Origin of the sequence: Thalassospira lohafexi (assembly GCF_002844275.1) — a bacterium.
GTDB lineage: Bacteria > Pseudomonadota > Alphaproteobacteria > Rhodospirillales > Thalassospiraceae > Thalassospira > Thalassospira lohafexi.
On record NZ_NXGX01000011.1, the window covers coordinates 1 to 89,847 of the forward strand.

Here is an 89,847-nt window from a genome sequence, read left to right on the forward strand (position 1 = left end):
GTTGGTTCAAATCCAACCCCCGCAACCAGTTTTCTCTTCCTTGGCAAGTCTTAGATATAGACTCCAAGGATTCTACCGACAAGAGAAAAATGTTCGCAGGTGTCGCCCTCTAATTGGAGGCGGCACTTACGAGGTAAATTTCCCCAAAGATTTCAATAGCTTATAAAAGCAAAAAACCCGTCGGCTGCAACCAACGGGTATTTGAAAGGCTTAAACTGCCCACGTGAAATATGGGTTTCAGTTTAGGCAACGGGACCGCTATGTCAAGCGCAAAAGCGCCAAAACATTGCGATTTTATGCCTTTGCCGATAAAAAATGACGACGAACGAATCCATAACTGACAATGACGCCAGAATGGACGAGATCCAGTTTACGGGTATCGCCGCAAGGACAGATACTTATGAAGACCTTTTGCGGCTCGCAGATAGCTTTGGTGGTGCCCGTGAAGTAACAACGGCCTCCGTTGTCGGGCTTGTTTCCCGCGCAATTGCACAACGATCACCCTGCCTCACAGATCTTTCCGTCAGATTGCTGGTTGTCCTGATTGAACACGTCTATGATGAAAAGGCGTGGCGATCTGGTCGGCTCACAGTGTTCCCCGGTAACAGACGGCTGGCTGAAATTACCGGCAAGAATGAACGCTCAATCCGCCGAGCCCTTTCTCTTCTTGAGGCCAACCACTGGATAATACGACGTTACACCGAAACAAACACAAGAGCGTCTGGTAATGCGGGCATCGATCTAAGACCAGTGGCGGCACGCCTATACGAACTTCGCCAGGCGGAAAATTTCCTTGATGAGAAGATTGAAGCTGCACGGGAATACAAACGTCAGGAACGAGATGATTTGGCGCGAATGGAAGCGCAGCAGAAACCCGTTTCAGAGACACAGAAAGAGCATAAAGAGCATAAAGAGTCCGGGGGGGCGGACACATCTGTCCACCATAAATCCTACAAGCTAAATCCCGGTTCTACGAACCTTGTACAAAGCGGGGCTTCGCAAGCGACGCTTGGGCATGGATCGAACAGTTCGTTTAATGACATCGATGTGGATACTGAGATCCTGTTCTTGATGGTTCAGTCATCCCCTACTCTTCAAAAACAGCTCACAGCAGCAGAACTTTGCGAATTGGTCGGGCCGGAGCCGTCTGGAGCCGCAATCCAGTCTGTGGTTTCCGCCGTTCGGTGGATATTGACCAATCAGGTCAAGCTCAGGCCGGCTGTCTGGCGCGTGGCGCTTGACAAGCATGGATGGGCAGCGCTCGCGGCCGTTGTCGTTGCTGTTGACCGGCAGGGTGTTCGAGATCCGGCCAGCTATCTGTATTCCATGCTCAAAGCAGCTCGCTTGCGTGACACGGTTCGCCATAGCCTTCGTGCCCTGGAACGTCAGGAGGGCGGTTATGCTTGAGTTGGCTTCAAACTCTCAACGACAGGCTGAAACACTTGCTGATCGCACTGCCATGTTCCGGGCCAAAGCTCGCGCTCTTTCCCGGTTGCGGCGCTGGAATGGTGCGAGTGACATTACCGTTGCACAGCATTTGGTCGATGCCTGCGACCGCGCCCCCTTGGAAGTCAAAAGTTACATCCTTTTGCATGACATTGAGGAAGACGAAACCGGGGATCTGATCACGCCGATCAAGAACCGGATGCGTGAGCTTGGTATTTGGGTCGAGTTTGAAACCCATGTCGTCATGCCCATCCGTCGCAAGTTCACGTTGGCGGCCGGACTTGAATGGCCATGCCCGCATGCGATCCTCGAACAGATTGAAGATATCGATCAGCGTTTGAAGGCAACCGAATACCGGGATGCCGTGGACCATTTGGTTGTCGAGGATTTCTGCCCGGGCGATGTGCTGCCATATCCAGAATTCATGTTGCCCTGGAGCCCGCAGAAGGCCGAAGCGCAATTCATGGACCGGGCAATTCGCTATCTCCCTGCGTTGGGAGGTGGCAATGGGTAACATTCATCCCATCAGTGTCCCGACGCCAACAGTCGAAACCTACGGCGAGCTTCAGACCGCTTTCGATCACTTCAACCGGACGATATTCGGCGGGAAGCTGCCCGCTTGCCTCATCACGCTTCAGAGAAACAAGCGAACCTTTGGCTATTACTCCTATGAACGGTTCGTTTGCGGCAGCACAGGTGAGCTTACTGATGAAATTGCCATGAATCCGAGCTATTTCGTCGCCCGGCCTATTCGTGTGACCCTATCCACCCTTGTTCATGAAATGGCGCACCAATGGCAATTCCATTTCGGCAAGCCCGGGCGGCGTGGTTATCATAACCATGAATGGGCTGATTTCATGGAGCAGATTGGCTTGATGCCGAGCAATACAGGTGAACCGGGCGGGCGTCGTGTCGGTGAACAGATGACCCATTACATCATAGATGATGGGCCATTTGACCGTGCGTGCGCGGATCTGTTGACGACTGAATATACCTTGTCCTGGTTCGACCGCTTCCCGCCAGTAGAACCCGAAGACGTTGACCTTGGCGAGCTATCCCGCAAATCCGCTGTGGCTGCCATTCATCAGGTCACCACTGAAAACAAATCAAATCGCGCCAAGTATCGTTGCCCGTCATGCTCTGCCCAGGTCTGGGGCAAACCCGGTCTCAAAGTGCATTGCGGTGAAGAGACATGTAATGGCGTGGCATATCAGCCCGTTGGTACAGTGGGGACAGTATGAGTGATGCACTGATAACAGCCATCAAAACCGGCAACATTTTGCCGGTGGCATTCCGATTTTCTTTCACTTCGAAGTCTGTCATCCAGAAGCATTGGCCCCGGATGTTAATATTGGACTGGTTTGCGATAAGGACTACAACAATACTAAAAAAGTACCGATACAATATTGGTTCGATATTTATCTCATTCTCCATCCATCCCGTCTTTGAGGCGAGCGCTATTGAGTGTTTTCAATGGCCCTTGCGTGAAAGTCGGGGTGCCTACGCCTATGATGGCGATACGATCTACATCCGAATGCCCGGTCTACCTTCTGTGATTGCCGACATGTCAGTTCGGGTAGGTGGCGTTGATACACCGGAGATCCGTGGGCAATGTGAAGCAGAGAAAGGGCAGGCCATACAAGCGCGAGAACGTGTGCGCAGCCTTCTTGATCATGCAATTCAATCCAACATTTCGGTTCAGTTCTGTGATCCCAAGTGGGGGCGTTATGGCGGACGCGTTGTCGCATGGGTCGCAATCGGGGATGCCTGGCTACATGACATCTTGATCAATGAGGGACTTGCGCTTCCCTACGATGGCGGCATGCGCGAAGGCTGGTGCAATGCCTCATAACCGCGGACTAAAAAATACTTTTTCAGTATCAAATTAATGCTTGTCTCAAGCGACAATATTAGATATAAATAAATACTGTTTAAGTTTTTTATTAGTATAATTTTAGTATTAAATAAATATTTAGTTAGTATCGTTTGAGTTAAGTTTTTAGATAACAGGAGCGGAGGAGAAGGTGAACGACAAAAGGAAGTTTGGCGGCAATCTCTGGTCAGCAGAGCGCAAGATCCTGGCGCGGGCCTTTGAATTGAAGGCCGCACAGGAACTGCAATCTCTCCTGATCGAGAAGATCGCGATCTTGCCTGAAACATCGTCCGATCAAATCAAGCCTTTCCAGATCGGTGCCCACGACCTTTTTCGTGCCATGGCAAGTTCGGAAACCTCGCTTGCTGATTTGAAGGTCGCATTGAGGCGCTATACCGGTGCAACCGGATACCAGATGGCCATAGGCCTTGATGAAAGTGTTCGCTACCGTTTGGACGGTTCAGTTGATGCCCCTGTGTCAGATGACAATCGCGAACATGCGCGTACCATCGTTAAACGGCGATTTGCAAAGATGCGTCAAAGCCATGTTGGGGCGAAAGATACTCAGGTACGAGAACGCGCCAACTCAGGTACATGAAAAATATTTTACCGATACTGATTATGTATTGATTTAATTCAGGAGCAATGCTGTGATTGTCTTGTTTGGAAGCCGCAAGGGTGGTTGTGGAAAATCGACGACGGCGGTTAATGTTTGTGCCGCTCTCGCACACCGTGGGAATGATGTCGTGCTGGTGGATGCCGACCCTCTAAGCACTGCTGCAAAATGGGTTCTGGATCGGGATGAAAACCCCGACCTTCCCAAAGTCCACTGCGTTCAGAAATATGACAATATCCGGGACACTCTGGTCGATATGAACAATCGATACGAGTATGTGATTGTTGATGCACCGGGGAAAGACAGTCGGGAGCTTCGCACAGGAATGACAGCGGCTCATAAGCTGATCGTACCTTTCAAGCCCTCGAATGCGGACCTGGATACTTTGGGCGAACTGCAAAAAATCATTGTTGAAGCACGGGATTTCAATCCTGGGCTTGAAGTCCATGGTCTTATGGCGATGGTTCCCACCAATCCAGTCATTCGTGAACGTGAAGAGGCTCGTGAATATCTGGCAGACTTTCCCGAAATCGAGTTGCTTGCCGAGGTCATCTGTGAGCGCAAGGTTTATCGGGATGCCCTTCCGGAGGGTCGTAGTGTCGTCGAGATGGACAACCCCAAGGCAGCTTCCGAGATCAATGCTCTGATACAAAGGATATTTTGATGGTCAAGCGACGTGAGCAGAAAAACTCGGAGATACCTAACGTTGATCCCAAGCGGGTTGAAGAATTTGCAAGCCGGGTGGATGAAGGTGCCAAGCCCGGCCGGATGGGGCGGCCGCCAAAAGCCCCAGGCATGAAACGTGATTACAAGGCGATCAGCTTACCATTCAACCAAGCGGAGTGGGAGCTTCTGGAGGAAGCAGCCGAGAAGTCTGGGCGTTCCAAGAACAACTTCATTCGCTGGGCTATAGCCAAGGCGGCGGACGATTTATTCGGGGAATAATCGAATTTTGTTCAGGTGCAACCAAGAGGAGTAATTTTAATGCACGCCCTTAAAAAGTCCCTAATCGTTTTGGCTTTCGTGACCAGTTCCGCTTATGCAAATGAGCTTCCGGAGAAGACGTTTCCTATCACAGATACTTACGCCGTAAAACCTGCCGGGGACGGTTGGGCACATGATACCTGCAACATCCACAAAGGGGACTCTGTTGTTCTCCTGGGGCATGCGGAAGAATTCGGTTACCTGATGACTTATGAAAGCGAGATGGTCCTACCAGAAGAGCTCAACAACGGATGCCAGCACGGTCAGGATGTATGGCTAACACCTGATCAGTACAAAACTGTCCAGCAGGCTCGTGAGGATGCTGGACGTGCAGCCCGCCAACAGGCTGAATATGATCGAATTCGACAGAAGAATAGCAACGCTTCATCAGGAGCATGTCTTCTTGACAATTCATGTGACTAACCAGCCATATTCATAATTGGAGTTGAGCTCGAATATGCTTGTAGCAATCTCCGTAAAGTGATCTATCCATTACAATGTTATACGTCTCTCCAGTCTTGCTTCGGAACCGTCAACAGTTGCAGGTTCGGTCTGCTCTAGGCCAATGAAAAAAGCGTCAGTTCACGCACGGATCTACCGAGTGGATTGATGTTCTGGTGCTTGGTGCCCTAGTAGATCCGGATCCCGTCGCTTCACCCTCCCCCTGTCTCGTACATGTTTATTTGATTGCTCCACATGATTCTATGTGTGAATGTACATAAAATTATGTGTTCAGGGCTTTGATGCAATGGTTTATGAAAAGTTTCTCCACGATCTCGCGCGAGCAGGCCTAAGCGTCAGGGCGTTTGCCGAATTAATTGGAATGAACCCTAATTCTGTTTCAAATTACGCCCGTTCAGGTGTGGTTCCTGACCATTTGGCGATCATTGCAGCACTCGTGGCTGAGATGGGCGTTAATGGGCTCGATTTCCAAGGGCTGTTGGCGAAGGTGGAACTAACCGCTAAAAAGCCTCGCGGCCGAGCAAAGTCCGGCCAGTTCGGGGGCGACCGGCAGGTGCCACTGGATCTTGACGAATGATAACGTTCTATTCTCTCTTGCAATATCGAGCTAACCATTTGGGTTGGCTACTCTGGTTCGAGGCAGAACTATGATCGGTATGATCAATATCCTTGATGATCTGGGCGCTGATCGCGACGGCATTCGTCTATTCCACAATCCGGCGCCAGAGTTGCTTGCCTATTCGACAATTCTCATGGCTCGCGAGAGTGACGACGATTTACGCCTGGTTGAAGGTGTTTATGAGTGGCAAGGGTGCCCGTTAGTATTCCTTGTAGATGGCGACCGGCTAAACGGAGACCTTGAGCAGCTTAAGCGAATTCGACGGATTCTCGCCATGCGAGGTGATGCGCCATACCTCGGAGTGGTTTTCCCAGGAAGGTTGGATGTATATCGGATCGCACTAGATCGCCATGCTCTTTCTAAGGTGCGCGTTGATGCCGGCGTCTCCGATGATGAAACTTGGCTTACCTTGCCGCGCTTGGCGAACCTGCGCCCGGCTGCTGAAGTCAATGATAGGACGTGGATCACCGGCGTCATTCTGAAATTACTTGATCAAGCTATATCGTCTCTCAAAGCCGATGCCGACCTTTCGGGTGAGGACGCGATATCATTGGTCGGACGGGCGCTCTTCATGCGTTTTCTTGCTGATCGCGGTTTACTGCCTTCAGCTAAGGATATTACGGGGAGGTATACGTCGGTCAACGAAGCTAGCCCTGAAGAACATGAGCTGTTCGACCAACCAGATTTAGTGCGCCTCTCTTGTTTGTGGCTAGATAAGACCTTCAACGGTGAGCTGCTCCCGTTGTCAAATGCAGTGTTTCCGAAACTTACCTTGGAAGCATGTCATGTGCTTGGTAATATTCTGCGGCGCGCTGAGGGTGGCCAACTGTCACTGGGATGGAGAGAACAGTGGGATAATCTGGATTTCTCACACATTCCGGTCGGTGTGCTTAGCCAAGCTTATGAGTATTATCTGCGAAAGCATGCCCCAAAGAAGCAACAGCAGGAGGGAGGCTTTTATACTCCTCATCCGATTGCCAATTTGATGGTTTCGGCGGCGTTTCGTGGATTGGATAGTCAGGGCATTTCTGCCGCCGCGCGGATATTGGACCCCGCAGCCGGCGCAGGCGTTTTTCTGCTTGCGGCGTTTCGTGAGTTAGTTGCTGCGCGTTGGAGATCCGACGGTCAAAGACCTGGCACGACGGCGCTCCGCGAAATCCTTTATGGTCAAGTCCGAGGGTTTGACATCAACGAAGAAGCGTTGCGTTTTTGCGCTCTTGGTCTCTACTTGCTTTCAATTGAACTCGACCCCAATCCTCGACCGGTGGACAAGCTACACTTCGACGATTTGCGCGGGGTCGTTTTGCATCGTCCAATCGACACCACTGATATTGATCGCCCCGAAGCAAAGCAACTGGGTAGCCTCGGCCCACTAATTAGTAAGGAGCATGATGGTCAGTACGACCTAGTGATTGGGAACCCACCGTGGGCCAGTGCGACCGGACTGGAAGACTGGAGGCTCCTGCTTGCGGAAGTTCACGATATCGCTCGAAGCAGAGGCCTAGCCGATATCGCTCCTCCTTCTTTGCCCAACGCAGTTCTTGATTTACCGTTTGTCTGGCGAGCAATGCGTTGGGCAAAGCCTGATGCTCAAATCATATTTGCACTACATGCGCGCTTCCTCTTCCAGCAAGGGGATGGTATGCCGCTTGCCAGACAGAGCCTCTTGGAAGCGATTGATGTGACATCGATCATCAACGGCTCTGAGCTACGCCGGACAAAGGTCTGGCCGAGCATTTCGGCTCCGTTTTGCCTCCTCTTTGCCGTTAACCGACCTTCGCATACAGCGTCCGGATTTCGGATGCTTACCCCTCGCTATGAAAAGAGCTTCAATAACGCCGGAGTAATGCGGATCGACGCGGCTAACGCATACGTTGTGCGTCCACAAGACCTGCGGGAGCGTCCGGAAACACTGAAGATCCTATTTCGCGGTAGTGAGGCTGATCTTTCGCTAATTGATAGGGTGAGGCGAGGCAGTTTCACGAAGCTAAGCCGCTATTGGCAGGAGTTATGTGACGGGGAGCTTGCCAGTGGAAACGGCTACCAAAAAATTCGAGATAGTAGCAAGAGGCAGGATGATGGAAATATCGGTGAGGACGCTACTCCAATGCATGGGCTTCCTCATCTTGATGACGTGTCGTCAGCGACCTTAGTCATTGACCCCTCACGGCTTCCGGCTTTTGGTGCGAAGCGCCTTCATCGTGCGCGAGATAGAGCGATCTATAACGGACCGATCTTGCTCGTTCGCAAATCTCCGCCAGCCAAGCTACAGAGGATACAGGTGTCAGTCTGCGATCAAGACATTGTATTCAATGAGAGCTGGTATGGGTTTAGTGCCAAGGGAGCTGATAAAGCTTCTTTGTTGACTCGCTATCTTGCACTTGTACTTGGTAGTCGCGTCGCGCTTTGGATATCTCTGATTACCAGTGGCGAATTCGGCTTTGAACGTGAGGTTGTTGAGAAATCCATCCTTGAGGAGGTCATGATTCCTCCGTTTGAAACACTTTCGCAGGATAAGGTGCGGGAGGTGCGCGACCTTTTTGCTCGGTTGGAAGAAGAGGGCGGTGATGTTTGGCCAGACGTCGATGTTTGGGTCGCAAAACTGTATGGGTTGGGCGAACGGGACGTGACCATTATCGAAGATACGTTGCGGTTCAATCTCCCTTATGCCTCAAATCGGGAGTTGGCACAGAGCGAACCTTCAATCGACCAGATCGAAAACTATTGTCGAACGCTGGAGGCCGAACTCGCCAGATTTGCACAACGCTTCGAATGTACTGTTCGTGTAGACTATGCTCCTACTCGACAATCGTCCCCTTGGCACGTGCTTAACATTTCTACGTCCCGCGACACTGAAACTGAAAACCAGATGGTGAGTTCACTTGCCGAGATTCGTACTCTTACCGCAGTTGCTGATCGCACCAGTGCGACTGAAATAATCATGGACAACGGCAAGCATCGCTTAGCTATTTTGATCCTTGCTCAATCCCGATACTGGAGCGAAACACAAGCACGCCTTGCTGCCCAGCGTATAATCTGGTCAAGACCGGAGTTGTTTACGGAGCTTCCTGCGGTATGAGCAGAACGCCCTCGATGTTGCAAGATCATTTGTCAGAATTGATCCGCGGGCAAGAGTTGCCGCTGCCGGCACTTGATCACTTGCATGTTGAAGTCATCCTAGAACTACTGCAGAACGCCTATACTGGCATCAAAGCGGACTACCATGCGGCAGTCTCCAGCGGCGAAGAGAAACATCTAAACAGTTTAATGGTTGATCGCTTGAACCATCTAGTAGGCGAGAACTCTTTGGCCAGTCTGTTGGTTAGGTCGGTTTCTCGTGGTACGGAAACGAAGAATTACGACGCAACCCGTTTTGAGATGCGGCCTGATATCCAGATTTCCCTGACGAGCCGGCAGCACTTGTTTCCGTTGATTGTTGAATGCAAGCTCATCCATATAGCGAAGGGAAAGACAGTTGACCTCTATTGCCGGGATGGTTTAGCTCGGTTTACAACTGGCGACTACGCTTGGACTAATCAGGAGGCCCTGATGCTAGCCTACGTCAGGGACGGGGTTTCTACCACCAGCCACCTAAGTCCATTTCTCGAGGCGGCAACGCGACGTTCACCACCTGAGTATGCAGTGGTGTCACTACCACAAAAATGCGCGGTCTCATTGCCTGATGCCGCCCGATCCGAGCATGGGCGCTACTTCAAATATGTGCATGGTGGCCAAGGTGGCAAATTACCAGGGGATATTGCTGTGTGGCACTTATGGGTTAGCTAAAAAAAGCAGGTAGAAACGGTGTTATAAGGCTAACAGGTGTCTAACGGATTACAGGAATGTCACGCCATCTGGTCGTATAGCATGGTGACCGATTGCTGGAAGTCATAAACCAGTCCAGACCATTCGCTCGGGGCCTTCTACCAATTGTCACAACCTCCTTCCCAAATCTTCCCTCAAGCTGATCAATCGCTTTCATCAAGCTGTTGTTCGTTTGACATTGCCCTGTGAAAAGGTCTCTTGGTGCATCCTGCGGATTGCACAAACCTAGCATTAGAATGCCGGCTTTTTTCACTTCCAACCCGTCAGTCCAGATCCGCTGCATGTTTTGGCCAACTAAGTTATTCATGGTCCTGGTATCATTAGTGGCCGGTGTCAGAGTCAGTTCAAAACCACGGGAGAACTGTGGTCGATTTATCTTGAATCTGTTGCTTAGAATGAAGAGTTGAAACCTGCGTGCGACTAAATTCATACGACGAAGCTTCGAGCACGCTCGACCAGCAAAAGAGATCAAAGCTTCTCTCAGCATTTCCCTGTCGTTAATCTCTTTCCCAAAGGAGCGGGACACAGAAACGGTTTCCCGCGAGGCTGGGCTGTCATCGAGATCGATACAGCGAATGCCGCGCAGTTCGCGCACGGTTTTCAGGCCGCCGACCGTCATCATGTTCCGTGCGGCTGTATCAGGCATATCGCGAAGTTGGAGGGCAGAGGTAACGCCGATGGTCGAGAGCTTGAGGGCGAACTTTCGCCCAACTCCCCAAACGTCGCCTGCCTCAGTGCGCTCCAGGGCGAGGTCAATCGATTTCTGATCATTGAGGACAACCACGCCTTTTGCCTTGGGGGATTTCTTTGCCAAGCGGTTTGCTAGTTTCGCCAGCGTTTTTGTGGTCGATATGCCGATCCCGACAGGTATCCCGGTTTCGCGCAGAATCTTCGCTTTCAGGTCCCGTGCCCATCGATCATGATCAATGGGCATTTTGTCCAAGTCGATGAAAATTTCATCAATCGAATAGATTGCGCTGTCCGGCACCTCGTTTGCTATGAGCGTCATCACCCGTCGGCTGATATCGCCATAAAGCGCATAGTTGCTGGATTTGACGATCACGTCATGCCGACGTACCAGGTTGCGGATCTGGAACAGAGGTTGCCCCATCTTGATCCCCAACTCCTTTGCTTCAGGGCTTCGTGCAATCGTACATCCGTCCTTGCTTACATTACATTTAATATAGTTCGTTATTATTCAGAGATCTGATTTAAAAGAGTAAATACAAATATATTATTATTTTTGTTCACACAAAAACTGTTCAGTCAAATTGTATAGGCGGTTAGAAGATAAATGCATCAACACTGACTCGATGAAAATAGATTGGCCAATTGATGATGATCGCATGTATGTAACCCTACAATGTAAATATACAGGATTGCATCTATCGGTGCGTAAACTCGAAATTATCAAGGTGAAAATAGATTTCTGGCTACCAAGTGTAAAAAGTCGACAGATGAGTTTTGGGAACGGATCAGAAGATATTTAAAGTTCTGAGTGCTGGTTGGTATGTCATTTAAAATGGGCGAGGGGCGAACTGTCCTGTATTAAAGTCAGCCTTGTCTGGTTCACCCCTCGCCCAATCAGTCAATATTGGGATGCTAGTAACTTGCTCGACGTAACCTCAGTGCATTCGCAATGACTGATACCGAGGATAAGCTCATGGCTGCAGCTGCAAACATTGGTGAGATGAGAATGCCAAAGAACGGATAGAGCAGACCCGCAGCAACAGGCACACCGGCTGCGTTATAGACCATCGCAAAGAAGAGGTTTTGCCGGATATTGCGCATCGTTGCTTCCGAGAGTTCTCGGGCTCTAACAATCCCGCTCAAGTCACCTTTGACGAGGGTGAAACCAGCACTTTCAATTGCAACATCAGCGCCCGTACCCATCGCAATTCCGACATCAGCCTGAGCAAGAGCAGGGGCGTCGTTGACGCCATCACCTGCCATGGCTACCTGATGGCCTTCAGCCTTGAGTTCCATAATTAAATTGGCTTTGTCTTCTGGGGAGACATCGGCCCGAATCTCGTCAATGGAAAGTTTATTGCCAACGGATTTTGCTGTTCGTTGGTTGTCACCGGTTGCCATGACGATTCTGAAGCCTTGCTTCTTGAGCGCCTTTAAAGCCTCCAACGTCGTGTCCTTGATCGGATCGGCTACGGAAATGAGCCCGGCAATTCTTCCATCAATAACGACATGCATTACCGTCTCCCCCATATCTCGCCGATCATTTGCTGTTTTATCAACAGCAGAATGATCGATATTGAGAGTCTGAAGGAGTTTACTATTACCTAGGGCAACCGACTTGCCATCCACCTTTCCGGTGACGCCCTGACCGGTTACAGCTTCAAAGTCCTCTGCCTTATCAAGGGACAAGCCGCGCTCCTGAGCAGCACTAACAATGGCGTCAGCCAATGGATGTTCGGATCCTTTTTCGAGCGCCGCAGCGACAGAGAGAACTTCCTCCTCCTGATAGTCTGATTGAGCGATTACACCTGCTAGTTTCGGTTTACCCTCTGTCAAAGTCCCGGTTTTATCGACGATGAGCACATCGACCTTCGCTAATCGCTCCAGGGCCTCTGCATTTTTAATGAGCACACCAATTTGCGCACCACGACCGGTAGCGGTCATGATTGACATTGGTGTTGCCAAACCAAGAGCGCAAGGACACGCAATGATCAGAACAGCGACTGCTGCGACAAGCCCGTATGACAATGACGGATCTGGTCCCCAGATGGCCCAAGCGACGAAGGCAACTAAAGCAACCAGGATAACAGCAGGCACAAACTTGCCTGCAACCGTGTCTGCAACCTTTTGGATTGGCGCTTTGCTTCGCTGAGCATTAGAGACCATATCAACGATTTGGCTCAAGACAGTATCTTTGCCAACCCGTTTGGCTTGGATAATCAGGCTGCCATTCCCGTTGATTGTTGCTCCGGTTACATCATCATCTGGATTCTTTTCAATTGGAACGGGTTCACCCGAGATCATGGATTCATCAACTGACGATCGTCCTTCAACGACAACGCCATCGACAGGTATCTTGTCACCTGGACGAACTCTCAAGCTCATTCCGACGGTCACATCTTCAAGAGGAACTTCCCGTTCAGAACCATCATCTTCAATAATGCGGGCTGTTTTTGCAGCAAGACCCAATAACGCCTTGATTGCCGAACCGGTTCGTTCCCGAGCCCCCAATTCCAACAGTTGGCCAAGAAGCACAAGTACAACGATGACAGCTGCAGCTTCGAAGTACACACCGACATGTCCCTGTGCATCTCTGAATCCATCAGGAAAAATGTCAGGAGAAATCACTGCGACGACGCTAAATATATAAGCTGCGCTAACACCCATCCCGATCAATGTGAACATGTTGAGAGAACGGTTCACCACAGAATTCCATCCACGAACCATGAAAGGGAAGCCAGACCACAGGACGACAGGCGTTCCAAGAATTAACTCAACCCAAAGAGTAACGCGTTCTCCAATCATTTCCCGGATGAAACCCAAACCAACAAAGGGCCCCATCGTTAGGACAATCAGCGGCACCGTAAGAGCTGCGCCTAACCAGAATCTCTTTTTGAAATCCTGAATCTCGGGGTTTGGTTCGTCATTTTCTGTTGGTATATCCATCGGTTCCAGTGCCATTCCGCAGATCGGACAGGAACCAGGTCCGGATCGTATGATCTCTGGATGCATCGGGCAGGTGTAGCGGCGAGAAGCGGATGACGAAGCGCTGTTTGCAGCAGATGTCTCTTCTTCTGCGGACAATACACTTTCAGGAGCGCTATCGAAATTTCCCTTACATTTTTGGGAACAGAAATAATATGTCTCACTGCCGTACCGCGAGTGTGGCGTATCGGAATCCACAGTGACCGACATACCGCAAACAGGATCGGTTGCATGTTCTGCTTGATCGGACGTTCGTTGATTATGCTGGTGCTTCTTATGATGATGCTGGTGCTTCTTATGATGATGCTCAGACATGGTCTGCTTCCTGCTGTTATGCCTCAATGTCACTGCGGTTTATCAATGTCCTGAGTGATCGTGACTGTGCGCCTTGGCCGACTGGTTTATCCAATTTGACAGGAACCAACGTTCAAAAATGAACACAGAAACAATCATCAAGGTTGCAATGAGAACAATGGATGGGTCGCTTTGCAATTTCATGCCGGCGAAAACGAGCAATACGATGATGTCAAAGACAATCGCTGTAAGCATAACAAAGCCGCGTGCACCTATTTCCTGCCGTAGATACTTAAAGCATCCCCAGTGGATGAGCACATCCATGACGAGATAGAAAAACACTCCAAGTGAAGCGATCCGGCTTAAATCAAAAAAGATTGTCAACAGCGCTGCCACGACAACCGTGTAAACAAGCGTGTGGTCTTTAATTGAACCTGACATTCCAAAATGACTGTGTGGGATCATCTCCATGTCGGTCAGCATGGCGAGCATTCTTGAGACAGCAAACACGCTTGCAAGCAAACCGGAGGCCGTCGCAACGACTGCGAGTAGCACAGTCAGATAAAATCCGGTGGGGCCCAATGCAGGTGCTGCGGCTTCGGCAAGGGCATAGTCTTTGGCTTTTATGAGTTCATCCAAGCTGAGGCTTGAGCCAACAGCGAGCGCCACGAGAATATATACGACAACACAAATCAGGATTGAGTACGTGATCGCACGGCCAACATTCTTGTGTGGGTTCACGATTTCAGCACCGCTGTTTGTGATCGTAGTGAACCCTTTGAAGGCTAGAATTGAAAGAGCAATTGATGCAACAAAACCGGCTAATGGAAAGCTCGCGCTGTCGGTTGATGAGGGTTCGAATGAATATCCGCCAACCCACAGAGCTGCAATCGCGAACAACGCAATTCCACCGATCTTCAATGCGGCCATGACCATCGAAAGCAGGCCAACCGATTTGTTGCCTGCTCTGTTGACAGCATATGCAAAAATGATCAGGCAGACACCCAAGACCGGTATAAGAACTTCAAGCTCTGTCAAGTCAAATGCGCGCAAGACATAGGTTCCGAATGTTCTTGCCACCAAACTCTCGTTGATAACCATCGAAAAGGCCATCAGTAATGCTGCGCCACCTGCTATGGCTCCTGACCCGTATGCTTTTTGAAGGATCATTCCGATCCCACCCGCGGACGGGAAAGCATTTGACATCTTTATATATGTATATGCGCTAAAAGCAGTGACAAGTGCGCCAAATAGGAACGACAACGGGAACCACTTTCCTGCAAGTTCGGCAATTTGTCCCGTTAAAGCAAAAATTCCTGCCCCGATCATAACACCGGTGCCCATGGATATCGCGCCAACGAGCGAGATACTGTTTTTCTTGTATTCTGATTGATGATCCATCCCTGCCTCACATTTGGTGTTTTTGGTACGCGATGCCGTTTGCTTCCTGTAGCTCACGTACGTAACGAATGATCCGTGATACCTGTTCCGAACTTACCTGAGGTTGGGGCGGCATATCGCCGAAGGGCCAGTGATGTTGTTTCGCCCCGTTTCCAACAGCAAGGTAGAATGCGCGGTCTGAATGATGACCCGGATTGTAGATCCGGTGTATCAGCGGCGGACCTTGTTCTGTGCCGCTTGCATTGCGTCCGTGGCAGACAACACAGTTCATATCGAAAAGCTGCTTTCCTACCATTGCTTCCTTGCTGAAACTGGGTAATGCAATCCCACTATCAGTCAGCTCAATATCTTTGATGTCATCTTTCCCGGGCAGAAACGAATTCAGGGTCATGGCGATGATCCCTACTGCGAAAAAACCGATGACCAGGTACTTTAACCAATTGATTTCTTTTTTCATTTCCTTCTGGCCTTTGTTTTATGCGTATACATCGAGTAGTCGAAGAAACGTCAGACAATGCGAACTAAGCAACCTTGGTCAGGTTGCTGCTGCCTATGATTTCGCTGAACTAGCCTTGCGATACATGAGTTTTTCGGGTGATTGCGCTGCCACCGACATAATTGTCTGGTGACGCTTCAAATGCTGAACGGCAGGTGTCTGAACAGAAGTAAAATACGTCGCCGCTATGAATGGTTGTTTTGGCGATGCGCGGGTCGACAGTTTTATGACAAACCGGGTCAACGGCGGAATGAGGGTGCTCCCATCGGATTGCCTCAGCATGACCGTCCGCTTGTTTCTTATTGTGGGTGTGCTTTTTGTGGCCAAACATGTGAGCACCGCAACCAAAGCGCATCATCAATATGATGAAGGCTCCCCAAAGCAACCAACTGAGAATATTTTCCATTTCTCTTTGCCATCCCATAAATACCTTTAAGTCCGACTGTTTTGTATGAAAACAGCATGGTGCCGAATACCGACGCTCAATCTGTATGCAAGCCATCGGCACGCGCAGAAATCAGAACAGTTATTCGCTATTTGTTTGGGAGGATCAGAATATGGGAGGTTGGAAAATCCATGACCGAGATACCGGTTGAAGGGACATTTCTTCTATCCCGTTCTGTACAGGAGAAAACTCGGAAATCGGTAGGATAATCTCGGTAAGGACCGCTGATGTGGAGTGACAAGAAACCTGAGGGCAGCACGAAGTCAGATCATGTTGGTGATCAATGTCGAAATCACTGATTTCTGCAGAATGCGCAGGAAAGGAGCCACTGGACGCGACTGCAATATGGGGAGCAAGCATTATAGTACTGATCCCGACAAGCAGGATCAGTACGGCGCGTATAAGTGCTTGCTGTGCATTCATTGATCAAATTCCCTCTGGGCAGAAGGTAACACATATGCCCCTGAATATCGAGTTACGTTGACCTACCTCAACTATGGGTAAGTTTTTTTTACCCTGCTTCAGATAGAACCGTTACATCTGCAAACTGATTGTCCGTAATCTCGATTTCCTTGGAGATGTAAGGTTTGATTTCGGAGTATCTGACATGAGCATCGGCTTGCGCCTGATAGTAACGAAAGAGCTCTTTGAGCGGAGCGCCCATGTCTTTGTATGCAGTTAATACTGCGATTAGTGCTCCGAGCGTGAGGTCGCCCTTTATCACCAGATACCCCCCTATTGTGTAAAAGAAGAACGGCGTCATCTGAGATATAAAGTTGTTTAAAGACTTCATGGCGAACTTGTTTTTGTGGATAGAAAGACGAAGATCGTGAAGTCGTTTGTACGACCCGTAAATATCCCGAGCACTTGGCTGGTGGTCGTTTGAGATATTCCCGATCTTCTCCCCGAGAACCCTGACTTCTTTCAGCCGCGTTCGAGACAAAGCATTAATTTTCTTTTGAAATCTGGGAATGACAAAAATCTGAAGCGGCAACAGTGCTGTTGCGGCGATGCCCAAGACCAAATCTTGCACGAGCATGAAAGCCAGAATAGTCAGGAACGTGCCACCTTGTAACAAAGGTAATACAATGGACTCCGATGCATACCCAGCTACGGGCTCTACCTCCTGAACAATAACCGGAATTAATTCCCCGCCTCTGGGGGACGGCTTTCGAAAGCTGAATTTTGAGATGTCGAGCCGCAGGCGGCGTGACATGTGTTCTGCCAACGCACCGGATTGCAAATTGACCTGGTATTTCAATCCACCATGTAAGCCAATTGCCAAGAGGAACAGCATGCATAGTGCAAGCAACGTCTGCGTCTGTGACAGTTCTATACCCATATACATAATTGGGAAGTGTCCGGACTCTATGGCGTTGTTGATGATTAGCTTCGGTAGTTCGAGACTCATGTAAAGTGCCGGTAGTGACGTTATTGCCAGCAGGCCCAGTTTTAGCTGTCGTTTCCATGATGCTCTGAATATGTACTGCAGGAGCGGTGTTCCGTTCTTTGAGAAGGATTTTTGAGCCTGCCACGCAAGAACAGATTTGCGGCGTTTTAAAAGCCTGTATCCCGTTGCACTGAGAATAATAATAAGTGCAACCGGAACCCCAAACACAACCAAATGGAAGACAAAATGAACCCACCAGTGTGCATCGCTTGATATGTAGTGCGTTAAACGGTGCCCCATATCGTGGACGATTTCCATCATCTGTGTCAGGTTCCTTCAAAAGGTTCGATAAAAACAGACAGGGAGGAAAATCCTCCCTGTCATATGAAGCTTAGAAAAGAAGGCGGAGACCGGTCACGAGGTAAGTTGCTTCGTAATCCTCGCCGTCGTCTTTTGCAAAGTCTGCGGTTTTGCCAAGTTTGCGTTCATAGGCAACCCCAATGTATGGTGCAACGGCTCGGTCGATTAGATCATAGCTAAGCCGCAGTCCGATTTCTGCGCTTGAAAACCCGCGCCCGACCTCAATTTCGCGATCCTCAGAGAATGCTGCATTCAGCTCAAGCGAAGGCGTGAGGATTAAACGATTGGTCAACAAGCCTTCGTACTCAACATCAAGTCGCGCACTACCGTCTCCGGTTTCGCTGACAAACAGGTCAGCGTCGACTTCAAACCATTGAGGAGCAAGCCCCATGATACCAACCGTTCCATACCAACGATCTGTTGTGCTTGGCGTATCCAGACGAATACCGGCCTTGGCATCAAAGAAGTCACTGATTGGTGTTTGCAGGACCAGCCTGTTCTCGAAGTTTTCGTAAAGGTCGTTTTTGAGATCACGCTCGCCTTCGCCTTGCCAGCGCAGCTTCAACTCATCGGTTCCGACAAATGCGTCACCATCCCAAACAAAGAGATTTTCGTCTTCATCACCTGATCGGTATTCAAACTGCTCCATTTGAATGCCATAGAAGATGTGATTGTCTGCTTTGGCAGTGAACGAGAAGGACAGGATCGTGGCAAGAACACCACCACCAATCGCGGCCAAAGTTAGGGTTTTCATTGTTATTGAACTCCATTCTCAAGTGCTGCGACGGCTGGACCGCCCTCAACAATCACTTTGCGGAACATTCCAGAAGCCATGTGATAGCTCAAATGACAATGGAACGCCCATTGCCCTGGTTCATCAACTTCGGTTTCCGAATAAACAGTCATGCCTGGATTGATATTGATGGTGTGCTTTACCGGATCCCATTTACCGTTACCGGTATCGAGGATTGACCACATCCCGTGCAAATGCATCGGGTGTGACATCATGGTCTCATTGACGAACTTGAACCGTACCCGTTCGCCATATTTCAAGCGGATAGGTTCTGCATCTTCGTATTTGACGCCATTGATTGACCAAGTATAGCGCTCCATGTTTCCCGTAAGACGCAGTTCAATTTCACGCGTTGCCGGCCGCTCCGGATACAAGGGCTTCTGTGCCTTCAAGTCGGCATAAGATAAGAACTTGCCGCCATTCGCTGCTTTTGGTGTCAAACCACTGCCAGCGGCATAGAAAGGATCATCTTTGGACATCGCCATCTGAGAGTGATCCATCCCGGCCATATTCGAATGGTCCATTCCAGCCATGCTGTTCTCGTTACCACTGCTCATTGAGGAATGGTCCATCCCGGGCATGTTCCCGTGATCCATCCCCATATCAGCCATTGTCAACAACGGAGCGTCCATGCGTCTGGCTGGCATTTCAGCTTTCAGCCCTTCTTGCGGCGACAGCGACCCGAATGCATAACCCGAGCGCCCCATCGATTCCGCCATGATTGCGTAAGGTTTATCTGCGGTCGGCTGAACAATCACATCGTAGGTTTCTGCAACCGAAATGCGGAATTCATCAACCTTGACCGGTTGAACGTTGTTGCCGTCGGCCTGCACAACAGTCATTTCAAGTCCCGGAATACGGACGTCGAAGTAAGTCATGGCAGATGCATTGATGAAGCGCAGGCGCACACGTTCATTGGCCTTAAACAGACCTGTCCAGTTCTGCTCTGGTGACTTTCCGTTGATCAGACCGACAAATCCCTGAACATCTTCGATGTCGGTCGGCATCATGCGCATGCTGCCCCAGTCACCACGTTCCGACAACGTCGCACCGAAGCCATTTTCAGAGACATCACTGATGAAATCGCCAAGGGTGCGTTGGTTGCGATTATAATAATCGGGCATCATTTTGAGGTTGCGCAAAATACGTGCGCCGGAATGCGGGTGCTTGTCTTTCAGGACAACCACATACTCCCGGTCGAACTTGAACGGTTCTCGCTTTTTGGGTTCGATAATGATCGAACCATACGCCCCGTCCGGCTCCTGAAAACCGGAATGGCTGTGGAACCAGTAGGTACCGCTTTGCGAGACTGGAATGCGATATGTGAATGTTTCACCAGGCGCAATCCCCGGAAAGCTGATTTCCGGCACCCCGTCCATCTGATAGGGCAAAATAAGTCCGTGCCAGTGAATGGACGTTGCCTCATCAAGATTGTTGGTCACCTTGATGACAGCCTCTTCGCCTTCCTTCAAACGCAAGGTCGGACCAGGGGAAGACCCATTATATCCGATACCTGTGGTTTTCATTTCACCGGTATCAATTGTAACGTAATCAACAGACAGATCGTAATTCGCCGCATTGGCTGTCGAAGACACAGCAATAGCGGCCAGCACACCCCAAAGGGCACTGCGGGCAAATTTCTGTTTCATTTTTTGAAATCCAAAAAGATCAGGTGCGCCAGAGGCCCAAGGGAGAAAAACCTCTGGCGCAGGAAGGTGGATGACCGATTACTGCAGGCGGACTTTGCCGACCATGCCGCTTTCATAGTGACCCGGGACATTGCATGCGTACTCAAGTTCCGCATCTTTGGGGAACGTCCAGATCACCTCAGCCGACTTGCCCGGTTCCAGCAAAACGCTGTTGGGGTCGTCATGCTTCATGGTCATTCCATTCCCCATGTCCATTTCCATCATGTCCATGTTGATCTTGTCGGCCTCAAGCGCTCCATGTTCCATCATCATCATCATTTCTTCCTGATGACCTGCATGCATGGCTGCAGTTCCAATGTTGAATTCGTGAACAAATTCGCCCTTGTTCTCGATAACGAAGCGAACGGTTTCACCGCCCCGGACAATGATTTTTTCCTTGTCGTAGAAATTGTCTTCCATCGTGATTCTGATGGTGCGCCGCACATCGGATATCTCGCCGGGTGCCCCGATTTCCGATGCACCGTCATTATGACCGCCACTATGACCCGCACCCGCAAAGGCAGGTGACTGAAGACCGACAAGCGCGCCAAGAATAAAGGTTGAAACGCTAACGCGACGCATAAGGGAATTCTTGAAGTTGGGCATGTACATGCTCCTAATAGATATTCAGTAAGAAGGCCCTCGTCCCATGTTCAATCACGACAACAGTCTGCGCTGCTGTAATTCAGGCAAAACGCTGTTTCATTCGAGGAACAGTGATTGAACCAGGCAAAGGGATGTTCGGAAAATCTGAAATATCTCAGGAACGCGGAGGCTTGGCTCTAACGTCCAAATCTGCGGAAGTCAAAGTCAGGTCCTGATACCAGTATGTTACCGCAAGCACCGTTGGGCTGGAAGACAGAACACCTTCTACTTCTTTAACGAACGGGCCGCAAACCGCCATACCGCAAAGATCCGCATGCATGTCACGTCGATCATGTTGCGAGCTATCAGAAACATCCATCATGACGCCGTGATGATTGTCATGGCCATGTCCCGAACCTGCTTGCACACCCTCAACCCCCGACAGCAGAACTGTCATGGCTATCGCGATTGCAAGAAAGCAGGAAAGGATGCGCACGGAATGTTCCTTAGTGATGCATTGCAACATACGCAATATCGGGCTCCCCCGGTTTCGTCAAGTGGCAATATTGTGGCAAAGACAGACTATTTCACGAATTTACATCTGCTGCTTGAGCCATCAGCAAGGTGAAAACAATAGATTACTGCATTCATCGCCATGAAATCACGTTATGCGCTACAGATGAACAACCTGTTGTGCTGAGTTATTCACTAATCTGCGGGTATGACTTGCTAACAATCAATTTATAGATGAAGCACAATCAAATCTTATTAAATGCTGCGTAACCCAACAATTCTCCTGGTCTCTGGATATGGGCACAGAGGTGTGCCAGATTGACAGCAGTAGGATTTACTGTAGTTCGATATAGACAGCATCGCATCCTTGGGATAGAAGTAGACTATGCTCAATCGCATCAGGTTTTTGACCATACTTTTGATAGCTGCTTTTGCCGTCGGGACAAGTTTCCAGACGGTCAATGCTGCTGTTATGAAGGTCGGTATGCCGATGGCGGAATTGGCAATAGACAATTGTCAGGATTGTTCTGGCAGCGGCGACAGCATGCCGGACTGCGATATTGCGTGTCCTCAAGTATCGACTATCGCAATTGCGCCTGTACAAGTTGCAATACCTGCGCTCGCCTCGGTCGCGCATTTCGGGCCGACAGGCAGCCTTACCAGCCGCTCAAACTCTCCTGATCCATTCCCTCCCAGAACCAACATTCTGAACTGATATCTCTTTAACCCGATTTGGTTTGAGGATATCAGTGTCATGGGGCATCACCGCGATTTCTCATGACATGCTTTGTGCTCGCAATTTTTATTGTGGGCCTTATAGCTTCTTCAGACAAGGTTGGAAATCATGTTTTCCGATCTACGGGTGCCAAAATGTCGGCTTTGGTCGGTATTTCCTGGCGCAGTCGCGACATGCACCAAAGCATAGCTTCAGCTTCACTCAACGAGCAGGCGGCAATCCGCCCCGGCCTTGAGCGTCCCGCTTTTACTGGTGCCCGGCCTCTGAAGATCAAACCTTATAGGACCCTTGTGAGCAGGATTCGGATTACGGTCTGATCGCTCCAACTCCTTGAGAAATACGCATATGAAGAAAAATACCATAGTCGCAGGTCCCGTTTCCCGACGTGCGCTGCTTCACGGTCTCGTGGCGGGTGCCGGCCTCTGCCTGTTGCCCGCAACGGCCTTTGCTGCGGCTAGTAAAAGCACAAGCAGCGCAATCGCTTTTTACGGTAATGCGCTGATCGTGGCACGCGGTTCAGCGCTTCTTTATCGCAGTGGGAGCCAAAACTGGACAGCGCTGCCGAAGGTGTCGGAAGGCACCATTCTCACTTTTACAACACATCCGGAACGGCCGGGCCGCATTGTTGGCGGTCTGGATACCGGCGGCGTAGTTCTGTCTGTCGATGGCGGGAAAAGTTGGGACGTGCGTGGGCAAGGACTGCCAAAAGCGGCAGTCACTGCCATCACAACTGCGGCGACAAACCCAGATACCATATATGCCGCCATTCGCGGTGACGGCTTATGGCAGAGCGATGATGCTGGTCAGTCATGGGTGTTTGTCATGGACCGGCCATGGTTAGCGAATGCCGAGCGAGATCTGACAGCGCTGTCTTCAGTCGATCTGGCAACCGGAATGGGTGGGATCTGGCTATATGCCGGAACCGATACCGGTGTAACGCGTGTGCCGGATTGTTTCTGCCGTTGGCAGGATGTTCAGCCGGGCGATGCCATGGATGCTCTTGCGTCCGGAAAGCAGGCAACTCCCAAAGTACCCTTACCTGAGGGTGAACCTGTGAGTGCGCTGGTCAGTGCGGTATCGCGACCGGCCACACTTTATGCCGGATTGCCATCCGGAATTTGGCAATCGCAGGATGCGGGTGTCACCTGGTTAAAGCGTTCAGAAGTTATCGCAACAGCACTCGCGGTTCATCCGCTACGCGCTGATGATCTCGTAATTGTGAATGACGACGGGGTTTTACAAAGCCCAGACGGTGGCAGGACGTGGACCGCCATTGCGAACATATGATGATGGAGAAACAGATGAGAAAATTAGTGATTGTGACAGGTGTTGCGATTCTGGCTGTTGCCGGAAGTGCTGGATTTACAATGTTTGCTCCGGGAAAAGGAGAGGCGCAAACGAACGTGACAGTAGCTGGTGAGAGAAGCAAATCGATCACAATTTATCGGGACCCGAACTGCGGATGCTGTGATGCCTATGGCGAATATCTTGAGACCAATGGATATCAGGTTACCCGTGTCGATGATCGTGATTTCGACAAGCGATCCGTTGCCGCCGGTGTCCCGGAGCAAGGGCTGGGCTGCCATTTGGCCGAGATTGACGGATATGTCGTAAGCGGGCTGGTTCCCGCCGAGATCATTGAACGGATGCTTGATGAACGCCCGGATATAACGGGTATCACGCTGCCCGGCATGCCACCAAATGCGCCGGGCATGGCACGTGAAAAAACCGGGACGCTGAAAACCTATGGGTTCGGAGAGGACGGCATTGCCGTTTACGCCAATGAATGAGTGTTTTGGACAGATGATGGATGGTTCGATGATGGGTGGCCCGATGATGATGCTGATGATGGCAGGAGGCGGTCTTGTGTTTCTTCTGATCCTTGCGATCCTGATCATGAGCGTTCTCGCGTTGTTTAAATATCTTCGGGGCGGGAAATGAGTGCGGTATCGCCCGGATCAATGGTCACCGGATTAATGGCTGGCGTTGGCATGGCTTTGTTGTTCGGCGTGATGGATGCCAGCGCGAAGCTCGAGAATCTGACTTTTCTCGAAAAGCCGCTCACTCCGGAACAGATAGCACTGGGCAACGATGACTATGTTGAATTTTGCGCATCGTGCCATGGTGCAAATCTTGAGGGGCAGAAAAACTGGAAGCGCCGCCTTGACACCGGGCGGATGCCCGCGCCGCCACACGATGCCAGTGGCCACACATGGCGCCATAGCGATCAGGAACTGTTTGCGATCACCAAGTTCGGGGTTGGCGCTGTCGTGCCGGGGTATGAGAGCGATATGCCTGCATTTGAGGATGTGCTGAGTGATGAGGAGATCATCGCGGTACTCGGTTATATCAAGAGTGTCTGGTCAGACGAAGAACGCGAATTCCAGCATAATCTCAATCTTAAAGACGGGAGGGCGAGATGATTGCAGTCCCCAAAGAACATCGCCCGCAGAAACGGTTCAACCGGCTGATCTATTTTCTGCCGCTTGGCATCGCCTTGATATTGGGTGTGGCCCTGGGGAAAGGATTGACTCTTGATCCCAACACGCTCCCCTCGGCCCTGTTGGGCAGACAAGTCCCCGAATTTGACCTTCCGCCGGTAAAAGGCCGGATGCAAGGTTTGTCGAGTACGGATCTCAGAGGTGAAGTGTCGCTGGTCAATGTTTTTGCCTCTTGGTGTGTCGCGTGCCGTGAAGAACACCCCGTGTTCATGAAACTGGCCCGCGACGGCACCGTTCCACTGCATGGTCTGAACTATAAGGATCAGCCTGACGACGCTGCAGAATGGCTCGATAGCCTTGGCGATCCCTATACGAGAACAGGTGCGGACATTAACGGGCGTGTGGCAATTGACTGGGGCGTCTATGGCGTCCCTGAGACCTTCGTTGTCGATGCAAAAGGGAACATTGCTTACAAGCATGTCGGGCCGGTAACGGAAAAAGTGTTGGCCGAGACCATTCTGCCAAGGGTCGAAAAATTGCGTAATGAGGCCTCAGGTGCCGGAACTGCGGAGGCACCTCGATGAAGAGCCTCTTGGTGCATATGAACCTGAAAGTGGGGTTTGCCGCTGTCATCATACTGGTGGCTGTCGCAGCTCTGACCATGGTGTCTTTCCGCAACGAAAAGAATGTCTCCCATCAGGCGACGGACAATGGAAGGCAGAGCCAACAGCGCTCGTTTGTCATGCATGATGTTCCCCGGCCTCTTCCCGAGTTCGGGTTCGAAAACGTCGAAGGTCAACCCATGACATTGAGTGATTTCGAGGGAACGGTCGTCTTGCTGAATGTCTGGGCGACCTGGTGTGTTCCTTGCCGCGAGGAAATGCCAACCCTGGATGCCTTGCAGGCCGAACTTGGCAATTCGGTCTTCAAAGTTATCGCTTTGTCAATCGACCGGGCCGGAGCGGATGTCGTGCAGGATTTCTATAGCGAAATCGGCATCCGGAATCTGGACCTCTTCATCGATCCAACCATGAAAACCACGACGGCTCTGGGCATCCCCGGTTTACCGACGACGCTTCTGATTGACAGGAACGGCCGCGAGCTTGGTCGACTTGTCGGACCGACCGAATGGGCGACAGCAGAGATGATAGATTTTCTTAAATCCCACATCTACACCGATTGAGGAAGGAACTCCTATGACCGAGATACAACAAGCCAAATCCGGTAATACCTCGCTTGGGCATGACGTGGTTCATGCCGTTCGATATTACCTGAAGGGACGTCGCGGTGTATTTGTGCTGGCTGGAACTGCCCTTGTCGCTGGGCTTGCATTTAACTGGAGCTGGCTGGTTGCCGCCGGTATCGCGCCATTGCTCGTCTCCGTTCTGCCGTGCGTGGCGATGTGTGCGCTGGGTTTGTGCATGAACAAAAAGGCCTGTTCATCGCAAAAGAGCGCCAGCGATATCGCCCCTTCATCCGATGAAACCCCGAAAAACAGTCTTCCCGGCAACGAGGCCGGAAGGTCCCCGGCTGCATCAGGCGCAAATATAGCGTCTGTAACACCCCAGTCGGGACATGAGTCCACAACCGAAAGGAATGTTAGAGATGCGTAAATCAATCAAACTCACCGCGTTTGCCACAATGATGGTCGCGGGACTGGCGACAACAGCCCTATATGCCCAGGAAGCCCAAACTCCGGACAAGCAATCCCCGATGATGGAGCATGATGGCAATTCAGGCATGGGGGATATGCAGGGCATGATGGGTATGATGAAGATGATGAGCCAGATGGGGCCGATGATGGAGCAGTGTACTGAAATGATGGCTGCTATGACCGATCACATGCCGCAGCCTTCCGACAAATAACATCGTGACATGACACCCGCCCGGGACAAATACCCGGGCGGGATTTTCCACGGGATCGTTTCATGACATCGCATAATTTCAACCGGTTACGTTTCGTCCGTTCTATATTATGGGGGATGGTTGTTCTTGCTGCCCTACTCTTTGGCGGCGCATATATCTTTCAGGCTTCCGACCACAAGCAGATGTCGTCGGGGGCCGAAGGGACGGGAGAAGCCGCAATTCACTCCGATTTTTCCTTGACCGATCATCAGGGAAACCGTGTAACCGAAGCAAGCTTCCCGGGGCGTTGGCAACTTGTCTTTTTCGGCTTCACACACTGCCCTGATGTTTGTCCGACCACACTGGCCTATATGGCAGATGCGCTTGACCGAATGGGGCCTGAAGCAGACCGCGTGGCACCGTTATTCATTACTATTGATCCGGTACGCGATACGCCTGACGTCATGGCGGAATATGTCGGGGCCTTTCATCCGGCCCTGATCGGGTTGACCGGCAGCGAAAAGGATGTTGCCGCAGCCGCCGAAGCCTTCCGGGTCTATTCCGAAAAGCTGGACGACGATACCGCACCGGACGGCTATTTGATGGCCCATTCCGGGCATATATATCTGATGGCACCGGATGGCCGTTACCAGACTGTCTTTCGGGAAGGAGACCAGTCGGCAGAAGACATGGCAATCCGGGTTCTTGCGATCATGAACGGGAATACAATATGAAAAGAACCGCCATCGCCCTCGTTATGACCTTGCTGACAGCACTACCGGTTTCTGCCGAGAGCCTTGTCGAAATATCTGACGCCTGGGCACGTGCCACGATCCTGACATCCCGTCCGGGGGTGGCATATCTTACGATCACAAGTGCTGCGGCCGACCGCCTTCTGGAAATCACCACACCTGTGGCAGACCATGTGATGATACATGATGTCGTCAAGGTCGATGATGTTCGCCGGATGCGACATGTCATGGCTCTGGATGTTCCCGCCAACCGCCCGGTCACTCTGGCGCCGGGGGCAATGCATCTCATGTTGGCGGGATTGCATGAAAAACTCCGTGAAGGACAGAAGTTTCCCATGACATTGCGCTTTGAAAACGCAGGCGAGATTAGCATTGACGTCGCCATTCTTGGCATAGCTGCCGCCGGGCCGCAGGGGGAAACAGAATGATCCGGTGGTTGTTTTTGATCCTGGCGTTGACGGCCTCACCTGCTTTTGCGAATCATCCCGGTGAAGACCTTGACGAGGTGATGGCGGATAAAGAGCCATATTTTGAGGTGACAAACACCGGAAAGGTTCCAGAGATAGAACTTTTCAACCAAAATCAAGGTCGCTTTAATTTGAGCGACCTTGATGATCAGATACTTATTTTAAGTGGGTATACGGATTTAATGGTTGATGGGGCACCTTCACCCCATCAATCTGATACCACCCTCAGATGGTTGATAGATCGACTCCGTAGTTGAGTTCCTCTGCGAAGTCCGGCAGTCCGTAACCGATGGTTTTCTTGTAGAAAGGAGAGACCTTCGCAGTCGGTGCCTTCTTCTTGTGCTTCGTGGTGTAGAGCATTCGTGCCCGCATCACCTCGAAGGAGTAACCGCGCCCTTCACGGTTCTTGTCCTTGGCCAGTCGGTTGATGGACTCCGTGTAAGCGTTGGTGACGGGCATGTCCGTCTCGAAGTAGGTCATGGTCTCTTCGCGCCAGTTTCCCACTGCCCTGACCAGATCGCTCCAGACTTCCTTTTGGCCCTTCGGGATGGTGGCTATCCACTCGTCCAGGGCGGCTTCTGCCTGGAGCCGTGTGGTGGCGTCCCAGATGCCGTAGAAGCGCTCCTTGTGCTCGTAGGCGGCCAGCAGTTGCGGGAACGCGCCTGTCCAGGTCTCCATGATGAGGCGCTCCCGGTCTGAGACTTCGTGAGCGCGTTTCAGCAGGATTTTCCGGTCTCCCTTGAGAGTCCGGCTCTGGGACGGTTTCAGCTCCTTTCTGAGGCCCTTGCGCACTCTCTCTAGGGCATCGTTGGCCATGCGCACCACATGGAACTTATCGACCACGATACGGGCCTGGGGCAGCACAGCCTTGACCGCTGCCCGGTAGGGGTTCCACATGTCCATGCTGACGATCTCGACCTTCTGCCGGTCTTTCAGCTTCATCAGGTAGTTGGTCACCACGTCCTGGCGGCGGGTGGCCAGCAGGTCGAGCAGGGTTCGCTCCTCAATGTTGGTCAGAATGCAGCGGTAGCGCTTGTTCAGGTATAGCTCGTCAATGCCCAGGATGCGGGGCGTCTCGAAGCGGTGCCAGCGCCCCAGGAACTCGGCGCGGGCGTTGAAGATGTCGCGCACCGTCTTCTCGTCCAGGCCGGTCTGTGCCGCCACAAAGGTGTAGGGGTGGTTGAAGGATTCCTTCTCCACGTACTCATGCAGCCGCAGTGTCATACGGAATCCGTCCACCATCTCCGGTAGCTGGGGCCTGAATGTTGTCTTGCAGGCCCGGCAGGTGTATCGGCGGCGGACCACCCAGAGAGTGACCCGCTTGCCGTGGATGGGCAGATCACGATAGGGAACGTCACGCTTGCCGAACCGTACGAACTCACCCTGCACGCCGCATTCCTCGCAGGCGATGGGATCGGGCACGTCCACCTGGAAGTGCATTTCGTCGTCGGTTGATTTGCAGCCCAGTACTTGGTATTGCGGCAGGTGAAGGATGTTGTCGGGAAGTTCGGTCATGGTGTTGTATAGGCGTAGGTGTCAGTCAGATCCATCCGGCTCGGCATTGGTGTTTGCTTTTTTACCCAACAAGCTGCTGGAAACGAAAAGTAAGGCACCGAGGACAATTGCAATATCAGCCAGGTTGAAGGCCGGCCAATGCCAGTCTCGCCAATAGAAATCAAAGGAATCCACAACATAGCCGCGAAAGACCCGGTCAATCAGGTTGCCCATGGCGCCACCGAGGATAAGACTGTAAGCGATGGCTTCTCCTTTATGACGATTTTCAAGGATCAGCTTGATCAGAAAAATCGAGACCACTACCGCGATTCCGATAAAAAAGTAGCGCTGCCAGCCTCCACCATTCGCAAAAAGACTGAATGCGGCACCGGTGTTCCATAGGTGCACCCAGTTAAAGAACGGGGTCACCGAAACATACTCGCCATAGGCCATTGATTGCTGCACCAGCCACTTTACAGCCTGATCAGACGCTGCCAGCAGGCCCGATATGGACAATAGGGCATACGGCGAGAGCTTTTTGCCAATAATGAGCATTATTTAACCCTTCAACGCCAAAATGCGTCTGGCACCGTTAAGTACAATGCCCCCCGCGATGGTGCCGATAATCAGATCCGGATAATTGGAACCGGTCCACGCGACCAGGGCGCCGGCGGTGATGACCCCCAGGTTGATCACCACGTCGTTGGCCGAGAATATCCAGCTTGCCTTCATGTGCGCCCCGCCTTCCCGATGTTTGGATATGAGCAGCAGACAACTGGTATTGGCAATCAATGCGACGAATGCGATAGCCATCATCACCAGCGATTCAGGCTCACTACCGAATACAAAGCGTCTCACCACCTCTACGAGCACGCCCACAGCCAAGATCAGTTGCAGTACACCAGCAAGATGCGCGGCACGTACCTGCATTTTCACGCTATGTCCAACCGCATAAAGGGCAAGCCCGTACACCGCCGCATCGGCAAAATTGTCCAGGGATTCTCCAATCAGGCCGGTGGACTGGGCGATCAGACCGGCAGTCATTTCCACCACGAACAGAAGTGCATTGATGCCGAGCAACCAGCGCAGGGTCCCGGATTCTTGCTTAGCAGAAGCTGCCGAAAACTCGGCGGCCTTGATGGTCTCCGGATTTGCAGCGACGGTTTCCTGAAGCGAGGCGCCTAGCCCCAAGGTCTTCAGTTTCGAGGTGACGGGCTCGACCTCGCCGTCATGCACGACCTTCAGCCGGCGGTTCGACAAGTCGAAGGACAGCGCCCGAATCTCCTCAAAGCCGTTCAGGGCTAGGCGAATCATTCGTTCTTCTGATGGACAGTCCATCTTCGGCACGGCATAAACACTGACCCATCTCCCTGGCGCCTCGGAGGAGGCCTGTATATCGGTATCCGCTGCGGACGTTGCATCACCGCCACAGGCGCCACCACAGGATTTGCTCATGATACGACTCCACTTGAACAATGTTGTGGTACCATTTAAAACTATAAAGCTACTATAAGGTCAATAGAGTAAAGAATCCGTTGGGGAGGAGGCTGATGCGCATTGGTCAGTTGGCGCAGTTGGTAGGGGTCGAAACACAGACGATCCGCTTCTATGAACAGCAGGGCTTGTTGCCGCCGCCTGATCGGCAGGACAACGGTTACCGTGTCTATACCGAGAAGCATGGTGAGGGGCTGGCCTTCATCCGTCGCTGCAGAATCCTGGGCCTGTCACTGGCTGAGATTCACGAACTACAGAGCTATCAGGACGACCCTCATCAGCCTTGTACCGCCGTCAACGCCTTGCTCGATGATCACATCTCTCATGTGCGGTCGCAGATAACCGCTCTGCAAGCGCTTGAGAAACAACTCGTTTCACTGAGAGCGAGTTGCAACGATGACCGGGAAGTTGAGGCGTGTGGGGTTCTTGCTGGAATTAGCGAAGGAAACATGCACCAGCAGTAGGTGAAGCATCAACCAGATAATCCGATGAGATGCCGGTCTGTCTCACTCTCATGCAAAGGTAAGATCAACCATTTAATCCGCTTACCCTTTTAAGTTTTGTGCCAAGGGATTGTGGTGCAGCCTGTGCAGAACAGCAAACCCTACTGGCGTCCTCTCAGGCGAGGCTGAATATTAGCCCGATGCGGGAAATGGTCACGTTCATTACCGTTCATTCCGAAGATTTTTCAGATACTCCTTCTTGGGATCTGGTGAACTGGCGGCCTGTTATGCCGTCTTCGGATATCAGTGCTGTAACTGTTGCCGATAAATTCGCCAAATTGAGCCAGCGTGACGGGTCTGCACCGATGATTCATATTATCGATCGGAATACCCGCCATGCCGGTATTTTTCACGGCACGAGTTTCAATCAGATGAATCTGATCCTTTACGTGAACGGATTGACAAACGCTGCCCACCCCCCAAAGCCGCCTGTTGAAAAGGGGTGGCTGGATCAGTTAACAGACTGGTTCTCAAAAGTAGGAAAAGAGCCCTGAACAAAGATAGGCTTAGCACTGTTTGGTTAGCTGACCTTCCTGTTCTCTGAATACTTGGTTCCTGATTTTACGGAATACAGATTAATGCCTGAACTTTCCAATATCGGCATAATAAGCGCGTTCGCCGCAGGCCTCATCTCGTTTCTCTCGCCATGCGTGCTGCCTCTGGTTCCCGGATATATCTCCTATATCGCGGGTGGTGCCTCTCTTTCGACCAGAACGGAGGCAATCCGAGTTGGTCGATTGTCATCTCTTGGTTTCAGCCTGTGTTTCGTTTTGGGCTTCACCACGGTTTTCGTCCTTCTGGGGGCCAGTGCAACAGCACTTGGTCAGTTCCTGCTCGGATACCGGTTCGAGATGAATCTGATTGGTGGCGGCATTGTCATTCTGTTCGGGCTGTTCATGCTGGGAACGCTCCGTCCGGCGTGGATGATGCGGGAAGCGCGCTTTCATCTTGATCTGCCTGGTGGGCGTGTGGTTTCGGCATATACTCTTGGACTTGCTTTTGCGTTCGGCTGGACGCCGTGTATCGGTCCTGTTCTCGGCGCCATTCTGACCGTCAGCGCCGCGTCGGCAACGGTCAGCGATGGTATTGCATTGCTGACCATATATTCCGTGGGGCTAGGTGTGCCGTTTCTCCTGGCGGCACTGTTCACCGAGAGCCTGTCTGCCAGATTGAAATCCATAGGGCGTTTCGGGCGGTTCCTTCGTGCCGCGGCGGCCTTGATCATGATTGTCATGGGCGTGGCCATGGTGACCGGTTATATGTCCGCCTTTGCGTTCTGGCTGCTGGAAACATTTCCTGTTCTGTCGTCTATCGGCTGATCCCGCCTGTCCGGAAGAATTCTGTTGACCTTCCTTTTGCTGGATAGCGTAGCCTTTAACCTCGATATGAAGGAGGTGCAGAATAATGTCTTCCGAAACCGACCCATTGGAGCATGTCATTTTACATGCTTTCAGATATGCCTGCTGGCAGGAAAGGCTTGATATTGCCGAATTCATGCTGGCAGCACTTGAAAAACTTGATCAGGAGCATACGGACTATGTCTCCGAGGATCGTCCGTTGATGGATGCGTACCGCGATTTGACGTCTAGCCTGTAACATCGCAAGAATTGATATCTTGCTTCTTTCACTTCCGGCATTGCCGACATCAAATGCTGTTGTCCTAAGTGCATGACAGTGCCTCCAGCACAGGACATTCCGGTACGTCTTCTCCCGAACATCGTGCAGCCGTCTCCGCCAAAGCCTGTTCGATCCGTTCAAGATCCGCGATTTTTGTGCGCACGTCAGCAAGATGGTTCTCTGTGCGCAGTTTGACCTCCAAGCATGTTTGCAACTCACCATCCATGAGATGAAGCAATCCCCGGATATCTTCAATCGAAAACCCCAGTTCGCGGGCGCGCAGGATGAACCGCAACCGAGAAACATGTGTATCGTCATACATCCTGTAGCCCGCTTTGCTGCGCGGCGGATCGGGCATCATGCCGGACTTTTCATAATAGCGGATCGTTTCAAGGTGACAGCCCGTCACCTTCGCCAGTTCGGCACGTTTCAATCGCCTCCCGGAATTGTGATCGTCCATAAGGTCAAAACCCTCTTGAGCCTGTAGCAACTACAGACTGTAGCTTGGATCAGGAACGAGCTTGAGGCAAATCACATGAACGATATCAAACCGGATCATCTATCGCCCGATGACGGGAAACAGGCAAAAAGAGGTCTGCTTGCGGCTGGCGGTGTGACCGGCGCCATTCTTGCGTCGGCCTGCTGTGTCGCACCACTCCTGCTTCTGATGCTGGGTGTATCCGGGGCCTGGATCGGCAATCTGACGGCCCTTGAACCTTACAAACCCCTCTTCGTGACGGTGGCACTGATATTCATCGGGCTGGGGTTCTGGCAGGTCTATTTCAAGACAAAACCGGCGTGCGACGAAGGATCTTACTGCGCCCGCCCCGAATCCGCCCTGATCACCAAATCCGTCCTGTGGTTCTCAACCGTGCTGGTGGGGCTGGCCCTGACAATCAACTGGTGGGCATCGCTATTCTATTAGGAGAAATCGACATGAAACGAACAGACATTATCGTGGCTGGGGCATTTGCTCTGGGACTGGCTGCCATGCATCCGGGAGGTCTTCTTCCGACTGCGGCACAAGCAGCCAGTGCCACATCGCAGGCTGAACAAACAACCGTTTTCGACATCGAAAACATGACCTGTGCCCTGTGTCCGGTAACGGTTAAAACCGCGATGGAAGCTGTCACCGGCGTAGCGGCAGTCGAGATCAATCTCGATGCCAAAACCGCAACGGTCATCTTCGATCCATCCGTTGCCAGCAGCGAAACCATTGGGACCGCTTCGACAAATGCCGGTTATCCGGCCAAGGCACGGGATTAAATAATGCGTGGCAACACCATTTTCAAAACCGGGGTGGTCGGAACAATTTTTGCTGTGATTTGCTGTTTCACACCAATCCTTGTTGTCACGTTCGGGGCCCTTGGACTCTCGGCATGGCTGGGCTGGATAGACTATGTCCTCATACCCGGATTACTCCTGTTCATTGCCCTGGCACTTTACGGCTACCGGCAACGAGCCCGTGCGCGCGCTTGCTGCGAGACCGATACACAACCAACCACCCGGAAAGGAAAATAATATGAACAATTGTTGTTCGACCGACAAACAGGAATATGACCTTGCTGTCATCGGCGCGGGTTCGGCCGGTTTTTCGGCGGCGATTACGGCCGCTGAACAGGGCGCAAGGGTCGCACTTATCGGCAAGGGAATGATTGGCGGCACATGCGTCAATGTCGGGTGTGTGCCTTCCAAAACCATGATCCGTGCCGCAGAGGCGGTGCATGGTACAGGGGCCGCTGCGCGTTTTCCCGGCCTCTCCGGAAACGCTCATGTCGCTGACTGGCAGTCCCTGATCAAGGCTAAAGAGGATCTGGTTTCCGGTTTGCGTCAGAAGAAATACATCGATCTGCTGCCCGAATATGATGGCATCGATTATCTCGAAGGGGCTGTTGTATTTAATGACACCGGTCTTCTGCTTGACGGCAAAAAGCTTGTTGCAAGAAAGACAATCATTGCAACCGGCACATCCCCGTCATTTCCCGATATTCCAGGCATTGAGAATGTCCCCTGTCTGACCAGCACAACGGCACTTGAACTTGATCAGCAGCCACGATCACTTCTCGTGATTGGCGGCGGATATATCGGTTGTGAACTGGCTCAGATGTTTGCACGGCTCGGCAGCTCGGTTACGCTGGTGACACGGTCACGGCTTCTTCCCGAAGCAGAACCGGAAATTGCTGCATCGCTCACTCAGGAGTTAAGGAATGAAGGGGTATCCGTTCGCACGGGCCTCACCTACGAGAGGGTTGAATGGAAGAATGATAAAACGGAACTGACCATTAACGTTGATGGCCAGGCCGAGGTTCTTTCTGCTGAACATATCCTGGTAACGACGGGCCGTAAGTCGAATACAAACGGATTAGGACTCGAAACGGCCGGAATTGAAGTAAATTCGAATGGCGGAATTGTTGTGGACGCTTACATGCGGACAACGCGTCTCGATGTATATGCTGCGGGCGATGTGACCGGGCGCGACCAGTTCGTTTATATGGCAGCTTATGGCGCCAAACTTGCGGCACTAAATGCCTATAACCGTGACGAACGGACATATGACAACACAACGATGCCCTGGGTTGTCTTCACCGATCCACAAGTTGCTGGCGTAGGTCTTTCCGAGGTTCAGGCACAGAAACGGGGCTTTGTGGTCAAGACATCTGTCGTACCGCTTGATCAGGTGCCCAGATCACTTGCCGCCCGTGATACACGCGGTTTGATAAAACTCATTGCAGATGAAGCAACTGACCGCTTGCTGGGCGCTCAGATATTGGCACCCGAGGGCTGTGACAGCATTCAGACAATGGCGCTGGCCATACGGTTTGGGATGACCGCCCAAGAACTTGGCGACACGATTTTTCCCTATCTGACCACAGTCGAGGGCCTGAAACTTGCCGCTCAGGGCTTTGCGAGAGATGTCGCCAGACTGTCCTGTTGTGCCGGGTAACACCATGCGACGATGATAAGGAATTTACAAACGTGACACCGGACCTGTTCAACCTGATCTTTCTTGCGCTGGGCTTGGGATTTTTGGGATTTATCGAGCCCTGCACGATTGGCGCGCATATGCTGTTTCTCAACAGCCAGTGTGACCGTTCACTGCGCATGCGGGTTGGGGCTCTGGCTGCATTCATGCTCGCACGCCTGCTGGTCATGGGCGGTTTCGGCGGAGTGATCGTCATGCTGGGACAACGCATGATTGGACTTCAGACCGGGGCATGGCTGATCTTCGGGGCACTCTATATGGTCATCGGAATTGTCTTCCTGTTCGGTGCAGGGGGACGGTTTCGGCGGCGTATCCGCATTGCGCCAGTCGGATGGCGGATCACGAAAAACCCATGGGTTCAGGGCGTTGCGTTTGGCCTGAATATTCCCGCCTGCGCCGCGCCGATCCTTTTCGGCCTGATGGGGGCCGCAACCGCAACAGGCTCCGCCGCAAAGGGTTTCATTGTGATGGCGGTCTTTGCGCTGTCGTTGTCACTTCCATTGGTACCGTTTTCGGTCGTGCCGCGACTTACTTCGCTTCTTGTCGGACTTGCAGACTGGATGCGTCCGCGCCGCTGGTTGACCGGCTTTGTTTTCGTCGCCCTTGGCCTATGGTCAATCTGGTTCGGGCTATTTGTCAATCTGGCAGACTGGGCAGAGGAAGCCGACAAAAGGTCGTATTGTTCGCAAGCCGTTCAGCTTACATGTGAATTTTCTTGGTGTGATCCTTTACCTGATTCAACAAATGTCAGCTCCAAGGGCATAAAGGGAAGTTATGTGATCGTGAACAAAACCGAATCACATACCGTCCGCAGGATCTGCCAACCGGATTTGTCGATTGTGCAATCCACGACACAGCGCTAGAGAAATACCATATAAATACTTTTTTGATACTTATTAAGTATCGTCTCAATTCTGGATTGTGCAATCCAGTTAGGGTAGGCAAACAGCGGCGCGTAACGGTCACGGGTTGAGGTTCACTCTATTCAGGTAGTCGCCGCCTACTCTTGAGCTCTCGCCCAGGAGCAGATCCCGGCAACCTCCACGGAACCCGGCAAGCGGTTTCCGCCCTTTCGGGTAACGGCTCTCGCAATGCCGGCATAGATCGATGCGCACCAGATCGCAGATCCACATAGCTCTATAATCCATGATCCGCATATGCGGCGCGGCTGCATTAGTGCTTTGCCCTCGGCCGTAAAGCAGAATCAGGGTCCCCGTTCGCCCCCTGGACGGGCGCGAACATCCCATATTCAGCTTGACGGCATTCACCCTTTTTAGACGACGGGAAGAAGTTGAACCGGCCAGATCGGCCAGCCAGTTGTCACTATGAGGATAAGAAAGATGCATAGCGTAACAGATAGAGATATTCAGGCCGCCAAGCGTATTGCCCTTGAGTTTGATGCCGCCGTCAGGGCGAATGATGGAGATGCCGCCAATATGGCTGCGAGGGCTTTCCGTGCTCTCATTATGGAGGCCAATGGGGAGAAGGGCAGCTTTGGAAGTTTTACCGACGATGGGGCCGGAACGGTTATCACAGCAGCACTTGCGGCTGAAGCCGGAGAAGTTCCGCACTGGGGGCAGAACGGGTTGTTTGTTCTGAAAACCAACCATGGCCGAGCATTGGTCGATTTTACCTGCCCACTGGATATATGCAGCAGCTTTGGGTTTACAGCTATCGATCTTGGTCTGCCATTTATTTCCGAGACAGGATATCGCTCTCATTTCTATATGGAATGGTCGCCACTGAGTATTGAGGAAGTTGCCGCCGACATTTTCTGCAACTACGCAGAGGCCAAGAAAATGGCAAACATCGATATCGAATATCGGCAAAGCCGGAGCAACTCACTGCCCGAATTCGTAAAGCCTTCCTGTACAGCGTTTCAGGGCATTCCAACGCTGACCGATACCAGAGGCCAAATCGGCTTTCAGTTTTGATCGGTCGGGCCGAGCAGTGGGGGAGCCATGCTTTGAAACGACAAGATGAAAAATACTCAATGCGTGACTTCCCTGCATTTACACAGTCCGACGGTCAAATCGAGTTTGTTCTTTAAGTCTCAGAGCATATTTAAACCACAGGTGACACATGACAACTCTAAATGTTTGCAATCTGCGTGAACTCATCATTGGGGGAATGTTGGAAGCTCGCAAAAAAATAAGTGCAGACTTGGAGCAGGCTACCAAAATCGAACAGCATTTCTATACTGATGACGACCGCAACACCATGCGGGAACAGCTCGCGGAATATGACGCATTTCGTCATGAACCTGATCGCTGGTTTCGTTCGCTGGGGCGGACAATCCCGAATAAGAAACAAGAGAGCTAAGTCTGTATCAGGAATGCATTGGATCGAACGCTCTAAGCCACGTGATAGAACCGGCAGAATTCTGCCGTTTCTATTTCTTTTGTCCAAGCACACGCACCATAGCGGGAAAGTCATATTCGATCACGCATGTACGATAGCAATGATCACTCAGAGCATCCCATTTGGCATGTATGTAATAGAGCTTCATTGTATGTCGCAACTGGGTGACGGCTTCAGGGTCTCGCGTCCACACCAGCAACTTATCAATTAACCGAAGAAACCGTTCATGGATTTCCTTGATGTTCGTAGGACGCGAGATTTCCTTGAGTTTTCGCTTTTCCCTGTCAATTTCGAGGCGGATCAACCGAACCTCTTCTGCGTTATCCTCAAGCCAAGCATTTCCATTCAACAAATCAAGGCTATTTAGTATGTGTTCTGCCCGATCACGTAGCCCCTTAAGTCTGACTTCAGCGGTCTGGATGCGTTTGTTGACGCGCTCACGCTTTTCGACCATTTCGTCACTGTCATAGAACTGCGCAATGTCAGAAGTTTTGAGGCGTTGTGCTTCGCGTAGGACGACATCGATCAACTGATCATAGGGAACAGACCTATGCGGGCAATTGGGGTTACTACAGGAATAGTGATGTGCCCAGTGTGCTCCGATCTTTGTGCCGTGTTCTGCGCATCTGAGGCGGCCAGCAAAGACTGCTGTAACGCGCTCTCTTGTTTTAATCTGCCGCTCACGCCAACTACGATTGAGATTCTTGTGAAGCTGCTTGGTCTCTTCAGGTGACCGCAACTTGACCATTTCCCGATACTCGTTCGCTTTGCTTGAGCGCTCATCAAGCATTGACTGTACTTCATCAAAAACCTGATCATCGACAATTTGAAGTTCCGGGATCGGAACACGCACCCATTCATCCTCAGGGCGAACCACAGGCACTTTACGCCCCGTCGATGGGTTCTTTCGGTAGTGAAGTTTGTTGAATGTAACAATACCCTTGTAAAGCGTGTTACGGAGCAGGCCCGTTTTGCGGGATCGCGTGCCGACAAGGGTTGTTGAGTTCCATTTACCGCCGTTTGGCGATGCTATACTTTCCGCATCCAACTCTTCACAGATGTATTTAAGCTTGTTGCCCGATTGATAGAGTTCAAAAATTTTCCGAACGGTTGCCGCCTCAGATTCAATGATCTGGCGCTTGCCCCGTATCGGTTCCCCACGTTCATCAAATGTACGGACGAGTTCATATCCATATGTGTTGCCACCGGGAACGCCACCACGCAGGACGGCCGAGACAACACCGCGATGGGTTTTGTCTGACAAATCCTTGAGATACAGAGCATTCATTGTACCCTTCAGGCCAATGTGAAGTTCGTTGATAATGCCCTCAGAAATGGTTTCGACTTCAATGCCAACGAAACCCATTTTTTTGAAGAAGTTTGCTACGTCCCCCTGGTCTCGACTGATACGCGACAGATCTTCGCAAACAATCCGGTCAAATCGGTTGTCGAACGCGCCCATAAGCAAACTTGATATGCCCGGTCTGCTATCCATGTGAGCACCAGACATAGCTTCGTCGTAATACACGTCAATCACATGGTATTTCTGAGCAGAGCAATGCCCTTCACATCTCACTATTTGATCTTGCGTACTGGTTGTTTGGCGGTCTGTAGAATGACGTGCGTAGATCGCAACTCTCACGGCATACCCTGTCTGAAATTGGTCAATGGATTGAGCTGCCCGGGTCTTTCTTTATCACTCTATGACGCCACGCGTACATTCGGGCTGGGGGCAATTGCTGATCGCCACTAGCCGTCGTCACAATGTGGGTACCCTTTTCATCTTCGTCGAACAAACGTGGCCCTTTGTCGGCATCTCTGTATCCAAGGAATTTACAAACATCGGTTCCGACAACCCATAACGGACCATCGATTTCAACATCTCGAAACACTACGTTTTTGAAACTAAAGGTGATGATACCGCTCATTTATCGGCCCTCATGAAAGCACAACTTGAGAGTGAATATAGAATTCGAACTATGTTGATAAGCCACAGCGGAATCGGATGTGCAAGCAATATGTGACCGGAGTGTGACTTGCCCAAAAATGGCCGTTGGACAAGGGGTTGGCGGGTTTCTGCGAGTTTGCAGGAGTTCGCAAGAGTGTGCAGGAGTTTGCAGAACTTCGCACAACTTTGACCTGTCGTTTCTTGGGCAGGATAGGTTAGGTGATATCACCTAACGATCATTCCATGACCCTCCTGCCTTATTCGCATGGCAAGCCATGCTCAACGGGTAAAAAGGAACTGACATAAAGCACCTTCCCACATATCATTAACTACAGGTGCAGTTTGAAATGATAGAGGTACAGAGCAATGACTGAGATCATCCCGTTTAGCTTTGAAGGTGCTGAAATCCGCACGGTTTATAGGAATGATGATCCGTGGTTCGTCGCCATGGATATTTGTGAGGCGTTGGGAATTGCGAATTCGCGTGATGCGATGGATCGACTAGATGATGACGAAAAAGATGAGGTCGGTTTAAGCGACGCCATCGGTCGGAAGCAGGAAATGACCGTTATCAATGAAAGCGGCCTTTACATCCTGATCCTGCGTAGCCGCAATGCTGTGAAACCCGGCACCCTACAACATCGGTTCCGCAAATGGGTTACATCCGAGGTCCTGCCTACAATACGAAAAACCAGCCTGTACGATGCCGGGACCAGCGAGGCAGCGCCAGATTTGCAGGCAGGCACACGCAATCCTGGCTATAGGTTGTTTGAAGCCATCATTCGTCCCGATGGTAATTGGGGTAAGGTTTGGGCCGTTCCGGTCTATAGACTGGGTGACACTGACTATTGGAATGTGCCGCTGCTACTTGAGGCATATTGCGGGTCAAGAGATTTCCCAGCGCACCTTTCTCCGCACGACTACGCTTATAATCTGATGAGGGAACTTCCTGAACTTCAGGCTGCCAGTCCGCTTTGGGTTGCACATCATTTCAATTTGAAAATCATTATTCAGGGGGCGAACGGGGGTTACGATAAACGAACTCGTGAGTTTCTTGAGCAAATTGAGAATGCACACTTGACCGAGAAACCACTGCGTTCGGGCACCGTTGTTCATCTTCGAGATGTAACTAAACAGCCAAGCTGACATTACCTTGACTAGATATGTGTGCATGTGTTCTTAATGACCCTTCATTATGGAGGGGTGAATGACTGAATATACTCTGGACAACAAATCGCAAAGAATACCGCTACAGCTTGACCAAGACGAGTTGGTCAAACTTGATGAGCTGGGGGCTCGGCTATCTACGACGAGAAACCAAACTATCCGTTTGTTGATACAAAGAGAGATTTCAGTTCCCCGGATTGCAATTCCAGAACCCCGTACTGGAGAGGTTTTTCGGGTAGCCCAAGGTGCATATGGTGAGACAACGGAAATCCGTATGAAGAACGGTCGTGTTTTGCACTTCTACGTTGCTCCCTATCGCAATCGTTGTTGTATTCTGCTACTCGACCCTGAAATGACAGAGTCAGTTGGCTATCCAAACTACGATGAACTTTACGGGGATTCCGATGTTCTGGATGCTATTCTGGACTTGCGAGAGACGAAATATGATTGGGATGATCCGAGGTATCGGAACATTTGCAAATCGCTAAACATTGACCCCGACGAGAAACGGCCACAGTTCGTCAAAGAATTCGAGCGGATTGCACGAGGGTTATCGAACCGTCAGGCTCGGTTCAGTTACATTTCCCCACATTGGGAACTGCTGCTTGATCTGGTTGACCTACTGCGATCTGACATTCAGCCGACCCTCCAAATGCTCAACAGGGCAAAAGAGAGGTTCGACACATTGTCGGCGAAGGAACGTCCAGATGTTTATAATCAGGCGTTCATCGCTGCCGAAAGTCGGAAATTGCCTTCTGAGCATCGTTTAACGACAGATATTATATTCCTGCCGAGCTGGACTGATTGCTACTGGAATAAGCGTGTTGGCCTTTGGGAATGCAAAGAGTGTGATGATGATGGGTGGACATCGGGCCATAATCACGACTTGCATGGTGTTGCCGCATTGCCGTCAGGAAAGCTTAATGATGTTCAGGCCGTGATAGTTCAGAAACTTAAAAAGCAGGGTGTCATTTTCCTGAATGCGGGCGAAGTTCAGGATTACCTAAACAACGAGGGGGCTTACTGGGCTTGGAAAAACCTGACAATTAGGAAAGTTTTCGAAGGGCATCATGGTGCACGAAAACCAACAACGTCTGAAAAGATGAAATGGCGAATGCGTAAACCTGAAACGCCATTATATGACCGATGGTTGGGGCGACAGGAAAGAGCAGCTTGATATAGCTAAACTCTTGACCCGGACAAACCACGGGATTGCTGTTCAAGGATGTTGATTCCGGTTATAATTTTATGATCCGATTTGAATGCAGGTGCCCTGATAATGGCAACTAGAGAACAGCTCGACGATAGTTATCGTCCGTTGACGCAATCAGAACTCCAATCGCTGAAGCACGATATGCAGAATTCACTGCATATGATGCAGCAACAGGCATTTCTGAAGTCAATGGCGAAACGCTATATCTGGTGGAAGTCCCCAGATGAAGCGATTGCCAACCCGGACAGGGTACTTGCACAGCTCATGAACATCGGCGATTTCGATGATGTTGTCGAAATGGTCAAGCTTTTCGGGAATGAAAGACTTGGCCATGTTGTCAGTAACGCTGTGGCCGGCTGGTTTAATGAACGCTCCTGGTCTTACTGGCATTATCGACTAGGGCTTGCCGACATTGATCATGTTCCGGCAATACCTGTGCGACGGTTCGATTGACGATGGCATTCTTACCTCGCATGGACATTCTCCCAGATGCTCAACGCGATCTTTGGCCAGATTTCAAGGATGTCACGCAGCAGGGCTGGGTGCTGTATGGTGGGACAGCCGTTGCCCTCAGGTTAGGCCACCGACAATCCGTGGATTTCGATTTTTTCTCTGATAGGCCCCTTGATCGAGATGGATTGCAGTCCGCGTTCACGGCCCTGAATGACAGCAGAGTCATTCAGGAGGAGCAGAATGCGATAACACTTCTGGTTAACCCCCCCGGCAACACTGAAGACACCGTTAAAGTCTCTTTCTTTGGAAATATATCGACTGGTCGGGTGGCAACACCAGACATGACGGATGATGGTGTGCTTCAGGTTGCCGCACTTGATGATCTGATGGCTATGAAGCTAAAGGTCATACTTCAACGGGCCGAGGCGAAGGACTATCGCGATATTGCAGCTATGGTCGATGCAGGCATACATGTGGATCAGGGGCTTTCTGCGGCACGCCAGATGTTCGGGGATACTTTCCAGCCGAGTGAAAGCCTCAAGGCGATGACCTTTTTCGGGGACGGAGATCTCCACACGCTGACATCCAAGGAACGCGCTACTCTCGTCAATACAGCAAGTGCAGTTAGCCGGCTGCCCGACGTGGCGTTGAAATCGAGAAGCTTGATAGATGAGCGCAATCTTCAGGTACAGATTCCGCATGCCCTGAAACCATATCATGCTGCACTGGAAAAACTGGAGAACTCTGGCGCTTCCGAGCCGGAAACCGCAGTAGCGCGTCGTAAACTGGCAATTGCACAGAGCTACTTTGATAAAGGGCTACTGGATGTGCCTGGAGCACATTCCGAGAAGATCCGCGAACAGGCACTTCAGGAAGCACGACAGACAATTGCAGAGCCATCATCCACTGATACATTGAAATCAAGAACGACAGCCGAAAAGCCCGAGAAGCAAACGATCAAGAAATCCCGGGGCACGGGGTTCGAAATGTAACCCCGAAAGACTTACTCGATAGACCGGCCGACTTTTTGCGTAGGCTTCGTGTCTTTCTGCTTCTGCTTAATCCCGGCCGAGCGCAGCGTATCAGAAACCTTGCTCTGGTCACTTCCTTTGAGAAGATCCCCAAATGACATGCTGTTGCGCTTTTTGTCTTGCCCTGAAAGCGGCGGCACCAGCACCTCGGCTTTGATAGCTTGAGCGGCTTCTCTCGCGAGATCAAGCGGGCGGTTCTCCTTTGCCATATGGGCATCCATGGCAGCAACGAGCATCTCGCGTTCTGGATGATAGCGCCGGAGATTCTCACCAACGGCCTTTAGGTTCTCAGAATTCACCACCCATACGACGGGCTTGTGGGTATGACGGTTCAGCTCAATGGCGCTTGTCAGATCATCGGCAATCAGAATTGGCTCGGATGGGTCTTTGGATATTCGTCCACCAACAACGTGATGAGCCCCTTTAATGCCCCCACTTCCGGCGAGTATTTCGGCAGATCCGCTTGGAGAAACACGATACACGCCAGAAAGACGATTTCCGCCGTCTCTAAGCGGGATAAGGGTATTGCCGTCATCATCAACCCGAAATCCACTCCAAGCCTTCTCAGTGCCCATTTTGGGGCGCAAGGTTATCGCTTCCTTGTCGGGGCGGCTGGCGGATTGCCATGCCAACCATCCATCATCACCAACCATATCCGCCATTTCACTTCGAAGAGCAGTTATAGACGGTGATGTTTCGGGATCTGGCAAGATGCTTGCTTTCCAGATGTTTCGGTGGGTGACAACTTCTCGCGTTTGAAGGGTGCCGTTTTCATCCTGATACTCCTCTTGAACAACAACTTCCTTGCGTTCAGTTACTTCAAGTGAAATCCAGTCTCCGGCATGTGCGCCAGACTGGCTCACAGCATCGGCAACATCGACACCCCAGACGTAACGGTCGATGCCATTGATATCTTGCAACTTCGCATAACTGGAATTGGATTTATCAGGATCAAAATCATAGTGATCATGTCCAAAATCGAGTAACCGTGCGCCGGCTCGGTTTGGTTCATGTTTGGCGTACTCTTTGAAAGAGATAGCAAGTGCCGGTCGGACAATATCCACGGCCAGCTTTTTTGCTTTGTCCTCGTCGTCCAGTTGACCGGACGCATCTAGGGCGATGATGATTTTTACATCGTTATGCCGAAGCCTGATCTGTTCAGTCGTTTCTGCCCAAGAATGTGTATCGGCCGACACAACAACGGGACAGCGTGTAGCGCGATGAATTGCCGCTGCATCTGCATAATTCAGGGCCACTACAATCGTATCCTTTTCCTCACGCCATTGAGGATCAATCATATGGTAGCAGGGGCGGTCTGGCTCTGCGGGCTGCGCAAGATCCTGGCGGCCCATGTCGTCGATTAAAATCACGTTCTCTATACGGCCCGAACGGTCTTTAAGAGGAACTGCAACATCACCGGATTTTGTGATCTTCACCCCATAGCCACGCAGGCCATTCATTTTAAGCCAGTTGGAGTTCCCCGGTGTTGCCCAATGCTCGCATTCGTCCCATACAAGAAATGCTTGATCGTTGACTGCATGCGCAAATGTTCGGCGCAGTTTCGTATGATCATCATAATGGGGCATGGTGACAGATCGCACATTCGGCAAAGTGATTGGCGTTTTGGTGGCCACAATCGGCTTAATCATTGGATTGCGGTGACGGTGTTCTGTGATCGTCTTTCGGAGATCCTTGGCATCGGGAACGAAGACGACAGGGCGACGGGTCGCATCATGTATTTTGACCGCATCAACATAGTCGACGGTAAAAATGACAGGGCCTCTATCGGACTGCTTCCGTGAATCTATGAGATGGGTCAACCCGCGTGCTTTAACATTTCCGATCTGCATGCGATTGCCGTCGGGCGCGTAGACACACACCCTTTGCATGTAACCGTTGGCATCCTTCAATGGCACGATCAGATTGCCTTTATCGTCTATCCGGCATCCCTGGCCGGTAGATCGTGATGCAGCCAACCAGTTAAGGGATTTCGCATTTGCCCATTGGCCGGCTTCACGCCAAGCCGCCAGAGCTGGCGCTGCCAACGTTGAAACTGGGGTAGGTTTGTCATCCCCAAAGACCATATGAAGGAATTCCTGCTGAGCGATCAGAAACACCATGGCCATTGGATCTTTGTAGGCTTCACTGAGTAGAAACAGTTTCCAGTTGGAAATCGTCCGCTGGAAGAAAGATCGCCTTTTATGCACAGGCTTTTGCATGTTTAGATAACGTCGCCAAATTGGCGACATCGCAGGGTGCCGCATGGTGGGGCGTCTTTTGTATCGACGTTTGGGAGGCGGGGATTTCTTCTCGCCATCTTCAGCTATAGGAGGTTTGAAACTACCGAGCTTTTTCTCAAGCGCAGTCTTGCTTACCTTGCGATCCAGTGCCGATGCCTTCATGCCTTGAGCGTCAGGGCCTACCAGAACAAAGCCGTTACCCCGTTTTTTCAAAGTGATGTCATATTCGGCTAAGATCTTATGCAGATCCTGCCATGTCTCTGCACCATTGATGTGTTCAAGAATCTCTTTACGATGCTGGAGAACATGATTTTGGAAGCTTTCCTGCCATGTCTGGGCTTCATAGTCACGTGCAGATGGTGACAGTCTTGGCCCCTGGTTGCCGGTCTGTGACATGCCGTTGTCGATAAACAGCCCGTACTCTTTTTCGAGTTTGCGCGACACACGATCAAGCACTTTGTAATCGCGGTAGGGGGTGACAACCTGAAGCGTTCTCGGATGGATCTTGTTAAATGCGATGTGCATATGAAAATTGTCGGTATTGATATGCGTTCCTGCCACATACTGGTGTTCAGCATATCCAAGCCCTTTGGCATAGGCTGAGGCAATGTCCTTGAGATCCTTTTCAGACAAGTGGTCTTTCTCCCCGGGGCGGAAAGAAACCATCATGTGATATGACTTGTCTGTGATTTCAGGCTTCATACGACGAACGGCATACACCTCGCGTAGGGCGAGTTCCAGATCGTCGAGCGTTTCGCCTGAACCGCAGTTTGATATCCAGAACTTGTCGAGCTTTTCCCCGGGTTCTTTTGCCGCCGCGATGTATTCGGCCAGTGCCTTGAAATTGTCGGCTACATCGGGCTTCTTGGGGATTTTCTTGGCGATCATTTTGCGCCGCGCCCGATAGAGTTATCGACTTTTCGAACAGTGTCCTTCAGCTCGTCTTGAGTGGATTTTATCTGGTTGGCCAACTCGTCGTATTTACGCAAAAGGTCAGAACTTAATGGCTCGTCCATCACGAGTTTGAGCAGGTTCCCCAAACGGGCAAGGTCTGCGTTTACCGATAGCAAATCAAGAATGCCCTGTGAGGCTTCAAAGTCGCGTTGATCAGGTAACGGGCTATTCATTAGCAGACGGCGCAGCACTTCGGATTGCGTGAGCCGTAATTGTTTTGCAAGTTTCTCCAGTCGATCACTCTCTGATTCCGGCAATGTTACCAGGAGCCGACGGTTATTTGTTGGCACGACAGATTTCCTCAGAAGGTATTTAAAGGGTAGGGGCTGCCAGTAGAAAACCACCGGCAGTTAATCAGCTAGACCGTCATCTGATTTGACTGGTTGAGTTGTTTCTTCGGCGTTGCCTGGATCGATTTCCCCCGTCCGACAGAAACGCCAAGATCCGCAAGCTGTTTTCTCACGTCCTTGCGGAATTCATCAAACCCACGACTTACGTGCAGATCATTGAAATCCGTAAGACCTTGCAGTTTTTCCTCAGGCGAAAGGGGCGGTTTCAGAATACTTGCATCTGAACGGCCGGCGGCCTTGTCCGCAGCATTCAAACCCGGATTGAAGCCAACTTTTTCGACCTGCTTATGATCGTCGTCAGCAGCAATCAAATGTTGCCGGTCGGGGTTTTGCTTGTGAAGGGCTTCAGCGACGACCGCGAGGTTTCCGCCGTCCATTGCAACAACAGCCGTAAAGCCGGTTGCGGCATTCAGGCTTTTCGCCGTGGCATAACCTTCAGCGATAATCCACGGCTTGTCTTTCTTGCCTGGAATAACGTGCATTAAACCGGATTTCTTTCCGTCCTTCAGATAGCGTTTGGTCCCATCCGGTTTGATGGTTTGCACATTTTCAATGAAGCCCTTCTCATTCATCATTGGCATGATCAGATTGCCCTCACGATCAATGCGCAAGGTTTCGCCTGATACCTGCTTGCGTTTCAGATAGGGGTGATCGTTGCTGGCTTCGATTGCATTCTGGAATGTCGCATAAGCTCGTTTCGCCGTTTGACGATACTGGAAGCGCAGTTCTTGTTCTTGTTCTGCTTTGCGAGCCGCAGATTGAGCTTTGACTTTTTCAAGCTCTGCCGGATCCATTTTAGTGCCACTGGCCACCCATTTTACCGGCTCGCTGGCGGTTTTGAAATTCATGATCTGGCCAGCAGGAATACCTTCAAGAAATCCGCGATAGCTTCCGCTGGTTTTACCTTTGGCATCCCCGTCAACCGATACACGATGCCACTTACCGTCCATCTCGGCTGGTCCATCCAGAATTAGCCCGTTTTCACGACAAGCAGCAGAAAATTCCAGGTGTGGATCGATCTTCTGATCAGATGATGGTTCGACTTTCTTCTGCCATTTGGCAAAAGCTTTCATGTCAGATCCTTCGTGAACGAACCATGCCTTATCGCGGCGGTCCCATTTGGCACCGAGGGCCTTGGCTTCATTCTTCTCGCGGAAGGGTACAGAGAGATAAACGCGTTTTTTTTCTGCATCGGTTGTGTCGGGAGCGTCTTTAATCGATCCGACCATAGCTCTTGCCTCCTGACTTCTCTTTTTTCCCTTCTCATCCCGCGCTGCGAAAACCGTGTTGATAGAGCCTTCAGCAACATCTATTCCCATGTCACCATTTTCCAGTCCGGTGGCCTGCTTACGGGTCGCCGTATGTAGTTTTTCCATTTCAGGGGTTAGGTAAGTGTACCGGTGATTGGAACCGTCATTGTACCAGTCATTGCCAATAATAGTGGTCTCTCGTCCACCTGCGACTATCGACAGATTAGACATCCCGAAAGGTCGAGAGCCTTCAAGGCCTCTTACAGCTTCACCCAAAGAATCAAAGTTTTGCACGTCCCCCATTCCGTCCAGTTTATAAATACGGGTGCTGGGTTTTGCTGAATCATAAATAGCTTTCCTCTGCGTGAGATCGTTCTGCTGGTTTTGGATTGATTGATTAATCGGGCCATTTGAAAGACTTATTTCGAGTGGTTCACGCAGGCGATTGAGATGCTCATCTTTGCGCTGTTCGGCGGGTACATGCCATTCCGGTTTCTGGACGTGGGCTTTTGGCCTGGGACCATCCAGATCCCATAAAGCCGAGGCCAACTCGCGATGAAGCGGCGACGCCAATGCTTCACCTTCCATCAATGACAGCGTTTCGTCCCGGTGCGCGATGCCAGTAGCACGGCGTTCCGGCGAAGCTGCATAGTCTGCGACCCAGTCAATCTTTTGGAATTGCTCGGCAAGCTGGGCAAATGCGTGATGTTCCTCATCATAGCCTGGTACGATAGAGGCAAAGCTGCCCCAGTTGGCGGCTTCTGCTGTTTGTCCGAGAAAGCGCCTCAGATTATCATTGGAAAGGTCGGATGCTTTCAGGCCTTCCTTGATTTGATCAGCTGAGAGTTGTTCCTTGTTTTCACGATTTCCTGCAAGTACCAGCGTATCTTGAATATCTATCGCCCACAGGGTCGGGTGTGCGTGTGGATGGTTCTCGAACATATGGTTGACAATTTCTTCACGCTCGACTGCCATTTTGTCATATTGCGCCATGTTGACCGTCTGGCCGACTACCGACGGCTGATCTTGAGCCATAGCCTGTTGCCGTTCTTTGGCCGGTGTGAGTTCAAGACGTTTTTCCGGTTCCATGATCCACGTTTTGATCACTTCGGCGTCACGGGCGGCCTGAAACAGCACATTGCGATCTTCCTTGATCGCTGTCATCCAACCTTCAATGTAGCTTGCGTGGCGTTCAGGATAGTGGCCAAGCCCCAGTTCAGTTGTCGTCATGAAAGAGGCTATCTCTGCCCGAAGCTCTTCGCGAGCATAGGATTCAGAACCAAAGGGGCCACCTTCGCGTGCAAGCCGCGAATGATGGCCAGTTGAATGGCCGCCTTCATGCAGAGCGGTCGCGTAATATTCATACTGACCTTTGAACAACCCTTTTGGCGGCATATGGATTTCATCCGCCCCGGGTTGATAGAATGCGCGGTCACGCTGATCGTGAAAGATAGGAACATTGAGGTCGGAAAGAACCTGTTCAGCCCGTTCGACAGGGTTGAAATTTGGTTCCTGGCCAATGAACGGTTCAAGCCCATCAATCTGCGAGCCGTTGAAGACGACAGCGTGAAACACCTTGGGACGCTCCAACCGTACTTCTTGATAGCGTTGCTTTCCGTCATCGTTGAGGATTGGTGCTCCGCTATTATCTGTCATTGGTCGTCGGTCGGACCACTGCCAGTATTCAATTTGAGTGCCTTTCTCACCCTTGCGCACCTGATAACCATTGGCTTGAGACTGGCGATAGGTCGTCCATCGTGGATCCGCGAAGCCTTGCGCTTCGAGCCAGATCTGGTTCATGCCACGATAGGGTTTACCCGTGGCAGGATTGAATGCTGGAACGCGAACATTGCCGGGTTCCCATGGTTTTTGCCAAGGAGCGGTGCCAGCAGCAATTTGATCGATCAGCGTATCAACGACCTGATCGCGGAAATTTTTCTTAACCATTGCCCAACACCTCCTCGATGGCGGTCGGATCCTCGCCGTCAAAATGGCTGTCCAGTGCCGCATCCATAGACAACGCCTGTTCATCGAAAGCGCCCATGGCTTCGGCGACATCAGGATCGACAGAAACAGGGCCAATATCACTTGCCGCCGAGACGGCCTGTGTCGCGAGTTTGAGATATTCTGTTTCGTTTAATCGGGCGTTTGCGCCCTTGATAATTTCAGGCTGCTTCATGGGTATTCTCCGTTGCTGAAGGCATGTTGCGGTGAACAGGGGAGTGTTCCATTTCGGGTGGTGGCATCTGAGAGCGACGGTTTAGCTCTTTGTCGAGGAAATAGAGGTTTTGCGTGCCATGGATTGGCGGAATGCCCGCAACAAAGATCAATGAATCGCCGGGCTGTGCTTTCTTGCCCTCTGTATCGATGACAGGCAGGCGCATACATTCATCTGCGGTAAGAAGAGGCCGAGATGTTTCTTGAATATTGTCGGAATTTGATCCCGACATCTGACCGGATTTGCCCGATTGAGAACGCCGTTTCTGCACAATCGTGGTGCGGCCACTCATGTCTGAAATCAGCTTTGCTGTTTCAAGCTTGTTTGGCGTAAAGGCGATACGCACTTTCGAGTTGGCCATAAGCGATTCATCTTTGCCGTAGCATTTATGAAGCTGCTCGACATTCTGGAAAATCATGTATGCCCGGATGCCGTATCCGGCCATGAACGCGAGCGATTCCTCCAGCACTTCCATTTTCCCGAGGGCTGCCAACTCATCGAGCATTAAAAGCAGTGGATGCTTATAACTTGCGGCCAGACTTTCAGTTTGCCGGCGCAGGAACAGATTGAGCATAATTCTGATCAAAGGCCGAAGACGGTCTTTATCCGCAGGGCTGACGACAAGGTAAAGGGCCATCGGACGATCACCGTTCATCAGATCAGACAAGCGGAAGTCGCTTGTTGATGTGTTTCTTGCAATGATTGGATCGGCAAACACTGTGAGTTGTGTTTTTGCGTTGGAATGGACGCCAGAGCGTTCCTGCGGAGCTTTAATAGCCAAACTGTTTGCGCCGCGACGGACCTCTGTGTTGACGTGCTTGAGGCCGTGTTCATATTCAGCCATGGCTTCAAGGATCTTCACGAAGTTGTCCTGGGCGGACATTTGATCATCCCGGTCTTCGGCGGATGCCCCGGGGCGGGCAGCTTCCAATGCATCGGCTGGCGGTTTCACGGTTGAAATGCCTGAAAGGAACGTATTTACATCGTCAAAACAGGCGACGCGGTTCTCTTCTTTCCGGGTTTTGTATAGGACATGGAGCAATACGACAGAGAGCCAGCCATACCCTTCTTGCCGCCAGTAATCGTGCATCCCTTTGCCGTCTGGATCGATGATCATCTGAGCGATGTTTTGGCAGTCACCAATGTCTCGTTCTGTATCAATGCGGATCTCAGCCAGTGGATTGAAACGTGATGACCCACTGATTGCTGCCGGCTCGAACTTTTCTACCCGAATGCCAAAGAACTTCAGCCAACCAGCTGTTTTCGTGTAGTTCTCACCCTTGATGTCAAGCGTGAGGCTGGAATGAACCCATGTGAGCAATGTCTCAACAATCAGGGATACACCCTTGCCAGTTCGAGTAGCAGCCCAAACCAGCACATGTTCTGGCCCTTTGTGGCGAAGCACTTTGATTTTGCCACGCCAGGTTCTGATCGCACCAACGACAACAGAATCACCCGCCTTGCGCAAAAGACGGGCCTTGCGGATGTCCTTTAGTGTCGCCCAGCGTGCAGAGCCGTGTAGTTCATTTCCTTTTCGAGATCCGGCAACAGTATCGTTACGTGCACGGGCAAGAAGAACACCAACTACCACCATCAAAGCTGTACCGGCGATTACCGTGTAAACCGCTGGCATGAGCATTTCATCTGGCAGGCCGGCAGGGTGTGAGATGGCAGCAACAAGCCATTGCCACCAAGCAGGGTCTCTCGGGTCAAAGCCAACAGAAAGATACCACTGGCCGATAATGCCGGCGATCATGCAGAGGAAAATAACGATGAGGAAGAAGTGACCAATGCGTTGGCTCATGTCGCTCTCCCGTCTTTCAGGATGAAGTTATCGTTTGCCGGTTGCCAGATATCCGTGATGCGACGGAACCCATCCTGATCACGTTTGATCTGGACAACGAGATCGACCATTTCCGTAAGAAACTCGGGAATGCGATCCATCTTCATTCCTGCCCACGCGATGTTTTGATCAAACTTGCGGTGTATTGCGTGTTTCGGATTAGTCGAATGGATTGTGAAGCTCACGCCGGTGGCGCCGGCATTAAGCGTTCCGAGTACGGCAAAGGCATTTTTCGTACTGATTTCCCCGAAAGGAACACGATCCGGGGTAATGCGGTTGACGTGATCGAAAAGTACACGCCAATCGACCATGCCTGTATTACTGCCACTTTCTCGCGCAGCAAGGAGCCCATTGCCGTCCCAAAACCGCTCAAGAAACAGCTCGCCCGAATCTTCAAGTGCGACAACGCGAACGTCGTCAGCGACAGAGGAAAGCAGCATGTTGAGCAAGCTGGTCTTACCAGTGTTTGTCCCACCAGAAATGGCCATGTTCCAACCTTTGACCATCCCCTCAATCAGCAGTTCTTTGATTTCGTTTTCACACTTGATTTTGAGGCGATCCATCGCGTCATCAAGGTAATCACGATCCCCTTTCTTTGTTGCCGGCGTAAAGTCACGCCACGTCGGCGTGAAAGGATGTTTACAGCGTATCGCGAGGCTGAGGCCTGATCGGACAGAAGGCCCGACCAGACATTCAAACCGATGCCCCTCATCAAGTGTTGTAGAAAGGATTGGATTACTGTCAGGGTCGAAATTCAGCCCCCGGTTATTCGAAAGAGCTATGCACAGGCCTTCAATAACAGCCTGTGTTAGCCTCGGGTCTTCGATTAATTTCTTCCCGGTACCGCGACGGTCCACCACGATCCGGTGCGGACCATTCAACCGAACCTCGACGGTGGTCGGCTCGTCGTAGTAACGAGCGAGTGGGGCTACGATTTTTTTGTATAGCGGGTTGATGGCGTTCATTAATACCACCCCCACTGATTGATGCAGCCCGCTTTTACCGCGTAGGAATGCGCCGGAAACCCACCGTTGTTGGAACGATACGTGATGTACCATTGGTAGGTGCCCGAGTGGCCGGATTGGTTGTATGAAGGATACGCAGCCACGGTTTCACAGTTGCCCTTCACTGCATCGCCTATTTGCGTACCGTCTTCACGCTCTAGGATCTTTGTCCCCACGCTTGCGGTGTAGTTACAGTGGTCCCCGTAAGACGGGTATATTGTTTTGGCCTCCCCGTCGCTGCCCTGCTGTTCAACAAAGACCCTATACCCAGTCCGTCCGCAGACCGACCCTGTATATCCTTGCGGTGCGCTCCACCGTTTGTATGTTTCCGCTGCCCAATCTACTTTGATGTTGCATTTGTTCCCAAGATCCAATGGGGTTGCCTCACCAACAGTTACCTTGTGGGTTGTTTCGTCGGGCCGTTTGTAAATTTCGACTTCATCGCGTTCGTCAAATCGGGTGCAACCTTCATAATAGGTTTCACCATTTGTCGCTGGGCCGACACCTGTATAAAGGTAAGGGACCTGTGGATCCCCGGGTAGTACCTGAGATGTCAGAACGTTGTATCGACCAGACAGGGTTTCGACGCCCTCGATGTAGACAGTGACAAGTCGATAGGCGAACAGCTTGTCATCGTGGCGCTGCCATCCCGTCGTTTCTTGCTGATGGGTGTAGATGACACCGTTATCCTGACATTCCGTGACGGGCTCTTGCTTTCCGTCGAGCAGATAATAGAAGCGTTCACTGCCGATACTCTGTCCGGCCGATATGTTATGGCTCCATTTCCCCGGGTCTTGGCAACCCGATGTCGTTGACTGGATGTCTTTAGCCGAAGGATCTGGTGTGCATGGGGTGCGATAAATCTCGAAACCGTGGACATTGATCATCACACGGCTTTGAAGCGTTACCTTTCCACTTTCGCGGTTGATGATTGGTTCACACACCTGATCGCCATTGGCGGTTTTATAGATTGTGGAGTGATCGTATTCTTCGTCGTTATCCTGACAGGACGTATCCCAATCCTGACCTTCCAGCGTGTAGATGTATTTGGATCGACCGAACGATTTCCCGGCAAGGAAGTCGTCGCGAATATCGCACCCTTCCGTGGTTTTCTCCATCGGCACAGGCTCAACTTCAATCGACGCTGCACAGGACGAAACCGGAATTTCCTTGCCGTTATGATTGGTGTAAACCAGCTTGCCTTGCGGTACAGCTTCCAGATTGATGTAATCGAGATAGACCGTGCAGGCATTACGGTCTTCTACAATGTCGTAAACCTTTTCGGTGTCTGGCTGACAATCGCCAATTTCTTCCCGATTGCCGCCGCCGTCCGTGTAGTAATACATGAACTGGGCGGTAGCTTTCATCGTCTCGACATTTTCGTCGTAGGGACAAACGGCATAGCTCGGACTGATCTTGAACCGCTCCGAGCCATCCGCGCAATCGCTGTACTCGGGCGTTCCGTCCGTCACCGTTTCAACCCGCGTTTGCTGGATAGCCTGCAACTGATCGAGATCCACACGGATTTCACATCCGTTCGTGGTGATGTTGGAGCTAATGACGGGGGTTTTCTTTACATCCAGCGCATCCGGGGTCGAATATCCCGAGGCATCCGGGTTGGATGATGCGTTTGAGCCGACCTTGCCTTCCGAGGCGCCAACACCTGAGTCGGCAACCTCTTCTTCGCTTTTTTCATCCTCAGGGATGTCTTCTGCGGCCGCGAGCCGTTCTAGGGCGGCCACAAGTTCCGGCTGATCTCCCTCAATCGTAATTGGCGACGACGGATCCAACGCCGTTTGGTCAAGATTGAACTGTGCAACGAAGTTGTCTGAATTCAGCGGTTCGGTGCGATTGCCCTTACCAACACTTGAAAGAACAAGCTGACCGATTTTCATATCATCGACGGAAACATAACGGGCGTATGCCTTCGCAGTCACACCTTCAGTCAGTGTCTTGGAAACGCCCGGAATATCGACAAACCCGAGATCGAGCGCTACTGGATCGTTCTCTGGCAATTCGGTCGGGGTCTTCGTTCGGGTGATAATATTCACCTTTTCGACAAGGCCATCCATGCCGGCAGTCGGGGCTTCAGATTGTGAGCTGATACTGTCGATCTCTTGTGCGACCTGCGCTGTGGCGGGCAGGGCGAGACATGACGACAGTAGAAGCAATGCAAACCATTTGCGTTTCATGCTGTTACTCCACTTCTTTGATATACCAGTCCGTTGCCGGACGAATTTGCAGGCGTGTGCCTTGGCGAATTGTGATGATCGGCTTGAGATCAAGTGTCCGCTCAAGCATGTCGGCCGTAATTTCCCCAAACTTGTTCGAGAGTTCCTCAGACGCCTTTTCGGCAGCGGCCGTGGCCACTTCTCCATCGGCGTCCTCTGATTTTGTGCTGGCGGCCGCATAGCGCACCGCAGTGGAAATGCCGGTTAACAGGAAGGCGTTGCCGTAGCGCTGCCAGAACCTGTTATCGACTTCGCCCGAAACACCCACCCAGCCTTGCTGGTTGGTTACGTTTGAGCCGAGATTGATGATTTCTGCCCTATGGCCCGCTATCAGAACGCGCTCGCACTCGATGGCCAGTTGTGAACTGCCCATGTCAGCAGGAGGCAGATAGCTGCAAATCATGCGTGTCCCTTTGGGCATCAAAACCATGCGGCCGTGATAGCCGAACACATCGCGTGTTGTCTGAAGGATCACCGATCCGGGTTCTTCGCCGCCGACTTGGCTGTTTATCCCGGTTTCAAGCTGAACAGAGATGTATCGATCCTGTGCAATCGTGCGCGAGTTATCGACCGGCAGTGTTGAGGTGCGACGTGGTCCGTCATAGTCTTCTGGTTCTTGGCCAACATCTTTCAAATCAAGCGGGTCAGGACCAATCCTGCGGCCCATTTTCGGAACCGGCACAGTGTTGGTAAATCCATCCCCTTCATCCATCGGCACACGCGGATCGTGATAGGTCGCCAGCGAGAGACTTTGGGTGGATGGTTGCGATCTGGACCACGCGGCTTGCAACGCCAGTCTGTACGGATCAGGCGCAGGAGGTTCTGGAACAGGCTCAACAACCAACTCTGGTTCAGGTTCCGGTGTTGGCGCCGGCGCAGGTGCCTCGCGTTTAATGATGACAGGAGGAAAGCGCGGGGCTGCGGGTTCTGGCGCAGGCGGGGCCGGTGGCGGCGGGGCTGGTAATGCCCATGCACTTGCGTCATCGGGTGGTAAGGTTGGTAGCACCTTTGCCTGTTCCGCATCGACACATAGACCATTGAGTGTGAGGCTTAACACCAGGGCGATATCGCAAATGGCACTCATGCTCCACCTACGAACTCAATGCACATGTACTTAAAACCGCTTTTCAGCGTTATGAGCTTTTGAGTGCTTTCGACAATGAATGTCTGCCCCTGAACCCGGGTATTTACCAGTTCGTCGAATTCATCGACCACGACATAGGCGGTCGGTAGTTCGAGATCCTTCCATTTGTCGCCAAAGCGAATGTACGTGAAATAGTCATCGCGAAAGACGGTGACAGGTTCCAGTTCCTTGTCACCGTAAAGCTTATATTGACCCCATCCGCGAAGCGCGTTGGGATCAAACTTGGCTTCTGCTACGTAGTCCTCATCGGGCGTGCCGGGGTTAGTATTGACCAGACCGTCTATTGCGTCCTTACCCTTATCAGAGGCTGGCAGGTCCATATTAGGTACTTTGGACGTATTTTTTTCATACTTATTTTGTACCAAATTTGTATCTGTATGCGCTGAAACCGGCACGGCCATCTCATCATCAATCTGGACGGTGCCATTTATCTTAACGAAAAGATCAGGGATGTTCTGTGAGTTCACACCCTCGGCGCGGAGATAAAACGGATAGACTTGTCCAGATTCTCCACGGACGATCAGAGATGTATCGTATCCAAATCCTTTGGGTTGAACGACGATCCGGTTGTGTTCTCGCTGTTGAATGAGCCAGCCGGCTTTAATCCCACGATCAATGCCAAGAATCCTCTCACCAAGTGGCAACTCGATGAGTGTTGGCATTCTTTCGCGGGTACGGATGCGATAGGTGCAATTTGCACACATGTCCGGTTCGTACACGCCATCCTCTGGCTTGGCGTAGTCCCAGACTTCCTGTATTTGACCGGCTGTAATGGGCCGGACAAGCGGACCGAAATTACCTTCGTTCTGATCTTTTGCCTGTTCTACAACACTGTCAGGAACAGGCATTTGTGGTCGTGGTGCCGTCGTAGCGGGCGGGTTGGTTGTTTGCGCACCTGTAAATGGTGCTTGTTGACCAGGCATGGGTGGGCGGGCTGTCTGAGCCATCGCATCAAGCGCAGACAGTGTAAGAAATGCGATCAGGCAGAGCCCAAGCATGAGATGGATAAAAATCCTGAGAACCTTGGGTATTTTCATGATGAACCTCGTGCACGCAAAATCATGTCCGTTACGGTGATCCCGTATGGATTGATGTATTTCTGTTCCAATGAAACGGTTTGCTCGCTTGTGACCATGGAGAGGTAAGCGCGGAGCTTCGTCGGTTCCCCGACAGGCTTGCCGTTGCGACGATCAATTCGGATAAAGTCGATGGCGAACTTGTAATCACCTGTCAGGCTGGCGACCTTGTTAGCGCTTTCGATACGAATTTCGCGGTCCAGACCGCCCGCTATTGCATCGGAAATCTTGCCGCTATCGATCCATTCGTTTCTGAAGTCGATCCATTCTCCACGTTCCGTCATGCGGGAGACTTCGCGCTGTCGTTCTTCCTGCGTTACGCCGTCTATTTCGAGACGGGCCTTCACGTAACGGCGGGCCTTACCCTCCAGTTCGACATCGAAGGCATTTACGTCCTCAATGACCGGCTTGATCTGAAAGCGGATTTCATCTTCGTCGGCCGGAATGATCCAGAACGGCACCTTTTCCTTCAGAGGAACCATTCCAGCAATCACGTTGAACGAGACAACCAGACAGGCCATGAGGCCGATGTTCATGCCAGCAGACAATCTGAGCATCCATGCAGAGCGACGATGTGATGCTTCGTATGCGAACGGGTCCGCAGTAACCGCAGGGGCGTGCCGGCCATGCATCGAACGGCCTGATGTCGTCGCGTCGGCTGGGGCAAGACTGCCATCGACCATTTTCTGATCGAGATGAGCCGCCCTGCGATCCCGTAAGTTTTGAAAAAAGCTGTTTAGCCGACCCATTCAAAGCCTCCGCTATTGAAATCAATCGGATCACAGACGCATGGGCTTTTGCTCATCTCATCGGTGCCGGTACCTTCTTTGGGCAGTTCAACACCATTGTCAGTGACAGCACATCCAGAGAGGAGAACGACAGTAGAGAAAATAATGATGAGATGTTTCACTGGCTTTCTCCCTCAACAGAGGGGCGAGCAGCCTTTGCAATGCCAATTTTCGCAAATGGCTTTGAGGTTTTGCTTGTGAATGGAAACCGGCCGAAGATGAATGTAAACCCGCCAATGCCCATCACCCACCATCCAGTCAGCAGGGTCAAAATTTTGGATGTGCCGGTCTGCAACCGCTCGGGCGAGATTGCCCCTAGTTCCTCGAAAATAGAGATTGCTTCATCCGGGGCAAAACAGATCACAACTAGCGTTATGATGCCGATGATGCCGCCTACGTAGGTCAGGTAGGATGTGAAAACACTTAAAGCCAATCGCAACAGTCGGGCGATTTCCGGAAAAATGTGGTGGCGGACATAATTGAACCGAAACTTCTTATCCAAATGTTTCATTGGGCACCTGTGTCACTGGAATTTTGGGGGATATTGCGAGGCAATTGGCTTTGACCTTGGGTCAAAAGAGCCAATTGCTTTTGATTGGCGATAAGTTTCATGATCAGACGCGACACCCCCCAAATGAGGGCCGTCAAGATGATCGACAGGAAAACCAACTGCCTGAGAATTTGCGCTTGATCGGTGACATCCAGAGCGAGGAACGCACGGATGATTAAGATCAGGGTTTCCGGCAGAAACAGAATTCCGAGACAAATGACAGACCAGAAAAGCAACCCTGTGCCCCGGTTAATGACGGTAATCACCACACCGGCCATGCTCAGGAAGGACGGCTTTTCGCCATGTGTTTTGATGCTCATTGCAAAAAGTCCTTTCATATCAATTGTTCGAAATTCCGCCGCGTTTCAGGCGGTCCACATATTCACCGAAGTTGCTTGCGGACGACCCGCCGCCCATTTTGCCCAAATCATTGAGCGCACTGCCTTTGGCCGAACCGAGAATGTCGGGATTGTTGAAAAGGGTTTCTCTTGCCGCCCCCAGTCCTGACTGGGCAACGCCCGTTGCTTTGTCTGCAAAGTTGAGAGCTTGCTTCAAACCGGGAGGGCCAAACTTCTTGGCCATGTACATGCTGGCACCAACGGCGGAACCAGCCATGGTTGCAGCGGCAGTGTTAGTGAACTGAGATTCTGCTATGGAATTGGCGATGCCTGTGGCTTCGGTTACGAAAACCGTGCCCATGATGCCAAGGATGACGGCGAGGAAGCCCGGGCCAGTGAAGAACGATCCGCCGTCAATTCCCACCATCCTCGTATCCAGATCCAAGGAAGTAACTGCAAACAAGCAGATCCCGATCGCTAGCGTTGCCCCGTACAACACCAGTCCGGCGGCAATCAGTGATTTTAAACCTTTCCAAACCATGCCTTGGCTCCATTGGAAGCCAATACCAAGCATGATGAAGGGTGATAGACCGGCAAGGACGGCAACCCGGAATATCGTGACCATGACCTGACTGAAATAAACAACGATCAACAGGAACCAGGGGATGATGATCAGGACGCCGGTTAAAGGGCCTGTCAGGTTGCCGACAGAGAACGATTTCCAGAGTTCAAAACCGACATCCAGCACCTTCATAAATCCGCGTTCAGATGCAAACACAAGAAGGGTCACGCCGCTGTAATGATCTGTACCGTCGGCAGTCCAGTCAGCGCCTGAGACATTCCCGGCAGCGATCAGAACGGCACTCGCAGCAGCCGTCATTGTCCCGATTGCCATCTTGTAGATAATCATCACAAGGCCGGTCCCATCTGCGATCAAACCGCCTGCGACAATGACAAAGAATGTTTCGCGGCAAAGGCTTGCAAGATCGGCACGACCGAGTATCATCTTAATACCCTGAACCATCAGCCAAAGGCCGACGACGGCAATGAAAATCTTCAACATGCCGCTGGAAAGAACGACCGTAAGTGCCTCGACAAATTCACGGGCATTCTTTTCATATACCTGTACGACGTCACACGTCGCACAGAAGGGGGCGTCTATAATTGGTGTTCTATCGGCCATTGTTTTTTCCTTGATGATTTCCACACCTGCGCAAGCTCGATATGCTCCTAAGAAAGTCGATTTCTTCGACTTCGAGCGAGCAGTTTCGCTGTGGAGTACCTTGAAAACTGGGGAAGCATACGATGCTGAGTACGCAAAATGTGCGAGCAGCGAAGCCTACAATCACTGGGATGCCCGCTGGCTGAACGACGGGTCTACAAAGATTGAAGACCTCCAACTGGAGGACGAAGCGGACAGGAAGTTGGTCGAATATTGCCACGACTTGAACCGCACCTACGATTACTGGGCCCGCTGGTACGACAGCATTGAAAAGATGATGACCACGACCACGGCGCTCAATCCGAATGGACCGATTGCCGAGCCTTGGAATGAATGGAAGGTTCTGTGTGAGAGGTACGATTACTGGTATGAAAAGTACCGGGATCGTGGATACAACGACGACCACAAGAATATCTTCACGGGTGAATGCAACGACCTTCCTGACTGGCGACTGCCAGACCAGGTAAAGAAGTACGATACTCTTCTTGCCAATAGCGTTATTCGCAGTGGAAAGAATAACGAACAAAGCCGCATGGTCGTATCGAACTATCTTGCCAAACATGGCGATACACTGAGCAAAGCTGACCGCAAGGCTCTCGAAGAGATCATCAAACAGTTTCAGTGACGGGTGACATGCTGGATGGACGATCATTCATCGTCTCCTGCGCTATCATCTTCACTACCATCAGAGACTTCAATTCCATCAAGAGCTTCATCAAGCGTGGCTTCAGGTGGCATCAGCTTCATGAGTGTAGCCGCTTGAATACGAATAAGCTGCGCACGCTGCTGCTGTGACTGCACCGCCTGCCTATCCTGATGCAGCATGACCTTGATCAAGACAGCCACAAGCTTCTTCAGGGTATCGGCCGCATCTGCTTCCGCCTCGATCTCATCGGCAGTTAACTGATTGGCTTCCACCTGATCAATGATCTGGTCGGATTGCGAGAACCCCGTATTGATCGCGTCCTTTACAATAACGTTCTGACGTTGAAGGACTTGTTTTCTTGCTAGGTCGCGGGCTATGCGATGAGCACGCTCCGCTGCTGGGGATCCATCGGGGTTTTTCCAGTCGCCTGCATTGTCGCCGCCCCAACTGCCGCCTTCCGGGTAAGACCAGTCTTCGGGAGCCGTTCCGTCTTCAAACTTCCAGCTATCGGGATCATTCGGATCGAACCAAAGCATTTCCTGATAGAAACGACGACGTGAACAGATGCTTTCCCAGTCCAACTCGTCCAGATTGAGGCCCGGCATTAATCCCGATAGATCTGGTAAAAGACAGCGGGCATCCTTGTTAATGGCTTGAGCCAAACGCGCCATATTGACGATTGGCATGGTGATGTTCCCAAGCTTGCCGATTGTATCGACCTGGTCCTGAACAGCTTTGCTCACTTTGCCCAGGATCTCAGTCTGCTTCATCAATTGATCAAGCTGTTTTTGAAGGCTGTTGAACTGCTCAATCAGCTTGGTAAAAGAGGTTGCATCAAATACAGGATAGGTTGCGGTAGCCGTGGTGGGCAGCAGGACCAGAACCCCGATCACAAGCGCACCAATATGCCGCCTGAATTTTCCTGATGGTTTCAAAGATGTTTTGACCATGCGTCCCCCCATTTCTCTTTGAGTTCAGCAAGTTCATGGTTCGCGCCCGGGCCGCTCTTATAGAACCGCGCAGCTTTGCCAAGCGGGGTCAGGTCAACATCAAGAATGACACTTTCCTCGTATCCGCTGACTTCATCGCGTTTAATGATCAGAACACGACGATCATTTTTCTTGCGGCTGCGTGTGCGCCCTCGAATGAACTGGATCTGTTCTTCATTCAGATTGAAAGGCTTGAGACTTTCTTCTGTAACCTTGGAGTTCGGGAAGAAAATGAATGTGGCCGTGTTTTCAATGATGGCCTCATAGCCTTCCGACTTGGTAAGTGCTGCCGGATCTTGAAACACCATACCGACCACACCGCCGAGCTTTCGGTACTCGCGGTACATCACACTACTGAGATCACGAAATCCGGGGTTTTGCCGAAGCCGTGCAGCTTCCTCAAGAGTGATGACAAAACCACTTCTACCTTCCCGGGCTTCCTTGGCCATTTCATTCGCAGAATGAAAGATTGCCTCAGAAATATGGGCGACAATCGGAGCTCCGAGTGAGGGGTCTTTCAATGCTTCATTCATGTTGATACCAACCATGTGTGATTGGTTCAGCAACCCGGAAAGACTGTCGTGGGGGGCATTGAAGATATGGCTTCTCAGCCCCTTGTTACCCTTGTCGTCAACAACCCATTGGGCAAATGCATCACGCAGATTTGAACGACGCGCAAAAGAATAAGGATAAAGAGCGTTCAGGGTCCGATCTGGCGGATCAAGCTGAAACGCCAGATCAACTGCATGATCAAGTTGCTTGATGTCGTCGCTGTCCAGAGCCACTCCGGCAAGGGACTTGAGAATAAACCGAATACGCTCGCGGTTTTCAGGCTTGTCTTCACCGACATCGAGAGCATTCAAGGCAAGATCATTATACCCTTGATAGGAACCGCCCATAGCTTCCACCATGAAGCGTGACCCTTCCTGAGAGTCAAACAGGTATGACCGCACATTCGGGAACTTCGCCAAACCACCCAGCAGGTGCATCATGAGTGTTGATTTGCCACTACCGGCTGGAGCAAACACAAGGAAGTTTGCAAGCGACAATGGCTTGTTCACAACGTGGAACTGGAATGAGTAACTTTGACCGGAAGGTGTTGCGAACCAGCGAATTGGCTCAGGGCCAAGCGGGCTTTCTGCCATTCCATTTGGCGAGTGAGGGAACGCCCAAATCGATGCAATGTTCTGGTCGCGAAGATCGAGACTGGCCATCATGCGCCCACCGGGGGGGAGCAAGCCGCCCTTGATTGGTTTTGGTAGCCTGTTAAACCAACATGCGGGGGCACCGGCCGTCTGGATCGAGTAGCCTATTCTGCGGTCACCAAGTATGGCACATATTTCACGTACCAGGTTTTCAAGAGCCTCGGCATTTTCTGCACGCGGAATGATGCAGAACTGCGTGGCAAACAGGGAAGTGTTGTTTTCCTTCAGCAGCGCCAAGGTTGCTGATGTTTCTTTTGCCGCAGCAGGATTCCCGAACCATCTTCCAGTTTCCGACTGGAGGCGACGGGAAAAGAACATAGTCGCTTGGTCACGGCCCCAAGGTTCACAGACCTGACTGATTTCAATGTCGCCTTCCAGCGCCATGATTTCACTCGCGAAGTGAGCGGTCAGGACTTCCGGCCAATACGTAACCGTGATGACCTTCTGGACACGTTGCTGAGGGACATGGGTTGTGATCGTTCCGCTAACTTTGTCGAAGGCAAGGTCTGATGCTGGAAGGCTGCCTGAGATGTTCCTGCTTGAAGCAGGCAAATCCCGACGATAGTCACCACTTACCAGTCCGTTAAGAAAGCCGGTTAACGGACACGAAACATCGTCTGTCTCCGGCGTTTGGAGTACCACAGGACGATAGGCCGACATCATGGACTGGATTTTGTCTTCAGCATCGGCAAGCGACTGCATGTCCGTGCCTGTCAGCATCAGGTACCAGTCAATGAAATAACTGGATTTGAAGCGATTTGCTTCAGCTTCCCCGATTTCAGACAGCACGTCATTTGGCCATGTCGCATGGCTATCAATCCGATGTCTTCGCTTTACACCAAACAGCCTGTTGGAAAGGCCGGCCTTTGCCAGATCCTTCAGTAAGTCTGATCGACCCAACAGCATCGTGTGTTGTTCCGTATCGACCCTTGCATCGTAGCTGGTCCCTTCAATGTGCCAGATACGGAAAAGCGATCCGTCTTTATTGCGGCCTGTTACCGCATCGTTGTGATCAATGCAGTCAAGTTCAAGTTCGTCTTGCAGCCAGTCACGCTGCAAATCACCAAGCATGAACCTTCGGCTTGCTGGAATAACAAGACCTGCCCCCATAAGGGATACAAAACCGGTTGCTGCCACTTCTGACCAAATCATTTACTGCATCCCCCCGTGGAAAGAATGCTGATTGATCCCCGTCGCTTGCCCCAGTAACGCGGCGCAAGAAGAAGCTGTTTGTCAAAGAACGGATCTGCACGGAATTTCCCGAGCAATGTGAGCCAGCACCCGACAATCCCGATGACGCCACACGGGATGGCGAGTGCAATCGATTTTGCCAGCAGAGGTACGACGAGCATGACTGCCCCACCGATCAAGGCGAGAACAAGTAGTCTCATTGGCAGGCCCGCCAACGTCATTTGGTGCTGTACGTGAACTTGAACGATACTTGCCGCCTTCATCGGAAACCTCTTACTGCTCGATGAAGGACAAAAGTCCAGATGCAATCGCTGGACCGGCAAGGGCGACAATGCCACCGATGACCATGATTAATGCGCGTTCCGGTTCCAATCGTCCTTTCAGTGCCCCCCAAGCGCCCCATCCCATCAAACCAAGGCCGAGGAATACTGCGACAATTGCACCGACACCTTCGGCCACAAGGTTGAGCCCATCGACGATGAAGCTGTACCACTTGGTATCTCCACCAGTGTCCCCACCGATATCAATACCTTGTGCCAAGGCAGGTTCCATAAGCACGATGGTTACAACTGAAGCGATCAGCGAGACCGCAAGAAGTGTTTTGGTTTTCATTTTATCCTCATCGTTCATTCGAGTTTTGTGCATTTGCTATCGGACGAGCGTGAACAGGACGCCAATCGTGAAGAAGGCGGCGAGAAGGTTCACTGCTGTCAGGATTGCTTGATAAAAGAGGAGTTTCTTGAAGTTAGACGTTGCTCTGTCGGCTTGCCTTGCCGCTTCGTTCATCGCCTCAATGCGTTCTCGAACGACGTCCCCAATCGCCTCTTCCTTGAAGGTCTGGATTGATTGATTGACGTCCTTGGTAAAGCCATCAGCGATAGCTTGAACGGCATTGGCTAAGTTCAGCCTGTTGCGTTCATTCAGTTGCTCATGTTGATCAAGGCCAACACGCAACATCGTGAAGACAAGCATGACTGGATCATCTGGATTGACGGTTGTGCCGTGTTGTTGCCACAGATAGGTTCTCAGATCTTCGAACGTATCGATGTTGACTGGCAGCGGCGGGCTTTCATCAAGAGCAGACATCAGAGCATCGCCTCTTCCATGACCCCGTACAGAGCCGTCCAGGTGGTCTTGAGACGTTGCTTCGCCATGATTTTGAACTGATCAGAGGCAACCGCCTCATCAAAAGTCAGATGCGATTGCGTCATCTGGGCGATGTCGTGCCCATAGGTCGATTGACGGACTGCCGGCAGATGAACAAGGCTGTAAAACCTGACTTTGTTCTTCTTGTAGAGTGCTGATTGTTCAAAGCCCTCGGGCTCAGAACCGGGCCGGGCCCTTAGGATGCGTCCGTAGACATACTCATTAAGCCAGACGACAACAGGGATATCAGGAAGGTGAACAAGAACCTCGGCAAGCCCGCGCATGGTGTCTTCAAGCGCTTGGCCACCAACAATGACGCAATGCAGGCGTACATCATGACCGGCATCTCGCAGCATGGTCAGCACTTGCGATTCAAGCAGGTACGAGAGCAAAGGCAGAAATGTGCTCGAGCCATTGTCGATATTGGCAACGGCATTTTCGGGAAGGGCCACTAGATCTTCGATCAAATCATCGAAGAATCTCGGGTTGATTTCATCCTCACGCTCGCCAAGTTGGATGGACTTGACGGGAAAAGCTTTATAGCCCGCAAAGGTCTGGTTCACGGGGTCCGTATCGAACCCTTGAACCTCAAGCCCGCGTTTGAGGTAATACTGCATCAAGAGGCTGTTGATGAAAGATTTTCCAACACCGCCTTTGCCCTGAAGGGTGATATTAATCAACGCCATCGGCGATAACTCCGTCTGAAATGATGATTTTGATGCCAAGATGATTGGCGAGCTTGAAGACCTTCGCAGCCTCTAGATCACCGCCGCCAGTTTCGAAGGTGCGATATGTTCTTTCTGAAACACCTATGATTTCCGCAGCTTTTGGCTGTGAAATTCCAAGTGACTTTCGCTGTTCGTGGATGCGGCGATGAAAGGTGACGTAGTCAGATTGCCAGCTCATTCGGATGCCTCCGGTTGAACCGGCGGGATCATGCGTTCGTAAGGCGACGGGCTAAGCTCTGGGTATGCTGGGAACGTGATCTGAGGTGATGTTTCAGCAAAAGATTCTTCGCTCAACCAATGACCAAGCAGAACACCAAGGAAACTGCCAAGTACGCAGGCGAAAAATCTCACAAGAGATGGCGTCCAAGCATTACCTGATGGTGGTAAATCAAGTGCGTTATCTTCTGATCTGGACTGATCAAGATTTTCTGGCGCCCAAGGTTGCTCGATCTTGCTCGGGGACAGATCCGCTAAATGAACATTCGCTTGAGCTAGTTCATCAAGAAGCTGAAACAGGACCCCATGAGCCCAGCCATCACTTATTCGTTCGCCGACAATCTTGTCCCATTCGTCAGGGCACAGGGAATAATTTAGTGATACATGCAGATAGGCCAATGACCGTGCCAGGGCGTCGCGCTGTTCGTCATTGAGGTCGAAAGATCCACCACCAATTACGAATTGAAGCCCGATATCCCTTGCACTTTCGGAAAGTCTGTAAAGTGTTCTTTTGGTAATGTTGAATTCATGAAGCTGCGATATGGCCGTGATCAATGCAGGGTCAAGAATATCAACGGCTATCGGGTTCGAAATCGGAGGATTCATTCTATCCCTCCGTATGGCCGATTGAGGCCTTCGGAGTACGGTTGATCCTGAAATACGCACTTCATAGTCATCCCCTGCTTCATTCTGTCCTGCCCCTTAAAGCCCGACCCGATTTCTCGGGTACGGGCCAGGTTGTTGGGGCGTTGCATTCACCAGACCACGCCCAAAGCGTGGCGGTGCTTGTTTTCAAGGCATGGCGGGTCGTTGCCGCAGGACGTAACCATTCTGGTCATTGCTCGGTCTTAACGGGTTGTGGCTCTTCATCGTCGTCCCACAACTGGGTGGAGACAGACGAAAGACGGCCGTCGATGTTCTGGATTTTCACAGGGGGGCGTGGATCAGCACGAACAGCCACGGAACCTTTATGGTTTCGTGGCTTAATCGGCGTGGGAACTGGAAGGGTGTTTTGAGCGGGATGAGAATTGGATGGCAGAAGAAAGTCGAACCAATAGTAGAAAGACCGTTGCGACATGGTCACGTGACCTGACGCACGGAGTTCCCGATAGATCCGGTTTTTGGATTTACCCGTCAGATGCTCATTACGAATTTCATCGCGCAAAGCAATGAATTCGATCTTGGCTTGTCCCCAAACAGAAACCACAGTACCCCCATCATGACGTGACCACGCATCACGCGGCCATTAACGACTTGACAAGGAAGAGCGGTTTAGGGTTGCATCGTCATAGCGAGGTACAATTTTTTTTGGGAAAATATCCCAAACTCGCAAGCAGTAAAAACTTTTGGGCGACAGCCCCCGCAACCAAATAAAATAGGCTCGCCCTCGTGGCGGGCCTTTTTTAATGTCTGGAAGGTGGGTAGGTGGACTTGAACCTTATCTTCAAACCAAGCAAAGTATCGCTTTGCGTAGGTTCAGCAAAGCGCGCAGCTAAATCCTACCCCCGCAACCTTCCTGTATTCAGCCTCTCCTCCCCACAACTCTTTCAATCTCGCCAGCAGCCAATCTCTCAATCAGACTGGTTTGTTTCTCAAGGCATTTCTGCAAAGCGAAATGCTGTGTGATGGTGCGTCGTGCCTCCTGTCGAAGGGGCATTAGCTGTGCGGGGTTTTCAAGGCTGTATATCATTTTGTCCGCCAATGCATCTGCATCCCAGAAATCAGTCAGCAGACCGTTATAACGATCTTTGATGACGTCATGGCAAGGGCCCGTGTCCGATGCAATGACGGCGGCCCCGCACGCCATGGCCTCAAGCACAGACCAAGAAAGGACGAACGGGTACGTCAGATAAATATGGGCAGCGCTGATTTGAAATAGGCGTATGAGGTGCTCATGCGATATTTGGCCGAGGAAGTAGATACGGGAAGGATCAAGCCCGGTTTCTTCCATCATGACGTCGCGCCACTTGCGTCCGTCGGTTCGCGGTGTGCCGTAACTGACACCATCCCCTCCGGCAACGACAAATATGGCGTCGGGATTGCGGGCGGCAAGTTTGGCGGCAGATCGCATGAATGTTGGAAAACCACGATATGGCTCAAGATCACGGGCGACATAGGTCACTACAGGGGCCCCCGCGCGAAGCACTCGTCCGTCAGGCATTTTTAACGTGGCCTGTGGGTTTGGGCGACAGCGATGAACATCAACTCCGTCATGGCAGACGCCGATCTTATGCTGATAGGCATCTGGAAAGGCTTTTTTTTGCCAGGGTGTCGGGCTAAGCGCGACATCAAGATGATCAAGTGTTGAAAGCTGAGCACTGTTGCGCAGACGAAGTTGGCTGCGTTTTGCCAGTGAAATCTTTTCATCCTTGGCAAAGCCAACATCACGCCCATCAGCATGATAATAATGTTCGCAGTATCCCAGCAGAGGCGTGTTTGGCAAGACATCGCGGGCAAACAACATACCGCCCCAACCAATGTGGCCAAAGACAACATCCGGTGGGCCTTCCTGACGCGCCAAGGCATCAAGTGTTGTGGCAGCTTGCAGGCCTAGTTCCTGATGGTATTGGGCAAATGATGTTGCTGGCGGAGGAGGTGTTGCACGTTGACGTAAAACACGGATGCCGGGCAAGCGGACATTCATTTCTTCACACAGGAAGGAAACCTGCCATCCGGTATTCGCCAGATGACAGGCAAGGTGCACAAATTGTCCCGGCCCATGGCGATGGACAAAGACTATTTTCATCTACGGTTCCGAACTTCATGCGTGATGACGGCACCATTGATCGGGATACCGCCGTATCTGAGAGTTTGAGTCCAGAATTCTTCGAGCCTGCGCAGGGTGCGCAGCGCCGTTTCCATTTCCCGCTGATCTTCAAGGTTGTTGGTCAATGCATCGTGATATTCTTCGTGGAATTCATGCAATGCTTCACATAGTTCGTGGCCTTTCGCCGTCAGCTTTATACGGGCTGATCGTCGGTCACGTGCCATTACCTGACGTTCTACATAGCCAGAATCGACAAGCTGTTTGAGATTATAGGATGCATTCGATCCCATGTAATGGCCGCGATCAAGCAGATCGCGAACTGAAAGTTCATCCTCGCCAATGGTGAACAGCAACGCTACTTGCGCAGGGCTGATGTCATCCTTGCCGAGTCGAATAAGATCTACACGCAGCAGATCAGCAAACCGCCGATAAATTCGCTCGACGGTATTTGCCAGTTCAAGATGTGTGACGGTCATGTTGTCCGATCCGTTATCTGGTCCCAAGCGAGAGTTGATGCCAAAACAAGTATGAGGCGGCACAATTTTCGTGTGGGGAAGATAACAGGACGTTGCTCTTGAACGATTTTTCCGCACGTCCCTTACTTCCCGCAAGTTTGCTCGTTTATCAGAAGTATTTCTAAAGTATTTTTATTTTCAAAATACTTCTGATCTTTGTTTTTTACATTGTCTAATCATCAACATGAGATCGACATATTTAATTTTATTGTAGAACATCGTGTCAGCGCAACTATGTGAGTAGATTGCGGAAAAACTATGACTTTTGACCGATTGGATGAAAATCGATGCATTTTGGTCGCAAAGAACCAACAAAAGCGGTGCAAACTAAAGAGGTTAGACCGGGGCTTGATGCGAAGTCTGTTGTGCGCGAGGCGCGATATACGTTCGTTCGCGGGCTTGGCTGGGCCGGAGTGATGAGTGGTTTCATCAACGTCTTGCAGTTGACAGTGCCCCTTTTCATGCTGCAGGTACATGACAGGGTCATCAACAGCCAAAGCACCGATACATTGATCCTGCTTTTGGTCATCGCGATTGCAGCCATCATTCTTTACGGCATTCTGGATTTTCTGCGCGCACTTGTGTTTCAGGAAATGGCGAAGTCTTTGCTGCGTCGGTTGAACCTGCCTGCAATTTCGGCGGCGATGCGAGTGGCGCTGGAAAAAGGAAGCCTGCATGGAACCCAAGTATTGCGGGACTTATCAGATCTGCGCAATTTCATCACTGGAACGACCATCAGTGCCCCACTTGAAGCGATCTGGTCGCCAATATTTTTAGGAGTGATGTTCGCGCTGCATCCCTATTACGGCATTGCAGGCCTGGTCGCTGTCCTTACCCTGATAGGATTAAGTCTGTTGGGGGACTTGTTGGTGCGTCAGGTCACCAAAGAAGGCACCGACGCCAATTTGCGCAATATTGGCGACATTGGCTCGACGGTTTCAAACGCAGAAGCAATTGAAGCGATGGGGATGCTGCCGGCCTTGTCGCTGCGTTGGCGTCAAGCACAACTTCATGCCAGTGAACTCCTTGATGTTGGCAATATGCGCAGCAAGGGGATGTATTCTGTCACGCGTTCCGCACGGTTTGGCATGCAGATCATCGTTCTGGCGATGGGGGCATACCTTGTCATTATCGGTGAAACCACGCCGGGTGCAATGATTGGTGGTACCGTTATTATGGGACGGCTTTTGTTGCCGTTTGACAATGTGACACGCGACTGGCGTGCGTGGGTCGGGGCTTTTTCGTCATGGAAGCGAATCCGCTCCATGCTTGAAGAAAGCCAGTCCGAGCGTGAGATTAAGCCGACACCGCGGTCCGAAGGTCCGCTTATCGTTGATAATCTGGTCTATGCGGTGCCCGGATCAAATGTACCGGTTTTACGCTCAATCAATTTCGAACTGTTTCCCGGTGAGATCCTAGGTGTCGTCGGGCCATCTGCGGCAGGTAAATCGACCTTGTCGCGCATGTTGGTTGGTGCGGCCAAACCATCCGCCGGGGGCGTTTATCTTGATGGGCATAATGCTTACTTGTGGGAGCGGGGCTCATTTGGCGACATGGTTGGTTATTTGCCGCAATCGGTGTCGCTTCTGAACGGGACGATCCGCGACAATATCAGCCGGATGCGTGATGCCAACCCACGTAAGGTAATCGATGCGGCGCGTGCTGCAGGTGTGCATGAAATGATCGGGCGGCTGCCGCTTGGCTATGACACCCCAATCGGGGCCGGGAGGCATACACTTTCAGGTGGTCAGCAGCAACGCATTGCGCTTGCACGCGCACTTTATGGTTGGCCACGTCTGTTGGTTCTTGATGAGCCCAATGCCAATCTTGATGCCGAAGGTGAAGCATCCTTGATCCGTGCTGTCCGTCAAGCCAGCGAGTCGGGGGCGATGGTTGTGCTGATTGCGCATCGGCAAAGCATTATGCAGTACGCCCATAAATTGTTGGTGATGCAGGATGGACGGGTCAAGCAGTTTGGCGAGCGTACTGATGTTATTCAAAGTCTCAACGCAGACGATGACGATGTCAAAAGTCTGCCTGCCGTGAAGCGCAGCCAGCGAAATGGAGGTGCGGCATGAACCGTGTCATTAACGTTGATGATAGTGGTGCTGTCATTCCGTCTGACGATCAGCAAGTTTCCTGGCATCAAATTCTTGCCGAAGAACGTCAGGCATCGCGCCAAAGTCTACGCAAGCCGATTATTGCCGGACTGACAGTTATCATACTGGGGTTTGGTGGTTTTCTGACGTGGGGCTTTACCGCAGAACTTGATAGTGCAGCCGTTGCGACCGGGTCGGTGATTGTTGATTCGAAGAAAAAGGTCGTGAACCATTATGAAGGTGGCATTCTGAAAAAGCTGCTGGTTGACGAAGGGCAGCACGTCACCGCGGGGCAAACTTTGGCTTTGCTTGACGGGACGCGCAGTGAGTCGGAAATCGGTCAGTTGCGCGGCGAACGGTTTGGTCTGATGGCGAAACTTGCGCGTCTGCGGGCGGAACAACGTGGTCAGGGTAATATTGCATTTCCCCAAGAACTTACAGCAAGTGATGAGGAATATGTCGGCGATATTTTGAGCGATGAACAACGCCTGTTTGCCAAGCGCAATGAAGTCTATGCCGCCAAGCGGGACGCGCAGGCCAAACAGATCGAACAGTTCGAGGCGGAGGCACAGGCACTTGTGTCGCAGATTAAGGCCCGGACGCGTCAGGAAAAACTGGTTGCGGAACAACTGAAAGGCATTCGGCAGCTGGCGGACAAGGGGTTCGCAACGCGCACCCAACTGGTTGAGGTGGAAAATAATTGGTCCGACCTTGTCGGGGACATGGGCGAATTCAAGGCCCAAAAGGCAGCCGCCCAGCAGCAAAAGGCAGAGGCTGAGATTAATCTGGCATCTATTGAAATGGAGTGGCAAAGCGACATTGCCACGGAAATTCAGGAAGCACAGCTTGCATTCAATGATGTTACCCAGCGGATCAGGGCCAGTAAGGATGTGCTTGACCGGCTTGAGGTGAAAGCACCGCAGACAGGCACGGTTGCCAATATCCAGATCAGAACGCCGGGTGGTGTTATCAGTCCGGCTGAGCCGATCATGGATATCATTCCCGAAGACGAACCGCTGGTGATCGAGGCGCGGATTAATCGGCAGGATATCGATTCTGTTCAGGTGGGTTCAAAAGTGCAAATACGTCTGACCGCCTATAGTCAGAGGCGTCTTTCGCCTCTTATCGGGGAGGTGCGATATGTCGCACCTGATCAAACGGTCGATGAGCAGCGTGACAGTTCTTATTACATCATCCGTGCTGCGATTAACCCCGAAGAGCTGGCAAAATATGACGATATCAATCTGCGACCGGGTATGCCGGCAAATATTCTGGTTCTTAAAACGCCACGCAAGGCGATTGATTACCTGATCGATCCGATCGTTCAGAGCATGGATAAGGCCTTCCGCGAGGAATAAGGGGCCAAAAGATTTCCCTGTTTTCCATCAGGCTGCCCCAGATTTTTAACGGGGCAGCCTTTTTAATGGGAGACTTGATTTAAATTTGAATTAAATAAAAAACAAACAAAAAACAATATCATTTAAATAAGTAATCAATAATTACATGTAAAATTGAAGTGCGTCATAATGTTGACAAAATAAAAACACCACAATACCCTCCACTAACAAAGTAAAAAAATATAGTCTTTCTGAGTGGCCGTTCAGGGCGGTGCTTAGATCGCCTGGAGGGAACGGCCATCCTCTCGCGAGGGAAATATCCCCGCGATGTCATTAATGTTGGGACACGAAGGAGGATTACATGGCAACTCTCGAAGGCGGCGCCTTTGATGATGCGCTTCTCGGATCTCGTTTCAGTGACGTCATCTTTGGACGTGGCGGAGACGATACAATCTTCGGACAAGGCAATGACGACGTGCTGTTTGGCGAAGAAGGCGATGATGCCTTGTTCGGCGGATCAGGCGACGACGTAGCACTTGGTGGCGAAGGTGATGATCTTCTGTTTGGTGGGTCGGGTGACGATGCACTGATCGGGGGCAGCGGGAGCGACCTGATGTCGGGTGGCTCTGGCGAAGACGTTCTGTCAGGTGGATCGGGTGACGATATCATGCTTGGCGGATCAGGAGACGACGTTCTGGACGGTGGTTCGGGCGATGATGTCCTGGTCGGCGGTGCTGATAACGATATCTTGCTCGGTGGTGCTGGTGATGACGTCATGCTTGGCGGCTCTGGAGACGATGTTCTTCAGGGTGGCGAAGGTAACGATGTTCTTCTGGGCGGCTCCGGGGATGATGTCCTCGAAGGCGGTGCCGGGGACGATATCCTGTCTGGTGGTTCTGGTGGAGATACATTCGTGTTCTCCGGCGGCGGCGGAAACGATGTCGTTCTCGACTTCCAGGCTGGCGAAGACATGCTTTCCATTAGCAGCAATATAAACGACACCGGTATTGAAGGTGCCGATGACGTTGCTGCGCGTGCAACGCAAGTTGGGGCCAACACCGTTATCGACCTTGGCAATGGTGATTCCATCACCCTTAACAATGTCGATGCAGAAGACGTACAGGACGATCCGGATAGCTTCTTTAGCGTCCAGTAATCCGTCAAACGGCGTCCGCAGTTACGGCTGCGGACGTTTCGTCCTGAACTTCAAGTTAAGCGAAAGATGGTCATGCTTGAATTTGCCTCGTCCGATGCTGTGCGGACGACCGGCGAAGCGCCGGACGTTTGTCTGCTCAACCCAGATACCTTGATGTTGATCTGGGATACACCGACCCGCTTGTGGGAGGTTCCCAGACTTGAAACTGCTGCCGGTGTCGCGATTTCACCGCAAGCAACATTGCGTCTTCCTCTAAATAGTGGCGGGACACGGTTGTTGCGTGTGATTAGGCGTCCAAAAGACGAGCCGGTCTCGTTTCTGGCGGAAGCCGGGACACTTGGTCGTAAAGACGAAATCACAATCGAGCCAGATGGCGATTTTGAATTCGCAAATGCATCTCTTCTGATTGAGGGTGTTACACCTTCCGGGCGTCTTTCGCTGGTGTCGACCTTGCTTGGCATGTGGGCGAGCATGTTCCGTTTGCGCCTGAGCAAAAGTTACAACCGCTTCCTTAATCATCTTGTTTCCGAAATTGTTGAACGGCCGCAGCGCGCCCAGGCGCTGGCAAAATTGTCCGATCAGAAAATGCTGATTGCCGCCGGGCTGCCCGAGGCGTTCAAAGAAATCGAAGCCGTTTTTATCGTTTCACCATCAGGTTTCCGTCGTCTTGCGATGTTGCCTCATACCAGCCATCAGGGGCCGCGTGGGCAGGATCTGGTCTATATGATTACCGATCGTGCAGGCACAGAAGACGGCGCATATCTTGTTGTGACCGGTGTGCGCACCTTGGCCATTCGTCATCTTCCCGGCACCACGGTTTTGCCATCCCTGTCGCGTTGGTGGCAGGCGCGTGGCAAATCGGATGCTGATCTCCGCGAATACATTATTGGCGCGCTGGCACGGTCCGATATGAAGGCCAGCAAGGCCGCCATTGAATTTCAGTTGCGCTGTCCACTTTCAAGTCAGCGAGTTGCCGGTGGCGGATCGCTGCCAAGCGGTGAAGTCGACCTTGCCGTCACAACGGCACGGGGCACGCTGATTGGCGGCTGGTATCGTGATCCTGTTGATATGATTGCAAGTATCGATCTTCTCGATAGTAATGGTATTGCCCACCCGTTTGGCGATGGGTTTTATCGGTATACCGGAAACGTTCAAGACGAAGACCGTACCGTTCCAGCGACCGGGTTCGTCGGATTTTATCAGGACATTCAAAGTCCTGTACCAATCCTTCAGCCAAGAAGCGTGATGCGCCTGACATCGGGAAACCGTCACTTGATGGTGCCACCGGCACAGCCCATTGACCCGGCAGAGGCACGTGCGCGTATCTTGCGCGCGGTTCCGCCACAGCATTTGAGCGATGAGATCATCGAAAATTGTTTGGCGCCGGTGATTGGCGACCTGCAACAAAAATTGATGGGGTCCGCAAAGGTTGATCACATCATTGAAATGGGCACGCCGCACGAAGACCCGGATGTTTCGATTGTTGTGCCGCTATACCGTGTCCTGGGATTCCTGCGCGCGCAAGTCGGTGCCTTTGCCTGTGATCCGTGGGTTGCGAAAAACTGTGACCTGATTTTTGTGCTGGATTCCCCTGAGCAGGTCGAAGAATGCGAACATCTTTTGCGCGGATTGCACATTCTTTATGGCATTCCAATGCGATTGGTGGTGATGACCCGAAATGGCGGCTATGCGCGTGCTTGTAATGCCGGGGCGGAGGTTGCCCGTTCTCATCTTCTGGCAATGCTCAATTCGGATGTCATCCCCCATACACCGGGATGGGCGCAAGGATTGGCCTCGAAAATGGGTGGCCCACAAGAAGTCGCTGCCGTTGGGCCAAAGCTGTTGTTTGAAGATGGCTCAATCCAGCATGCCGGGATGTATTTCGCCCCCAACGAGAGCGGAAAATGGCTGAACTATCACTACCACAAAGGTATGCCTGATCAGTATCGGGATGCCAATGTTGAACGTTCCGTGCCCGGTGTTACAGGGGCATGCATGATGCTGCATCGGGATGCATTCAACGAGGTTGGCGGGTTTACCGAAGACTATGTCATCGGTGATTACGAAGACAGCGATCTGTGTCTGAAAATCCGTCAGGCCGATTTTGACATAAAATACATTCCCGACGTCAGTCTTTACCACTTCGAGCGCAAGTCAATTTCGACCCATGCCGACTATATGCGTGGTGTCGCTGCCGAATATAACGCGTGGCTTCATGCGTCGCGTTGGCGCGACATGCTCGAAGATATCCATGCCAATGGCGTTCCCCAAGAACGTTCCCCCAGCAAAACAAAACATGGAGCCGCGGCATGAGTCAGGTTCTCGCCTTGTCGGAACATCAATCCCCGGCCCGTGATGCCGTGGATGACACCTATCTTGAATGGCTATGCCAGCAGATCATTGCGAACCACTTCCTGCCGGTCCCGCCGGAGGAGGCCGTTTTTGTCGGTGATGGTGACTACCGGATGATTGGTGCCGAGTTCCTTGGCCATTTTGTCCGCCGTGCCGGGCTGGTCCCAACGGATGATGTTCTTGATATCGGTTGCGGTATTGGTCGGATTGCAGTGCCACTCACCCAGTTTCTTGATCCGGAAAAGGCAATCTATCGCGGGCTTGATCCCGTGGCGAACGGGATTGAATGGTGCAAACGTTCAATTACACCAGCCTATCCGAATTTCCGGTTCGAAACCCAGGATATCAAAAATTCGCTTTATAACCCCGAAGGATCCATCGGCGGGCGCGGCATGCGATTGCCTTTTCAGGATGGAACATTCGATTTCACTGCAATGATCTCGGTGGCGACCCACCTGCCACCAGAAGAAATCGAAACCTATTGTTCCGAGGTATTTCGTGTGCTGCGTCCGGGAGGACGGATTTTCCTGACCGCGTTCATTCTCCGGGAACAAGACGACCCGGCCAAGCCGGGCAGCGATGTGCGTCTGTCGGGACTTGAAAAGGTCGAAGGTCAGCCGTGCTGGTATTTGCGCGGGGAGAACCCCATGGCGGCGGTCGGGTTTGACGAAGAATTTATCGTCAACGTCCTGACGTCAGCAGGCTTTGAAATCAGCTCAAAAAGCTTTGGTGGCTGGCGCGGTGAAACGGCCGAGCACTATCAGGACTTCCTTATTGCCGAAAAACCACGGAGGATCGCATGAACCCCCGTATTATGGTGCTGGCGCATAACCACCCGGACCTTCATCCCGGCGGAACTGAAATATTCGCCCATGATCTTTTCCATGCTTACAAGCGTGCGGAATGTGATGCCCTGTTTGTTGGTGCAACCAATGATGTTCACCGTGAACGCCGTCCGGGTACAAGCTTTCAGGCGATTAATGAAGCCGGTGATGAAATGCTGTTTTGGGCCGGGCATTTTGACCGGTTCAATATGTCGCAAACCGATCTTTATGCGGTTGCCCCCGATTTTACCCGATTGTTGAAAAGCTGGGATCCGGATGTTGTCCATATTCATCACCTGGTCCTGTGGGGTATCGAACTTCCAACATTGATCCGCCGCGTTTTGCCGCATTGCCGGATCGTCATGACCCTGCATGACTATTATCAGATTTGCCCGAATGACGGTCTGATGATCAATCGCAAAAACCGACAGCGGTACACGAAGGCCGATGCAATTGGTCGCTTGTGTGGACTGGATGGATTTTCCCCGGATCAATATTCCATGCGGGCCGTCAATTTGCGCAATCACCTGCGTGTTGTTGATCAATTCATCTCGCCAAGTGAATTTCTTAAGGACCGTTATGTCGACTGGGGCATTGAGCCTGAAAAGATTTCAGTCATTCAAAATGGCCGCCCCCCTGTTCCCGCCGCCCCCAAACGCGACATGGGAACGGGTATGCCCAATGTCTTTGGCTATTTCGGTAATCTGAACCCCTGGAAGGGGGCCGATGTCTTACTTGAGGCCAGCAACAAACTGGTCGAAGACGATGTTGATTTCGATCTTCGTATCCATGGTGACGTGCTGTTCCAGACGACCGAATTTACCGAGCGGATGGAGCATCTGTTTGAAAAAACCGGCCATCAGGTTCACCGGCTAGGGGCGTATGAGCGCGCAGACCTTGCAGAACTGATGGCGCGTGTCGACTGGGTCATTGTGCCATCCATATGGTGGGAGAATGCGCCGCTTGTCATTCAGGAGGCCTTCCAGCACGGACGTCCTGTAATCACCAGTGGTATTGGCGGCATGGCCGAGATGGTGCGCGATGGTCATAACGGCATTCATGTGCGCCCAGATGATCCGGCAGAACTGGCCCGTGTCATGAAGGACTGCGCAACCAATCCGAAACTTTGGAAAAAACTGTCAGGGCACGTCCGTGCACCTGCCGCGATTGATGATGTCGCGCAGGAATATCTCGTGATGTTTCGTCAGATGATCCGCCCCGATTTTGTTGCAGCCTGATTTTACTTAGGAGCGCTTTATGGCACTCGCAGAAAAACAGACGGTCAAAGATAACGCCCAACCAAATGCCACTATGGCAGCGGGCATACCACCAGATGTCAAAGACGCAACGCCAACCCTTGAAGGACGCGTTGACGCCATTGATCAGAACCGCCTGTTTGGCTGGGTTTGGTCACCTGAACGGCCTGATGCGCGTGTCGATGTTGTCATTCGCCTGAACGGGCACGCGTTAATAAGGATCAAAGCCGAAAACGAGCGCGTTGATTTGCGTCGCAACGGAATTGGTGATGGTAAGCACGCCTTTGAAGCTGAGCTGCCCGATGCCGCCTTAGCCAGCGCTGAAAACATTTCGGTATGTGCGGTCATTCCCGAGACCGGCGAAGAAATTGACCTGCGCATTCCATCGCAAAGCGAACAGGAAGCACACACTGCGCTAAATGCGCCGCTTAGTAAGATCCTTGATCGGCTTGATCGACTTTTAGCAGCCCAGCACATTTTACAGAACGGACAGCGTGAAGCTGCCAAGCGTCTTGTCAGTGCGTCAAAGCGCATGGACGAACTGGCATCTGCGGATGATGGCATTGAAGCAGGGGTGAAGCTGGTTCGGACCGGTCAGGAAGAAATCTCCAGCCGGGTGGATGAACTGGAAGTGTTTCTGGTGCGTTTCGACAAGTCGCTTGGCGGGTTTGACGAACGTCTTTCGGTCCTGACCGCACGCCACACCAATGATCTTAGAACACCACTTTTGATCTTGTCGTGCCTGATCGGGGTAACGGCGGGATTGGCAATTGGTGCGGTTGTCTGGTGAGCGTGCGGGCATGAAATTTTTTACATCGCTGACGACAGACACAGACCCCGATAAAGACAAGGAGGTGCGGGCATGACTGAAGCTTATGGAATGCCTTTGGATGGCAGAACCGTCGTTGCCGCCTTGGTTGATGATGGTTTGGCATTGATGGTCGGGGTTGGGAATGCCCTGCCAGCGACTATTGATATTTATCTTAACAATCAGTCCGATGCCAAAATACAGGCATCGGTGATCAGTTGGCGTCGCAACGAAACCGATCAGGAAAATGCATACGGCTTCGTCGCCCTTTTGCCGATGAAGGATGTCTCCCCGCGTCGCCTTAAAACCGCATTGTTCCGTGGGGCGGGCAAACCACGCGAATACCGGATTGAAAACCGGCAACAGCGGATTGAATCAATCCTTTCGTCTGTTGCAGACCAAGCGGGCCCTGCGTTTGCCACCGTCATTGATGGTGTGATCGAGGCATTACTTGCAGGGGACCCGGACAAAAAACGTCTGCGTAAAGTTGCGGCCCTTGTTCAGATTGCGGCACGCAGCAACGGCTTTATCGAAGTACTTGGCGGCCTTGAAGAAGGTGAGGTTTACATTCAGGGCTGGTCAAGCGACTTCCCGGTTGGGCGGACACGCGTCATCGCCATGGACGATGCGCCGATCCTGGCGGAATTGACCAGTGCTGATTTTCAACGTGATGATCTTGGTGACGAGGCATCAGGCGTGACCGGGCTTATGCTGGGTGACAAACCGATCAACCCCGGCAAGCTCAAGCGCGTTTATTTCCGTGGGCGTGAAGGTTGGTATTCTATTGAGGTTTATCAGCAGCGTGTTCTTGTCGCACCGCCCGATGTTCCGGCCCATATTCGCTCTGTCTTGGGGCGCGTTCGGGCTCCTGAGAACATCCTGCATCAATTGCGTATGGCCGCACATCGTTTTGATGGTCGCGATACTGTTTCCGAACTGGACCGTCCGGTGCGGATCGGGATTGATTTCTCGCTCCTGATCGAAGGCAGCGGTGTTTTGATTTCAGGCTGGATGCTTGATCCTGATCGCGCGGTGGAAAATGTATCGCTGCGTGTCGGGGGTGAACTTGTTCGGATTGACGATCACTGGACACGGCAGTCACGTGCAGATGTTACCGGCGCCTTTGCAAATGATCCGATGTTTTCGGGGATGAACCCGGCGCGCAACAATCACGGTTTCCTGGTGTTCTGTTCGTTGGAAGATACGCCGCCATCTGATCAGCCGGTTTATCTTGAACTGGGAATTGTTGATGCCTTTCCGGCGTATTGCCCCTTAAACCCGACACGTGCATCGGCCCGTCAGGCGCTGTCGCGGGTTTTGCCTTCGCTTGATCCGCGTTCGGTCACCGCATCGAACAGTATCGAGCGCCAGTTCGGGCCCATGTTGCAAGGGATGACAGCCCAAAACCCATATGCGGTTGATGTCCACGATATCGGTGATTTTGACGAAGATGCGCCGGTAACACTGGTGGTCGGTGTTGATGACACGATCAATGATATCGGGGTGACAATTGCACTTCTGGGGCTAGATCAGGCCACCCGTCACTTGCCGATTGTGATTGCCGGGCCGGTTGAAAGTTTTGACCTCGTCGGCAGCGACATGCTGCGTCTTGCTGCCTTTTATAAACTCAATACCCGGATCGTTTTCGCCGAAGGGGTGGAAGACTTTTGTGATGCCCTGGAAGTCGGTGTTGCAGCAACCAATTCGGAAACCATCGGGCTTGTATCAGCCCATATTTTACCGCGTGACGATGGCTGGTTTGACCAATTATTGGCCGCTTATCGCAAGCGCGGCAGTAAGGCACTTGTGTCACCGACCATCCTGTTCGAAGACGATTCTGTTCGTTGGGCAGGGACATGGATCGATGGTGACACCAAAGGTGGTCAGTATTTGTCAGACCGATATGTCGGCTATCCCTGCGCAGTTTTGGCCGATGCAGAACCAAGCGAAGTCAGTGCGGGAACCTTGGAATGCTGCATTCTGCCGCGTAAGGCATTTGTCGATACTGATGGCTTTACGCGCGGCTATATCGGTCCGGCCGAAAAGAGCCTCGATCTTGCGCTGAAGCTGCGTATGGCAGGGACACCATCCTACTGGATCCCCGAAGTCGAAGTATTGGGCAGCGAACAATCGATAAGCAGCGCCCCCGCCTGGGAGGAACTTTCGCATCGTCTTGACCGCTGGGCGTTTGATCGTCGCTGGTCTTTGGTCGTCTCAAACTTGCGGAGCCATAACAATGCCGTCGACTGATTTGCGTGTCCTCGTTATTTCGCATGGCCATCCCAGTATTTCGCTGGGTGGGGCCGAAGTGGCCTCTTACAATCTTCATAAGGGTTTGAATGCGCTTGATGGGGTTGAAAGCTTCTATCTTGCGCGGGTCGGTAACCCTGTTCCGCGTCATGGTGCATCTGCATTGATGAGCCTGCGTCAGAAGGACAACGAAATCCTTTATCATGCGGAAAACTATGATCATTTCCTTTTATCAAACGGCAGCACAGACGAGATAGATCGTGATTTCCTGCGTTTTGTGAAGGATTACGAACCGGACGTGGTTCACTTCCATCACTATCTCGGCCTTGGGCTTGAGACGATCTACGCCATTCGCGAAGCTTTGCCGGAAACTGCGATATTCTTTACATTCCATGAGTTTTTGACGATCTGCCACAACCATGGACAGATGCTCAAAAGCGGTGGAACGAAGCTGTGCAACCGGGCAAGTCCGATTGAATGCAACGGATGCTTCCCGGACATTTCCCCGGCCTCATTCCTGCGGCGTGAACGGTTCATCAAGTCGATGCTTGAACTGGCCGACCATTACGTATCGCCCAGTGAATTTCTGGCCAAACGCTTTGTCGATTGGGGCATGAAGGCCGAAAAGATGTCGGTGATCGAAAATGGTCTCGACATCGATGAACGGGCCAAGGACCGCCAGCTTTCCAAAACACAGCCGCGTCGGTCACGCTTTGCCTTTTTTGGACAACTTACGATGTTCAAGGGTGCGGACATCTTGCTTGATGCGGTGGGGCGTGTGCCCGATGAAATCTGGGGCGATGATGCGCGCCTGATGATTTTTGGCGGCAATCTTGAACGCCAACCTCCTGAATATCAGGAAAAGGTCCACGACCTGATCGAGAAGGCCGGTGATCGGGTCCGTTTTTACGGGGCCTATCAAAACACCGAAATGCCCAAGCTGATGGAGCTAGCCGACTGGACAATCATTCCGTCGATCTGGTGGGAAAACTCACCCGTGGTTATTCAGGAAGCCTTTTTCCATGGGCGCCCAATGATCTGTTCGAACATTGGGGGTATGGCCGAGAAAATCACAAACGGGGTTAACGGGCTGCATTTCCGTGTCGGAAGTGCCGAAGATTTGGCCGACCGTCTGATTGACGTTTTAAGCGACAACAAGATTTGGGACCGGATGCGCGAGGGGATCCCTCGTGTGACGACCTATGAGGAATGCGCCGAGCAACATCTCGCGCAGTATCGGGAGGTTCTGAAAACGCGCCTGCTATCTGCAAAAGCCGCCACTGAGCAAAATGTGGCAAGCACGGCATGAATTCGGAACAAAAACGTGATCAACCAAGGAGACACAATATGGCGCGCGTTCTCGTAATGATCCCGTCGGGCGAAGTCTACGACCACGACTGCGTCCGTTGGTACAACTATCAGGATGTTCAACGGAGCATCGATCACTATCACAATATCGGTGACGCCTTTGTCTATGACTCATCGCTGAAGCTGATGAACTACGACAAGCTCGGTGTTCTGCCGATTGCCGAACCCAAGATGGAAGACATCGACCGTCTTCGCGAGGAATATGACTATGTGTTCTTGCGTGGGTCGAACTACATCCATTCTGACATGGACTGGCGGAACACGATCGAGGTTCTTAAACGGTTGAAACTGCCGGTTCTGGGATTTGGCATCGGTGCGCAAGCCCCGGTCAAAGGGAAACTTGAGCTTTCTGATCAGACCAAAACCGTCCTGCGGATGATGGCTGATTCCACCACATCAATTGGTGTGCGTGGTGCCTATACTGCACAGGTTCTATGGGATCTCGGCATTACCAATGTTCGTATCGTCGGGTGCCCAACGGCATTTCGTCAGAACAATCCGGATATGCGGATCAAACTGCCGTCCCTTGAAAGTGTCAAGAATGTTGGCATTACCCTGCGTCGCGAAGTCTCGCCGGCGTATGCCCAGGACATTAAACGTTATCTGACTTTCCATCGGGATCTGGTCAAACATCTCGCTGGTCGTTTCGATGACATGACCCTGATGGCGCAAGGTGAGCCCGAAGAAAAGAAACTGGTCTTTGGCTCTAACATCCAGCGCGAAGAAGCCATGCAGGCCCTTAAAAACAACGACTGGGTCAAGAACTGGTATCTAGACGATACGATGGAACGCCTCTACCGCGAAAAGCTGTTCTATTCCGATGTGGTATCTGATTACGAAGATCTCGTCCGCCGGAAGGATTGCGTTCTGGGCTATCGCCTGCACGGTAACCTGATGGCGCTCTCGAACGGTGTGCCGTCGATCTACTTTACCTATGACAGCCGGACGGTCGAATTCGCAGAAACCTACCAAATCCCGTCGTATGACGTGTTCTCGACAAAGGAATTCGTGCTCGAGGATTACTGGGATCAGGGCCTGTTCGACAAGTTCAACCGCGCTTGGTTCCAGACTTATCGCGAAATGGCTTTGTTCCTGAGCGAAAACAACATCGATCACAAAATGGTCGATGTCATGAACGCCGACACGCAACTTGAACGCAAGGTGGCGTGACCGCATCCGGTACAGCTGCTTTGACTGTCCCGGAACGGGGCTCATAGCGGCTGTGCTTTCCCAAAGCTGTTCAGAAAACTGAACAACATCAACAAGGAGACACGGCAATGACTGTACTTGTAACGGGTGGCGCAGGATATATCGGTAGTCACGCAGCACTGGCGCTTCTTGATGGCGGACGCAACGTAGTTGTTCTTGATAACCTAAGTCAGGGATATCGTTGGGCGGTTCCCACTGGGGCTGCGTTTGTTGAAGGTGATTGTGGCGATTATGATTTGGTGCGTCGGGTTATTTCCGAACATGACGTCACGGCAATCATGCATTTCGCGGGCTCAATCATTGTGCCTGAATCCGTAATCTATCCTCTGGAATACTATTACAACAACACTGTGAATTCACGTGCCTTGGCGCAGGCGGCTGTGGATAGCGGGATCGAGCATTTCATCTTTTCCTCAACAGCGGGTGTCTACGGCGAACCCAAAAGCACGCCGATCCTTGAGGACTTTTCACTCAAGCCAATATCGCCGTATGGCACATCAAAGATGATGACCGAAAAGATGCTGGCCGATGCGGCGATTGCCCATGATCTCCGGTATGTCGCGCTTCGCTATTTCAATGTTGCCGGTGCTGATCCCAAAGGTCGGTCCGGGCAAACATCACGTAAGGCCACGCATCTGATCAAGATCGCCAGTCAGACTGCGACGGGTGCGAGGCCTCAAATGGCAATCTATGGCGAAGATTACGACACGCCCGATGGGACATGTATCCGGGATTACATCCATGTTTCCGATCTCGCCAAGGCGCATGTTCTGGCGCTGGAATATCTTGAAGACGGTGGTGAAAGCGACGTGATGAATTGCGGGTATGGCCGCGGGTTCTCTGTCAAGGAAGTCATTGGTGCCGTCAAACGCGTTTCGGGTATTGATTTTGCGGTGGAGCGTGCTGAACGTCGCCCGGGTGATCCGGCGGCATTGATTGCAGCGGCTGACCGGGTTCGTGAAAAGCTCGGCTGGACGCCAGAATATGATGACCTCGACGCCATCGTGCGCCACGCGCTTGATTGGGAAGAAAGTCTCAAAACACGTCAGGTGGATGCGGCCTGACCGCATAACGATCTAAAACTGAATTATTCAGATACGAGCAAACGGTTCGATCATAACGCCGATCAACGGTGCGAACCAAGACAGCAGGAGTTATGTCTATGAGCCAGGTTTCCCCAACCTCGGGCCGTAAGCCCCGCATTGGCGTTTTAATGCCCGCAGGCCGAATCGAAGGTAACATCGGTGTCGTCACCCATACATATGGTGCGCCCGAAAAGGCAAAAACGCTGTTTACCAATATTGGTGACTGTTTTGTCTATGACTCATCCTTGCGCATTCTCGACTATTCCGAACTGTTCCCGATTTATGTGCCTGCAGACGGCAATCTGTCTGAAACACAGATCGAAAAGATCAATCAGTTGGACTACATCTTTTTGCGCGGCTCGAACTATATCAATGCCAATGGTCAGTGGGATCCGATTACGGCGGTTCTTGAAAAAACTAATGTGCCGGTGATTGCCTTTGGCATTGGTGTTCAGGTGCCGGACAATTCGGAAAACTATGTCAATGAATCGACCAAACGCTTTTTACAGCTGATTGCTGATCGTTCCACCACAGTTGGGGTGCGGGGCAACCTGTCGAAAAAGGCGTTGAATTCGATCGGAATCAAAAATGTTCGCATTTTTGGCTGTCCAACCGCATTTCGTCATTGCAAGCCGGAATTGAAATTACCGCGCATTGAGGCATCTGCCATCAACCGGCTCGGCTTTACTCTTCGGCGCAAAACGCACGGCTTCCAGACGCTTCAACGCTATATGTTGCGGACATTGGCAGAACGCTATGACACCGAAATTCTCTGTGCAGGCGAACTTGAAGAAAAGCAGATTTACTATGCGCGTACCAAGCAGGTCGAAAATGATGATCAGGTGATGAAGGATGCGGTTCAGAAACTGACGGCCGAAAAATGGCTGTTTGGCGGAAAAGACCCGCTTCTTGATTTGTATAAGTCGTCACTGTCGGTTTTTGAAAGTGTTGCCGATTTCGAAAAGGCAGAACAATCCCTTGATGCTGTGACGGGCTTTCGACTGCATGGCAATTTGCTGGCACTCGCCAACGAAGTTCCGGCACTTTATGTCACCTATGACACCCGGACCCGTGAATTCGTCAAGACGCTCGGTATTCCATATATCGATGGGCGCTACATGGACAAATTCTCGTTCGAGGAAGCTTGGGACAATGCTGATTTCGATCTGTTCGAGAAAACCTATCAGCAGCGTTTTGGCGAACTGAAAAAGTTCCTTGAAGAAAACAGCATGGCACACCGTCTTGGTCGCGTCCCGACCCCCTATGTCGCAGAGGCGGCGTGACATTGCTGCCTGAGGCACATGGTCGTTCCCCCAGAACGCCATGTGCCTCGTATTTTCCCCACTGATGATGACAGGGAAATTTGCTGTGCCCAGACTGAATCCATCACGACGCATGATCGCGACCATAGCCTTTGCCGCCGGTATGACTCTTGGTGGTCTTGTCGGCTGGAACCCGCCCGTGGCTGCAACCGAAGTGACCGTCTCTGGATCCGAAAAAGTCATATTCGATAGTGACGTTTCAGGGTGTGACAACCATCATTTACCAGACTCCCCCGCCCGGGCCTTTCGCAATGCCCAAGGCAAGATGGTGATGTTTGCCCCGAATTTTCAAAATCGGGCATTTGTTGGCTATGGGTTTAATAGTCTCAAGCCTGATTGTGATAGCCGTTTTATGGCCGCAGGCAAGGCATCCCCGGACCTGCTTGATGACCGGACATGGTTGCAGGCGATTTATACAAACGATGGGCAGAACGTATATGCCCTTGGCAGTGCCAGCTTCATGCCCTATCGCCATGATATGCCGTGCAAAGACCGCACCAAGCGGACCGATTGCTGGATCAATGGATTGGTGACGTTAAAATCCACGAATGGTGGAAAGACGTTTGATTATCTGGGCAGTCCGCCGCATCACGCACCGTTTCCGCCGCCAAAACCCTACCGGGATGATCGCAAACGCGCGCCAAGTTATGTGACGGTGACCAATATCATTTCATGGCAGAACTATCTTTACGCCATTGTCTGGCGCCGCGCGGATAACTGGGAAGAGTCGCGCAACTGTCTGGTGCGCGCACCTGCCAATGACCCATCACGGTGGGATGTCTGGAATGGAACGGAATTTGAAGAAGCCGCCTCATTGACCGACGCAGGATGGTCGGTGCGGCAAACTGAATGTGCACGCGTTGGACCGGTTGGCGTGTCGTCGATCCGTGGGCTGGTGCGAGATGAAGCCAGCAATACATTTATTACCGTATATCTGCACCGTATCCGTAAAAAGGATCAGCCTGATGTCTCGGGATTTTTCTATTCCACTTCAAGTGATCTGAAAAACTGGTCCGCACCGAAACTTCTATATGCCCAACCATTGCGTCGTGATGCTGATGAAGGCGAACCGTTTGTGGCCTATCCGTCGATCATTGATGACGACAGCATGGACCGTTTGTATGGCACCGTTGATGACCAAGCCAGTCTGGTTTTTGTCCGTTTAATGCCAAAACCCTACAAGGATCGCTGGCGGGTTTCGCGCCAACTTGTCCGCGTGCCGATCACGATCAAGGAGGACTAGCCAATGCCAACCGAATTTGACACGTTTGAAATTCAAGGCCCGGTTTTGTTTGTGTCCAACAGACATCGTGACCCACGCGGTATTTTTGCCGAAACCTTTCGGGCCGACGAATTCCGGGATGCAATCGGGGATGTCGATCTGGTTCAGGAAAACCAGTCGATCAGTCATCCGATCAATACGGTGCGCGGTTTGCATTATCAGGCCGAACCCCACGCGCAAGGCAAACTGATGCGGGTTGTTCAGGGAGCTGTTCTTGATGTCGCCGTTGATATCCGCCCGCATTCACCGACTTTTGGACGCCATATCAAAATCGAATTGAGTGCCGAAAACTGGTATCAGCTGTGGATTCCTCCGGGATTTGCGCATGGCTTTAAAACGTTACGGCCCGATACCCACGTTATCTACAAGGTATCTGACTATTATAGTCCCAGCCATGATCACGGGGTGGCATGGAATGACCCCGACCTTGGAATTGACTGGGAACTCTATGGCCAGCAGGCCGTGCTTTCAGACAAAGATCGGCAACAACCACGGTTCTGTGAGGTTACCCCACTGTTTGCGGGTGGCGCGATACCGGCGGATGTCTCACGGCAACACGGACAATTTGCCGCGCGCTAACGCATGCGGAATGAAGGTCGATTTTGGTGCTCAGGCAGTGTGGGCTCAGCTCACCTTAAGGTGGACGGTTTTAAATTTGTCGGCTTTCTGGTCGTATTGTGTGAAGGGCAAATAGCTGCCCTGAGCCTGCTTTGGTTTGATCTTGATGTCTTCGGGGGCGAATCAAGTTTCACGGAAACTGGTACTTAGTAGAATCCCATTTGTGTTTCTGTGTGGGGGGAAATCTAAAAGGACGCAAAAACGGCTAATAAACTAGGTGAAATTTGGTTGTATTTGGCGAATGAACATTGGAAATCCAGGCGTTTGAGCCTCTTTTACGGTTTTCTGACATTTTTTGCC

Annotated in this window: 94 protein-coding genes; 53 read left to right on the forward strand and 41 right to left on the reverse strand. The window is 51.6% G+C overall.

The genetic code is table 11. The annotated features are described in order from the left end of the window. Positions 1-315: 315 nt before the first annotated feature. The 11 genes from COO92_RS20040 to COO92_RS20095 all read left to right on the forward strand — a co-directional run bounded on the left by COO92_RS20040 (position 316) and on the right by COO92_RS20095 (position 9,786). Positions 316-1,407, forward strand: a complete 1,092-nt coding sequence (locus COO92_RS20040) for a helix-turn-helix domain-containing protein (RefSeq protein WP_101304738.1) — start codon at positions 316-318, stop codon at positions 1,405-1,407. Continuing rightward, the gene (locus tag COO92_RS20045; protein WP_101304739.1) at positions 1,400-1,960 is read left to right on the forward strand and encodes a hypothetical protein; all 561 of its coding nucleotides are present in this window, start codon (positions 1,400-1,402) and stop codon (positions 1,958-1,960) included. The genes COO92_RS20040 and COO92_RS20045 overlap by 8 nt, the downstream gene beginning before the upstream one ends. After that, the gene (locus COO92_RS20050) at positions 1,953-2,687 is read left to right on the forward strand and encodes a SprT-like domain-containing protein (protein WP_198413568.1); all 735 of its coding nucleotides are present in this window, start codon (positions 1,953-1,955) and stop codon (positions 2,685-2,687) included. Before COO92_RS20045 ends, COO92_RS20050 begins: the two co-directional genes overlap by 8 nt. Beyond that, the gene (locus tag COO92_RS20055; RefSeq protein WP_101304740.1) at positions 2,684-3,298 is read left to right on the forward strand and encodes a thermonuclease family protein; all 615 of its coding nucleotides are present in this window, start codon (positions 2,684-2,686) and stop codon (positions 3,296-3,298) included. Before COO92_RS20050 ends, COO92_RS20055 begins: the two co-directional genes overlap by 4 nt. 172 nt (positions 3,299-3,470) lie before the next feature. Next, the gene (locus tag COO92_RS20060; RefSeq protein WP_158246497.1) at positions 3,471-3,917 is read left to right on the forward strand and encodes a ProQ/FINO family protein; all 447 of its coding nucleotides are present in this window, start codon (positions 3,471-3,473) and stop codon (positions 3,915-3,917) included. A 52-nt stretch (positions 3,918-3,969) separates the two neighbouring features. Then, positions 3,970-4,599 carry a division plane positioning ATPase MipZ gene (locus tag COO92_RS20065; protein WP_101304742.1) on the forward strand — a complete coding sequence of 210 codons (630 nt, stop codon included), beginning with the start codon at positions 3,970-3,972 and terminating at the stop codon, positions 4,597-4,599. Continuing rightward, on the forward strand, positions 4,599-4,880 hold the full coding sequence (locus COO92_RS20070; RefSeq protein ID WP_101304743.1) for a hypothetical protein: 282 nt from the start codon (positions 4,599-4,601) through the stop codon (positions 4,878-4,880). Before COO92_RS20065 ends, COO92_RS20070 begins: the two co-directional genes overlap by 1 nt. Positions 4,881-4,919: 39 nt before the next feature. After that, positions 4,920-5,342 (forward strand): hypothetical protein, encoded by a 423-nt coding sequence (locus tag COO92_RS20075; protein ID WP_101304744.1) that lies wholly within the window; start codon positions 4,920-4,922, stop codon positions 5,340-5,342. Positions 5,343-5,631: 289 nt separating this feature from the next. Continuing rightward, positions 5,632-5,958: an XRE family transcriptional regulator gene (locus COO92_RS20080; RefSeq protein ID WP_198413569.1), complete on the forward strand. Its 327-nt coding sequence runs from the start codon at positions 5,632-5,634 to the stop codon at positions 5,956-5,958. Positions 5,959-6,028: 70 nt separating this feature from the next. Next, positions 6,029-9,079: an HsdM family class I SAM-dependent methyltransferase gene (locus COO92_RS20090; protein ID WP_165792415.1), complete on the forward strand. Its 3,051-nt coding sequence runs from the start codon at positions 6,029-6,031 to the stop codon at positions 9,077-9,079. Beyond that, positions 9,076-9,786, forward strand: coding sequence for a hypothetical protein (locus tag COO92_RS20095; protein ID WP_101304745.1), 711 nt, complete (start codon positions 9,076-9,078; stop codon positions 9,784-9,786). Before COO92_RS20090 ends, COO92_RS20095 begins: the two co-directional genes overlap by 4 nt. A 40-nt stretch (positions 9,787-9,826) precedes the next feature. Here COO92_RS20095 and COO92_RS20100 read toward each other — a convergent pair whose 3' ends face one another. The 10 genes from COO92_RS20100 to COO92_RS20145 form a co-directional block, all read right to left on the reverse strand. Next, complete coding sequence (locus COO92_RS20100) at positions 9,827-11,023, reverse strand: Y-family DNA polymerase (protein WP_338063627.1); 1,197 nt, start codon at positions 11,021-11,023, stop codon at positions 9,827-9,829. Between the two features lie 404 nt (positions 11,024-11,427). Beyond that, the gene (locus COO92_RS20105; protein ID WP_101304747.1) at positions 11,428-13,815 is read right to left on the reverse strand and encodes a heavy metal translocating P-type ATPase; all 2,388 of its coding nucleotides are present in this window, start codon (positions 13,813-13,815) and stop codon (positions 11,428-11,430) included. A 42-nt stretch (positions 13,816-13,857) separates the two neighbouring features. Next, a complete protein-coding gene (locus COO92_RS20110) occupies positions 13,858-15,195 on the reverse strand; it encodes an APC family permease (RefSeq protein WP_101304748.1) in 1,338 nt (445 codons plus the stop codon). A gap of 7 nt (positions 15,196-15,202) precedes the next feature. Then, positions 15,203-15,652 (reverse strand): c-type cytochrome, encoded by a 450-nt coding sequence (locus COO92_RS20115; protein WP_101304749.1) that lies wholly within the window; start codon positions 15,650-15,652, stop codon positions 15,203-15,205. A gap of 109 nt (positions 15,653-15,761) precedes the next feature. Then, positions 15,762-16,097: a YHS domain-containing protein gene (locus COO92_RS20120; RefSeq protein WP_064789705.1), complete on the reverse strand. Its 336-nt coding sequence runs from the start codon at positions 16,095-16,097 to the stop codon at positions 15,762-15,764. 550 nt (positions 16,098-16,647) lie between these two features. After that, positions 16,648-17,847: an ABC transporter ATP-binding protein gene (locus tag COO92_RS20125; RefSeq protein WP_022733250.1), complete on the reverse strand. Its 1,200-nt coding sequence runs from the start codon at positions 17,845-17,847 to the stop codon at positions 16,648-16,650. 70 nt (positions 17,848-17,917) lie between these two features. Further along, on the reverse strand, positions 17,918-18,640 hold the full coding sequence (locus COO92_RS20130; RefSeq protein WP_022733249.1) for a copper resistance protein B: 723 nt from the start codon (positions 18,638-18,640) through the stop codon (positions 17,918-17,920). 2 nt (positions 18,641-18,642) lie between these two features. Beyond that, positions 18,643-20,328, reverse strand: coding sequence for a copper resistance system multicopper oxidase (locus COO92_RS20135; protein ID WP_022733248.1), 1,686 nt, complete (start codon positions 20,326-20,328; stop codon positions 18,643-18,645). Between the two features lie 78 nt (positions 20,329-20,406). Then, positions 20,407-20,973 (reverse strand): cupredoxin domain-containing protein, encoded by a 567-nt coding sequence (locus COO92_RS20140; RefSeq protein ID WP_022733247.1) that lies wholly within the window; start codon positions 20,971-20,973, stop codon positions 20,407-20,409. A gap of 154 nt (positions 20,974-21,127) precedes the next feature. Further along, entirely contained in the window at positions 21,128-21,484 is a 357-nt protein-coding gene (locus COO92_RS20145) for a hypothetical protein (protein ID WP_133125091.1), read from the reverse strand. A 366-nt stretch (positions 21,485-21,850) separates the two neighbouring features. Between COO92_RS20145 and COO92_RS20150 the strand changes: the two genes are divergently transcribed. The 12 genes from COO92_RS20150 (at position 21,851) to COO92_RS22210 (ending at position 27,963) form a co-directional block, all read left to right on the forward strand. Next, positions 21,851-22,180 carry a hypothetical protein gene (locus tag COO92_RS20150; RefSeq protein WP_022733245.1) on the forward strand — a complete coding sequence of 110 codons (330 nt, stop codon included), beginning with the start codon at positions 21,851-21,853 and terminating at the stop codon, positions 22,178-22,180. A gap of 366 nt (positions 22,181-22,546) precedes the next feature. Further along, positions 22,547-23,488, forward strand: coding sequence for a WD40/YVTN/BNR-like repeat-containing protein (locus COO92_RS20160; protein WP_022733243.1), 942 nt, complete (start codon positions 22,547-22,549; stop codon positions 23,486-23,488). A 14-nt stretch (positions 23,489-23,502) separates the two neighbouring features. After that, positions 23,503-23,991, forward strand: a complete 489-nt coding sequence (locus tag COO92_RS20165; RefSeq protein WP_101304750.1) for a DUF411 domain-containing protein — start codon at positions 23,503-23,505, stop codon at positions 23,989-23,991. Between the two features lie 13 nt (positions 23,992-24,004). Continuing rightward, positions 24,005-24,142, forward strand: coding sequence for a hypothetical protein (locus COO92_RS22140; protein WP_155988749.1), 138 nt, complete (start codon positions 24,005-24,007; stop codon positions 24,140-24,142). Further along, positions 24,139-24,624: a c-type cytochrome gene (locus COO92_RS20170; protein WP_101304751.1), complete on the forward strand. Its 486-nt coding sequence runs from the start codon at positions 24,139-24,141 to the stop codon at positions 24,622-24,624. The genes COO92_RS22140 and COO92_RS20170 overlap by 4 nt, the downstream gene beginning before the upstream one ends. Beyond that, positions 24,621-25,226 (forward strand): DsbE family thiol:disulfide interchange protein, encoded by a 606-nt coding sequence (locus COO92_RS20175; RefSeq protein WP_022733239.1) that lies wholly within the window; start codon positions 24,621-24,623, stop codon positions 25,224-25,226. The genes COO92_RS20170 and COO92_RS20175 overlap by 4 nt, the downstream gene beginning before the upstream one ends. Continuing rightward, the gene (locus tag COO92_RS20180) at positions 25,223-25,825 is read left to right on the forward strand and encodes a TlpA family protein disulfide reductase (protein ID WP_240626540.1); all 603 of its coding nucleotides are present in this window, start codon (positions 25,223-25,225) and stop codon (positions 25,823-25,825) included. The genes COO92_RS20175 and COO92_RS20180 overlap by 4 nt, the downstream gene beginning before the upstream one ends. Positions 25,826-25,838: 13 nt before the next feature. Further along, positions 25,839-26,255 carry a hypothetical protein gene (locus COO92_RS22205; protein WP_197467363.1) on the forward strand — a complete coding sequence of 139 codons (417 nt, stop codon included), beginning with the start codon at positions 25,839-25,841 and terminating at the stop codon, positions 26,253-26,255. Beyond that, entirely contained in the window at positions 26,248-26,508 is a 261-nt protein-coding gene (locus COO92_RS20190) for a hypothetical protein (protein ID WP_062959163.1), read from the forward strand. Before COO92_RS22205 ends, COO92_RS20190 begins: the two co-directional genes overlap by 8 nt. Before the next feature lie 62 nt (positions 26,509-26,570). Continuing rightward, entirely contained in the window at positions 26,571-27,221 is a 651-nt protein-coding gene (locus COO92_RS20195; protein WP_062959162.1) for an SCO family protein, read from the forward strand. Further along, positions 27,218-27,667 (forward strand): copper chaperone PCu(A)C, encoded by a 450-nt coding sequence (locus COO92_RS20200; RefSeq protein ID WP_062959161.1) that lies wholly within the window; start codon positions 27,218-27,220, stop codon positions 27,665-27,667. Before COO92_RS20195 ends, COO92_RS20200 begins: the two co-directional genes overlap by 4 nt. Further along, positions 27,664-27,963 carry a hypothetical protein gene (locus tag COO92_RS22210; protein ID WP_206186452.1) on the forward strand — a complete coding sequence of 100 codons (300 nt, stop codon included), beginning with the start codon at positions 27,664-27,666 and terminating at the stop codon, positions 27,961-27,963. The genes COO92_RS20200 and COO92_RS22210 overlap by 4 nt, the downstream gene beginning before the upstream one ends. On the opposite strand, the gene COO92_RS20210 is transcribed toward COO92_RS22210, so the two are convergent. The 3 genes from COO92_RS20210 to COO92_RS20220 are packed head-to-tail and all read right to left on the reverse strand — an operon-like array spanning position 27,932 to position 30,655. Then, positions 27,932-29,221: an ISL3-like element ISPpu12 family transposase gene (locus COO92_RS20210; RefSeq protein ID WP_004574636.1), complete on the reverse strand. Its 1,290-nt coding sequence runs from the start codon at positions 29,219-29,221 to the stop codon at positions 27,932-27,934. The genes COO92_RS22210 and COO92_RS20210 overlap by 32 nt on opposite strands. Positions 29,222-29,242: 21 nt before the next feature. Then, on the reverse strand, positions 29,243-29,755 hold the full coding sequence (lspA, locus tag COO92_RS20215; protein ID WP_004863699.1) for a signal peptidase II: 513 nt from the start codon (positions 29,753-29,755) through the stop codon (positions 29,243-29,245). Positions 29,756-29,758: 3 nt separating this feature from the next. Then, positions 29,759-30,655, reverse strand: coding sequence for a cation efflux transmembrane domain-containing protein (locus COO92_RS20220; RefSeq protein ID WP_004574643.1), 897 nt, complete (start codon positions 30,653-30,655; stop codon positions 29,759-29,761). Positions 30,656-30,750: 95 nt separating this feature from the next. Between COO92_RS20220 and cadR the strand changes: the two genes are divergently transcribed. From cadR to COO92_RS20240, 4 genes are all read left to right on the forward strand, one after another. Next, on the forward strand, positions 30,751-31,158 hold the full coding sequence (gene cadR, locus COO92_RS20225) for a Cd(II)/Pb(II)-responsive transcriptional regulator (protein WP_004364961.1): 408 nt from the start codon (positions 30,751-30,753) through the stop codon (positions 31,156-31,158). A 188-nt stretch (positions 31,159-31,346) separates the two neighbouring features. After that, positions 31,347-31,691 (forward strand): hypothetical protein, encoded by a 345-nt coding sequence (locus COO92_RS20230; protein WP_133125092.1) that lies wholly within the window; start codon positions 31,347-31,349, stop codon positions 31,689-31,691. A gap of 84 nt (positions 31,692-31,775) precedes the next feature. Next, the gene (locus COO92_RS20235) at positions 31,776-32,516 is read left to right on the forward strand and encodes a cytochrome c biogenesis CcdA family protein (protein WP_062959159.1); all 741 of its coding nucleotides are present in this window, start codon (positions 31,776-31,778) and stop codon (positions 32,514-32,516) included. 85 nt (positions 32,517-32,601) lie between these two features. Then, positions 32,602-32,793 (forward strand): hypothetical protein, encoded by a 192-nt coding sequence (locus tag COO92_RS20240; protein ID WP_062959158.1) that lies wholly within the window; start codon positions 32,602-32,604, stop codon positions 32,791-32,793. A gap of 64 nt (positions 32,794-32,857) precedes the next feature. Here the strand turns inward: COO92_RS20240 and COO92_RS20245 are convergent, their stop codons facing one another. Continuing rightward, positions 32,858-33,247, reverse strand: coding sequence for a MerR family transcriptional regulator (locus tag COO92_RS20245; protein WP_476718202.1), 390 nt, complete (start codon positions 33,245-33,247; stop codon positions 32,858-32,860). 102 nt (positions 33,248-33,349) lie between these two features. Here COO92_RS20245 and COO92_RS20250 point away from each other — a divergent pair, with 102 nt between their 5' ends. From COO92_RS20250 to COO92_RS20280, 7 genes are all read left to right on the forward strand, one after another. Continuing rightward, on the forward strand, positions 33,350-33,739 hold the full coding sequence (locus tag COO92_RS20250) for a mercuric transporter MerT family protein (protein ID WP_101304755.1): 390 nt from the start codon (positions 33,350-33,352) through the stop codon (positions 33,737-33,739). Positions 33,740-33,750: 11 nt separating this feature from the next. Beyond that, a complete protein-coding gene (locus COO92_RS20255; protein ID WP_101304756.1) occupies positions 33,751-34,080 on the forward strand; it encodes a heavy-metal-associated domain-containing protein in 330 nt (109 codons plus the stop codon). Positions 34,081-34,083: 3 nt separating this feature from the next. After that, positions 34,084-34,335: a mercury resistance system transport protein MerF gene (merF, locus tag COO92_RS20260; RefSeq protein ID WP_101304757.1), complete on the forward strand. Its 252-nt coding sequence runs from the start codon at positions 34,084-34,086 to the stop codon at positions 34,333-34,335. Between the two features lies 1 nt (position 34,336). Then, positions 34,337-35,758, forward strand: coding sequence for a mercury(II) reductase (gene merA / locus COO92_RS20265; RefSeq protein ID WP_101304758.1), 1,422 nt, complete (start codon positions 34,337-34,339; stop codon positions 35,756-35,758). A gap of 32 nt (positions 35,759-35,790) precedes the next feature. Beyond that, positions 35,791-36,660, forward strand: a complete 870-nt coding sequence (locus tag COO92_RS20270) for a cytochrome c biogenesis protein CcdA (protein WP_198413572.1) — start codon at positions 35,791-35,793, stop codon at positions 36,658-36,660. Positions 36,661-37,137: 477 nt separating this feature from the next. Further along, positions 37,138-37,731, forward strand: a complete 594-nt coding sequence (locus tag COO92_RS20275; protein ID WP_101304759.1) for a hypothetical protein — start codon at positions 37,138-37,140, stop codon at positions 37,729-37,731. Between the two features lie 148 nt (positions 37,732-37,879). Further along, on the forward strand, positions 37,880-38,119 hold the full coding sequence (locus COO92_RS20280; RefSeq protein WP_101304760.1) for a hypothetical protein: 240 nt from the start codon (positions 37,880-37,882) through the stop codon (positions 38,117-38,119). Between the two features lie 70 nt (positions 38,120-38,189). On the opposite strand, the gene COO92_RS20285 is transcribed toward COO92_RS20280, so the two are convergent. Next, positions 38,190-39,800, reverse strand: coding sequence for a recombinase family protein (locus COO92_RS20285; protein ID WP_101304761.1), 1,611 nt, complete (start codon positions 39,798-39,800; stop codon positions 38,190-38,192). 22 nt (positions 39,801-39,822) lie between these two features. After that, positions 39,823-40,086 carry a BRO-N domain-containing protein gene (locus COO92_RS20290; RefSeq protein ID WP_101304762.1) on the reverse strand — a complete coding sequence of 88 codons (264 nt, stop codon included), beginning with the start codon at positions 40,084-40,086 and terminating at the stop codon, positions 39,823-39,825. A 386-nt stretch (positions 40,087-40,472) separates the two neighbouring features. On the opposite strand from COO92_RS20290, the gene COO92_RS20295 reads away from it, so the two are divergent. The 4 genes from COO92_RS20295 to COO92_RS20310 all read left to right on the forward strand — a co-directional run bounded on the left by COO92_RS20295 (position 40,473) and on the right by COO92_RS20310 (position 43,931). Further along, positions 40,473-41,252 (forward strand): BRO-N domain-containing protein, encoded by a 780-nt coding sequence (locus COO92_RS20295; protein WP_101304763.1) that lies wholly within the window; start codon positions 40,473-40,475, stop codon positions 41,250-41,252. Positions 41,253-41,313: 61 nt separating this feature from the next. Further along, positions 41,314-42,450, forward strand: coding sequence for a hypothetical protein (locus COO92_RS20300; RefSeq protein ID WP_101304764.1), 1,137 nt, complete (start codon positions 41,314-41,316; stop codon positions 42,448-42,450). Between the two features lie 102 nt (positions 42,451-42,552). Then, on the forward strand, positions 42,553-42,939 hold the full coding sequence (locus COO92_RS20305; protein ID WP_206186453.1) for a hypothetical protein: 387 nt from the start codon (positions 42,553-42,555) through the stop codon (positions 42,937-42,939). A 2-nt stretch (positions 42,940-42,941) separates the two neighbouring features. Further along, complete coding sequence (locus tag COO92_RS20310; RefSeq protein ID WP_240626545.1) at positions 42,942-43,931, forward strand: nucleotidyl transferase AbiEii/AbiGii toxin family protein; 990 nt, start codon at positions 42,942-42,944, stop codon at positions 43,929-43,931. A gap of 11 nt (positions 43,932-43,942) precedes the next feature. Here the strand turns inward: COO92_RS20310 and traI are convergent, their stop codons facing one another. The 14 genes from traI to COO92_RS20375 all read right to left on the reverse strand — a co-directional run bounded on the left by traI (position 43,943) and on the right by COO92_RS20375 (position 60,866). Further along, positions 43,943-47,098, reverse strand: coding sequence for a TraI/MobA(P) family conjugative relaxase (gene traI, locus COO92_RS20315; protein ID WP_101304765.1), 3,156 nt, complete (start codon positions 47,096-47,098; stop codon positions 43,943-43,945). Beyond that, a complete protein-coding gene (locus COO92_RS20320) occupies positions 47,095-47,454 on the reverse strand; it encodes a plasmid mobilization protein (RefSeq protein ID WP_101304766.1) in 360 nt (119 codons plus the stop codon). The genes traI and COO92_RS20320 overlap by 4 nt, the downstream gene beginning before the upstream one ends. Positions 47,455-47,522: 68 nt before the next feature. Next, positions 47,523-50,711, reverse strand: coding sequence for a zincin-like metallopeptidase domain-containing protein (locus COO92_RS20325; RefSeq protein WP_101304767.1), 3,189 nt, complete (start codon positions 50,709-50,711; stop codon positions 47,523-47,525). Further along, positions 50,704-50,943 (reverse strand): hypothetical protein, encoded by a 240-nt coding sequence (locus COO92_RS20330; RefSeq protein ID WP_101304768.1) that lies wholly within the window; start codon positions 50,941-50,943, stop codon positions 50,704-50,706. The genes COO92_RS20325 and COO92_RS20330 overlap by 8 nt, the downstream gene beginning before the upstream one ends. Continuing rightward, the gene (locus COO92_RS20335) at positions 50,930-52,786 is read right to left on the reverse strand and encodes a type IV secretory system conjugative DNA transfer family protein (RefSeq protein WP_101304769.1); all 1,857 of its coding nucleotides are present in this window, start codon (positions 52,784-52,786) and stop codon (positions 50,930-50,932) included. Before COO92_RS20335 ends, COO92_RS20330 begins: the two co-directional genes overlap by 14 nt. After that, entirely contained in the window at positions 52,783-53,790 is a 1,008-nt protein-coding gene (locus tag COO92_RS20340) for an ATPase, T2SS/T4P/T4SS family (RefSeq protein WP_101304770.1), read from the reverse strand. Before COO92_RS20340 ends, COO92_RS20335 begins: the two co-directional genes overlap by 4 nt. After that, the gene (locus COO92_RS20345; protein ID WP_101304771.1) at positions 53,790-56,021 is read right to left on the reverse strand and encodes a hypothetical protein; all 2,232 of its coding nucleotides are present in this window, start codon (positions 56,019-56,021) and stop codon (positions 53,790-53,792) included. The genes COO92_RS20340 and COO92_RS20345 overlap by 1 nt, the downstream gene beginning before the upstream one ends. A 4-nt stretch (positions 56,022-56,025) precedes the next feature. Next, positions 56,026-57,144, reverse strand: coding sequence for a TraB/TrbI/VirB10 family type IV secretion system protein (locus COO92_RS20350; RefSeq protein WP_101304772.1), 1,119 nt, complete (start codon positions 57,142-57,144; stop codon positions 56,026-56,028). Next, positions 57,141-58,241, reverse strand: coding sequence for a TrbG/VirB9 family P-type conjugative transfer protein (locus COO92_RS20355; RefSeq protein ID WP_101304773.1), 1,101 nt, complete (start codon positions 58,239-58,241; stop codon positions 57,141-57,143). Before COO92_RS20355 ends, COO92_RS20350 begins: the two co-directional genes overlap by 4 nt. Then, positions 58,238-59,029, reverse strand: a complete 792-nt coding sequence (locus tag COO92_RS20360; protein WP_101304774.1) for a VirB8 family type IV secretion system protein — start codon at positions 59,027-59,029, stop codon at positions 58,238-58,240. The genes COO92_RS20355 and COO92_RS20360 overlap by 4 nt, the downstream gene beginning before the upstream one ends. After that, on the reverse strand, positions 59,017-59,190 hold the full coding sequence (locus COO92_RS22145) for a hypothetical protein (RefSeq protein ID WP_165792417.1): 174 nt from the start codon (positions 59,188-59,190) through the stop codon (positions 59,017-59,019). The genes COO92_RS20360 and COO92_RS22145 overlap by 13 nt, the downstream gene beginning before the upstream one ends. Beyond that, entirely contained in the window at positions 59,187-59,579 is a 393-nt protein-coding gene (locus COO92_RS20365) for a hypothetical protein (protein WP_101304775.1), read from the reverse strand. The genes COO92_RS22145 and COO92_RS20365 overlap by 4 nt, the downstream gene beginning before the upstream one ends. Continuing rightward, positions 59,576-59,938 carry a hypothetical protein gene (locus COO92_RS20370; RefSeq protein WP_133125094.1) on the reverse strand — a complete coding sequence of 121 codons (363 nt, stop codon included), beginning with the start codon at positions 59,936-59,938 and terminating at the stop codon, positions 59,576-59,578. The genes COO92_RS20365 and COO92_RS20370 overlap by 4 nt, the downstream gene beginning before the upstream one ends. A 19-nt stretch (positions 59,939-59,957) precedes the next feature. Next, a complete protein-coding gene (locus COO92_RS20375) occupies positions 59,958-60,866 on the reverse strand; it encodes a hypothetical protein (RefSeq protein WP_133125095.1) in 909 nt (302 codons plus the stop codon). Positions 60,867-61,002: 136 nt separating this feature from the next. On the opposite strand from COO92_RS20375, the gene COO92_RS20380 reads away from it, so the two are divergent. After that, a complete protein-coding gene (locus COO92_RS20380) occupies positions 61,003-61,803 on the forward strand; it encodes a hypothetical protein (protein WP_133125096.1) in 801 nt (266 codons plus the stop codon). Positions 61,804-61,826: 23 nt separating this feature from the next. Here the strand turns inward: COO92_RS20380 and COO92_RS20385 are convergent, their stop codons facing one another. From COO92_RS20385 to COO92_RS20435, 11 genes are all read right to left on the reverse strand, one after another. Then, positions 61,827-62,774, reverse strand: a complete 948-nt coding sequence (locus COO92_RS20385) for a hypothetical protein (protein ID WP_101304779.1) — start codon at positions 62,772-62,774, stop codon at positions 61,827-61,829. Continuing rightward, positions 62,756-65,170 carry a VirB4 family type IV secretion system protein gene (locus COO92_RS20390; protein ID WP_101304780.1) on the reverse strand — a complete coding sequence of 805 codons (2,415 nt, stop codon included), beginning with the start codon at positions 65,168-65,170 and terminating at the stop codon, positions 62,756-62,758. The genes COO92_RS20385 and COO92_RS20390 overlap by 19 nt, the downstream gene beginning before the upstream one ends. Then, positions 65,167-65,409: a hypothetical protein gene (locus COO92_RS20395; protein ID WP_133125097.1), complete on the reverse strand. Its 243-nt coding sequence runs from the start codon at positions 65,407-65,409 to the stop codon at positions 65,167-65,169. The genes COO92_RS20390 and COO92_RS20395 overlap by 4 nt, the downstream gene beginning before the upstream one ends. Before the next feature lie 73 nt (positions 65,410-65,482). Continuing rightward, complete coding sequence (locus tag COO92_RS20400; RefSeq protein ID WP_133125098.1) at positions 65,483-65,821, reverse strand: hypothetical protein; 339 nt, start codon at positions 65,819-65,821, stop codon at positions 65,483-65,485. Between the two features lie 36 nt (positions 65,822-65,857). Then, positions 65,858-66,295, reverse strand: a complete 438-nt coding sequence (locus COO92_RS20405; RefSeq protein ID WP_101304783.1) for a hypothetical protein — start codon at positions 66,293-66,295, stop codon at positions 65,858-65,860. Next, entirely contained in the window at positions 66,295-67,041 is a 747-nt protein-coding gene (locus tag COO92_RS20410; RefSeq protein ID WP_101304784.1) for a nucleotide-binding protein, read from the reverse strand. Before COO92_RS20410 ends, COO92_RS20405 begins: the two co-directional genes overlap by 1 nt. Continuing rightward, positions 67,028-67,261, reverse strand: a complete 234-nt coding sequence (locus tag COO92_RS20415; protein WP_101304785.1) for a helix-turn-helix transcriptional regulator — start codon at positions 67,259-67,261, stop codon at positions 67,028-67,030. The genes COO92_RS20410 and COO92_RS20415 overlap by 14 nt, the downstream gene beginning before the upstream one ends. After that, complete coding sequence (locus tag COO92_RS20420) at positions 67,258-67,905, reverse strand: hypothetical protein (RefSeq protein ID WP_101304786.1); 648 nt, start codon at positions 67,903-67,905, stop codon at positions 67,258-67,260. Before COO92_RS20420 ends, COO92_RS20415 begins: the two co-directional genes overlap by 4 nt. A gap of 229 nt (positions 67,906-68,134) precedes the next feature. Next, a complete protein-coding gene (locus COO92_RS20425; protein ID WP_101304787.1) occupies positions 68,135-68,506 on the reverse strand; it encodes a hypothetical protein in 372 nt (123 codons plus the stop codon). Between the two features lie 315 nt (positions 68,507-68,821). Next, complete coding sequence (locus tag COO92_RS20430; protein ID WP_101304788.1) at positions 68,822-70,045, reverse strand: glycosyltransferase; 1,224 nt, start codon at positions 70,043-70,045, stop codon at positions 68,822-68,824. Beyond that, the gene (locus tag COO92_RS20435; protein ID WP_101304789.1) at positions 70,042-70,542 is read right to left on the reverse strand and encodes a MarR family winged helix-turn-helix transcriptional regulator; all 501 of its coding nucleotides are present in this window, start codon (positions 70,540-70,542) and stop codon (positions 70,042-70,044) included. The genes COO92_RS20430 and COO92_RS20435 overlap by 4 nt, the downstream gene beginning before the upstream one ends. 326 nt (positions 70,543-70,868) lie before the next feature. On the opposite strand from COO92_RS20435, the gene COO92_RS20440 reads away from it, so the two are divergent. The 14 genes from COO92_RS20440 to rfbC all read left to right on the forward strand — a co-directional run bounded on the left by COO92_RS20440 (position 70,869) and on the right by rfbC (position 89,508). Continuing rightward, entirely contained in the window at positions 70,869-72,659 is a 1,791-nt protein-coding gene (locus COO92_RS20440) for a type I secretion system permease/ATPase (protein ID WP_101304790.1), read from the forward strand. After that, positions 72,656-74,038: an HlyD family type I secretion periplasmic adaptor subunit gene (locus COO92_RS20445; protein WP_101304791.1), complete on the forward strand. Its 1,383-nt coding sequence runs from the start codon at positions 72,656-72,658 to the stop codon at positions 74,036-74,038. Before COO92_RS20440 ends, COO92_RS20445 begins: the two co-directional genes overlap by 4 nt. Before the next feature lie 340 nt (positions 74,039-74,378). Continuing rightward, on the forward strand, positions 74,379-75,173 hold the full coding sequence (locus tag COO92_RS20450) for a calcium-binding protein (protein WP_101304792.1): 795 nt from the start codon (positions 74,379-74,381) through the stop codon (positions 75,171-75,173). A gap of 72 nt (positions 75,174-75,245) precedes the next feature. Further along, a complete protein-coding gene (locus COO92_RS20455; RefSeq protein ID WP_101304810.1) occupies positions 75,246-77,486 on the forward strand; it encodes a glycosyltransferase in 2,241 nt (746 codons plus the stop codon). Beyond that, a complete protein-coding gene (locus COO92_RS20460) occupies positions 77,483-78,328 on the forward strand; it encodes a class I SAM-dependent methyltransferase (RefSeq protein WP_101304793.1) in 846 nt (281 codons plus the stop codon). The genes COO92_RS20455 and COO92_RS20460 overlap by 4 nt, the downstream gene beginning before the upstream one ends. Beyond that, positions 78,325-79,587, forward strand: coding sequence for a glycosyltransferase family 4 protein (locus COO92_RS20465; protein WP_101304794.1), 1,263 nt, complete (start codon positions 78,325-78,327; stop codon positions 79,585-79,587). Before COO92_RS20460 ends, COO92_RS20465 begins: the two co-directional genes overlap by 4 nt. Before the next feature lie 19 nt (positions 79,588-79,606). After that, positions 79,607-80,395 (forward strand): hypothetical protein, encoded by a 789-nt coding sequence (locus tag COO92_RS20470; RefSeq protein ID WP_101304795.1) that lies wholly within the window; start codon positions 79,607-79,609, stop codon positions 80,393-80,395. Between the two features lie 72 nt (positions 80,396-80,467). Continuing rightward, the gene (locus COO92_RS20475) at positions 80,468-82,663 is read left to right on the forward strand and encodes a hypothetical protein (protein ID WP_101304796.1); all 2,196 of its coding nucleotides are present in this window, start codon (positions 80,468-80,470) and stop codon (positions 82,661-82,663) included. Next, positions 82,650-83,972: a glycosyltransferase family 4 protein gene (locus COO92_RS20480; RefSeq protein WP_101304797.1), complete on the forward strand. Its 1,323-nt coding sequence runs from the start codon at positions 82,650-82,652 to the stop codon at positions 83,970-83,972. The genes COO92_RS20475 and COO92_RS20480 overlap by 14 nt, the downstream gene beginning before the upstream one ends. A gap of 38 nt (positions 83,973-84,010) precedes the next feature. After that, entirely contained in the window at positions 84,011-85,201 is a 1,191-nt protein-coding gene (locus COO92_RS20485) for a polysaccharide pyruvyl transferase family protein (RefSeq protein WP_101304798.1), read from the forward strand. 107 nt (positions 85,202-85,308) lie between these two features. Then, positions 85,309-86,304 (forward strand): UDP-glucose 4-epimerase GalE, encoded by a 996-nt coding sequence (gene galE / locus COO92_RS20490; RefSeq protein ID WP_101304799.1) that lies wholly within the window; start codon positions 85,309-85,311, stop codon positions 86,302-86,304. A 98-nt stretch (positions 86,305-86,402) separates the two neighbouring features. Then, positions 86,403-87,608: a polysaccharide pyruvyl transferase family protein gene (locus tag COO92_RS20495; RefSeq protein WP_101304800.1), complete on the forward strand. Its 1,206-nt coding sequence runs from the start codon at positions 86,403-86,405 to the stop codon at positions 87,606-87,608. Between the two features lie 85 nt (positions 87,609-87,693). Then, positions 87,694-88,890 carry a hypothetical protein gene (locus tag COO92_RS20500; RefSeq protein ID WP_240626541.1) on the forward strand — a complete coding sequence of 399 codons (1,197 nt, stop codon included), beginning with the start codon at positions 87,694-87,696 and terminating at the stop codon, positions 88,888-88,890. Positions 88,891-88,893: 3 nt separating this feature from the next. Beyond that, positions 88,894-89,508 carry a dTDP-4-dehydrorhamnose 3,5-epimerase gene (rfbC, locus tag COO92_RS20505; RefSeq protein WP_101304802.1) on the forward strand — a complete coding sequence of 205 codons (615 nt, stop codon included), beginning with the start codon at positions 88,894-88,896 and terminating at the stop codon, positions 89,506-89,508. The last annotated feature ends 339 nt before the right edge of the window (positions 89,509-89,847 follow it).

Coding starts and splice junctions, on each gene's coding strand:
- COO92_RS20135 (WP_022733248.1), bottom strand. CDS start 20,328: ATGAAACAGAAATTTGCCCGCAGTGCCCTTTGGGGTGTGCTGGCCGCT.
- COO92_RS20360 (WP_101304774.1), bottom strand. CDS start 59,029: ATGGGTCGGCTAAACAGCTTTTTTCAAAACTTACGGGATCGCAGGGCG.
- COO92_RS20080 (WP_198413569.1), top strand. CDS start 5,632: ATGTACATAAAATTATGTGTTCAGGGCTTTGATGCAATGGTTTATGAA.
- COO92_RS20160 (WP_022733243.1), top strand. CDS start 22,547: ATGAAGAAAAATACCATAGTCGCAGGTCCCGTTTCCCGACGTGCGCTG.
- COO92_RS20165 (WP_101304750.1), top strand. CDS start 23,503: ATGAGAAAATTAGTGATTGTGACAGGTGTTGCGATTCTGGCTGTTGCC.
- COO92_RS20395 (WP_133125097.1), bottom strand. CDS start 65,409: ATGAGACTACTTGTTCTCGCCTTGATCGGTGGGGCAGTCATGCTCGTC.
- COO92_RS20390 (WP_101304780.1), bottom strand. CDS start 65,170: ATGATTTGGTCAGAAGTGGCAGCAACCGGTTTTGTATCCCTTATGGGG.
- COO92_RS20375 (WP_133125095.1), bottom strand. CDS start 60,866: ATGATTATCTACAAGATGGCAATCGGGACAATGACGGCTGCTGCGAGT.
- COO92_RS20255 (WP_101304756.1), top strand. CDS start 33,751: ATGAAACGAACAGACATTATCGTGGCTGGGGCATTTGCTCTGGGACTG.
- COO92_RS20365 (WP_101304775.1), bottom strand. CDS start 59,579: ATGAAACATTTGGATAAGAAGTTTCGGTTCAATTATGTCCGCCACCAC.
- COO92_RS20045 (WP_101304739.1), top strand. CDS start 1,400: ATGCTTGAGTTGGCTTCAAACTCTCAACGACAGGCTGAAACACTTGCT.
- COO92_RS20460 (WP_101304793.1), top strand. CDS start 77,483: ATGAGTCAGGTTCTCGCCTTGTCGGAACATCAATCCCCGGCCCGTGAT.
- COO92_RS20075 (WP_101304744.1), top strand. CDS start 4,920: ATGCACGCCCTTAAAAAGTCCCTAATCGTTTTGGCTTTCGTGACCAGT.
- COO92_RS20325 (WP_101304767.1), bottom strand. CDS start 50,711: ATGGTTAAGAAAAATTTCCGCGATCAGGTCGTTGATACGCTGATCGAT.
- COO92_RS20385 (WP_101304779.1), bottom strand. CDS start 62,774: ATGGTCAAAACATCTTTGAAACCATCAGGAAAATTCAGGCGGCATATT.
- COO92_RS20330 (WP_101304768.1), bottom strand. CDS start 50,943: ATGAAGCAGCCTGAAATTATCAAGGGCGCAAACGCCCGATTAAACGAA.
- COO92_RS20290 (WP_101304762.1), bottom strand. CDS start 40,086: ATGAGCGGTATCATCACCTTTAGTTTCAAAAACGTAGTGTTTCGAGAT.
- COO92_RS20040 (WP_101304738.1), top strand. CDS start 316: ATGACGACGAACGAATCCATAACTGACAATGACGCCAGAATGGACGAG.
- COO92_RS20170 (WP_101304751.1), top strand. CDS start 24,139: ATGAGTGCGGTATCGCCCGGATCAATGGTCACCGGATTAATGGCTGGC.
- COO92_RS20450 (WP_101304792.1), top strand. CDS start 74,379: ATGGCAACTCTCGAAGGCGGCGCCTTTGATGATGCGCTTCTCGGATCT.
- COO92_RS20455 (WP_101304810.1), top strand. CDS start 75,246: ATGCTTGAATTTGCCTCGTCCGATGCTGTGCGGACGACCGGCGAAGCG.
- COO92_RS20435 (WP_101304789.1), bottom strand. CDS start 70,542: ATGACCGTCACACATCTTGAACTGGCAAATACCGTCGAGCGAATTTAT.
- COO92_RS20140 (WP_022733247.1), bottom strand. CDS start 20,973: ATGCCCAACTTCAAGAATTCCCTTATGCGTCGCGTTAGCGTTTCAACC.
- COO92_RS20240 (WP_062959158.1), top strand. CDS start 32,602: ATGTCTTCCGAAACCGACCCATTGGAGCATGTCATTTTACATGCTTTC.
- COO92_RS20195 (WP_062959162.1), top strand. CDS start 26,571: ATGACATCGCATAATTTCAACCGGTTACGTTTCGTCCGTTCTATATTA.
- COO92_RS20345 (WP_101304771.1), bottom strand. CDS start 56,021: ATGAAACGCAAATGGTTTGCATTGCTTCTACTGTCGTCATGTCTCGCC.
- COO92_RS20475 (WP_101304796.1), top strand. CDS start 80,468: ATGACTGAAGCTTATGGAATGCCTTTGGATGGCAGAACCGTCGTTGCC.
- COO92_RS22210 (WP_206186452.1), top strand. CDS start 27,664: ATGATCCGGTGGTTGTTTTTGATCCTGGCGTTGACGGCCTCACCTGCT.
- merA (WP_101304758.1), top strand. CDS start 34,337: ATGAACAATTGTTGTTCGACCGACAAACAGGAATATGACCTTGCTGTC.
- COO92_RS20125 (WP_022733250.1), bottom strand. CDS start 17,847: ATGATGGAAATCGTCCACGATATGGGGCACCGTTTAACGCACTACATA.
- COO92_RS20480 (WP_101304797.1), top strand. CDS start 82,650: ATGCCGTCGACTGATTTGCGTGTCCTCGTTATTTCGCATGGCCATCCC.
- COO92_RS20150 (WP_022733245.1), top strand. CDS start 21,851: ATGCTCAATCGCATCAGGTTTTTGACCATACTTTTGATAGCTGCTTTT.
- COO92_RS20340 (WP_101304770.1), bottom strand. CDS start 53,790: ATGAACGCCATCAACCCGCTATACAAAAAAATCGTAGCCCCACTCGCT.
- COO92_RS20050 (WP_198413568.1), top strand. CDS start 1,953: ATGGGTAACATTCATCCCATCAGTGTCCCGACGCCAACAGTCGAAACC.
- COO92_RS20180 (WP_240626540.1), top strand. CDS start 25,223: ATGAAGAGCCTCTTGGTGCATATGAACCTGAAAGTGGGGTTTGCCGCT.
- COO92_RS22205 (WP_197467363.1), top strand. CDS start 25,839: ATGACCGAGATACAACAAGCCAAATCCGGTAATACCTCGCTTGGGCAT.
- COO92_RS20420 (WP_101304786.1), bottom strand. CDS start 67,905: ATGAATCCTCCGATTTCGAACCCGATAGCCGTTGATATTCTTGACCCT.
- COO92_RS20175 (WP_022733239.1), top strand. CDS start 24,621: ATGATTGCAGTCCCCAAAGAACATCGCCCGCAGAAACGGTTCAACCGG.
- COO92_RS20120 (WP_064789705.1), bottom strand. CDS start 16,097: ATGGAAAATATTCTCAGTTGGTTGCTTTGGGGAGCCTTCATCATATTG.
- cadR (WP_004364961.1), top strand. CDS start 30,751: ATGCGCATTGGTCAGTTGGCGCAGTTGGTAGGGGTCGAAACACAGACG.
- COO92_RS20070 (WP_101304743.1), top strand. CDS start 4,599: ATGGTCAAGCGACGTGAGCAGAAAAACTCGGAGATACCTAACGTTGAT.
- COO92_RS20350 (WP_101304772.1), bottom strand. CDS start 57,144: ATGAGTGCCATTTGCGATATCGCCCTGGTGTTAAGCCTCACACTCAAT.
- COO92_RS20055 (WP_101304740.1), top strand. CDS start 2,684: ATGAGTGATGCACTGATAACAGCCATCAAAACCGGCAACATTTTGCCG.
- COO92_RS20230 (WP_133125092.1), top strand. CDS start 31,347: ATGGTCACGTTCATTACCGTTCATTCCGAAGATTTTTCAGATACTCCT.
- COO92_RS20465 (WP_101304794.1), top strand. CDS start 78,325: ATGAACCCCCGTATTATGGTGCTGGCGCATAACCACCCGGACCTTCAT.
- merF (WP_101304757.1), top strand. CDS start 34,084: ATGCGTGGCAACACCATTTTCAAAACCGGGGTGGTCGGAACAATTTTT.
- lspA (WP_004863699.1), bottom strand. CDS start 29,755: ATGCTCATTATTGGCAAAAAGCTCTCGCCGTATGCCCTATTGTCCATA.
- COO92_RS20190 (WP_062959163.1), top strand. CDS start 26,248: ATGCGTAAATCAATCAAACTCACCGCGTTTGCCACAATGATGGTCGCG.
- COO92_RS20305 (WP_206186453.1), top strand. CDS start 42,553: ATGGCAACTAGAGAACAGCTCGACGATAGTTATCGTCCGTTGACGCAA.
- COO92_RS22140 (WP_155988749.1), top strand. CDS start 24,005: ATGATGGATGGTTCGATGATGGGTGGCCCGATGATGATGCTGATGATG.
- COO92_RS20440 (WP_101304790.1), top strand. CDS start 70,869: ATGCATTTTGGTCGCAAAGAACCAACAAAAGCGGTGCAAACTAAAGAG.
- COO92_RS20335 (WP_101304769.1), bottom strand. CDS start 52,786: ATGAGCCAACGCATTGGTCACTTCTTCCTCATCGTTATTTTCCTCTGC.
- COO92_RS20470 (WP_101304795.1), top strand. CDS start 79,607: ATGGCACTCGCAGAAAAACAGACGGTCAAAGATAACGCCCAACCAAAT.
- COO92_RS20295 (WP_101304763.1), top strand. CDS start 40,473: ATGACTGAGATCATCCCGTTTAGCTTTGAAGGTGCTGAAATCCGCACG.
- COO92_RS20495 (WP_101304800.1), top strand. CDS start 86,403: ATGAGCCAGGTTTCCCCAACCTCGGGCCGTAAGCCCCGCATTGGCGTT.
- COO92_RS20355 (WP_101304773.1), bottom strand. CDS start 58,241: ATGAAAATACCCAAGGTTCTCAGGATTTTTATCCATCTCATGCTTGGG.
- COO92_RS20280 (WP_101304760.1), top strand. CDS start 37,880: ATGACAACTCTAAATGTTTGCAATCTGCGTGAACTCATCATTGGGGGA.
- traI (WP_101304765.1), bottom strand. CDS start 47,098: ATGATCGCCAAGAAAATCCCCAAGAAGCCCGATGTAGCCGACAATTTC.
- COO92_RS20485 (WP_101304798.1), top strand. CDS start 84,011: ATGGCGCGCGTTCTCGTAATGATCCCGTCGGGCGAAGTCTACGACCAC.
- COO92_RS20235 (WP_062959159.1), top strand. CDS start 31,776: ATGCCTGAACTTTCCAATATCGGCATAATAAGCGCGTTCGCCGCAGGC.
- COO92_RS20445 (WP_101304791.1), top strand. CDS start 72,656: ATGAACCGTGTCATTAACGTTGATGATAGTGGTGCTGTCATTCCGTCT.
- COO92_RS20400 (WP_133125098.1), bottom strand. CDS start 65,821: ATGAAAACCAAAACACTTCTTGCGGTCTCGCTGATCGCTTCAGTTGTA.
- COO92_RS20250 (WP_101304755.1), top strand. CDS start 33,350: ATGAACGATATCAAACCGGATCATCTATCGCCCGATGACGGGAAACAG.
- COO92_RS20410 (WP_101304784.1), bottom strand. CDS start 67,041: ATGGCGTTGATTAATATCACCCTTCAGGGCAAAGGCGGTGTTGGAAAA.
- COO92_RS20275 (WP_101304759.1), top strand. CDS start 37,138: ATGCATAGCGTAACAGATAGAGATATTCAGGCCGCCAAGCGTATTGCC.
- COO92_RS20300 (WP_101304764.1), top strand. CDS start 41,314: ATGACTGAATATACTCTGGACAACAAATCGCAAAGAATACCGCTACAG.
- COO92_RS20430 (WP_101304788.1), bottom strand. CDS start 70,045: ATGAAAATAGTCTTTGTCCATCGCCATGGGCCGGGACAATTTGTGCAC.
- COO92_RS20405 (WP_101304783.1), bottom strand. CDS start 66,295: ATGTCTGCTCTTGATGAAAGCCCGCCGCTGCCAGTCAACATCGATACG.
- COO92_RS20415 (WP_101304785.1), bottom strand. CDS start 67,261: ATGAGCTGGCAATCTGACTACGTCACCTTTCATCGCCGCATCCACGAA.
- galE (WP_101304799.1), top strand. CDS start 85,309: ATGACTGTACTTGTAACGGGTGGCGCAGGATATATCGGTAGTCACGCA.
- COO92_RS20200 (WP_062959161.1), top strand. CDS start 27,218: ATGAAAAGAACCGCCATCGCCCTCGTTATGACCTTGCTGACAGCACTA.
- COO92_RS20105 (WP_101304747.1), bottom strand. CDS start 13,815: ATGTCTGAGCATCATCATAAGAAGCACCAGCATCATCATAAGAAGCAC.
- COO92_RS20090 (WP_165792415.1), top strand. CDS start 6,029: ATGATCGGTATGATCAATATCCTTGATGATCTGGGCGCTGATCGCGAC.
- COO92_RS20110 (WP_101304748.1), bottom strand. CDS start 15,195: ATGGATCATCAATCAGAATACAAGAAAAACAGTATCTCGCTCGTTGGC.
- COO92_RS20210 (WP_004574636.1), bottom strand. CDS start 29,221: ATGACCGAACTTCCCGACAACATCCTTCACCTGCCGCAATACCAAGTA.
- COO92_RS20370 (WP_133125094.1), bottom strand. CDS start 59,938: ATGAGCATCAAAACACATGGCGAAAAGCCGTCCTTCCTGAGCATGGCC.
- COO92_RS20130 (WP_022733249.1), bottom strand. CDS start 18,640: ATGAAAACCCTAACTTTGGCCGCGATTGGTGGTGGTGTTCTTGCCACG.
- rfbC (WP_101304802.1), top strand. CDS start 88,894: ATGCCAACCGAATTTGACACGTTTGAAATTCAAGGCCCGGTTTTGTTT.
- COO92_RS20220 (WP_004574643.1), bottom strand. CDS start 30,655: ATGAGCAAATCCTGTGGTGGCGCCTGTGGCGGTGATGCAACGTCCGCA.
- COO92_RS20380 (WP_133125096.1), top strand. CDS start 61,003: ATGAAAATCTTCAACATGCCGCTGGAAAGAACGACCGTAAGTGCCTCG.
- COO92_RS20115 (WP_101304749.1), bottom strand. CDS start 15,652: ATGAAAAAAGAAATCAATTGGTTAAAGTACCTGGTCATCGGTTTTTTC.
- COO92_RS20310 (WP_240626545.1), top strand. CDS start 42,942: ATGGCATTCTTACCTCGCATGGACATTCTCCCAGATGCTCAACGCGAT.
- COO92_RS20095 (WP_101304745.1), top strand. CDS start 9,076: ATGAGCAGAACGCCCTCGATGTTGCAAGATCATTTGTCAGAATTGATC.